Annotated in this window: 112 protein-coding genes (2 of these 112 only partly in view); 31 read left to right on the forward strand and 81 right to left on the reverse strand. The window is 65.3% G+C overall.

Annotated elements, in window-relative coordinates; genetic code table 11:
* Positions 1-387: the 3' portion of a large conductance mechanosensitive channel protein MscL gene (mscL, locus tag V9L21_RS00270; RefSeq protein ID WP_337308242.1), read on the forward strand. It extends 48 nt beyond the left edge of the window; only the last 387 of its 435 coding nucleotides appear in the window; the start codon falls outside the window, past its left edge; its stop codon occupies positions 385-387.
* Here the strand turns inward: mscL and pdxA are convergent.
* From pdxA to V9L21_RS00285, 3 genes are read right to left on the reverse strand one after another with little or no spacing between them, the layout of a single operon-like run.
* Positions 384-1,454: a 4-hydroxythreonine-4-phosphate dehydrogenase PdxA gene (gene pdxA, locus V9L21_RS00275; protein ID WP_337308243.1), complete on the reverse strand. Its 1,071-nt coding sequence runs from the start codon at positions 1,452-1,454 to the stop codon at positions 384-386. The two genes, mscL and pdxA, sit on opposite strands and share 4 nt — an antisense overlap.
* Entirely contained in the window at positions 1,451-2,224 is a 774-nt protein-coding gene (locus tag V9L21_RS00280) for a Nif3-like dinuclear metal center hexameric protein (protein WP_337308244.1), read from the reverse strand. The genes pdxA and V9L21_RS00280 overlap by 4 nt, the downstream gene beginning before the upstream one ends.
* Positions 2,221-3,588, reverse strand: a complete 1,368-nt coding sequence (locus tag V9L21_RS00285; RefSeq protein WP_337308245.1) for an MFS transporter — start codon at positions 3,586-3,588, stop codon at positions 2,221-2,223. Before V9L21_RS00285 ends, V9L21_RS00280 begins: the two co-directional genes overlap by 4 nt.
* Positions 3,589-3,873: 285 nt before the next feature.
* On the opposite strand from V9L21_RS00285, the gene V9L21_RS00290 reads away from it, so the two are divergent.
* Positions 3,874-5,034: a S1C family serine protease gene (locus V9L21_RS00290; RefSeq protein WP_281149351.1), complete on the forward strand. Its 1,161-nt coding sequence runs from the start codon at positions 3,874-3,876 to the stop codon at positions 5,032-5,034.
* A 39-nt stretch (positions 5,035-5,073) separates the two neighbouring features.
* Here V9L21_RS00290 and tatC read toward each other — a convergent pair whose 3' ends face one another.
* The 9 genes from tatC to V9L21_RS00335 all read right to left on the reverse strand — a co-directional run bounded on the left by tatC (position 5,074) and on the right by V9L21_RS00335 (position 9,942).
* Positions 5,074-5,889 carry a twin-arginine translocase subunit TatC gene (gene tatC / locus V9L21_RS00295; RefSeq protein WP_258504424.1) on the reverse strand — a complete coding sequence of 272 codons (816 nt, stop codon included), beginning with the start codon at positions 5,887-5,889 and terminating at the stop codon, positions 5,074-5,076.
* A gap of 76 nt (positions 5,890-5,965) precedes the next feature.
* Entirely contained in the window at positions 5,966-6,424 is a 459-nt protein-coding gene (gene tatB, locus V9L21_RS00300; protein WP_126745551.1) for a Sec-independent protein translocase protein TatB, read from the reverse strand.
* Positions 6,425-6,437: 13 nt separating this feature from the next.
* Entirely contained in the window at positions 6,438-6,686 is a 249-nt protein-coding gene (gene tatA / locus V9L21_RS00305; RefSeq protein ID WP_337308246.1) for a Sec-independent protein translocase subunit TatA, read from the reverse strand.
* Positions 6,687-6,748: 62 nt separating this feature from the next.
* A complete protein-coding gene (locus V9L21_RS00310) occupies positions 6,749-7,108 on the reverse strand; it encodes a histidine triad nucleotide-binding protein (protein WP_157612537.1) in 360 nt (119 codons plus the stop codon).
* Entirely contained in the window at positions 7,098-7,487 is a 390-nt protein-coding gene (locus V9L21_RS00315; RefSeq protein WP_337308247.1) for a DUF4870 family protein, read from the reverse strand. The genes V9L21_RS00310 and V9L21_RS00315 overlap by 11 nt, the downstream gene beginning before the upstream one ends.
* A gap of 13 nt (positions 7,488-7,500) precedes the next feature.
* The gene (locus V9L21_RS00320; RefSeq protein WP_337308248.1) at positions 7,501-7,881 is read right to left on the reverse strand and encodes a phosphoribosyl-ATP diphosphatase; all 381 of its coding nucleotides are present in this window, start codon (positions 7,879-7,881) and stop codon (positions 7,501-7,503) included.
* A complete protein-coding gene (gene hisI, locus V9L21_RS00325) occupies positions 7,878-8,276 on the reverse strand; it encodes a phosphoribosyl-AMP cyclohydrolase (RefSeq protein WP_337308830.1) in 399 nt (132 codons plus the stop codon). The genes V9L21_RS00320 and hisI overlap by 4 nt, the downstream gene beginning before the upstream one ends.
* 30 nt (positions 8,277-8,306) lie before the next feature.
* Complete coding sequence (gene hisF / locus V9L21_RS00330) at positions 8,307-9,086, reverse strand: imidazole glycerol phosphate synthase subunit HisF (protein WP_126745545.1); 780 nt, start codon at positions 9,084-9,086, stop codon at positions 8,307-8,309.
* Between the two features lie 19 nt (positions 9,087-9,105).
* Entirely contained in the window at positions 9,106-9,942 is an 837-nt protein-coding gene (locus V9L21_RS00335) for a D-hexose-6-phosphate mutarotase (protein ID WP_337308249.1), read from the reverse strand.
* A gap of 192 nt (positions 9,943-10,134) precedes the next feature.
* Between V9L21_RS00335 and V9L21_RS00340 the strand changes: the two genes are divergently transcribed.
* Both V9L21_RS00340 and V9L21_RS00345 read left to right on the forward strand, forming a co-directional pair.
* Positions 10,135-11,442 carry a dicarboxylate/amino acid:cation symporter gene (locus V9L21_RS00340; RefSeq protein WP_258504421.1) on the forward strand — a complete coding sequence of 436 codons (1,308 nt, stop codon included), beginning with the start codon at positions 10,135-10,137 and terminating at the stop codon, positions 11,440-11,442.
* A gap of 8 nt (positions 11,443-11,450) precedes the next feature.
* Positions 11,451-12,368 (forward strand): amino acid ABC transporter substrate-binding protein, encoded by a 918-nt coding sequence (locus V9L21_RS00345; protein ID WP_337308250.1) that lies wholly within the window; start codon positions 11,451-11,453, stop codon positions 12,366-12,368.
* Between the two features lie 13 nt (positions 12,369-12,381).
* On the opposite strand, the gene V9L21_RS00350 is transcribed toward V9L21_RS00345, so the two are convergent.
* The 33 genes from V9L21_RS00350 to V9L21_RS00510 form a co-directional block, all read right to left on the reverse strand.
* Positions 12,382-13,560, reverse strand: a complete 1,179-nt coding sequence (locus V9L21_RS00350) for an AAA family ATPase (protein WP_337308251.1) — start codon at positions 13,558-13,560, stop codon at positions 12,382-12,384.
* 20 nt (positions 13,561-13,580) lie between these two features.
* Entirely contained in the window at positions 13,581-14,324 is a 744-nt protein-coding gene (gene hisA / locus V9L21_RS00355) for a 1-(5-phosphoribosyl)-5-[(5-phosphoribosylamino)methylideneamino]imidazole-4-carboxamide isomerase (RefSeq protein WP_126745541.1), read from the reverse strand.
* 63 nt (positions 14,325-14,387) lie between these two features.
* Complete coding sequence (gene hisH / locus V9L21_RS00360; RefSeq protein ID WP_337308252.1) at positions 14,388-15,044, reverse strand: imidazole glycerol phosphate synthase subunit HisH; 657 nt, start codon at positions 15,042-15,044, stop codon at positions 14,388-14,390.
* A 19-nt stretch (positions 15,045-15,063) separates the two neighbouring features.
* Complete coding sequence (hisB, locus tag V9L21_RS00365) at positions 15,064-15,687, reverse strand: imidazoleglycerol-phosphate dehydratase HisB (protein ID WP_281149338.1); 624 nt, start codon at positions 15,685-15,687, stop codon at positions 15,064-15,066.
* Positions 15,684-16,772 (reverse strand): histidinol-phosphate transaminase, encoded by a 1,089-nt coding sequence (hisC, locus tag V9L21_RS00370; RefSeq protein ID WP_337308253.1) that lies wholly within the window; start codon positions 16,770-16,772, stop codon positions 15,684-15,686. Before hisC ends, hisB begins: the two co-directional genes overlap by 4 nt.
* On the reverse strand, positions 16,769-17,140 hold the full coding sequence (locus tag V9L21_RS00375) for a hypothetical protein (RefSeq protein WP_337308254.1): 372 nt from the start codon (positions 17,138-17,140) through the stop codon (positions 16,769-16,771). The genes hisC and V9L21_RS00375 overlap by 4 nt, the downstream gene beginning before the upstream one ends.
* A gap of 4 nt (positions 17,141-17,144) precedes the next feature.
* A complete protein-coding gene (locus V9L21_RS00380; RefSeq protein ID WP_337308255.1) occupies positions 17,145-17,849 on the reverse strand; it encodes a hypothetical protein in 705 nt (234 codons plus the stop codon).
* Positions 17,850-18,009: 160 nt separating this feature from the next.
* Positions 18,010-19,332 (reverse strand): histidinol dehydrogenase, encoded by a 1,323-nt coding sequence (hisD, locus tag V9L21_RS00385; RefSeq protein ID WP_337308256.1) that lies wholly within the window; start codon positions 19,330-19,332, stop codon positions 18,010-18,012.
* 21 nt (positions 19,333-19,353) lie between these two features.
* Positions 19,354-20,004 carry an ATP phosphoribosyltransferase gene (hisG, locus tag V9L21_RS00390; RefSeq protein WP_281149332.1) on the reverse strand — a complete coding sequence of 217 codons (651 nt, stop codon included), beginning with the start codon at positions 20,002-20,004 and terminating at the stop codon, positions 19,354-19,356.
* 60 nt (positions 20,005-20,064) lie between these two features.
* A complete protein-coding gene (murA, locus tag V9L21_RS00395) occupies positions 20,065-21,354 on the reverse strand; it encodes a UDP-N-acetylglucosamine 1-carboxyvinyltransferase (protein WP_337308257.1) in 1,290 nt (429 codons plus the stop codon).
* 39 nt (positions 21,355-21,393) lie between these two features.
* Positions 21,394-21,636 (reverse strand): BolA family protein, encoded by a 243-nt coding sequence (locus tag V9L21_RS00400; RefSeq protein WP_012746311.1) that lies wholly within the window; start codon positions 21,634-21,636, stop codon positions 21,394-21,396.
* A 20-nt stretch (positions 21,637-21,656) separates the two neighbouring features.
* Positions 21,657-22,412: an ABC transporter permease gene (locus tag V9L21_RS00405; RefSeq protein WP_337308832.1), complete on the reverse strand. Its 756-nt coding sequence runs from the start codon at positions 22,410-22,412 to the stop codon at positions 21,657-21,659.
* A 5-nt stretch (positions 22,413-22,417) separates the two neighbouring features.
* Positions 22,418-23,365 (reverse strand): ABC transporter ATP-binding protein, encoded by a 948-nt coding sequence (locus V9L21_RS00410; RefSeq protein ID WP_157612502.1) that lies wholly within the window; start codon positions 23,363-23,365, stop codon positions 22,418-22,420.
* An 88-nt stretch (positions 23,366-23,453) separates the two neighbouring features.
* Positions 23,454-23,726: an STAS domain-containing protein gene (locus V9L21_RS00415; RefSeq protein WP_126745531.1), complete on the reverse strand. Its 273-nt coding sequence runs from the start codon at positions 23,724-23,726 to the stop codon at positions 23,454-23,456.
* A gap of 4 nt (positions 23,727-23,730) precedes the next feature.
* A complete protein-coding gene (locus V9L21_RS00420; protein WP_157612499.1) occupies positions 23,731-24,390 on the reverse strand; it encodes an MlaC/ttg2D family ABC transporter substrate-binding protein in 660 nt (219 codons plus the stop codon).
* 191 nt (positions 24,391-24,581) lie between these two features.
* On the reverse strand, positions 24,582-25,298 hold the full coding sequence (locus tag V9L21_RS00425; RefSeq protein WP_337308258.1) for an MlaA family lipoprotein: 717 nt from the start codon (positions 25,296-25,298) through the stop codon (positions 24,582-24,584).
* A 26-nt stretch (positions 25,299-25,324) separates the two neighbouring features.
* The gene (mlaD, locus tag V9L21_RS00430) at positions 25,325-25,816 is read right to left on the reverse strand and encodes an outer membrane lipid asymmetry maintenance protein MlaD (protein WP_281149326.1); all 492 of its coding nucleotides are present in this window, start codon (positions 25,814-25,816) and stop codon (positions 25,325-25,327) included.
* A gap of 38 nt (positions 25,817-25,854) precedes the next feature.
* A complete protein-coding gene (gene mlaE, locus V9L21_RS00435) occupies positions 25,855-26,637 on the reverse strand; it encodes a lipid asymmetry maintenance ABC transporter permease subunit MlaE (RefSeq protein ID WP_126745528.1) in 783 nt (260 codons plus the stop codon).
* On the reverse strand, positions 26,634-27,491 hold the full coding sequence (locus V9L21_RS00440) for an ABC transporter ATP-binding protein (RefSeq protein ID WP_337308259.1): 858 nt from the start codon (positions 27,489-27,491) through the stop codon (positions 26,634-26,636). Before V9L21_RS00440 ends, mlaE begins: the two co-directional genes overlap by 4 nt.
* Before the next feature lie 65 nt (positions 27,492-27,556).
* The gene (locus V9L21_RS00445; RefSeq protein ID WP_337308260.1) at positions 27,557-29,035 is read right to left on the reverse strand and encodes a glutamate synthase subunit beta; all 1,479 of its coding nucleotides are present in this window, start codon (positions 29,033-29,035) and stop codon (positions 27,557-27,559) included.
* Positions 29,036-29,207: 172 nt separating this feature from the next.
* Positions 29,208-33,962: a glutamate synthase-related protein gene (locus V9L21_RS00450; RefSeq protein WP_337308261.1), complete on the reverse strand. Its 4,755-nt coding sequence runs from the start codon at positions 33,960-33,962 to the stop codon at positions 29,208-29,210.
* Between the two features lie 191 nt (positions 33,963-34,153).
* Positions 34,154-34,849 carry a transposase gene (locus tag V9L21_RS00455; protein WP_337308262.1) on the reverse strand — a complete coding sequence of 232 codons (696 nt, stop codon included), beginning with the start codon at positions 34,847-34,849 and terminating at the stop codon, positions 34,154-34,156.
* Positions 34,850-34,878: 29 nt separating this feature from the next.
* On the reverse strand, positions 34,879-35,760 hold the full coding sequence (locus tag V9L21_RS00460; RefSeq protein WP_337308263.1) for a class I SAM-dependent methyltransferase: 882 nt from the start codon (positions 35,758-35,760) through the stop codon (positions 34,879-34,881).
* The gene (locus V9L21_RS00465; protein ID WP_337308264.1) at positions 35,757-36,332 is read right to left on the reverse strand and encodes a DUF1415 domain-containing protein; all 576 of its coding nucleotides are present in this window, start codon (positions 36,330-36,332) and stop codon (positions 35,757-35,759) included. Before V9L21_RS00465 ends, V9L21_RS00460 begins: the two co-directional genes overlap by 4 nt.
* On the reverse strand, positions 36,329-37,582 hold the full coding sequence (locus tag V9L21_RS00470; protein WP_337308265.1) for an MFS transporter: 1,254 nt from the start codon (positions 37,580-37,582) through the stop codon (positions 36,329-36,331). Before V9L21_RS00470 ends, V9L21_RS00465 begins: the two co-directional genes overlap by 4 nt.
* A gap of 5 nt (positions 37,583-37,587) precedes the next feature.
* A complete protein-coding gene (locus V9L21_RS00475; protein ID WP_337308266.1) occupies positions 37,588-38,718 on the reverse strand; it encodes a deoxyguanosinetriphosphate triphosphohydrolase in 1,131 nt (376 codons plus the stop codon).
* A 22-nt stretch (positions 38,719-38,740) separates the two neighbouring features.
* Positions 38,741-39,853, reverse strand: a complete 1,113-nt coding sequence (aroB, locus tag V9L21_RS00480) for a 3-dehydroquinate synthase (protein WP_337308267.1) — start codon at positions 39,851-39,853, stop codon at positions 38,741-38,743.
* 31 nt (positions 39,854-39,884) lie between these two features.
* Positions 39,885-40,433 (reverse strand): shikimate kinase, encoded by a 549-nt coding sequence (locus V9L21_RS00485; protein ID WP_337308268.1) that lies wholly within the window; start codon positions 40,431-40,433, stop codon positions 39,885-39,887.
* Positions 40,434-40,456: 23 nt separating this feature from the next.
* Entirely contained in the window at positions 40,457-42,595 is a 2,139-nt protein-coding gene (pilQ, locus tag V9L21_RS00490; RefSeq protein WP_337308269.1) for a type IV pilus secretin PilQ, read from the reverse strand.
* The gene (locus V9L21_RS00495) at positions 42,592-43,134 is read right to left on the reverse strand and encodes a pilus assembly protein PilP (protein WP_258504396.1); all 543 of its coding nucleotides are present in this window, start codon (positions 43,132-43,134) and stop codon (positions 42,592-42,594) included. The genes pilQ and V9L21_RS00495 overlap by 4 nt, the downstream gene beginning before the upstream one ends.
* Positions 43,131-43,811 (reverse strand): type 4a pilus biogenesis protein PilO, encoded by a 681-nt coding sequence (locus V9L21_RS00500; protein ID WP_337308270.1) that lies wholly within the window; start codon positions 43,809-43,811, stop codon positions 43,131-43,133. Before V9L21_RS00500 ends, V9L21_RS00495 begins: the two co-directional genes overlap by 4 nt.
* A gap of 8 nt (positions 43,812-43,819) precedes the next feature.
* The gene (locus tag V9L21_RS00505; protein WP_258504394.1) at positions 43,820-44,440 is read right to left on the reverse strand and encodes a PilN domain-containing protein; all 621 of its coding nucleotides are present in this window, start codon (positions 44,438-44,440) and stop codon (positions 43,820-43,822) included.
* Positions 44,437-45,516: a pilus assembly protein PilM gene (locus tag V9L21_RS00510; protein WP_337308271.1), complete on the reverse strand. Its 1,080-nt coding sequence runs from the start codon at positions 45,514-45,516 to the stop codon at positions 44,437-44,439. The genes V9L21_RS00505 and V9L21_RS00510 overlap by 4 nt, the downstream gene beginning before the upstream one ends.
* A gap of 238 nt (positions 45,517-45,754) precedes the next feature.
* Here V9L21_RS00510 and V9L21_RS00515 point away from each other — a divergent pair, with 238 nt between their 5' ends.
* The gene (locus tag V9L21_RS00515) at positions 45,755-48,163 is read left to right on the forward strand and encodes a penicillin-binding protein 1A (protein WP_337308272.1); all 2,409 of its coding nucleotides are present in this window, start codon (positions 45,755-45,757) and stop codon (positions 48,161-48,163) included.
* 12 nt (positions 48,164-48,175) lie between these two features.
* Here the strand turns inward: V9L21_RS00515 and cyaY are convergent, their stop codons facing one another.
* A complete protein-coding gene (gene cyaY / locus V9L21_RS00520) occupies positions 48,176-48,508 on the reverse strand; it encodes an iron donor protein CyaY (RefSeq protein ID WP_126745513.1) in 333 nt (110 codons plus the stop codon).
* 36 nt (positions 48,509-48,544) lie between these two features.
* Here cyaY and lptM point away from each other — a divergent pair, with 36 nt between their 5' ends.
* Together lptM and lysA are read left to right on the forward strand one after the other, a co-directional pair.
* On the forward strand, positions 48,545-48,796 hold the full coding sequence (gene lptM / locus V9L21_RS00525; RefSeq protein WP_443304484.1) for an LPS translocon maturation chaperone LptM: 252 nt from the start codon (positions 48,545-48,547) through the stop codon (positions 48,794-48,796).
* Positions 48,793-50,070 (forward strand): diaminopimelate decarboxylase, encoded by a 1,278-nt coding sequence (lysA, locus tag V9L21_RS00530; protein ID WP_337308274.1) that lies wholly within the window; start codon positions 48,793-48,795, stop codon positions 50,068-50,070. The genes lptM and lysA overlap by 4 nt, the downstream gene beginning before the upstream one ends.
* 36 nt (positions 50,071-50,106) lie before the next feature.
* On the opposite strand, the gene V9L21_RS00535 is transcribed toward lysA, so the two are convergent.
* The 5 genes from V9L21_RS00535 to V9L21_RS00555 all read right to left on the reverse strand — a co-directional run bounded on the left by V9L21_RS00535 (position 50,107) and on the right by V9L21_RS00555 (position 56,212).
* Positions 50,107-50,781: a sulfite oxidase heme-binding subunit YedZ gene (locus tag V9L21_RS00535; RefSeq protein ID WP_337308275.1), complete on the reverse strand. Its 675-nt coding sequence runs from the start codon at positions 50,779-50,781 to the stop codon at positions 50,107-50,109.
* A gap of 34 nt (positions 50,782-50,815) precedes the next feature.
* The gene (gene msrP, locus V9L21_RS00540) at positions 50,816-51,826 is read right to left on the reverse strand and encodes a protein-methionine-sulfoxide reductase catalytic subunit MsrP (RefSeq protein ID WP_337308276.1); all 1,011 of its coding nucleotides are present in this window, start codon (positions 51,824-51,826) and stop codon (positions 50,816-50,818) included.
* A 118-nt stretch (positions 51,827-51,944) separates the two neighbouring features.
* On the reverse strand, positions 51,945-53,261 hold the full coding sequence (gene ccsB, locus V9L21_RS00545; protein ID WP_337308277.1) for a c-type cytochrome biogenesis protein CcsB: 1,317 nt from the start codon (positions 53,259-53,261) through the stop codon (positions 51,945-51,947).
* Positions 53,258-55,429: a cytochrome c biogenesis protein ResB gene (locus V9L21_RS00550; RefSeq protein WP_337308278.1), complete on the reverse strand. Its 2,172-nt coding sequence runs from the start codon at positions 55,427-55,429 to the stop codon at positions 53,258-53,260. Before V9L21_RS00550 ends, ccsB begins: the two co-directional genes overlap by 4 nt.
* Positions 55,430-55,546: 117 nt before the next feature.
* Positions 55,547-56,212: a c-type cytochrome gene (locus V9L21_RS00555; protein WP_337308279.1), complete on the reverse strand. Its 666-nt coding sequence runs from the start codon at positions 56,210-56,212 to the stop codon at positions 55,547-55,549.
* Positions 56,213-56,282: 70 nt separating this feature from the next.
* Here V9L21_RS00555 and yihA point away from each other — a divergent pair, with 70 nt between their 5' ends.
* Positions 56,283-57,026 carry a ribosome biogenesis GTP-binding protein YihA/YsxC gene (yihA, locus tag V9L21_RS00560; protein WP_337308280.1) on the forward strand — a complete coding sequence of 248 codons (744 nt, stop codon included), beginning with the start codon at positions 56,283-56,285 and terminating at the stop codon, positions 57,024-57,026.
* Between the two features lie 78 nt (positions 57,027-57,104).
* Positions 57,105-58,016 carry an alpha/beta fold hydrolase gene (locus V9L21_RS00565; RefSeq protein ID WP_337308281.1) on the forward strand — a complete coding sequence of 304 codons (912 nt, stop codon included), beginning with the start codon at positions 57,105-57,107 and terminating at the stop codon, positions 58,014-58,016.
* 21 nt (positions 58,017-58,037) lie between these two features.
* Here V9L21_RS00565 and V9L21_RS00570 read toward each other — a convergent pair whose 3' ends face one another.
* Both V9L21_RS00570 and V9L21_RS00575 read right to left on the reverse strand, forming a co-directional pair.
* Complete coding sequence (locus tag V9L21_RS00570) at positions 58,038-58,922, reverse strand: LpxL/LpxP family acyltransferase (RefSeq protein WP_258504381.1); 885 nt, start codon at positions 58,920-58,922, stop codon at positions 58,038-58,040.
* Positions 58,919-59,818, reverse strand: coding sequence for a lysophospholipid acyltransferase family protein (locus V9L21_RS00575; protein ID WP_337308282.1), 900 nt, complete (start codon positions 59,816-59,818; stop codon positions 58,919-58,921). Before V9L21_RS00575 ends, V9L21_RS00570 begins: the two co-directional genes overlap by 4 nt.
* A 220-nt stretch (positions 59,819-60,038) precedes the next feature.
* On the opposite strand from V9L21_RS00575, the gene metK reads away from it, so the two are divergent.
* Positions 60,039-61,223, forward strand: a complete 1,185-nt coding sequence (gene metK / locus V9L21_RS00580) for a methionine adenosyltransferase (RefSeq protein ID WP_126745502.1) — start codon at positions 60,039-60,041, stop codon at positions 61,221-61,223.
* 18 nt (positions 61,224-61,241) lie between these two features.
* On the opposite strand, the gene V9L21_RS00585 is transcribed toward metK, so the two are convergent.
* The 4 genes from V9L21_RS00585 to V9L21_RS00600 form a co-directional block, all read right to left on the reverse strand.
* Entirely contained in the window at positions 61,242-63,410 is a 2,169-nt protein-coding gene (locus tag V9L21_RS00585; RefSeq protein ID WP_337308834.1) for a TonB-dependent receptor, read from the reverse strand.
* A gap of 88 nt (positions 63,411-63,498) precedes the next feature.
* Complete coding sequence (locus tag V9L21_RS00590) at positions 63,499-63,678, reverse strand: hypothetical protein (protein ID WP_337308283.1); 180 nt, start codon at positions 63,676-63,678, stop codon at positions 63,499-63,501.
* Positions 63,675-64,874, reverse strand: coding sequence for a PepSY-associated TM helix domain-containing protein (locus V9L21_RS00595; protein ID WP_337308836.1), 1,200 nt, complete (start codon positions 64,872-64,874; stop codon positions 63,675-63,677). The genes V9L21_RS00590 and V9L21_RS00595 overlap by 4 nt, the downstream gene beginning before the upstream one ends.
* A gap of 33 nt (positions 64,875-64,907) precedes the next feature.
* The gene (locus V9L21_RS00600) at positions 64,908-67,010 is read right to left on the reverse strand and encodes a TonB-dependent siderophore receptor (protein ID WP_337308284.1); all 2,103 of its coding nucleotides are present in this window, start codon (positions 67,008-67,010) and stop codon (positions 64,908-64,910) included.
* A gap of 173 nt (positions 67,011-67,183) precedes the next feature.
* On the opposite strand from V9L21_RS00600, the gene V9L21_RS00605 reads away from it, so the two are divergent.
* Positions 67,184-68,788 (forward strand): phospholipase D family protein, encoded by a 1,605-nt coding sequence (locus V9L21_RS00605; protein WP_337308285.1) that lies wholly within the window; start codon positions 67,184-67,186, stop codon positions 68,786-68,788.
* A 122-nt stretch (positions 68,789-68,910) separates the two neighbouring features.
* On the opposite strand, the gene V9L21_RS00610 is transcribed toward V9L21_RS00605, so the two are convergent.
* Positions 68,911-69,927 (reverse strand): LysR family transcriptional regulator, encoded by a 1,017-nt coding sequence (locus V9L21_RS00610; protein ID WP_337308286.1) that lies wholly within the window; start codon positions 69,925-69,927, stop codon positions 68,911-68,913.
* A 692-nt stretch (positions 69,928-70,619) separates the two neighbouring features.
* On the opposite strand from V9L21_RS00610, the gene V9L21_RS00615 reads away from it, so the two are divergent.
* On the forward strand, positions 70,620-70,910 hold the full coding sequence (locus V9L21_RS00615; RefSeq protein WP_018907465.1) for a co-chaperone GroES: 291 nt from the start codon (positions 70,620-70,622) through the stop codon (positions 70,908-70,910).
* 29 nt (positions 70,911-70,939) lie between these two features.
* Entirely contained in the window at positions 70,940-72,592 is a 1,653-nt protein-coding gene (gene groL / locus V9L21_RS00620) for a chaperonin GroEL (RefSeq protein ID WP_126745495.1), read from the forward strand.
* A gap of 71 nt (positions 72,593-72,663) precedes the next feature.
* Here groL and xylB read toward each other — a convergent pair whose 3' ends face one another.
* From xylB to V9L21_RS00675, 11 genes are all read right to left on the reverse strand, one after another.
* Positions 72,664-74,133: a xylulokinase gene (gene xylB, locus V9L21_RS00625; RefSeq protein WP_337308287.1), complete on the reverse strand. Its 1,470-nt coding sequence runs from the start codon at positions 74,131-74,133 to the stop codon at positions 72,664-72,666.
* 47 nt (positions 74,134-74,180) lie between these two features.
* Entirely contained in the window at positions 74,181-75,119 is a 939-nt protein-coding gene (locus tag V9L21_RS00630; protein ID WP_185868029.1) for an AraC family transcriptional regulator, read from the reverse strand.
* Positions 75,120-75,164: 45 nt separating this feature from the next.
* Positions 75,165-76,100: a carbohydrate kinase family protein gene (locus V9L21_RS00635; RefSeq protein ID WP_337308288.1), complete on the reverse strand. Its 936-nt coding sequence runs from the start codon at positions 76,098-76,100 to the stop codon at positions 75,165-75,167.
* 23 nt (positions 76,101-76,123) lie between these two features.
* Entirely contained in the window at positions 76,124-76,795 is a 672-nt protein-coding gene (locus V9L21_RS00640; protein WP_337308289.1) for a transaldolase family protein, read from the reverse strand.
* A 333-nt stretch (positions 76,796-77,128) separates the two neighbouring features.
* Positions 77,129-77,917 (reverse strand): L-iditol 2-dehydrogenase, encoded by a 789-nt coding sequence (locus V9L21_RS00645; protein ID WP_337308290.1) that lies wholly within the window; start codon positions 77,915-77,917, stop codon positions 77,129-77,131.
* Entirely contained in the window at positions 77,914-79,302 is a 1,389-nt protein-coding gene (gene dalD, locus V9L21_RS00650) for a D-arabinitol 4-dehydrogenase (protein WP_337308838.1), read from the reverse strand. Before dalD ends, V9L21_RS00645 begins: the two co-directional genes overlap by 4 nt.
* An 85-nt stretch (positions 79,303-79,387) precedes the next feature.
* The gene (locus V9L21_RS00655) at positions 79,388-80,425 is read right to left on the reverse strand and encodes an ABC transporter ATP-binding protein (protein ID WP_337308291.1); all 1,038 of its coding nucleotides are present in this window, start codon (positions 80,423-80,425) and stop codon (positions 79,388-79,390) included.
* A 17-nt stretch (positions 80,426-80,442) separates the two neighbouring features.
* Entirely contained in the window at positions 80,443-81,267 is an 825-nt protein-coding gene (locus V9L21_RS00660) for a carbohydrate ABC transporter permease (RefSeq protein ID WP_126745488.1), read from the reverse strand.
* Positions 81,268-81,277: 10 nt separating this feature from the next.
* Entirely contained in the window at positions 81,278-82,135 is an 858-nt protein-coding gene (locus V9L21_RS00665) for a carbohydrate ABC transporter permease (protein ID WP_157612414.1), read from the reverse strand.
* A gap of 137 nt (positions 82,136-82,272) precedes the next feature.
* Positions 82,273-83,583: an ABC transporter substrate-binding protein gene (locus tag V9L21_RS00670; protein WP_337308292.1), complete on the reverse strand. Its 1,311-nt coding sequence runs from the start codon at positions 83,581-83,583 to the stop codon at positions 82,273-82,275.
* A 175-nt stretch (positions 83,584-83,758) separates the two neighbouring features.
* Positions 83,759-84,694, reverse strand: a complete 936-nt coding sequence (locus tag V9L21_RS00675; RefSeq protein WP_337308293.1) for a LysR family transcriptional regulator — start codon at positions 84,692-84,694, stop codon at positions 83,759-83,761.
* 92 nt (positions 84,695-84,786) lie between these two features.
* Between V9L21_RS00675 and V9L21_RS00680 the strand changes: the two genes are divergently transcribed.
* Together V9L21_RS00680 and V9L21_RS00685 are read left to right on the forward strand one after the other, a co-directional pair.
* On the forward strand, positions 84,787-85,761 hold the full coding sequence (locus V9L21_RS00680) for a Bug family tripartite tricarboxylate transporter substrate binding protein (RefSeq protein WP_337308294.1): 975 nt from the start codon (positions 84,787-84,789) through the stop codon (positions 85,759-85,761).
* Between the two features lie 46 nt (positions 85,762-85,807).
* Positions 85,808-86,869 carry a 4-hydroxythreonine-4-phosphate dehydrogenase PdxA gene (locus tag V9L21_RS00685; protein WP_337308295.1) on the forward strand — a complete coding sequence of 354 codons (1,062 nt, stop codon included), beginning with the start codon at positions 85,808-85,810 and terminating at the stop codon, positions 86,867-86,869.
* Positions 86,870-87,194: 325 nt separating this feature from the next.
* Here the strand turns inward: V9L21_RS00685 and V9L21_RS00690 are convergent, their stop codons facing one another.
* Positions 87,195-88,277, reverse strand: a complete 1,083-nt coding sequence (locus V9L21_RS00690; protein ID WP_337308296.1) for an aromatic ring-hydroxylating dioxygenase subunit alpha — start codon at positions 88,275-88,277, stop codon at positions 87,195-87,197.
* Positions 88,278-88,610: 333 nt separating this feature from the next.
* Here V9L21_RS00690 and V9L21_RS00695 point away from each other — a divergent pair, with 333 nt between their 5' ends.
* The 3 genes from V9L21_RS00695 to V9L21_RS00705 are packed head-to-tail and all read left to right on the forward strand — an operon-like array spanning position 88,611 to position 91,049.
* The gene (locus V9L21_RS00695; RefSeq protein WP_337308297.1) at positions 88,611-89,636 is read left to right on the forward strand and encodes an ABC transporter substrate-binding protein; all 1,026 of its coding nucleotides are present in this window, start codon (positions 88,611-88,613) and stop codon (positions 89,634-89,636) included.
* A gap of 20 nt (positions 89,637-89,656) precedes the next feature.
* Positions 89,657-90,178: a nucleoside deaminase gene (locus V9L21_RS00700; RefSeq protein WP_337308841.1), complete on the forward strand. Its 522-nt coding sequence runs from the start codon at positions 89,657-89,659 to the stop codon at positions 90,176-90,178.
* 40 nt (positions 90,179-90,218) lie between these two features.
* Positions 90,219-91,049, forward strand: a complete 831-nt coding sequence (locus tag V9L21_RS00705) for an urease accessory protein UreD (protein WP_337308298.1) — start codon at positions 90,219-90,221, stop codon at positions 91,047-91,049.
* A gap of 4 nt (positions 91,050-91,053) precedes the next feature.
* Here the strand turns inward: V9L21_RS00705 and V9L21_RS00710 are convergent, their stop codons facing one another.
* From V9L21_RS00710 to V9L21_RS00745, 8 genes are all read right to left on the reverse strand, one after another.
* A complete protein-coding gene (locus tag V9L21_RS00710; RefSeq protein ID WP_337308299.1) occupies positions 91,054-91,887 on the reverse strand; it encodes an alpha/beta hydrolase in 834 nt (277 codons plus the stop codon).
* A 33-nt stretch (positions 91,888-91,920) separates the two neighbouring features.
* Entirely contained in the window at positions 91,921-92,259 is a 339-nt protein-coding gene (locus V9L21_RS00715) for a DUF1161 domain-containing protein (protein ID WP_337308300.1), read from the reverse strand.
* Between the two features lie 152 nt (positions 92,260-92,411).
* Positions 92,412-92,831, reverse strand: a complete 420-nt coding sequence (locus tag V9L21_RS00720) for a sel1 repeat family protein (RefSeq protein ID WP_337308301.1) — start codon at positions 92,829-92,831, stop codon at positions 92,412-92,414.
* 120 nt (positions 92,832-92,951) lie between these two features.
* Entirely contained in the window at positions 92,952-94,217 is a 1,266-nt protein-coding gene (locus V9L21_RS00725; protein WP_337308302.1) for a glutamate carboxypeptidase, read from the reverse strand.
* A 121-nt stretch (positions 94,218-94,338) separates the two neighbouring features.
* Positions 94,339-94,545, reverse strand: a complete 207-nt coding sequence (locus V9L21_RS00730; protein WP_281146334.1) for a YbdD/YjiX family protein — start codon at positions 94,543-94,545, stop codon at positions 94,339-94,341.
* A gap of 8 nt (positions 94,546-94,553) precedes the next feature.
* Positions 94,554-96,620 carry a carbon starvation CstA family protein gene (locus V9L21_RS00735; RefSeq protein WP_337308303.1) on the reverse strand — a complete coding sequence of 689 codons (2,067 nt, stop codon included), beginning with the start codon at positions 96,618-96,620 and terminating at the stop codon, positions 94,554-94,556.
* Between the two features lie 134 nt (positions 96,621-96,754).
* A complete protein-coding gene (locus V9L21_RS00740) occupies positions 96,755-97,243 on the reverse strand; it encodes a C40 family peptidase (RefSeq protein WP_337308304.1) in 489 nt (162 codons plus the stop codon).
* A gap of 143 nt (positions 97,244-97,386) precedes the next feature.
* Positions 97,387-97,755: a DsrE family protein gene (locus V9L21_RS00745; protein ID WP_337308305.1), complete on the reverse strand. Its 369-nt coding sequence runs from the start codon at positions 97,753-97,755 to the stop codon at positions 97,387-97,389.
* A 55-nt stretch (positions 97,756-97,810) separates the two neighbouring features.
* Between V9L21_RS00745 and V9L21_RS00750 the strand changes: the two genes are divergently transcribed.
* The 6 genes from V9L21_RS00750 to V9L21_RS00775 all read left to right on the forward strand — a co-directional run bounded on the left by V9L21_RS00750 (position 97,811) and on the right by V9L21_RS00775 (position 103,615).
* Positions 97,811-98,821 carry an AraC family transcriptional regulator gene (locus V9L21_RS00750; protein WP_337308306.1) on the forward strand — a complete coding sequence of 337 codons (1,011 nt, stop codon included), beginning with the start codon at positions 97,811-97,813 and terminating at the stop codon, positions 98,819-98,821.
* Positions 98,822-98,867: 46 nt separating this feature from the next.
* A complete protein-coding gene (locus V9L21_RS00755) occupies positions 98,868-99,887 on the forward strand; it encodes an AraC family transcriptional regulator (protein WP_337308307.1) in 1,020 nt (339 codons plus the stop codon).
* 148 nt (positions 99,888-100,035) lie between these two features.
* Entirely contained in the window at positions 100,036-100,776 is a 741-nt protein-coding gene (locus V9L21_RS00760) for a nitroreductase (RefSeq protein WP_337308308.1), read from the forward strand.
* Positions 100,773-102,428: an AMP-binding protein gene (locus V9L21_RS00765; RefSeq protein ID WP_337308309.1), complete on the forward strand. Its 1,656-nt coding sequence runs from the start codon at positions 100,773-100,775 to the stop codon at positions 102,426-102,428. The genes V9L21_RS00760 and V9L21_RS00765 overlap by 4 nt, the downstream gene beginning before the upstream one ends.
* A complete protein-coding gene (locus tag V9L21_RS00770; RefSeq protein WP_337308310.1) occupies positions 102,421-102,864 on the forward strand; it encodes a MaoC family dehydratase in 444 nt (147 codons plus the stop codon). The genes V9L21_RS00765 and V9L21_RS00770 overlap by 8 nt, the downstream gene beginning before the upstream one ends.
* 109 nt (positions 102,865-102,973) lie before the next feature.
* Positions 102,974-103,615, forward strand: a complete 642-nt coding sequence (locus V9L21_RS00775) for a dihydrofolate reductase family protein (RefSeq protein ID WP_337308311.1) — start codon at positions 102,974-102,976, stop codon at positions 103,613-103,615.
* A 21-nt stretch (positions 103,616-103,636) separates the two neighbouring features.
* Here the strand turns inward: V9L21_RS00775 and V9L21_RS00780 are convergent, their stop codons facing one another.
* Positions 103,637-104,008: a VOC family protein gene (locus V9L21_RS00780; protein WP_337308312.1), complete on the reverse strand. Its 372-nt coding sequence runs from the start codon at positions 104,006-104,008 to the stop codon at positions 103,637-103,639.
* Positions 104,009-104,079: 71 nt separating this feature from the next.
* Positions 104,080-104,826, reverse strand: a complete 747-nt coding sequence (gene map / locus V9L21_RS00785; RefSeq protein WP_337308313.1) for a type I methionyl aminopeptidase — start codon at positions 104,824-104,826, stop codon at positions 104,080-104,082.
* Between the two features lie 148 nt (positions 104,827-104,974).
* On the opposite strand from map, the gene V9L21_RS00790 reads away from it, so the two are divergent.
* The 7 genes from V9L21_RS00790 to V9L21_RS00820 all read left to right on the forward strand — a co-directional run bounded on the left by V9L21_RS00790 (position 104,975) and on the right by V9L21_RS00820 (position 110,778).
* Complete coding sequence (locus V9L21_RS00790) at positions 104,975-105,469, forward strand: helix-turn-helix transcriptional regulator (protein WP_337308314.1); 495 nt, start codon at positions 104,975-104,977, stop codon at positions 105,467-105,469.
* Entirely contained in the window at positions 105,466-105,873 is a 408-nt protein-coding gene (locus V9L21_RS00795; protein ID WP_337308315.1) for a VOC family protein, read from the forward strand. The genes V9L21_RS00790 and V9L21_RS00795 overlap by 4 nt, the downstream gene beginning before the upstream one ends.
* Before the next feature lie 54 nt (positions 105,874-105,927).
* Complete coding sequence (locus tag V9L21_RS00800; RefSeq protein WP_337308316.1) at positions 105,928-107,568, forward strand: sensor histidine kinase; 1,641 nt, start codon at positions 105,928-105,930, stop codon at positions 107,566-107,568.
* Positions 107,565-108,248, forward strand: a complete 684-nt coding sequence (locus V9L21_RS00805) for a response regulator transcription factor (protein WP_337308317.1) — start codon at positions 107,565-107,567, stop codon at positions 108,246-108,248. Before V9L21_RS00800 ends, V9L21_RS00805 begins: the two co-directional genes overlap by 4 nt.
* Before the next feature lie 171 nt (positions 108,249-108,419).
* Positions 108,420-108,902 (forward strand): SgcJ/EcaC family oxidoreductase, encoded by a 483-nt coding sequence (locus V9L21_RS00810; protein WP_337308318.1) that lies wholly within the window; start codon positions 108,420-108,422, stop codon positions 108,900-108,902.
* Positions 108,903-109,030: 128 nt separating this feature from the next.
* Complete coding sequence (locus V9L21_RS00815; protein WP_337308319.1) at positions 109,031-109,591, forward strand: hypothetical protein; 561 nt, start codon at positions 109,031-109,033, stop codon at positions 109,589-109,591.
* Complete coding sequence (locus V9L21_RS00820; protein ID WP_337308320.1) at positions 109,588-110,778, forward strand: PrsW family intramembrane metalloprotease; 1,191 nt, start codon at positions 109,588-109,590, stop codon at positions 110,776-110,778. Before V9L21_RS00815 ends, V9L21_RS00820 begins: the two co-directional genes overlap by 4 nt.
* 8 nt (positions 110,779-110,786) lie before the next feature.
* Here the strand turns inward: V9L21_RS00820 and V9L21_RS00825 are convergent, their stop codons facing one another.
* On the reverse strand, positions 110,787-111,077 hold the final stretch of the coding sequence (locus V9L21_RS00825) for an AraC family transcriptional regulator (protein ID WP_337308321.1). 606 nt of this gene lie beyond the right edge of the window; 291 of the gene's 897 nt are visible here — the last part of the coding sequence; the start codon falls outside the window, past its right edge; its stop codon occupies positions 110,787-110,789.

Raw genomic sequence — 111,077 nt, forward strand, 5'->3', positions numbered from 1 at the left:
GTCGATCTCGCGGTGGGCGTGATCATCGGCGCGGCGTTCGGGAAGATCGTCGACTCGCTCGTCGGCGACATCATCATGCCGGTGGTCGGGCTGGTGTTCGGCAAGCTCGATTTTTCCAATCTGTACCTGGTGCTGGGTTCCGTGCCGGCGGGCGTGGCCAACAACCTCGCCGACCTGAAGAAGGCCGGCGTACCGGTGCTGGCCTATGGCAACTTCATCACCATCGCGGTCAACTTCGTCATTCTTGCCTTCATCATCTTCATGATGGTCAAGCAGATCAACAAGCTGCGCAAGGTCCATGCCGAGGCGCCCGCGGCCCCGGTGGCCCCGCCGGAAGACATTGCGCTGCTGCGCGAGATTCGCGACAGCCTGAAGAATCGCCCCTAGGCGCCCGTCAGCGTCTTGGCCATGCGCAGCGCCTCGACGAGGCTCGAGGCGTCGGCCAGGCCCTTGCCCGCAATGTCGAACGCGGTGCCGTGGTCCGGGCTGGTGCGCACCAGCGGCAGGCCCAGCGTTACGTTCACGCCCTTTTCCACGCCCAGGTACTTGACCGGAATCAGCCCCTGGTCGTGGTACATCGCCACCACCACATCGAATTCGCCGCTCCCGGGTACGCCCGCCTTGGCCCTCGCACGCATGAAGACGGTGTCGGGCGCATGCGGACCGCCGGCGTCGATGCCCTCGGCGCGCGCCGCCGCAATGGCGGGCGCAATGATGTCGCGCTCTTCGCTACCGAAAAGGCCGCCCTCACCCGCATGCGGATTGAGACCGGCCACGCCGATGCGCGGCGCCCGCCCGAGCATGCGGTGCAAGGCACGGTGGGTGATGCGCAGCGTTTCCAGCACATTGCCGAAGCTCACCGCCGTAATGGCGTCGCGCAGCGACATGTGAATGCTGACAAGCACGGTGCGCAGGTCGTCGTTGGCCAGCATCATGCGCACCGGCATGCCGTCCACGGCAACGCCCGCATGGGCAGCGGCCTCGGCCTGCAGCAGCTCGGTATGCCCCGGATACGGAAAGCCCGCCGCTGCCAGCGCCTCCTTGTGCAGCGGTGCCGTCACGATGGCGGCGATGTCGCCCCGCAACGCGGCGCGCGCGGCCCAGACCACGCACTCTCCCGCCACGCGCCCGGCCTCGGCGCTGATCTGCCCGGGGACGATGTGCGCGGGTGGCGCCACCACCTGCAGCACGGGAATGCAGCCCGGCGGCATGGCGGCCGCCTCCGCCGCGTGCTCGATCTCCGCCACGGGCCATGCCGGCTGTCCGGGCTGCGCCAGGGCCTGGGACGCACGGCGCATGGTGCCCACGTCGCCGGCCACGAAGGCGCCGCGCGCGGCGTCGGGCGCCTGGCGGAAGGCCTTGACGATGATTTCCGGGCCGATGCCCGCGGGGTCGCCGAGCGTGACCGCCAAGGGAGCGCCGGCGGCAGCGGCAGGAGCCTTGCCGCCGTTCATGCGGGGTTGTCGATGTCGATGAACTCGTGCTTCAGGCCGAGCTGCGCCGCCACATGGGCCGCCACGGCCTGGGCGCCGTAGCGCTCGGTGGCATGGTGCCCGCAAGCCAGGAAGGCGACGCCCATCTCACGGGCGTAGTGGGCCTGGGGTTCGGAGATCTCGCCGGTGATGAACGCATCGGCGCCGGCGGCAATGGCGGCCTCGAAGTAGCCTTGCGCGCCGCCCGTGCACCAGGCGATGTTCTTGATGGCTTTGTGGGCGGTATCCACCAGCGTGACGGGCCGCTTGAGAACCTTTTCGGCGTGGGCTGCCAGCTCCTTGGCGCTGGCAAAGCTCTCGCCGTTTTCGCGCCCGCCCAGAAAGCCGAGTTCCTGCTCGCCAAAGCGACCGGTGGAGCCGGCATGCGCCAGCAGGCCGAGCTGAAGGCCCAGCTGGGCGTTGTTGCCGAGCTCGGGATGCGCGTCGAGCGGGAGGTGATACGCAAAGAGATTGACGTCATCGCCGAGCAACAGGCCCAGGCGCTGCTTCATCCAACCGGTAACGCAGCTGTCCTGGCCGCGCCAGAACAGGCCGTGGTGAACGAAGATGGCGTCGGCCTCGGCGTGAATGGCGGCTTCTATCAGCGCACGGCTCGCGGTTACGCCGGAGACGATCTTCCGCACCACGGTGCGGCCTTCGACCTGCAGGCCATTCGGTCCGTAGTCCTTGAAGCGCGAAGGCGCAAGAAGCAGGTCGAAGGCGTGCAGCAGTTCGTGGCGGGTGGTGCTCATCGCGACATTGTCGCGCTCCCGCCTCCATCGCGCATGGCATGGCCGCGTGCCGCCAGGGGCCACAGCGCCAGCAGGAAACCCAGCCCGGCCAGCACTGCAACGTAATGCGCCGGCGCCATGGTGTCGTGCTGGAGCCAGACGGTCAGGATCACGGGCGTCAGCCCGCCGAACACCGCATACGACATGTTGTAGGCAAACGAAAGGCCGGTGAAGCGCACCGGGGCCGGGAACGCGCGCACGCCGGCAATCGGCACCGTGGCAATGGTGCCCACGAAAAGGCCCACCAGGCCGTAATGCCAGAAGAGCGTGGCCGGCGTACCCGGCAGCCCCGTGTAGAACAGGTACGCGGTCGCGAACAATCCGCCCCAGCCGATCAGCATGACGGCGCGCGTGCCGATGCGGTCGCATGCCCAGCCGACCAGTACGCAGCCGATGGTCAGGGTCAGCGTGGCCAGCGCATTGGCTTCGAGGGCCAGCGCGGCCGGAATGTGATGCACCTTCTGCAGGTAGGTGGGCGTGTACAGCACCACCACGACGATAGCGGCCGACAGCACCCAGGTCAGCAGGCCCACATAGATGCTTGCGGCGCGATGCTCGCGCAGCACCGTGCGCAGCGGCAGCTCGCGCGCGACGGTCTTGCGGTCCGCCAGTTCCTTGAAGACAGGTGTCTCGTGCAGGAATCGGCGCAGGTACACGGAAACGAGCCCGAACGCGCCGCCCAGCACAAAGGGAATGCGCCAGGCAAAGTCGCTCACCTCGGCCGGCAGGTAGTAGCGGTTGATGCCCACCGCAACGAGCGAGCCGAGCAGGATGCCGCCGGTGATGCCCGAGGTCAGCGTGCCGATGCCGAAGCCATAGCGCTGCGCCGGCACGTGCTCGCCGACGAACACCCACGCGCCGGGCATTTCGCCGCCGATGGCCGCGCCCTGCAGGACGCGCATGGCCAGCAGCAGCAAGGGTGCGGCAATGCCGATGCTGGCGTAGGTGGGCAGCAGGCCGATGACCAGCGTGGGCGCCGCCATCAGGAAGATCGACAGCGTGAACATGCGCTTGCGGCCGAGCAGGTCGCCGAAATGCGCAATGACGATGCCGCCCACCGGCCGGGCCAGGTAGCCGGCGGCAAAGATGCCGAAGGTCTGCAGTTGCCGCAGCCAGTCGGGCATGTCCGCCGGAAAGAAAAGCGCACCCAGCACAGTGGCAAAGAAAACGTAGATGACGAAGTCGTAGAACTCCAGCGTTCCGCCAAGGGCGGACAGGGCAAGGGTCTTGTAGTCGCGGGAATCGAGCGTGCGGGCCGAAAGCGGCCGGGCGCCGTCCGGAGAAGCGTCCGGGGAAACGTCCGGAGAAAGGGCTTGAGAAGTCATGGCTGGCAGGGAAGTCGTTGCCGCACGCAGGACCGCCAGGGGATTGAAAGCGGAAAGGCAGCGCGCCGGCGAAACACCTGGCCGCGTGCGCCGGGTGGGCGTTGCGGAAGGCCGGAGTCCGGAGCCGTGTGGGCTCGCTTCGCGATGCTAAGGGTTATCCCGTATTGGCGCCTGAGGCCTGCGCCAATCTCGACCGGCCGGCGCGGTTTTCCGGCGGCCGGGGGTTGAGGGACAATCGAGCCGTAGCGCCGCACCGGACGGCGTGCTTACCCGCTGACAAACTTCATGAAACGCACCTGGCTGCTCTTTGCCCAAGCCGTGACCGTCCTCCTGGCGGCCTACTTCGTTGTTGCGACCCTCAAGCCCGAGTGGATCAACCGGCGCTCCACCTCGCTCGGCGGCGTGGTCTCGATCGTCGAGGCGCCGGCTGGTGCGCCCGCGGTGGCGCCTGCCGGCAGCCTGAGCGCGGCCGCCAAGAAGGCTTCTCCGGCGGTGGTGAGCATCAACACCAGCAAGGCGGCGCAGCGCCATCCGCGCAGCAACGACCCGTGGTTCCGGTTCTTCTTCGGCGACCAGGGCGACCAGCCCCAGGTGGGCCTGGGCAGCGGCGTGATCGTGAGCTCGGAGGGCTACATCCTCACCAACAACCACGTGGTCGAAGGCGCGGACGAGATCGAGATCACGCTCAACGACAGCCGCCACACGCGCGCCAAGGTGATCGGCACCGACCCGGACACCGACCTTGCCGTGCTCAAGATCGAAATGGACAAGCTGCCCGCCATCGTGCTGGGCAACTCGGACGATCTGCAGGTGGGCGACCAGGTGCTGGCCATCGGCAACCCCTTCGGCGTGGGCCAGACGGTGACCAGCGGCATCGTCTCGGCGCTGGGGCGCAACCAGCTCGGCATCAACAACTTCGAGAACTTCATCCAGACCGACGCGGCCATCAACCCCGGCAATTCGGGCGGCGCGCTGATCGACGTCAACGGCAACCTGCAGGGCGTCAACACCGCCATCTATTCGCGCTCGGGCGGCAGCATGGGCATCGGCTTCGCCATTCCGGTGTCCATGGCGAAGATCGTGCTCGAAGGCATCGTGAAGGAAGGCCAGGTGCGCCGCGGCTGGATCGGCGTCGAACCGAACGAGCTCTCGCCCGAATTGGCTGAAACCTTCGGCGTGAAGGCCGATACCGGCGTCATCATCACCGGCGTGCTCCAGAACGGGCCCGCGGCCAAGGCGGGCATCCGCCCTGGCGACGTGATCACTTCGGTCGGAGAAAAGAAGACCGACAACGTGCAGGCCCTGCTGACCGCCGTGGCCGGCCTGAAGCCGGGCAGCACCGCACGCTTTGCGCTGCAGCGCGGCACCGACAAGATGGAACTGGACGTGACGCCGGGCCTGCGGCCCAAGAGCCCCGTTCGGCAGGTGCCCAACCAGCCCGAGTAGCCGCCGAGGCGTTGAGGCGCCGGGCCGGGTAGCGATTGCTCAGGAAGAGGCCGAGGAATCGGCGCTTTCTTCCTCTTCGGACGGCTTCTTGGTGCCCATTGCAAAGTAGCGCGCACCGATGATGCCGACCTCGTAGAGCAGGCACATCGGCACGGCCAGCGCGAGCTGCGACACCACGTCAGGCGGCGTAAGCACTGCGGCAATGACAAAGGCCACCACGATGAAGTAGCCGCGGAACGAGCGCAGCTTTTCGATGGTCACCATCTCGAACTTCACCAGCAGCATCACCACGATCGGCACCTGGAACGCCACGCCGAACGCGATGTACAGCGAGAGAATGGCCTCGACATAAGACGAGATGTCAGGCGTGGCATTCACGCTCGGCGGCGTGAATTGCTGAATGAAGCCGAACATCTTGTCCAGCACGAAGAACTGCACAAAGGCAATGCCGACATAGGCCAGCAGGCTGCCGAACAAGATCAGCGGCAGCGCGAATTTCTTTTCATGGCTATAGAGCCCCGGCGCCACGAACATCCAGGCCTGGTACATGAGCCAAGGCAGCGCCAGCAGCACGGCCGTCATCATCAGCACCTTGAGCGGCACGAAGAAGGGCGAGAACACGCCCACCGCGATGAGCTTGGCGCCCGGCGGCATGTGGGCCTGGATCGGCATGGCGATAAGGTCGATCAGCCCGGCCGGCCCTGGCCAGATGGCCAGCAGCACGCCCGCGACCACCAAGCCGTAGACGCAGTAAAGCAGCCGGTCGCGGAGTTCGACCAGGTGCTGCACGAACGGCTGTTCGGTGCCCGCCAATTCGTCTTCTGCGTCTTTGTTCTTGTTGTCGGAATCGGCCATTGGAAGGAAAAAAGAGCAGGAGAAAGCGTGGCTTCGGCCGGCGTGCGGCGCACGAGGAACGCGGTTGTAAAAGCCGCTAGTTGATCTTGTGGGGACGGAAACGGGCAACGCGGGCGGCACCCGACAGCGCCTTGGTGCGCACGCCGTTGCGGGCCTTGTACCACTGCGGCGTGGCGCCCTGCTTCAGGCGCCAGTTCTTGCGCGGGTGCCTGTACTCCGGCACCGAAGGCTCCGGTTCGGCCAGCGCCGAAAGGGTTTCGCCCGAGCCGGAGAACTGCTTTTCGAGATCGGTCGCGCCCGTCTGGATGCTGTGCTCGACGTCGCGCGCCGCATCCTCCACGGTGGTTTTCATCTTGCGCAGCTCTTCGAGTTCCATCGAGCGATTGACCTCGGCCTTGACGTCGTTCACATAGCGCTGCGCCTTGCCCAGCAGGGTGCCGACGGTGCGCGCCACCCTGGGCAGCTTTTCGGGCCCGATGACGATCAGCGCCACGACGCCGATCAGCGCCAGCTTCTCAATACCGAGGTCGAGCACTTAGAACCCGCGCTCAGGACTTCTGACGCGCTTCGACGTCGATCGCCGACTTGTCGCTGTTGGCCGGCTGGCCGGTCACTTGGGCGGCAGGGGCCGACGAAGCGGGTGCGTCCGCAGTGGTGCCGCCCTCTTTCATGCCGTCCTTGAAACCCTTGACGGCGCCGCCCAGGTCGGAACCCATGTTCCGCAGCTTCTTGGTGCCGAAGATCATGACCACGACGAGCAGCACGATCAGCCAGTGCCAGATTGAAAATGAACCCATGGAAGACTCCTAAGAATGTGTCCGATTTTAGTCGGGCGAAATGTGACAGTTTGGCCTAATGTTCAGCCGCGAAGCCATGGGCGGGGACCGCCCATGACATGGACATGGAGATGGTGCACCTCCTGCCCGCCCTCGGCGCCCGTATTGATGACGACGCGCCAGCCGCCCTCCGGATAGGGCCTGCAGCCCTGCTCCACCGCCAGCTTGGGGGCCAGCGTCATGATCTTGCCCATGAGCGCGGCGTCGTCGGGCGTGAGCTGCGCCATCGAGGCGATGTGCTTCTTGGGCACCAGCATGAAATGCACCGGCGCCCAAGGCGCGATGTCGTGAAAACCGAACAGTTCGTCGTCTTCGTAGACCTTGCGCGAGGGGATCTTGCCTTCGATGATTTTGCAGAAGACGCAGTTCGGATCAGATGACATCTTTGGGTTCCATGGGACGGTTGTCGTTCATGCGGATCATGCCTTTCACGATCCGGTAGAGGAACCACAGCGAAATCAGGCTCCAGGCAATCCAGCCCGGCACCAGAAACAGCAGCCAGAGCCACGACGTAACCACGTACAGCAGGCCGGCCCACACCACCGACCGGATGCGCCAGCTGAAATGCGAAGCCTGCCAGGTGCCCGCCGCGTTGTCGCGCTTGACGAAGTCGATCACCAGCGCCACCAGCAAGAGCGCCACCGAAGCCTGGGCGCCGGGCAATACAGCGCAAATGGCCACGATGAGGTGCAGGATATAGCTGACCCAGCCCCAGGTCTTGAGGGAGTCGTCGGGTTCCACGTTCACGATGTCGTTGGCCATTGGCGATGTCCTTTCAATCGTTGGATGCCTCGCGGGCCTGCGCCTTGCGCAGGGCTTTTTCCTCGATGCCGCTGGTGCCCTCGCGGCGCTCGAGCTCCGCAATAACCTCGCCGGGCGACAAACCGTAGTGCGCCAGCGCCACCATGGTGTGGAACCACAAATCGGCCACTTCGTTCACTATTTTCGTGCGGTCGCCGCCATGGTCGGCGTCCTTGGCCGCCATGACGACCTCGGTGGCTTCCTCGCCGATCTTCTTGAGGAAGGCATCGGGGCCCTTGTGCAGCAGGCGCGCCACGTAGCTCTTCTCCGGGTCGCCGCCGTGCGCGGGCAGGCGGCTTTCGATGACGGCGGCAAGGCGCGCAAGGGCGTCGGAGGTGTTCACTGTGGCCGTCATTTGTAGATCGACTCCGGGTCTTTCAAGACCGGGTCCACGGCGGTCCATTGGCCGTTTTCGTATTTGCTGAAGAAGCAGCTGTGGCGCCCGGTATGGCAGGCAATGCCGGGCTCGTGGCCGAGCTGGGTGACCTTGAGCAGCACCACGTCGTTGTCGCAGTCGAGGCGGATTTCATGCACCGTCTGCACATGGCCCGACTCTTCGCCCTTGAACCAGAGCTTGTTGCGCGAGCGGCTGAAATACACGGCGCGGCCCAGCTCGGCGGTCTTTTCGAGCGCCTCGCGGTTCATCCAGGCGAACATCAGCACGTCGTTGCTGCCCTGTTCCTGCGCGATCACGGGCACCAGGCCGTTCGCGTCCCATTTCACTTCGTCAAGCCAATTCATGAAGGGTATTGTCCCACCCCCGAGCGGCGCTGAAGCGGGTCACGTGCGCACGGGAATGCCCCGCGCGGCCATGCGGGCTTTCGCCTCGCCCACGGTGTGCTCGCCGTAGTGGAAGATGCTGGCGGCCAGCACCGCGTCGGCGCCGCCGGTCTGGATGCCGTCGGCCAGGTCGTCGAGGTTGCCCACGCCGCCCGATGCGATGACCGGCACGTTCACGGCGTCGCTCACCGCGCGGGTGAGCTCAAGATCGAAGCCGCTCTTGGTGCCGTCGCGGTCCATGCTCGTGAGCAGGATTTCGCCGGCGCCCCGGCGCACCATCTCGGTCGCCCATTCGACGGCGTCCAGGCCGGTGTTCTTGCGGCCGCCATGGCTGTACACGTCCCAGCCCGCGCCGCGGGTGGCGGCTTCCTCGGGGCTGCGGCGCTTGGCGTCGATGGCCACCACGATGCACTGCGAACCGTATTTCTGCGAGGCGTCGTTGATTACCTGCGGATCGGCAATGGCCGCCGAGTTGAAGCTGGTCTTGTCGGCGCCCGCGTTGAGCAGCCGGCGCACGTCGGCCACGGTGCGCACGCCGCCGCCAACGGTCAACGGAATGAAGACCTGCGAGGCCACCGCCTCGATGATCGGCAGGATCAGGTCGCGGCCATCGCTGGTGGCCGTGATGTCGAGAAAAGTGAGTTCGTCGGCGCCCTGCGCGTTGTAGCGCGCGGCAATCTCGACCGGATCGCCCGCATCGCGCAGTTCGAGAAAGTTGACGCCCTTGACCACGCGGCCGCCGGTAACGTCGAGACAGGGAATGATGCGTTTTGCGAGCATGGTGGGTCGAGAGGAAAAGTCAGAGAACGCGAAGCTGCTGCCAGCCCTGCCACTGGGCACCGGGCAAGAGCAGCACCTGCTCGTCGATGCGCGCGGCTTCCACGCACAGCATGTGCCGGTAGCCGTCTTCAGGCATGTCGGCGAGTTTCGCACCAAGCACCGCTCCCGGGTTCCACACCACGGTTTCGCTGCAACTCGCGCTTTGCGTGATTTCGAGCGTGCCGCTGGGCTGCACCAGGCGCAGCGGCTTGGCGGGCGCGGCATAGACGCTGTCGAACTCCGCATCGAAATGCAGTGCGGGCGCGGTTTCCACATGGCGGTCGTCGCGCAGCGAATCCCAACGGTTGGCGCCTTCCAGCCCCTCCAGACGCACATCGGCAATGTCGTCGACGCGCAGGTAGGTGTGCAGCGCCGCGGCAAAGCTGAACGGCGCATGGTCTACATTGAGCAGCGTCAACGCGGCGCGTAGCCGTCCCGGGCCCATGCCGATCTGCAGGCGTGCCTCGAAAGCGTGCGGCCAAAGCTTGCGCGTGGCCTCGCTGTCGCGCAGCCGCAAGGTCAGTTCGCCCGATGCGGCGTCGATGCCACGGTTTTCCCAAGGCAGATTGCGCATGAAACCATGCTTGGGCAACATGCCGCGCTGGTTGAACTGGGGGCAGCAAATGGGTACCCCGCCGCGGATTGCGGCCGCTCCGTCGAACACGGCGCGCGGGCTCAGGTAGAGCCGTTCGACGCCATCCGCCGTGGTCCAGGAAAGCAGCTGCGCCCCGTGTAGAGACACGGTGAAAGCGCTGCCGTCGGCACCGCTGGCGCGAAGCGCCGGCTGGCCGCGAAACTCGATCGGATTGATGTCCATGCGGGAATTGTAGGCAGCGGAAATTCCCGCAGCCGAAAGCGGCAATGGAGACTTAAGACTTCATCGAAGCCGTGGTGCTGCTGGTTGCACGCAGGGGGCCTTCTTGGATACCCTTTTGCCGCCGCACAAAGAAGAGCCGCCGGCAGGTCCGCGCGCAACCTAAAACCATACCTACACATCGAAGAGAAACGCATGAAGAAAAAACTGCCGGCCGCCATCTGGATCCTCATCGCCATGGTGCTCGGCATTTTTGTCGGCTACATGATCTTCACGAGCTTTCCGGACAAGAAGGCGGCCGCGCAGATTGCAGGCTACGTGTCGATCGTGTCGGACGTATTTCTGCGCCTCATTAAGATGCTGATCGGCCCGCTCGTGTTCTCCACGCTGGTGGTGGGCATTGCGCACATGGGCGACGCCAAGTCGGTGGGCCGCGTGTTCGGCAAGTCGCTCGGCTGGTTCTTTACCGCTTCGCTCATTTCGCTGCTCATCGGCCTGGTGATGGCCAACCTTCTGAAACCGGGTGAGAACCTGGGCCTGCCGCTGCCGGACATCGGCGCCTCGGCCAACCTGGCCACCGCAAAGTTCACCCTCAAGGACTTCGTGAGCCACCTGGTGCCGAAGTCTTTCGCAGAGGCCATGGCCAACAACGAGATCCTGCAGATCGTGGTGTTCTCGATGTTCTTCGGCGTGGCGCTCGCTTCGCTCGGCGACAAGGCCAAGACGCTGGTGGCCGCCATCGACGAGCTCTCGCACGCGATGCTCAAGATCACCGGCTACGTGATGAAGCTGGCGCCCCTTGCGGTGCTGGCCGCCATGGCCGCCACCGTTGCCACGAACGGGCTGGGCATCCTGCTGAAGTTCGCCGTTTTCATGGGCGACTTCTACCTGGGCCTTTTCGTGCTGTGGGGCGTGCTGATTCTTGCGGGCGTGTCGTTCCTGGGCCGCCGGGTGTTCAAGCTGATGGCGCTCATCAAGGAAGCCTTTTTGCTGTCGTTCGCCACCGCCAGTTCGGAAGCGGCCTACCCGAAGATCCTGCAGGCGCTCGACCGTTTCGGCGTGAAGCGCAAGATCTCGAGCTTCGTGATGCCGATGGGCTACTCGTTCAACCTGGACGGCTCGATGATGTACTGCACCTTTGCCGTGCTCTTCATCGCGCAGGCCTACAACATCCACATGCCGCTGAGCACGCAGATCACCATGCTGCTCATCCTGATGCTCACCTCCAAGGGCATGGCCGGCGTGCCGCGCGCCTCGCTGGTGGTGATTGCCGCCACGCTCAACCACTTCGACATTCCCGAGGCCGGCCTGCTGCTGATCCTCGGCGTCGACACCTTCCTGGACATGGGGCGCTCCGCCACCAATGCCGTGGGCAATTCCATCGCCACCGCGGTGGTTGCCAAGTGGGAGGGGCAGCTGCTCTCCGAGAGCGACGCAGAGGTGAACGCCAAGGCGCTGGACGAGGAAGCTGCCGCCACCCTCGCCCATCCGGCCCACGCGTGAGGCTCGCCATGAAGCCCAGGCCCACGCTGCCGGTTTTGATTGCCGGCCTGCTGGCGGTTGTTGCTGTTGCCACGGGAGTCACCGCAACGGCGCAAGAAGCCCCCGCAATGCTGACCGGCACCCTTGCCAAGGTGCGCGAGAGCGGCGCCGTCGCCATCGGCTACCGCGAGTCGTCGGTGCCGTTTTCTTTTCTCAATGCACGCAACGAACCCATCGGCTATTCGATCGAACTTTGCCGCGAACTGGTCACGGCCATCGAGGATGCGGTGAACAAGAGCCTCGTGATCAAGTGGGTGCCGGTGACCTCCGATTCGCGCATGGATGCTGTCGAGCGCGGCACGGTCGATCTCGAATGCGGCTCGACCACCAGCAACCTCGAGCGGCAGAAGCGCGTGAGCTTCTCGCCCACGATCTTCGTCTCGGGCACCAAGGTGCTGGTGAAGAAGGGTTCGCAGATCAAGTCGTTCCGCGACCTGGCCGGCAAGCGGGTGGCCGTTACCGCGGGCACCACCAACGAGAAGACGCTGCGCGAGCTTTCGCAGAAGTTCAAGCTCGGCATCGACCTGCTGGTGGCGCGCGACCACGCCGATTCGTTCGGGCTGGTGAAAAGCGGCCAGGCCGACGCCTTTGCCACCGACGACGTGCTGCTCTACGGCCTGATCGCGCGCGAAGCCGCCAAGGCCCAGTACGAGGTGGTCGGCGACTATCTCTCCTACGACCCCTACGGCATCATGTACCGCAAGGGCGATGCGCAATTGGCCAAGGTGATCAACGACGCCTTCCAGGTGCTGGCGCAGGACGGCGAGATCGAGCGCCAGTACAAGCGCTGGTTCCTGCGCAAGCTGCCCACCGGAGAAAGCATCGACCTGCCGATGAGCGCGCAACTGCAGGCGATCATCCAGACGATGGCGGTCAAGGCCGAATAAGCCGCGCCGGCAGTCAGCGCGCCGGCCAGGCCCAGTGCGGGATCTCGCTCATGTCGAGGTTGGCGATGCGGGTTTCGCCGAAGCGCTTCTCGAGCACCACCGATTGCAGGTCGTCGCTGTCTTCGAGCGCGGCAATCAGCCGCAGGGCATGCGACACGACGATGATCTGCGACTCGCGCGCGGCCTGCGCGATCAGCCGCCCGAGCGCGGGCAACAGGTCGGGGTGCAGGCTGGTCTCGGGCTCGTTCAGCACCAGCAGCGCCGGCGGCCGAGGCGTGAGCAGCGCGGCAATCCAGAGCAGGTAGCGCAAGGTGCCGTCCGAAAGCTCCGCCGCCGTCAGCGGCCGCAGCAGGCCGTGCTGGTGCATCAGCGTTTCGAAGCGGTCTTCGTTCACCCGCACCTGGATGCGAGCACCGGGAAACGCATCGTCCACGGCGCGGTCGAGCGCACTGCTGTCGCCGATCTCGCGAATGGTCTGCAGCGCGGCGGCCAGGTCGGCGCCATCGTTGGCGAGCACCGGTGTGTAGGTGCCGATCTGCGGCTGGCGCGCGGGCGCGTCGGCGTCGGAGCGAAAGTGGTCGTAGAAGCGCCAGGAGCGCATCTGCTCGCGCAGCGCGAGCATCTCGGGCGCGGCATGCGGATCGGCGTACTCGGTCATCATGCTGGCGAACTGGGCAATGGGCCGGCCCACGGGCTCCCAGCTTCCCGTGCGCTCGCCGCGCAGCCGCAGCGAGGCGTCCTTGCGGTCGACCAGTTGCGTGGCTGGCCGCAGCACCGGGCCGCTCCAGATCGCCTCGCGCTTGATTTCGGGATCGCGTGAAAAAGCCGTCGGCGGAACGGGCGGCGGCAGGCCGATGTCGATGGCGTAGCCAAAGTCGTCCATTTCGACGCCAGAGAACCCGAGCCGCAGGTTCACGGGCTCGCTGCGCACGGTGCCCTGCACCGGGACGTCTCCGCGCAGCATGGCGGCCGAAATACGCTCGGGCCCGGCCCACAGCGTTGAAGACAGCCCGCCTTCGCGCACCAGCGAACGGATCACGCCGCCGTTGGCAATGTCGGCCAGGAGCCTCATCGCGCGGTACACGCTGGATTTGCCGCTGCCGTTGGGCCCGGTCACCACCGTGAGCCGGCCGAGCGGCACCGTCAGCTGGCGCAGCGACCGGTAGTTGGCAATGGCAAGCGCGGAGAGCACGCCGCGCTACGCAAGAGGCCTCAGACGCCGGCGAGTTCGTCCGCGCGGGCTTGCGCGGCGGCGAAATCGAGGTCGCCCGAGTAGATGGCGCGGCCGCAGATCACGCCTTCGACGCCTTCGGACTCGACCGCGCAAAGCTGGTCGATGTCGGCCATGTTCGACAGGCCGCCCGAGGCGATCACCGGAATGGTCAGCGCCTGCGCGAGCTTTACGGTCGCATCGATGTTGATGCCCGAGAGCATGCCGTCGCGGCCGATGTCGGTGTAGATGATCGATTCGACGCCGTAGTCCTCGAACTTCTTGCCCAGGTCGGCCACCTCGTGGCCCGTGAGCTTGCTCCAGCCGTCGGTGGCAACCTTGCCGTCCTTGGCGTCGAGCCCCACGATGATGTGGCCGCCGAAGGCCACGCAGGCGTCCTTCAGGAAGCCGGGGTTCTTGACCGCGGCGGTGCCGATGATCACGTAGCGCAGGCCGTCGTCGATGTAGCGCTCGATGGTGTCCAGGTCGCGGATGCCGCCGCCCAGCTGCACCGGAATGTCGTCGCCCACTTCGCGCAGGATCGCCTTGATGGCCGCGTGGTTCTGCGGCTTTCCGGCGAAGGCGCCATTCAGATCGACCAGGTGCAGCCGCCGCGCGCCGGCCTCGACCCACTTGCGGGCCATGGCGGCCGGGTCTTCGCTGAAGATGGTGGACTGGTCCATGTCGCCCTGTTTGAGGCGAACGCAGTGGCCGTCTTTGAGATCAATGGCGGGAATGAGGAGCATGGAAGTGACGCGAGTGTGCGGAATCCAGGCTGAGGAAGGTTCGGCCCGGTCGGAAATATAAGGTCAGGGATTCCAGTGGAGGAAGTTTCGGTAGAGCTGCAACCCGTGGTCCGCACTCTTCTCCGGGTGGAACTGGGTGGCAAAAATGTTATCGCGTGCGATGGCCGCGGTAAAGCATGCCCCGTAATCCGCCTCGCCTACGCTGTGCCGCGCGTCCGCCGGCCGTGCGTAGAAGCTATGCACGAAGTAGAAGTAGCTCTGGTCGGGAATGCCCGCCCACACGGCGTGCGGCTGGGCCTGGCGCACCTGGTTCCAGCCCATCTGGGGCACCTTGAAGCGGCTGCCGTCGGGCTGCAGCCTGCCAGCCAGGTCGAACTTGACGACCTCGCCGGGAATCAGGTTCAAGCCGTCGGTCGGCCCCTCGTCGCTGCGCGACAGCAGCATTTGCATGCCCACGCACACGCCGAAAAGCGGCTTGTTTGCCGCAGCTTCGAGCACCGACTCCTGCAGGCCGGAATCGCGCAGTTCGCGCATGCAGTCGGGCATGGCGCCCTGCCCCGGCAGCACCACGCGGGTGGCCTTGCGCACCACCTCGGGGTCGGATGTGACGAAAACCTCGACACCCACCTGGTCAGCCGCATGCCGCACGGCTTGGGACACCGAATGCAGGTTGCCCATGCCGTAGTCGACGACCGCGACGGTATTTGCTACAGATTTCATAGCTGTTCGCTGGAGATTTTCAGAGCGAACCCTTGGTCGAGGGAATGACGCCCACGGAGCGCGGATCGAGCTCCAACGCGCCGCGCATTGCGCGTGCAAAGGCCTTGAACACCGTCTCGCACTGGTGGTGCGCGTTCACGCCCTTCAGGTTGTCGATGTGCAACGTGACGAACGCGTGATTGACGAAGCCCTGGAAGAACTCGTAGGTCAGCTGGCTGTCGAAAGTGCCGATCATGCCGCTGGTAAACGGCACGTGCATCACCAGCCCCGGGCGGCCCGAAAAGTCGATGACCACGCGGCTCAGCGCTTCATCCAGGGGCACATAGGCATGCCCGTAGCGGCGAATGCCCTTCTTGTCGCCCACGGCCTTGGCGACCGCCTGGCCGAGGGTAATGCCGACGTCTTCCACGGTGTGGTGGCCGTCGATGTGCAGGTCGCCCTGGCAGTCGATGTCGAGGTCGATCAGGCCGTGGCGGGCGATCTGGTCGAGCATGTGGTCGAAAAAGCCGATGCCGGTGGAAAGCTTGGCCTTGCCCGTGCCGTCGAGGTTGACGCTGACGGTGATCTTGGTTTCGGCGGTGTTGCGGGTGACCGATGCGGTGCGCGCGGCGGTGCCCGTGTCGGCTGTTTGGGGGGTGGTCATAGTGAGGCTTCGAGTGCCGCGAGCATCCGCGCATTCTCGTCGGACGTTCCGACGGTGAGGCGCAGGCAATTTGCGAGCAGTTCGTGCATTTTAGAAACGTTCTTCACCAGAATCCCGTGTGCCTTCATGCCCTCGAAGGTCTTGGCGGCATCGGGCACCCGCACGAGGATCATGTTGGCGTCGCTCGGCCACACCTTCACGCCCACGAGCCGGCCCAGCCCCATCATGAGGCGATGGCGCTCCTCGCGGATTTGCCAGGCCTGGGCCTCGAACACTTCGGCATGCTCGAGCGCGAAGAGCGCGCATTCGCAATTGAGCACGCTGATGTTGTAGGGCGGGCGCACCTTGTCGATCTGCGCGATCAGTTCGGCCGGCCCCATGAGATAGCCGAGGCGGATGCCCGCCAGGCCGAACTTGCTGAGCGTGCGCATCAGCAGCACATGGTAGTGCCGTGCGATGCGGTCGATATAGCTCCTGGCGGCAAAGGGCTGGTAAGCCTCGTCGATCACCACCAGGCCGCCCTGCGCGCCCTGAGCCTCGACGATCTTCTCGATGACGGCATCGTCCCAGAGGTTGGCCGTGGGGTTGTTCGGATAGGCCAGGTACACGATGGCCGGCTTCTCGCGCGCGATGGCAGCGAGCATTGCCGCCTCGTCGAGTTCGAAATCGGCCGTGAGCGGAACGCCGGCGAAGCGCAGGCCCTGCAACTGGGCGCTCATGGCGTACATCACGAAGCCGGGCACGGGAGCAAGCAACGTGGCGCCCGGCACATCGCAGGCAATGGCCAGGAGCGAAATCAGCTCGTCGGAGCCGTTGCCCAGCATCAGCGCAAAGCCTTCGGGCATGCGTGCATGCGCGGCCAGAGCGCGCTGCAGGTCGCCGCCCCGCTCGCCAGGGTAGCGGTTGAGCGCCAGCGCGCCCAGCCGCTTGCCGAGCTCGGCCTGCAATGCGGGCGGCAGGCCGAACGGGTTCTCCATGGCGTCGAGCTTGACGAAGCCGCGCGCGTCCTGCACCGCATAGGCGTGCATGGACTGCACGTCGGAGCGGATGCGGTCGATCGGGCGGGCGGTAGGGGAAGTGGTCATCGGGTGCAGCGGTAGCTGTTCTTGAGGGCGCCGGACATCACCAGTTGCACGGGCATGTCGGCTTCATAGCTGTCGGCGTTGCGGGTCAGCTCGGTTTGATAAAGAGAGCGAGCCATCGACGGCTCGAGGCGGTGGCCTTCAACGCAGAAGATGGGTTTTTGCCCGTTGCGCTGCGATGCCTCGACGCCTTCGCGCAGGCCTTCGAGCACGCCGACGAGGTAATAGCTCGCGTAGGCCTTGCCGTCCTTCTCGTTGGCTTCCAGCGTGCGCAGTTCGCGGATGCTCATGGCCTGCGCACCGGCGGCGGCTGCCAGCGCGAGCAACAGCACCAGAAGGCGCGGCAGCAGCGGCACGACGGCAGGCCTCATGGCATCACTTGCGGTAGCGCGGCGGCGGCGCGTACGCGTCGTCGGCCGGGAAGGCGTTCGGCTGGACTGGCGCGGCATTGCGGCGCGGGCGGCGCGATGCCTCCGGCAGCTCCAATTCGAACAGCGCAGCGCCGATCACGCCGATGTTGCGCACGTCGCCGGCCTCGGTGTTTGCCGCATAGGCGCGGCCCGGGGCGGCAAAACGGAAGGCCGCTACCTCACTCTGGCTCTTGCGGAAGCCCTCGATGTCGAGGACCTGCTGCGGGCCCAGCACATAGCCGCCGTTGCGCAGGCTGCCGGGCTTGCCGTTCAGCACGTCGAGGCCGTCGACGGTGGCGATCACTTCGTAGGCTCGGTCGCTCAGGTTGCGAAAACGCAGCGTGTAGCGCGCGCCTTCGATGCCGGCGAGGCGGAACATGTCGCTGCTGCTGCGGCGTGCACGCTGCATCGGCAGCGGGCGGCCATTCTCATCAAGCACCGACCATTCGACATCGCCTTGGGCCAGTTGCAGGTTGAGCCGGCGCTCGGGGTTGTTGCCGGCTTCGCGCCGCACGGTGGATGCCTCGTTGTAGCCGAGCAAGGCCACTTCGTCAGGCTGCGCCGACAGCCGCTTCGCATTGACCGTGCGGGTCTTCGATTCGATGCCCTCGCCCCACTGCGTGCCGAGCTGTGCGGGTGCGGCAGCGGCGGCGCTGGGAGTTGCGGACAAGGCGGCCGACTCGTTGCGCGGCGCCTGCGGGATCTGGCTGCAGGCAACGAGCAAGCCCGCGCCTGCTACGAGGCCGGCTGCAAATCTGAAAAAACGCGACCTGTGAAGACGATGAATCATCTGGCTTGCTCCTCCCGAGCGGTTTTCTATTTGTGAAACTTCAGATCTTGCGCAGGCGCATCCGCGCCGCTTCGGCGTGCGCTTGCAGGCCTTCGCCTTCGGCCAGCGTCACCGCAATGGGGCCGAGCACCTGGGCACCGGCTTCGCTCACTGCGATGAGGCTCGAACGCTTCTGGAAATCGTAGACGCCGAGCGGGCTCGAAAAGCGCGCCGTGCCGCTGGTCGGCAGCACGTGGTTCGGGCCGGCGCAGTAGTCGCCGAGGCTTTCGCTGGTGAACGCGCCAAGGAAGATCGCACCCGCGTGGCGCAGCAGCGGCTCCCAGCGGTTCGGCTCGCTGCTGCTGACTTCCAGGTGTTCGGGCGCAATGCGGTTGCTGATCTCGCAGGCCTCTTCCATGCTCTTCGTGTGGATGAGGGCGCCGCGGCCGTTGAGCGAGGCCGCGATGATTTCCGCGCGCGGCATGGCGGGCAGCAGACGGTCGATCTCGGCCTGCACGCGGTCGATATACGCCGCATCGGGGCACAGCAAGATGCTCTGCGCCAGCTCGTCATGTTCGGCTTGGCTGAACAGGTCCATGGCCACCCAGTCGGGCGGCGTGGTGCCATCGGCCAGGACAAGAATTTCGCTCGGGCCCGCGATCATGTCGATGCCCACGGTGCCGAACACACGGCGCTTGGCGGCCGCGACGTAGGCGTTCCCGGGGCCGGTGATCTTGTCGACCGCGGGAATCGTCGCGGTGCCGTAGGCCAACGCAGCCACGGCTTGCGCGCCGCCGATGGTGAAGCCGCGCGTCACGCCGGCCACGTAGGCTGCGGCAAGCACGAGCGGGTTCTTCTCGCCACGCGGTGTCGGAACCACCATGATGATTTCGGCCACGCCGGCCACATGCGCCGGAATCGCGTTCATCAGCACGCTCGACGGATAGGCCGCCTTGCCGCCCGGCACGTAGATGCCGACGCGATCGAGCGGCGTGACCTTCTGGCCGAGCAGCGTGCCGTCGGCATCGCGGTAGCTCCAGCTTTCGCCGCTCGCCTTCTTCTGGGCCTCGTGGTAGCTGCGCACGCGGCGCGCAGCGGCTTCTAGCGCGTCGCGCTGCGCGGCGGGCAGCGATTCGAAGGCGGCCTTCAGTTCAGCCTGCGTCAGCTCCAGTTCGGGCAGCGTCTTGGCACCGAGCTTGTCGAAGCGGTTGGTGTACTCCAGCACCGCATCGTCGCCCCGCTTCTGCACGTCGGCCAGGATGTCGGCCACCACCTTCTCGATGGCTGCGTCCGCGTCGGCAGACCAATGCAGCCGCGCCTTGAATTCAGCATCGAAGCTGGCCGAAGTCGTGGAGAGACGGGCGGGGGCTGCTTTCAGTGTCATGAGGCTGGGGGATGAAACTTGTCAGGGCGTGGCTGCCGCCGGAATGGCGGAAGCAAAGGCGTCGATGATGCGGCGGATCGGTTCGCGCTTGAGCTTGAGCGCGGCCTGGTTGACCACGAGGCGCGCGCTGATGTCCATGATGCGCTCGACCTCGACCAGGTGATTGGCCCGCAGCGTGTTGCCGGTCGAGACCAGGTCGACGATGGCGTCGGCCAGGCCCGTGAGCGGCGCGAGTTCCATGCTGCCGTAGAGCTTGATCAGATCGACGTGCACGCCCTTGCTGGCGAAGAAGTCGCGCGCCAGGCCCACGTATTTGGTGGCCACGCGCAGGCGCGAGCCCTGCTTCACCGCGGATGCGTAGTCGTAGTCGGCCCGCACGGCCACGCTGAGGCGGCAGGCCGCAATCCGCAGGTCGAGCGGCTGGTAGAGGCCCTGGTTGCCGTGCTCCAGCAGCACGTCGGAGCCGGTCACGCCCAGGTCGGCGCCGCCGTACTGCACGTAGGTGGGCACGTCGGAGGCGCGCACCAGCACCACGCGCACGTCGGGCCGCGTGGTCGCAAGAATCAGCTTGCGCGATTTTTCGGGGTCTTCGGTCACCTCGATGCCGGCGGCGGCCAGCAGGGGCATCGTCTCTTCGAAGATGCGGCCTTTGGACAGAGCAAGCGTGATCACGATTGCGACTCCTGTGATGCAAGCGTGATCACGATTGCGACTCCTGTGATTCGAGCGTGATCATGCGGCGGCTCCCGCCACGCGCTCGATGTCGGCCCCGATGCCGCGCAGCTTGGCCTCCATGCGGTCGTAGCCGCGGTCCAGGTGGTAGATGCGGTCGACCAGTGTCTCGCCGTCGGCCACCAGGCCGGCAATGACCAGGCTGGCCGAGGCGCGCAGGTCGGTGGCCATCACGGTGGCACCCGAAAGTTGCGGCACGCCCTCGACCATGGCGACCTTGCCCTCGACGTGGATCGTCGCGCCCAGGCGCACCATCTCGTTCACGTGCATGAAGCGGTTCTCGAAGATGGTCTCGGTGACCATCGAGGCGCCGCGCGCGATCACGTTCAGGGCCATGAACTGGGCCTGCATGTCCGTCGGGAAGCCGGGGTATTCGGTGGTGCTGAAGCTCTGCGCCTTGAGGTGTTCGCTGGCCGGGGCCTTGGAGCTGATGCGCACGCCGCCCTCTTCCGGCGAAATCGTGCAGCCGGCGTCGCGCAGCTTGTCGATCACCGCGTCCATATGGTCGGCGCGGGCGTGGCGCAAAAACACGTCGCCGCCCGTGGCCGCAACGGCGCACAGGAAAGTGCCGGCCTCGATGCGGTCGGCCACCACCGCGTGTTCGCAGCCGTGCAGCTTTTCAACGCCCTGGATGCGGATGTGGCTGGTGCCGTGGCCCTGGATCTTGGCGCCCATGCGGATCAGCATTTCGGCCAGATCGACGATCTCGGGCTCCTGGGCGGCGTTTTCGAGCAGCGTTTCGCCCTCGGCCAGCGCAGCGGCCATGAGGAAGTTCTCGGTGCCGGTGACCGTGACCATGTCCGTGAGGATGCGCGCGCCCTTCAGGCGGGTGCGCCCGGCCGGCAGGCTGGCGATCATGTAGCCGTGCTCCACCACGATGTCGGCGCCCATGGCCTGCAGGCCCTTGATGTGCTGGTCGACGGGCCGCGAACCGATGGCGCAGCCGCCCGGCAGCGACACCTTGGCACGGCCGAAGCGCGCGAGCAGCGGGCCCAGCGCCAGCACCGAGGCTCGCATGGTCTTCACCAGTTCGTAGGGAGCCTCGGGGTTGGCGAGGTCACCCGCGTTGAGCTGCACCGTGCCGTTGTCGTCGCGATCGGCCACCACGCCCATGTTGCGCACCAGCTTGAGCATGGTCGACACGTCCTGCAGGCGCGGCACGTTGTGCAGCGTCACGGGCTGGTCGGTCAGCAGCGCGGCGCAAAGCTCCGGCAAGGCTGCGTTCTTGGCGCCGGAAATGAGTACCTCGCCGCGAAGCTGGCGCCCGCCGCGAATCAGAAGTTTGTCCATCGAATTTCCAGCGAAATCAGGCCCCGCAGGGCCGGAGAGTTATTTTTCCAACGCCGCCCATTCGGCCGGCGTATAGGTCTTCATGGAGAGCGCATGCACCTCGTCAGTGTGCATTTTCGCACCGAGGGTGGCGTAGACCCGCTGATGCCGCTGAATGGCGCGTTTGCCCTCGAACTCGGCCGAGACGATGGTGGCGTACCAGTGGCGGCCGTCGCCTTCGAGCGTGATGTGCTCGCAAGGGAGATGGGACTGGATCAGGGCCTGGAGTTGTTCGGCGGTCATGGGGTTCTGGAAAAAGGCGGTCAGCCTCGGATTTTGTAGCCGATTCGCAGGAGATGGACGGCAATGGCGCTCACTACCAGCCAGGCGCCGCCGACGATGCCCAGGCTGAGCCAGGGGGAGGCGTCGCTGACTCCGAAGAAGCCGTAGCGGAAGCCGTCGATCATGTAGAAAAACGGGTTGAGGTGGCTCACCGACTGCCAGAACGGCGGCAGCGAGCCGATCGAATAGAACACGCCCGAAAGAAATGTCATGGGCATGATCAGGAAGTTCTGGAACACGGCCATCTGGTCGAACTTCTCGGCCCAGAGCCCGGCAATGAGCCCCAGCGTGCCCAGCATTGCGGAGCCCAGCAGCGCGAACACCACAATCCAGAGCGGTGCAACGAAGCTCGGCATGGCGAAGAACATGGTCACCGCAAACACGCCGAGGCCCACCGCCAGCCCGCGGATCACCGACGAGCCCACGTAGGCGAAGAACCAGCCCCAGTGCGAGAGCGGCGTGAGCAGCACGAAGACCAGGTTGCCCATGATCTTGCTCTGGATGATCGAAGACGAGCTGTTGGCAAAAGCGTTCTGCAGCACGCTCATCATCACCAAGCCCGGCACCAGAAAGGCGGTGTAGCCGACGGAGCCGTAGACCTTCACGTGGTCTTCGAGCACATGGCCGAACACCATCAGGTAGAGCAGCGCGGTGAGCACCGGCGCGCCGACCGTCTGGAAGCCGACCTTCCAGAAGCGCAGCGTTTCCTTGTAGAGAAGCGCGCGCCAACCTGTCACGGCCATCATCGCGACACCTCCAGCGGCGTTTGCTCGCCCGCCATCAGGTCGATGAACACATCTTCAAGGTCGGCCTTGCGCATTTCCACGTCTTCCACCACGACGCCGGCTTCGCGGATTGCGGCCAGCAATTGTTCGACTTCATGCGCGTTCTGCGCTGGCAACTGCACGATGCGCCCGGTGATGCGCGCGTGCTGGGCAATGGCCCAGGGCAGCATGGCATCGGTCTTGAACCGCAGCACGTTGCTGGCGGCCGACTTCAGGAGTTCGCTGGTGCGGTCGAGCGCAATCACGCGGCCCAGCTTGAGCATGGCGATGCGGCTGCACAGCGCCTCGGCTTCCTCGAGGTAGTGCGTGGTGAGCAGCACGGTGCTGCCCTGCTTGTTGAGCCTGGCGACGAACTGCCAGAGCGTCTGGCGCAGTTCCACGTCGACCCCGGCGGTGGGCTCGTCGAGCACGATCACAGGCGGCTTGTGCACCAGCGCTTGCGCCACCAGCACCCGGCGCTTCATGCCGCCCGAAAGCTGTCGCATGTTGGCCGTGGCCTTGTCGGCCAGGCCGAGGCTTTGCAGCAATTCGTCGATCCACGGTTCGTTGTTCTTGATGCCGAAGTAGCCCGACTGGATGCGCAGCGATTCCCGCACATTGAAGAAGGGGTCGAACACCAGCTCCTGCGGCACGATGCCAAGCTGGCGGCGGGCCTCGGCGTAGTCGCGCTGCACGTCGAAGCCATGCACGCTGATGGCTCCGGCGGTGGGGCGAGACAAGCCGGCCAGCATGCTGATGAGCGTGGTCTTGCCTGCGCCGTTGGGGCCGAGCAAGCCGAAGAACTCGCCCGGCTCGATCTGGAAGCTGACCTCGTCGACGGCGCGCAGCCCTTGTTTGCCTTGGGCCCGTTGCTGTCTGGAGGGGGGATAGGTCTTGGAGACCGATTGGAATGAGATCGCGGGCATGGGAGCCGGCGATTTTACGGGCGCGCCCCGCAAGCTGCTGCGCCGCGGCCAGATGCCCTGACGCGGCCGCCGCCCGGCTGCCCGGCGCTCAGGGCGCCGCCGGCAAAAGGCCTGCGATGCCGTACAGGGCGGCCAGTTCGCGCAGCCGAGGCGAAAGACCCTTCACGGCAAAGCCGCGGCCGAGCGCACTCGATTCGCGGCGGCACTCCAGCAGCACGGCCAGCGCCGACGAATCGAATTGCGTCAGCGCGCTGGCGTCGACCACGGTGGAAGTGTCGGTCTGCCCCGCCAGCCCCTGCTGCAGCATGCGCATGCAGGCGGGGGCCTCGTCGTGGGTGAGTTTGGTCGGCAGCACCAGCATGGCGTCAGCTCTTGCCGCTGTTGCCCTTGTTGCGCGCGGCCAGCGCTGCAATCAGGCCATCGATGCCGCGGGCGTTGATTTCCTGCGAGAACTGCGTGCGGTAGGTGTCGACCAGCCAGACGCCCAGCACATTGAGGTTGTAGACCTTCCAGCCGCCGCCCTGGCCGGGCGTTTTCTCGAGGCGGTAGTCGAGCTGCACCGGGTCGCCGCGGCCCTTGACCTCGGTGCGCACCAGCACTTCGGTGTCGTCGGGCGAACCGCGGAACGGACGGACCGTGACGGTCTGGTCGCTCACCTGGTCGAGCGCGCCGGCGTAAGTACGCACCAGCAAGGTCTTGAATTCTTCCTGCAGGCGCTTTTGCTGCTCGGGCGTGGCCTGGCGCCATGCCGGGCCCACGGCGGAGGCCGTCATGCGCTGGAAATTGACGTTGGGCATGATCTTGCTGTCGACCAGCAGCATGATCTTGCTGATGTCGCCTGCCTTGATGGAGGTGTCGGCCTTGATGGTTTCGAGCACATCGGTCGACAGCCGCTTGACCAGCGCATCGGGCGCTTCGTCGGCGGCATGCGCGGGGCGCACAAAAGCAGCGGCAGCGCCAAAAAGCAGTGCGCTCGCGAGCACCAGGCGGCCAAGGCTGCGTCGTTGCAAGATATTGTTGTTCATGTCAATTCCCTCAAGTTTTGAAAATCCAGAAGGCGTGCACTAAATAAAGGCGCGCCTCCTGGAAAGAACGTGTTCGACGGGTCTGGAGCCGACCGGGTTCCCTGAAGCGCAGGTGAAGCCTTGAAACCGGATGCAAGCAGAAAACGCCTCATCCGACGGTGAACAGCTCCCTTTGTGCCCGTTCCCGGTTCTTACTTTCCGCCTTCGTCGTCCGGCGGATTGCCGTCGTAGACGTCGTTGCGGCGGTGCTGCAGGAAGGCGTCGCGCGTGAAGGTGTACTTGTCGAGCGCTGCGTCATCGAGCAGTCGGCCGGCGCGCAGGTACTTGGCCCGGGTGTCGACAACTTCCAGCACCGAGAGCGAATTGCGCCACGCAACGTCGTTCATGTTGGAGAGCACGCTTCCGGCCCGGTCCACCGGCAGGGCTGCCGTGTCGCGCAGGGTCGAAGGGCCGAGCAGCGGCAGCACGACGTACGGGCCTGCGCCCACGCCCCAGCGGCCGAGCGTCTGGCCGAAGTCTTCTTCGTGGCGGTCGATGCCGGCTTCGGTGGCAATGTCCAGCAGGCCGCCGAGCCCGAAGAAAGTGTTGACGTTGACCCGCATGAAGGTTTCGGCGCTGTTCTGCAGCTTGAGCTGGGCCACGCTGTTGGCAAAGCTCCAGACGTCGCCCAGGTTGCCGAAGAAATTGCTCACGCCGGTGCGCACCATCGAGGGCAGCACGCGCTGGTAGGCCGTGGCCACGGGCACCAGCACTGCTTCGTCGACCTTGTCGTTGAAGCTGGTAACGCCGCGATTGAAGGGCTCGAAGGGGTCGGCCGGATTGGCCCGCGGGCCGCTCGCGCAGCCTGCAAGCACCGCAAAAACGGTTGCCACGCCCACCCATCGTGCGTAGTTCGCTACGTTATTCATAGCGCTTGAGGAAAAAAGGCTTGTTTTCATTTCTTGTTGGCTGTTCCCGGCGTCGAAGTATTTCCTTCGGCCGCCTTGCTGTAGAGGAACTGGCTGATCAGGTTTTCCAGCACCACGGCCGATTGGGTCGAGGTAATGGTGTCGCCGGCTTGCAGGTTCTTCTCCTCGGCACCCGCTTCGATTCCGATGTACTGCTCGCCGAGCAGGCCACTGGTCAGGATCTTGAGCGAGCTGTCCTTGGGAAAACTGTAACGGTTTTGCAATGCCAGCGTCACGCTGGCCTGAAAGGACTTGTCGTCGAAGGAGATGGATTCCACACGGCCGACCACCACGCCCGCGCTCTTGACCGCGGTTTGCGGCTTGAGGCCGCCAATGTTGTCGAAACGCGCGGTGACGTTGTACGTCTTCTGGAAATTCAGGCTCAGCAGGTTGGCCGATTGCAGCGCGAGGAACAGAAGCGCCGCGCCGCCGATCAGGACGAACAGGCCGACCCAAATGTCGTTAGTGGAACGTTGCATGGTTTGCACTCTCTAGAACGATTGGAGCCGAGGCTCCTTCAAATACTGAACATCATGGCGGTCAACAGGAAGTCGAGGCCGAGCACCGACAGCGACGCCATGACCACCGTGCGCGTGGTCGCGCGCGAGACGCCTTCGGGCGTGGGCTGGGCTTCGTAGCCCTGCAGCAGCGCAATGAAGGTCACGGTAAAGCCGAAGACGATGCTCTTGATCACGCCGTTGCCCACGTCGCGCCAGACATCGACGCCGCCCTGCATCTGGCCCCAGAACGCACCGGGGTCGACGCCCAGCATCAGCACGCCCACCACGTAGCCGCCCATGATGCCGACCGCGCTGAACACGGCCGCCAGCAGCGGCATGGTGATGACGCCGGCCCAGAAACGCGGGGCCAGAATGCGCCGCACGGGGTCGACCGCCATCATTTCCATGGCACTGAGCTGTTCGCCGGCCTTCATGAGGCCGATTTCCGCAGTCAGCGAGGTACCGGCACGCCCGGTGAAAAGCAATGCCGCCACCACGGGGCCGAGCTCGCGCACCAGGCTCAAGGCAACCAGCAGGCCGAGCGCCTCGGAAGAACCGTAGCGCTGCAGCGCGTAGTACATCTGCAGGCCAAGCACAAAGCCCACGAAAAGGCCGGACACCGCAATGATGGCGAGCGAGTAGTTGCCCAGGAAGTGAATCTGGTCGCGCACCAAGCTGAAGCGCCGCAGGCTTTGCGCGCCTTGGAACGCCAAGCGCACGAACAGCTTGGCGCCATAGCCCATATCGGCGAGCTTGCTGCGCACGGCAAAGCCCACGTCCGCCGGCTTCCACCAGGTCATGCGCGTCCCCCTTCATTGCCGAAATCTGCTTCGATTCCAACTCCAGGGTAATGAAAATGCACCGGCCCGTCGGGCAGCGCATTGACGAACTGGTGAACCAGCGGATCGGCGCTTTGCCGCACTTCGTCGGGCGTGCCCTGCGCGGCGATCGCGCCGTTGGCCAGGATGATCACATGGTCGGCAATTCGGAATGTTTCTTCGAGATCGTGCGACACAACGATGCTGGTCAACCCCAGCGTGTCGTTGAGCTGGCGGATCAGCCGCGCCGCCGTGCCGAGAGAAATCGGGTCCAGGCCGGCAAAAGGCTCGTCATACATCACGAGGTCGGGGTCGAGCGCAATGGCACGCGCCAATGCCACGCGCCGCGCCATGCCGCCGGACACTTCGCTTGGCATGAGGTCGCGCGCGCCGCGCAGGCCCACTGCGTCGAGCTTCATGAGGACGATGTCGCGCACCAGCGCTTCCGATAGCTGCGTGTGTTCGCGCAATGGAAAAGCCACGTTGTCGAACACGCTCATGTCGGTGAACAAGGCACCGAACTGAAAGAGCATGCCCATGCGGCGCCGTGCCTTATAGAGGGCTGCGGCATCGAATTTGCCGACGTCCTGGCCGTCGAACAGCACCTCGCCGCGCTGCGCCCGCTGCTGTCCGCCGACGAGCCGCAGCACAGTGGTCTTGCCGCCGCCGGAGGCTCCCATGAGCGCGGTGACCTTGCCGCGCGGGACGGAAAAGGACACACCGTCGAGAATCGCACGTGCGCCATAGCCGAACGTAACGTCGCGGAACTCTACAAAGGGGTGTGGCTGTGCGGCTGGGTCCATCTCAATAAAAAAGCCGGGCGCCTTGACAGGCATCCCGGCATGCGGTTTCCGCAAATGATAGCGGGGCCGTGAAGGGCCCCGCGAAATTGAAACAAAATTCAGCGCGGTAAGTCGCTAAATCCCATCAAAAACTCGTCTACCGAGCGCGCGGCTTGCCGCCCCTCGCGAATCGCCCACACCACGAGCGACTGGCCGCGGCGGATATCGCCTGCCGCGAACACCTTGGGCACATTGGTGGCGTAGCCACCGATGAAATCGACGGTGGCCTTGGCATTGCCGCGCGCATCCTTCTCGACGCCGAAGGCATCGAGCACGGTGGCCACGGGGCTGATGAAGCCCATCGCCAGCAGCACGAGGTCGGCCTTGAGGATCTGCTCGCTGCCCGCCACTTCCTGCATTTTTCCGTCCTTCCACTCGACGCGGACGGTCTTGAGGCCGGTGACCTTGCCCTTTTCGCCGATGAACTCCTTGGTGGAGATCGCGAACTCGCGCTCGCAGCCTTCTTCGTGGCTGGAGCTGGTGCGCAGCTTGATCGGCCAATAGGGCCACGTCAGCGGGCGGTTTTCTTCTTCGGGCGGCTGCGGCATCAGTTCGAACTGCGTGACGCTGGCTGCGCCATGGCGGTTGCTGGTACCCACGCAGTCGGAGCCGGTGTCGCCACCGCCGATGACGATGACGTGCTTGCCCTCGGCGCGCAGCTGGCCCTTGACCTTGTCGCCGGCGTTGACGCGGTTCTGCTGGGGCAGGAACTCCATCGCAAAGTGAATGCCGTCCAGGTCGCGGCCCGGCACTGGCAGGTCGCGCGATTGCTCGGCGCCGCCGGTGAGCAGCACGGCGTCGAATTCCTTGTCCAGCTGCTCGGGCGTGACGGTTTCCTTGGCGAGATTGGTCACCTTGGAACCCTTGCCCAGCGGATCTTTCGCAGCGCCGACGATCACGCCGGTGCGGAAGGTGACGCCCTCGGCCTTCATCTGCTCGACGCGGCGGTCGATGTGTGTCTTCTCCATCTTGAAATCAGGAATGCCGTAGCGCAGCAGGCCGCCGATGCGGTCGTTCTTCTCGAACAGCGTCACCTCATGGCCGGCGCGAGCGAGCTGCTGCGCCGCGGCCATGCCGGCTGGGCCCGAACCCACCACGGCCACTTTCCTGCCGGTCTTGTGCTTGGCAACGCGCGGCGCTACCCAGCCTTCGTCCCAGGCGCGGTCGATGATGGCGTGTTCCAGCGACTTGATGCCGACCGGGTCGTCGTTCACGTTGAGCACGCAGGCGGCTTCGCAAGGCGCGGGGCAGATGCGGCCGGTGAACTCCGGGAAGTTGTTGGTCGAGTCGAGTACCGCGAAGGCGTTTTGCCAATCGTTGCGGTACACGAGGTCGTTGAAGTCCGGAATGATGTTGTTGACCGGGCAGCCGCTGTTGCAGAACGGCGTGCCGCAGTCCATGCAGCGTGCGCCCTGTACCTTGGCCTGCTCGTTCGACAGGCCGACGACGAATTCCTTGTAATGCTTGACGCGCTCTTCAACGGGCTTGTAGCCCTCTTCGATGCGCTCATGCTCCATGAAGCCGGTGATCTTTCCCATCGCGATTCCTTTTACACCCCCGTTGCTTGCTCACTGCGTGTAGCCGCCTCCCCCCTCAAGGGGGCAACACCTGCGGCCCGGCAAAGCCGGTTCCGCGGTGTTCCCCGAAGGGGCTGTGACAGTTTCACGTGCTGCATGCCGTGTGGGAGCTAGTTCTGTTTTTGGTTGATCTTCAAACTGCGGCCGACGTGGCCTGCGGTGCGGCGGCCACTGCGTGCGGCTCAAGGCCGATGTGCGCGTTGTTGCCGCTGCTCGTGAGCTCGACCTTGCGGTCGTGCAGCTCGGCGAGCGCACGCTTGTATTCGTTCGGGAACACCTTCACGAACTTGGTGCGGGCCACGGCCCAGTTGTCGAGCAGTTCGCGCGCACGCTTGCTGCCGGTCCAGCGGTGGTGCTCTTCGAGCAGCTTCTTCAGCTGGGCCTCGTCGGTCTCGCCGCCGTGCCAGATCTTGCGGTGCACGCTCGCGGTCTGCTCGGCCGAGGTCAGCACCTTGTCGAGCGACACCATCGAGAGATTGCAGCGCGTGGCGAACTGGCCGTCTTCGTCGTAGACGAAAGCCACGCCGCCGCTCATGCCCGCCGCAAAGTTACGGCCAGTCTTGCCGAGCACCGCGACCGTGCCGCCGGTCATGTATTCGCAGCCGTGGTCGCCCGTGCCTTCGACGACGGCCGTGGCACCCGAAAGGCGCACCGCGAAACGTTCGCCGGCCACGCCGCACAGATAGGCTTCGCCGGTGGTCGCGCCGTAGAGCGCGGTGTTGCCGACGATGGTGTTGCGGATGGCTTCACCGCGGAAATCGAGGCTGGGGCGCACCACCACGCGGCCGCCCGAAAGGCCCTTGCCGGTGTAGTCGTTGGCATCGCCAATGAGGTACAGCGTGATGCCGCGCGCCAGGAAGGCGCCGAACGACTGGCCGCCCGTGCCTTCGAGCTGGATGCGGATCGAGTCGTCAGGCAGGCCCTGCGGATGCACCTTGGTCAACGCGCCCGACAGCATGGCACCCACCGAGCGGTTGACGTTGCGCGCCACCTCGATGAACTGCACCTTCTCGCCGCGCTCGATGGCGGGGCGCGACTTCTCGATGAGCTTGACGTCCAGCGCCTTGTCCAGGCCGTGGTCCTGGTTTTCGACGTGGAAGCGCGGCACTTCGGCCGGCACCGTCGGCAGCGCGAACAGGCGGCTGAAGTCCAGGCCGGAGGCCTTCCAGTGCTCGATGCCCTTGCGCATGTCGAGCAGGTCGGCGCGGCCGATCAGGTCGTCGAACTTGCGGATGCCCAGCTGGGCCATGATCTGGCGCACTTCTTCCGCGACGAAGAAGAAGTAGTTGACGACGTGCTCGGGCTTGCCCGAGAACTTCTTGCGCAGGATCGGGTCTTGCGTGGCCACGCCCACCGGGCAGGTGTTCAGGTGGCACTTGCGCATCATGATGCAGCCTTCGACCACCAGCGGCGCGGTGGCAAAGCCGAACTCGTCGGCGCCCAGCAGCGCGCCAATGGCGACGTCGCGGCCAGTCTTCATCTGGCCATCAGCCTGCACGCGGATGCGGCTGCGCAGGCGGTTGAGCACCAGCGTCTGCTGCGTTTCGGCCAAGCCGATTTCCCACGGGCTGCCCGCGTGCTTGATCGACGACCAGGGCGATGCGCCCGTGCCGCCGTCATGGCCCGCGATCACCACGTGGTCGCTCTTGCACTTGGCCACGCCGGCCGCGATGGTGCCCACGCCGATTTCGCTCACCAGCTTGACGCTGATGCTCGCGTGCGGCGCGGCGTTCTTCAGGTCGTGAATCAGCTGCGCCAGGTCTTCGATCGAGTAGATGTCGTGGTGCGGCGGCGGCGAGATCAGGCCCACGCCCGGAACCGCGTAACGCTGCTTGCCGATGTACTCGGTGACCTTGCCGCCCGGGAGCTGGCCGCCCTCGCCCGGCTTCGCACCCTGCGCCATCTTGATCTGGATCTGGTCGGCCGAATGCAGGTATTCGGCGGTGACGCCGAAGCGGCCCGAAGCCACCTGCTTGATGCGCGAGCGCAGCGAGTCGCCGTCCTTCAGCGGCAGGTCGACCTCGACGTTGGCCGCGCCGATCACGCTCTTGAGCGTGTCGCCCTGCTTGATCGGGATGCCCTTGAGCTCATTGCGGTAGCGCGCCGGATCTTCGCCGCCCTCGCCCGTGTTGCTCTTGCCGCCGATGCGGTTCATGGCAATGGCCAGCGTGGAGTGCGCTTCGGTGCTGATCGAGCCGAGCGACATCGCGCCGGTGGCAAAGCGCTTGACGATTTCAGCCGCGGGCTCGACCTCGTCGACCGGAATGGCCTTGGCCGGATCCAGCTTGAACTCGAACAGGCCGCGCAACGTGAGGTGGCGGCGGTTCTGGTCGTTGATGAGCTGCGCGTATTCCTTGTACGTGTTCCAGTTGTTGGAGCGCGTGCTGTGCTGCAGCTTGGCGATGGCGTCGGGCGTCCACATGTGCTCTTCGCCGCGCGTGCGCCAGGCGTATTCACCGCCGGCATCGAGCATGTTCGAAAGAATCGGATCGTCGCCGAAAGCCGCCTTGTGCATGCGGATGGCTTCCTCGGCAATCTCGAACACGCCGATGCCCTCGACGCGGCTGGCCGTGCCGGTGAAGTACTTGTTGACCGTGGCGGTGTTCAGGCCGATGGCTTCGAACAGCTGCGCGCCGCAGTAGCTCATGTAGGTGCTGACGCCCATCTTCGACATGATCTTCGAGAGACCCTTGCCGATGGCCTTGACGTAGTTGTAGACCGCCTTCTCGGCGCTCATGTCGCCCGGCAGGTCGGCATGCATGGCCGCGAGCGTTTCCATGGCCAGGTAGGGGTGCACGGCTTCCGCGCCGTAGCCTGCCAGCACGCCGAAGTGATGCACTTCGCGCGCCGAACCGGTTTCCACCACGAGGCCGGCGGTGGTGCGCAGGCCCTCGCGCACCAGGTACTGGTGCACGGCCGACAGTGCCAGCACGGCGGGAATCGCGACTTGCGTGGGGCTCACGCCGCGGTCGCTCACGATCAGGATGTTGTGGCCGCCCTTGATGGCGTCGACCGCCTCGGCGCAGAGCGAGGCCAGCTTGGCTTCGACGCCTTCGTCGCCCCAGGCAAGCGGATAGGTGATGTCGAGCACGTAGCTCTTGAACTTGCCCTGCGTGTACTTGCCGATGTCGCGCAGCTTGGCCATGTCGGCAAAGTCGAGAATCGGCTGGCTCACTTCGAGCCGCATCGGCGGGTTGACCTGGTTGATATCCAGCAGGTTGGGCTTGGGGCCGATGAACGACACCAGCGACATCACGATGGCTTCGCGGATCGGGTCGATCGGCGGGTTGGTCACTTGCGCGAACAACTGCTTGAAGTAGTTGTAGAGCGGCTTGTTCTTGCTGGAAAGCACGGCCAGCGGGCTGTCGTTGCCCATGGAGCCGATGCCTTCTTCGCCGGCCTGCGCCATCGGGCTCATCAGGAACTTGATGTCTTCCTGGGTGTAGCCGAAGGCCTGCTGGCGGTCGAGCAGCGCGACCTGGCTGACGGGCGCGGAGACTGGCTCGGCCTTCACGCTGTCGAGCTTGATGCGCAGGTTCTCGATCCACTGCTTGTAGGGCTTGCTGTTGGCGAGGGTGGCTTTGACCTCCTCGTCGTCGATCATGCGGCCCTGTTCCAGGTCGATCAGGAACATCTTGCCGGGCTGCAGGCGCCACTTGCGCACGATCTTCTGCTCGGGCACGGGCAGCACGCCCGACTCCGAAGCCATGATGACCAGGTCGTCGTCGGTCACGCAGTAGCGCGAGGGGCGCAGGCCGTTGCGGTCGAGCGTGGCGCCGATCTGGCGGCCGTCGGTGAACACGATGGAGGCCGGGCCGTCCCACGGCTCGAGCATGGCGGCGTGGTATTCATAGAACGCGCGGCGGCGCGGGTCCATGGTGGCGTGCTGTTCCCAGGGCTCGGGAATCATCATCATCACGGCCTGGCTGATGGGGTAGCCGGCCATCGTCAACAGCTCGAGGCAGTTGTCGAAGGTGGCGGTATCGGACTGGCCGGCAAAGCTGATGGGGTACAGCTTCTGCAGGTCGGGGCCCAGCACGGGCGAGGACATCACGCCTTCGCGCGCCTTCATCCAGTTGTAGTTGCCCTTGACCGTGTTGATTTCGCCGTTGTGGGCTACATAGCGGTACGGGTGGGCCAGCGGCCACTCGGGGAAAGTGTTGGTCGAGAAGCGCTGATGCACCAGGCCGAGGGCCGAGATGCAGCGCTTGTCTTGCAGGTCGAGGTAATAGGTACCCACCTGGTCGGCGAGCAGCAGGCCCTTGTAGACCACGGTACGGCTCGACATGCTCGGAACGTAGTATTCCTTGCTGTGCTTGAGCTTCAGGCGCTGGATGTTGGCGCTGGCGGTCTTGCGGATGACATAGAGCTTGCGTTCGAGCGCATCCTGCACGATCACGTCGTTGCCGCGGCCGATGAACACCTGGCGCAGCAGCGGCTCCTTGGCGCGCACCGTGGGCGACATCGGCATGTCGCGGTTCACCGGCACGTCGCGCCAGCCCAGCAGCACCTGGCCTTCGGCCTTGATGGCGCGTTCCATCTCTTGTTCGCAGGCTTCGCGGGAGGCGTGTTCCTTTGGCAGGAAGATCATGCCGACGCCGTATTCGCCGGGCGGCGGCAGCGTGACGCCCTGCTTGGCCATTTCTTCGCGGTACAGATGGTCCGGCAACTGGATCAGGATGCCCGCGCCGTCGCCCATGAGCTTGTCAGCGCCCACTGCGCCGCGATGGTCGAGGTTTTCGAGGATCTTCAAGCCCTGCAGCACGATCGCATGGCTTTTCTCGCCCTTGATGTGCGCCACGAAGCCGACGCCGCAGGCATCGTGCTCGTCGGCACCGGAATACAGACCGTGTTGTTGGAGATGTTCGATCTCGGCAGCCGTAGTCATGGCGCACTCCTTCATCAGTTTTTCGCAGGGAAGAGAAGGATATTGCGATGCACAAAGAATGCCAAACACTTTAATTGGGGTCAGATTCTCATTAAATTCCGAGCGTTCTGGTCAGAATTAAAATAGGGACAGATTAAACGCGCGGACAAGAGCGTTCCCGCGATGGCCGCCTGGCTACCGCGACCCCGGCGTCAGGAAGTAGATGCCGCCGGCGGCCGGCCAGCCTTGGCCTTGGCCACGCGCCGCTCGGTAGATTTTTGAAGCGAAGCAAGAAAATCCGCATCGCCGGCCGCCCACCCGCGCAGCGTGGCTTCGGTAAGTACGCCCTGATCGGCGGATCGCACTCCCGCACGCACCAACTCGACGTATGCAGCCTCGCGGGCGAAGGGCGTGTTGCCGAGTTCCCAGTACAGCGGATGCGGCGTCAGCAGCTTGTCTTGCCGCAAGCCGGCATAGTGGCCGTGGCTGGACCATGGAAAGTCGCGCGCGTCCGCGACCATGCCGGCCCGCACGGGGTTGAGATCGATGTACGCCATGCAGGTCAGCAGATAGCGATCGCTCTGGATCAGCGTGGACCTGTAGCGACCCTCCCACAAGGTACCGCTGCGGCCATGGCGGTCATTGAAGTAGCGCACGTAGCTGCGCCCCACCGACTGCATGAACTGCGGCAGTCCGGTGGTGGTACCGGGCGTTGCCAGCAGATGGAAGTGGTTGTCCATCAGCACATAGGCGTGCAGCGCGATGCCGAAGCGCGTGGCGTTGTCGGCCAGCAGGGCGAGCAGCCGCTCGTGGTCCGCACGGTCGACAAAGATCGCCTGGCGGTTGTTTCCACGCTGAATCACGTGGTGCGGCATGTCGGCCAGCGTAAGGCGGGGGAGACGGGCCATGGCGTGAAGGCGGCGCGCGCTCGCGGTTTTCAGCTCAGGCGAAAGCGCGTCTCGCCCAAGGCGTCGAGTCCGAACTGAGCCAGCAACTCGCCCAGCCGGGCGGCTGCGGCGGCCTTGCGCTGCCCGGTGTGACGCGCCAGGATCAGCTCGTTCTTCATACTGTGCTCCCAGCCCACCAGTTCGGTCACGGTGACGCTGTAGCCGTTGGCCTCGAGATACAGGCAGCGCAGCACATTGGTGAGCTGGCTGCCGATTTCGCGGGTGTGCAATGGATGGCGCCACAGCTCGGCCAGCGGTGTGCGCGACAAGGCCAGCGCCTTGGTCTCGCGCAGGCAGGCGGCCACCTCGGCTTGGCAGCAGGGCACCAGCACCATGCAGCGGGCCTTCTTCGCGAGGCCGAAGGCAATGGCATCGTCGGTGGCCGTATCACAGGCATGCAGCGCGGTGACCACGTCGATCCGCTCGGGCAATTCGCTCGCGTTCGCCGATTCGGCGACGGTGAGGTTCAGGAACGACATGCGGTCAAAGCCGAGCTGCCTGGCGAGCGCGCGCGATTTTTCCACCAGTTCGCTGCGCGTCTCGATGCCGTAGACGTGCCCGCCTTCGCGCGAGCGGAAGAACAGGTCGTAGATGATGAAGCCGAGGTACGACTTGCCCGCGCCGTGGTCGGCCAGCGTGGCCTCGGCGCCGCCGCCCGGCAGTTCACGCAGCAGTTGTTCAATGAACTGGAACAGGTGGTACACCTGCTTGAGCTTGCGCCGTGAATCCTGGTTGAGCCGGCCCTCACGCGTAAGGATGTGCAGTTCCTTCAGGAGCTCGACGGATTGGCCCGGGCGCAGAACCTCGGACAACTCGGCTTCGGCCTTGGCAGTCTTTGCGGTCTTCACAGTCTTGGTTGCGTGTGCAGTCATCGTCGGGCGCTCCCGGGGCCCACATCGAGCGCGGCCCAGCCTTCGGGGCCCAGTGATTCGAGCGTTTCGATGTTGCGCTCGAAGATGGCCTCAGCCTCCGGGAAGGCCTCGACCGCGCGGCTCACGCTGTCTTCGCGCAACAGATGCAGCGTAGGGTAAGGCGCGCGATTGGTTGCATTCGAAATGTCGTCGGGTTCGGTGCCACCGAACTGGAACTGCGGATGGAAGCTCGCCAGCTGGAACACGCCGTCGAAGCCCGCGCGGGCAAGCTTGCGTTCGGCGCGTGCGGTGAAATCGTTGAAGTCCAGAAAATCCACCAAGGTGTTGGGTGCTATCAGCAAGATGGTGTCGCGCACGGAGGCATCGAGCGCGGCGAGTTCATTGGCCTCGGCAAGAAGCATTTCGATCAGCGCGGCGTCGTCGGCCGACATGTATACGGCGAAGTGAATCTGCGCCTTGACATGAACCGCCTTGGCGAACGGACAGAGGTTGAGTCCGATCACCGCACGTTCGAGCCAGCGCCGGGTGTCGGCTTCAGCCTGCATGGCCTCGATTGTCGCCGCGCCCGTCATGCCACTGCCGCCGCAAGGCGTATTCGACCAAGGCGCCGCGCCATGGCCATACCGGCCAGCGAACATGCCAGCGTGGCCGTCCACGTCCAGTGCCAGCCGCCGACACGGTGAGCCACCCATGCCACCGCGGGCGGCGCCAGGAACTGGCCCAGGGAGGAGGCCTGCTGCATGAGACCGACCGTGGTCGAAACGGTGCTGGGCCCCGGCGCCATGCGCACCCCCAGAAGGAACAGCGTTGCCGGCACCATGCCGCCGCCCAACGAGAAGACGCACACGGCTGCGTAGCGAAGCGCCGCCGGCAGCCCGAGCGCATCGGCGCCCTGCCCTATTTGCGCGAAGGCTGCCACGCCTCCCAGCGCCATTGCGCCGAAGCCCAGCTGCAGCAGGCGCTCGGGCCTGACGCCGCGCTGCAGCCAGCGCCCGCCCGCCACATTGCCGACGATGTTCATCGCGGCCGCAATGGCGGTGAGCACCGCATTCCAGCCTGGCGGCACACCCGCGCCGGCATAAATGGCCGGAAGGAAGCCGATCACCGCCATCCACTGGGCGGAATACACGGCAAATGTCAGCGCGATCATCCAGGGGGCGCGCGCGCCGACTGTCGTGCGCAGCCGCGACGACCATCCCGCTGCTGCACCGCCCGCAGCACCGGAACGAATCCTGTCCGCTGGTACGGTCAGCCACAGCCAGAGCGCCGCGATGGCCGAAACCGCGGACAGCGCCCACCACCAGTCGGACCACCCGCCCCAGGCGATCAAGGCCGGCCCGAGCAGCAGCGCGAGCGCGACGCCGAGCGGCATGTACGCACCCCACAGTCCGAGCGCGGCCTTGTCCGCTCCAGCCGGCGTCAGCGCGCGAATCAGCCCTGGCCCGGGCATGACCGCCAGCAGAAAGCCGATGCCTTCGGCGGCACGCAGGACCAGCAGCCACCGCACCGCATGCGCATCGCCGAAGAGCCCGGTGCCGACTGCGCCGCCGAGAAAGCTGGCAACAACCAACACCAGGAGTCCGGTGAGCATGCTGCGCCGCAAGCCGATGGTGTCCGCTGCAAGCCCGATTACCAGCCCGAGGGTCATGCTGGCCACTTGGACCAGCGACAGCAGAAAGCCGGCTTCGACCAGACTGATGCCGAGCGAAGCCTGCAAGGCCGGCACCGCGGGCGGCAGCTTGCCCAGGTGCAGCGCAGCGCTGACGCCGCCGAACAGAACGGCGAAGGCGGCGGCCGGAACGCGTGCGGAAACGGCGACCATAGAACTCACCCGATGCCCCGTCGGCCCGTGAGCCTTTCGTGCTCGCGCATGGCGAATCGATCGGTCATGCCGGCGATGTAGTCGGCCACTGCGCGTTGCCGGTCGCGGCGGTCAGCGTAGGAAGCAGGCATCTCGGCACTCCGCTCGAGGTACGCATCGACCAGCTCCCGCACAACCTGCTGCGCCTGGTCGGTGGTCTGCGTCACCTGCGGATGCCGATAGAGATTGCGAAACAGGAAGCTCTTGAGCTCGCTGGATTGGGACTGCATGGTTTCGCTGAACGCGACGAGCGGCGGCGAGTTGCGGACGCCGTCCGCATCGGCGGGTGCAGCCCTTTCGATGTTTGCACGAGTGGCGTCGATCACGTCATAGACTTGAGCGCTCAGCATGCGCCGGATCGTCTCGTAGAGCACGCGCCGCCCTTCCAGCCCGGGGTACTCGGCGAGCGCCTCGCGACGGTAGCGCTCGAAAAGCTCCACCTCGCCAAGCTGCTCGACGCTGATGAGCCCCGAGCGCACGCCGTCATCGATGTCGTGGGCGTTGTAGGCGATGGCGTCCGCCAGGTTGCACAGCTGCGCCTCGAGCGCAGGCTGGGTGCGATCGAGGAAGCGCCGGGCCACGCCGTTGGGTTCGGCGGCTTCCAGGCGCTCGGCATTGGCGCGCGAACAGTGCTTGAGAATGCCCTCGCGGGTCTCGAAGCTGAGATTCAGGCCGTCGTATTGCGGGTAGCGGTGCTCCAGCGCATCGACCACGCGCAGGCTCTGCAGGTTGTGCTCGAAGCCGCCGTGGCTTTCCATGCAGGCATTGAGCGCATCCTGCCCCGCGTGGCCGAACGGCGTGTGGCCGAGGTCGTGCGCCAGGGCAATGGCCTCCACCAGGTCTTCGTTGAGGCGCAAGGCGCGCGCGATGGAACGGCCGAGCTGCGCCACCTCGAGCGAATGCGTGAGCCGGGTGCGGAACAGGTCGCCTTCATGGTTCAGGAACACCTGCGTCTTGTAGACCAGGCGCCGGAACGCGGTGGAATGCACGATGCGGTCGCGGTCGCGCTGGAAGGCATCGCGCGTGGGTGCGGGCGGCTCGGCATGGCGCCGCCCGCGCGAGCGCGCGGGGTGGCAGGCATAGGCCGCAAGACTCATCGGCGCACCCTTGGCGCTGCGCTCATCCGGCGCTGCAGCACTGCGCGAGCACCTCGCGCACCAGCGCATCTGGCGCGCTGCTGACCGCGGCGGAGCCCGACTTGTCGATGACCACGAAGCGGATCTCGCCGGCTTCGGACTTCTTGTCGACCCGCATCAGTTCAAGGTACCGGTCGGCATCCAGCGCCGGACCGACCGTCGGCAGGCCGGCGCGTTCGATCAACCGCGTGAGCCGCTCGACAAAGGCGGCATCGACGCCGCCGAGCCGCTGCGACAGGTGCGCCGCCATGACCATGCCGCAGCCGACCGCCTCACCGTGCAGCCATTCGCCATAGCCCAGGCCCGATTCGATGGCATGGCCGAAGGTGTGGCCGAAGTTGAGAATGGCGCGCAGACCGGTTTCGCGCTCGTCCTGCCCGACGACCAGCGCCTTGATCTCGCAGCTGCGCTTGACGGCATAGGCCAGCGCAGCAGGGTCGCGGGCCACCAGCGCATCGATGTTCGCCTCGATCCAGTCGAAGAACGCCATGTCGTGAATGGGTCCGTATTTGATGACTTCGGCCAGGCCCGCGCTCAGTTCCCGCGGCGGCAGCGTCTGCAGCGTGGCCAAGTCGCACACCACGAGCTGCGGCTGATAAAACGCGCCGATCATGTTCTTGCCGAGCGGGTGGTTGATGGCGGTCTTGCCTCCCACCGACGAATCGACCTGCGCCAGCAGCGTGGTCGGCACCTGCACGAACGGCACGCCGCGCATGTAGCTGGCGGCGGCAAAGCCTGTCATGTCGCCCACCACGCCGCCGCCCAGGGCGAACAGCACGGTCTTCCGGTCGCTGCCGTGGCCGAGCAGCGCATCGAAGATCAGGTTCAGGGTCTGCAGGTTCTTGTGCGCCTCGCCGTCAGGCAACTCGAGCAGATGCACGGTGCGGAAACTGCCGGCCAGCGCGGCGCGCAGCGCCTTGGCGTAGAGCGGTGCCACCGTGGTGTTGCTGACGATCAGCGCGCTCACAGCGTCGGGTGCCGCGGCAAAGCTCGAAGGGTCGCCGAGCAGGCCGGCGCCAATGAGGATGGGATAGCTGCGCTCGCCGAGCTGGATATCGACGCGTTCTGGCGGGGCGGAAGGTGCGGGCAAAGGCATGCCGCGAGTTTAGGCGCTGCGGGCGGGTGGCTCAGCCAGTGGGTTCTTCCGGGTGCGCTCCCGGCTCCACGATGCCGGCGAGCTCCAGCTGCATGACGATGATGTTCACCAGCATGGCGATCGATGGGCGCCCCGTGTCGACCACGTCGTGGGCCGTTTCCCTGTATAACGGATCGCGCGCATCGTGCAGTTCGCGCAGCCGCCCGAGCGGATCGGCCACCTGCAAGAGAGGCCGCTTGACGTCGTGCCGCAAGCGGCGAAACAGGTCTTCGGGGGAAGAGCGCAGGTAGATCACATGGAAGTGATCCCGCAGCTGCTTGCGATTGACCTCCCGCAAAACCGCCCCGCCTCCCGTGGCAAGCACGCCGTGCGGCTGCGCGCAGAGGTCGGCAATGACGGTCTGCTCGAGGTCCCGGAAAGCGATTTCGCCTTCGCGCTCGAAGTAATCGCGAATCGAGCAGCCGATGCGGTGCTCGATCACGTGGTCGGTATCGACGAACGGAAGACTGAGGCGTGCGCCCAGGCGCCGCCCCACTGCGGATTTACCGGCGCCGGGCAAACCGACGAGTGCGACCGCCACGCGGTGGCTGCTACGCCCGCGCGTCAGCGCGCGGCGTTGCGGTCGGTAATCATCTTCGGAGTGATAAAGACGAGCATTTCGGTCTTGTTGGCAACGCGTTCGCGCTTGCGGAACAGTGCCCCCAGGTAGGGCACTTCACCCAGCACCGGCACGCGCGATTCGTCATTGGTTTCGGTGAGTTCGAAGATACCACCGATGACGACCGTGCCGCCGTTCTCGACCAGCACTTCGGTCTGCACGTGCTTGGTGTTGATGGCCGGGCCCGCCGAAGTGTTGACGCCGCGGGCATCCTTGCTCACGTCCAGGGTCAGGATGATGTTGCCTTCAGGCGTGATCTGGGGCGTGACTTCGAGCTTCAGCACCGCCTTGCGGAACGAGATCGAGGTTGCGCCACTGGACGTGGCCTGCTGGTAGGGGATTTCTTCACCCTGCTCGATCAGCGCCTTGGTCTGGTCGGCGGTGATGACTCGGGGGCTCGATACCAGCTTGCCCTTGCCGTCGGCTTCGAGCGCCGAGATCTCGAGGTTCAACATGCGCGACAAGCTCGAGTTGAACAGCGAGATCGCGAAGGTACCGGGCGAATTGCCGGTGCCGCCGGCATCGCCTGCGGGCAGGTTGATGAAGTTGGAGTTGGTCCAGGTGGCTGCTGCGGCGCCGACGCCACCGGTGGTGGCGGGCATGACGCCGACGGTGCCGTATGCCGGATTGCCGTTGGCCGACGCGACGCGTTCGCGGGAGATACCGCCGCCCAGACGCACGCCGAGCGACTTGCCGAAGGTGTCGGAGGCTTCCACGATGCGCGCTTCGATCAGCACCTGGCGAACCGGAATGTCGAGCTTCTGGATCAGTTCGCTCACCTGTGCAAGACGCGACGGAACGTCGGAGACGAACAGCTGGTTGGTGCGCGACTCCGCGATCACGCTGCCGCGCGGGCTCAGGATGCGAGTGGTGGTGCCGGAGCCGCCACCGCCGCCGGACGAGGCGCCGGTGCCGGTCAGGCCTTGGGCAATGGCAATCGCCTTGGTGTAGTTGAGCTGGAACGACTGGGTGCGCAGCGGCTCAAGGTTCTCGATCGCAGCCTTGGCTTCGAACTCGAGCTTTTCCTTGGCGTTGATTTCGTCCTTGGGCGCAATCCACAGCACGCTGCCGTTCTTGCGCATGCCCAGGTTCTTCGCCTGCATGATGATGTCCAGGGCCTGGTCCCATGGCACGTCCTTCAGGCGCAGCGTCAGCGCGCCGGTGACCGAGTCGGAGGTCACGATGTTGAAGTTCGTGAAGTCGGCGATCACCTGCAGCAGCGAGCGGATCTCGATGTTCTGGAAATTAAGCGAGAGCTTCTCGCCGTTGTAGCCCACGCCTTGCGTCAGCTTGGTCGGATCGACCTTGCGGGCACGCACTTCGACGACGAACTGGTTCTCGCTCTGGTAGGCGCTGTGCTCCCAGTCGCCCTTGGCCTCGATCGTCATGCGAACGCGGTCGCCGGACTGTTGCGAGGTAATCAGCTGGACCGGCGTGTTGAAGTCGGCCACGTCGAGGCGGCGGCGCAGGCCTTCGGGCAGCGTCGACTTGGTGAACTCGACGACGAGGTTCTTGCCCTGCTGCTTGACGTCGACGCCCACCTGGTTGTTCGGCAGGTCGACGATCACGCGGCCGGTGTTCTCGGAACCGAGGCGGAAGTCGACGTCGCGCAGCGGCAGCGTGTCCCGGTTGCGGTTCTCGGCAAACACGGTGGGCGTGGACGAAGCCAGCGCCGTTCCGGCCGCGGGCTCCAGAATCACCAGCAGCGACTTGCCCTGGATTTCGGTCTTGTAGGCGGTCGCCTGCTTGAGGTTCAGCACCACGCGGCTGCGCTCGCCGGCCTGAACCACGTTGACGGAGCGCAGGTTGCCCTGGTTCACCTCGATGGCGGAGCGCCCGATGGCGTTGGTCACGCCCGGGAAATCAAGCGCAATGCGCGCCGGGGTCTGAACGGCAAAGCCGGTCGGCACGGCCGAGAGCGGCTGGGCCAGATCGATACGGATGACCTCGGCGCCGGATTGCGTCGAACTGGTCACCGCTTCGATGGCGTTTTGCGCATGCGCCATGGCAAACGCGCCGAATGCCAGCAGACCCAGCCCGGCAGCTCGCAGCCGCTGTGCCATTGTTGATTTTTTCTGATTCATTTCGCACTCTCTTGCAGCTGCAATGTCGCCACGCGTTCGATCCATTCACCGGCGGCGTCTTGCACGATTTCACGCAAGGCGACTTCGGTTTCGTTGATACGGGTAATGCGCCCGTAGTTGAGCCCCAGGTACTCGCCGACGCGCACCTTGTAGAGGAGCTTGTCGACACGGACCAGCGCCACCGGCTGGCCGTTGCGGTTCATACTGCCCACCATGGCCATCGAGTCGAGCGGGAAGGCTTCGAGCGCTTCCTTGCGGCGCGCCAGTTCAGGCGCGATCAGCTCCGACGTGCTGGGCTGGTTCGATTCGCGGCGCAGTGCCTGCGTGAGCTTCAGCAGGTTGAACGGCTCGAAAGCAGCCCCTTCGGTATAGGTCTGGGGCGTGAATTTCTTGGGCTCGGTAATCGGCGGCACATTGGGCTTTACCTGGGCGCGCTGCTCGACCATCCAGCGGCGCAGGTCTTCCTGCTCCGAATCGGCACAGGCGCTCAAGCCCATCGCGGCCGCTGCCAGCCACAGGAGTTTGGCGATCGTCCTCATTTCTTCGCCTTTGGCGCCGCAGCGCGTTTCTGGGCCGCGCGCTCTTCGTCATCGAGATAACGGTAGGTGCGGGCCGTGGCATCCATCGTCAGGGCGCCGTCCTTGTCTTTTTGCGGAGTGATCGTCAGGTTGTTCAGCGTCACGATGCGCGAAAGGCCCGCGACGTCGGCGGCAAACGAGCCGATGTCGTGGTAGCGGCCGGTCACGCGCACGGCGATCGGCAGTTCCGCGTAGTAGTCTTTCACCGAAACCTGCCCCGGACGGAACAGTTCGAACTGCAGGCTGCGGCCGAGGCCGGCCTGGTTGATGTCGGACAGCAGTGCGTCCATTTCCGCCTTGCTTGGCAGCTGCTTCTCGAGCAGCGTCACATATTGCTGCACCTGCTCGCGCTGCTTCTTCAGCAGCTCGAGGTTGGCGGCCAGTGCGACCTTCTTCTGGTAGTCGGCGCGCAGCGTGACTTCCTTGGCACGTTCGCTTTCGAGCTCGTCGTTCGAGTTGGTGAGCCACAGGAACCACAGGCCGACCAGCACCATTGCCGTCACCGCCAGGCACAAGGCATAGCGGGGCACTGGCGGCCAGCTGGCCGGATCGTTCGGATTCAGATTGCGGAACTGGTCACCGAAGCCACGGAATGCGGCGGCGATATCTATCTTTTGAGAGGGGCGATTGCTTGCCATGATCCGTCCTACCCCTTGACCTGCGCCGCTGTGGCCAAGGCTTTCTCAGCCGCGGCCTTCTGCGCGTCGGTCGGCCGCTTGAGGCCGATGCGCATCGTGAAGTTCGCCACGCGGCGCTGGTCGCGCTGGCTCAGGCTCACCGTTGCGGAAGTAATTTCGACCAGCTCCGGCTTGACCAGCCACGGGCTGTTGTTGCCCAGGTTGCGCAGCAGTTCGGAAACACGCTCGTTCGACTGCGCCATGCCTTGCAGCGTGACCGTCTGGTTGTCCTGCTTCATGCTGGTGATGTAGGCGCCGTCGGGCAGTTGCCGAACCAGTTCATTGAGCAGGTGCACCGGCAGGTTGCGGTCGCCCTGGAGGTCTTCGACCGCCTGCTGGCGTGCGCGCAGGGCTGCAATTTCCTGTTGGAGCGTCGAGATCTCCTTGATCTCGGCATCGAGCTTGGTGATCTCGGTCTTCAGGAAATTGTTCTTGGCCTGCTGGGCCGAGATTTGCGCCTCGAACCAGAGAAAGCCGAGGCCCGCAATCACGCCACCCAGGATGGCCGCAGCGCCCAAGGTGCCGTAGAAGGCTTCGCGACGCCGCTTGCGTGCGGCTTCGCGATGCGGAAGCAAATTGATGAGGATCACTGCACGAACCTCCGCATGGCGAGACCGCAGGAGGTCAGATAGGAAGGCGCCTCGCGCCGGACCTTCTTCTCACGGATGTTGGGACCCATCTCCATGCCATCGAACGGATTCACGAGTGAACAGGCAAAGGAGGTCTGACGGGTGACAGCGCTGGTCAGGCTCGGCAGCGAAGCCGAACCGCCCGCGAGCAGCACATAGTCGACGCGGTTGTGCGGCGTGCTGGTAAAGAAGAACTGCAAAGCACGGGCAATTTCCTGCGCAATGCTTTCCACGAAAGGCTTCAGCACGCTGGAGCCGTAGTCGTCAGGCAAATCTCCGCTGCGCTTCTTGGCTTCGGCCTCTTCGGCGGAAAAACCGTATTGGCGGACGATCAGTTGCGTCAGTTGCGCGCCGCCGAAAGCCTGGTCGCGGTCGTACAGCACTTCCTGGTTGCGCAGCACCTGCATGCTGGTGGTGAAAGCGCCCACCTCGAAAAGCGCCACGACAGCGTCGAGGCCCTTGCCCGGCAGCTGCTCGATCAGGCGAGAGGTCGCCAGGCGCGACGCATAAGACTCGACGTCCAGGATCATCGCCTTCAGGCCGGCCGCTTCAGCCAGTCCTTCGCGGTCCTGAACCTTTTCCTTGCGGGACGCGGCAATCAGCACCTCGACATCGCCGGCAGAGGCGGCGCTCTGGCCGGTTACACAGAAATCAAGACTGACTTCGTCCAGCGAAAAGGGGATGTATTGGTTGGCTTCGGACTCGACCTGGAGCTCGAGTTCCTGCTCGCTCATGCCGCCAGGAAGAATGATCTTCTTGGTAATGACAGCCGAAGGAGGCAGCGCCAGCGCCACGTTGCGCGTGCGGGTGCCGCTCTTGCGCACGACGCGGCGGACGGCTTCGGCCACTTCATCGAACTTTTCGACGTTGCCGTCAGTGATCCAGCCCCGCTCGAGGGGTTCGATCGCGCACCGCTCCAGAACCAGCTTGCCGCTGGCCTCACGGCCGAGCTCGACCAGCTTGACGCTGGACGAACTGACGTCCAAGCCGAGCATGGGGGCGTTCTGACGACGAAACAATGATCCGAAAGCAGCCAAGTTAGGTCCCTTTACCCCTGCATTTGTAACCAATGGAAAAAATTGCGTTCGGTTGCATGCTAGCAGGAGGCGTACCGGCAACCAAGCAACCGCGGGCTCCAAACCCGGGGACCGTTGTCAAAAGCTGACGTTGAAGCCACATTCAGTAACTTTTGGTTTAGCCCGCAACGATGCGCCAAAGTTCGGTCCTCGGCAAGAGGGCGGCTTTTTATAATGTCAGGTGATTCTCCGGGCCCACATGCAAGAAACCTCACGCCCCAAAGGGCCAGCCAAGACCCCCTCTTCCACCCGCCCAGCCTGGCTCAAATGGCTGCTGCGCTTCATGGCCTGGGGATTCGGCATTGCCGCAGCCGGTGTGCTGGCGGTTCTGTGCGTGGTCGCAGTCGCCTTGGCGGTCGCCTACCCCAATCTGCCGGACATTTCCGATTTGTCTGACTATCGGCCGAAGCTGCCGCTGCGGGTCTTCTCGGCTGAAGGCATCCTGATCGGCGAATTCGGCGAGGAGCGGCGCAACCTTACGCCGATCGCGGCGATCCCCAAACTGGTGAAGGAAGCGGTGTTGGCCGCTGAAGACACGCGCTTCTACGACCACGGCGGCGTCGACTACAAGGGCATGGTGCGCGCGGGCCTGGCCAACATGAACCGCGTGAAGAGCCAGGGCGCCTCGACCATCACGATGCAGGTGGCGCGCAATGTCTACCTGAGCTCCGAGAAAACGCTCACCCGCAAGATCTACGAGGTGCTGCTTACCTTCAAGCTGGAGCACCTGCTCACCAAGGACCAGATCTTCGAGATCTACTTGAACCAGATCTACCTGGGCAACCGTGCCTACGGTTTTGCGGCGGCGTCCGAAGCCTATTTCGGCAAGCCGCTGCAGGATCTTTCCATTGCCGAGGCGGCCATGCTGGCCGGCCTGCCAAAGGCACCGGGCGCCAACAACCCGGTCAACAACCCGCAGCGCGCGCGCGGACGCCAGTTCTACGTGATCGACCGCATGCAGGACGCGGGCTTCATCACGGCCGAGCAGGCCGCCCAGGCCAAGAAGGAAGAGCTGCACCTGCGCGACGCGGCGGACCCGAACCGCCTGCACGCCGAGTACGTGGCGGAAACCGTGCGCCAGCTGATGTACGCGCAGTACGGCGACAGCACCTACACCCGCGGCCTGAAGGTGTACACCTCGCTGGTGGCCGCCGACCAGGCCGCTGCATACAAGGCGTTGCGCAAGGGCATCATGGACTACGAGCGCCGCCAGATCTATCGCGGCCCCGAGAAATTCGTCGATCTTCCCAACGACCCCAAGGAGCTCGACGAAGCCGTCGACGACGCACTGACCGACCACCCCGACAACGGCGACGTGATGTCGGCGGTGGTGCTCAAGGCCAGCGCCAAGGAAATCTCGGCCGTCCGCGGCAACGGCGATCCGGTGCAGATCACCGGAGAAGGCCTCAAGCCCGCGCAATCCGGGCTTTCCGACAAGGCACCGCCCAACATCAAGATCCGCCGCGGCGCGGTGATCCGCGTGGTGAAGACGCCCAAGAACACCTGGGAGATCACCCAGTTGCCCGAGGTGGAAGGCGCCTTCGTCGCCATGGATCCGCGCGACGGCGCCATCAAGGCACTGGTGGGCGGCTTCGATTTCGGCAAGAACAAGTTCAACCACGTCACGCAGGCCTGGCGCCAGCCGGGGTCGAGCTTCAAGCCGTTCATCTACTCTGCAGCGCTCGAGAAGGGCTTCACGCCTTCCACGGTGATCAACGACGGACCGCTCTTCTTCGATGCCGGCACCACGGGCGGCCAGCCCTGGGAGCCCAAGAACTACGGCGGCGGCTACGACGGCCCGATGTCGATGCGCACCGCGCTGATGAAGTCGAAGAACCTGGTGTCGATCCGCATCCTGCAATCCATCGGCACGCGCTATGCGCAGGAATGGATCACCAATTTCGGCTTCGACAAGGACAAGCACCCCGCCTACCTGCCCATGGCGCTGGGCGCCGGCGCAGTCACGCCCATGCAAATGGCCGTTGGTTACTCGGTATTCGCCAATGGCGGCTACCGCGTCAATCCGTACCTGGTGACCCGCATCACCGACCACAAGGACCGGGTGCTGGTCGACAAGCAGCCGCCGCTACTCAACGAGACGATCCGGGCCATTCCCCAGCGCAACGCGTTCATCATGGATTCGCTGCTGCAATCCATCACGCGCGCCGGCACGGCAGCCAAGGCACAGGCCATGCTCAAGCGGCCCGACCTCTACGGCAAGACCGGCACCACCAACGACTCGCTCGACGCCTGGTTTGCGGGCTTCCAGCCCACGATGACGGCCATCTCCTGGATCGGCTACGACACCCCGCGCAACCTGGGCGACCGCGAAACCGGCGGCGGGTTGAGCCTGCCGATCTGGATCAACTACATGGAAACCGCCATCAAGGGCGTGCCCGTGACCGATCTTTCCACCACCCCGCCGGCTGGCGTGGTGAGCGTGGGCGGCGAGTGGTACTACGACGACTACGCGCCGGGCCGCGGTGTCTCCAGCCTCGGCGTGGACACCCCCGCCACGCCGCCAGCGGAGTCATTGAGCGGCGTGCCGGTGAGCCCGCCTCCGCCGCCTGAAGAACGTAATCGAATCCTCGACCTCTTCAGGAACTGAGCGTGAACAAAGTCAGGCGGCCGCAAACTCCAGCGGCTGCCCGGCTTGCAGGCTCGCCTCGCGCGACAGGTTGCCAAAGAATTCCTCACCGGTCTTGGTGTCAACCCAGGCCTTGCCATCGAAGCGGTAGTGATAGCCGCCGGAGCGCGCGGCCAGCCAGATTTCCTGCAGCGGTTTCTGCAGGTTCACGATCAACTGGCTGCCGTTCTTGAATGAAATCGTGATCATCCCGCCCACCCGCTGGTTGTCGATGTCGGCGTCGGTTGCATCGTTGATGCGGTCGCAGCCTTGCTCGATGGCGGCGAGCGCGGCTTCGGCGCGGTCCATGTATTCGGAGTCGGTCATTACAATTTCGTTATGTTGAATGTTCGTCAAATTCTAGTGAGCGCCTCCAGCCGCGCTGCGCTCATGGTCTGCCTTGCTGCTGTGGCGGGCGCCCTGGGCGCTTGCGGGCAGCGTGGGCCGCTCTATCTACCAACCGATCCGGCGGCCGCACAGCGCGCCACCCTGCCGCAGTTGCTCACGCCCGGCGGCTCGCGCGCTTCCGACGCTGAAGCAGCGCCCAAGCCCGCTGCGGCCAGCAGTGCGCCGGCTGCAGGCAACGGCGCCACCAGCCCCGGAGTGCCGAAGTGACGAACGCCCTCCTCCCCGGTCACCCGCATATTGCCCACCGCGACGACGCGCTCCATGTGGAAGGCCTGAGCCTGGATGCACTGGCCCGCGAGCACGGCACGCCCCTGTTCGTTTATTCGAAGCAATGGATGCTGGACGCGCTGGCGGCCTACCAGCGCGGCTTCGAAGGCCGCGAGGCCCTGATCTGCTATGCGATGAAGGCGAATTCCTCGCTCGGCGTGCTGCGCGTGTTCGCGGAGGCGGGCTGCGGCTTCGACATCGTTTCAGGCGGTGAACTGGCGCGCGTGCTGGCGGTGGGCGCCGATCCGGCCAAGATCATCTTCTCGGGCGTGGGCAAGACCCGCGCCGAAATGCGGCAGGCGCTCGCGGCCGGCATTGCCTGCTTCAATGTCGAGAGCGAAGCCGAGCTCGACGTGCTCAACGAAGTGGCGCTGGCCGAAGGGCGGCGCGCGCCCATCAGCATCCGCATCAACCCGAATGTCGACCCGAAGACGCATCCCTACATCTCCACCGGCCTGAAGGGCAACAAGTTCGGAATTGCCCACGACCGCGCCGTCGAGGCCTATCGCCATGCCGCCAGGCTGCCGGGGCTCGAGGTGGTGGGCATCGACTGCCACATCGGCTCGCAGATCACCGAAGCTTCGCCCTACCTTGATGCGTGCGACCGGATACTCGACTTGGTCGAAGCCATCGAAGCGGCCGGCGTGCCTATCCATCACCTGGACTTCGGCGGCGGCCTGGGCATCGACTACAACGGCGAAGTGCCGCCCAAGGCCGATGCGCTCTGGCAGCAGTTGCTCGCGCGGCTCGACGCCCGCGGCTTCGGGCGGCGCAAGCTGGTCATCGAGCCAGGCCGTTCGCTGGTCGGCAATGCAGGCGTGTGCGTGACCGAGGTGCTCTACACCAAGCCGGGCGAAGACAAGAATTTCTGCATCGTCGACGCGGCAATGAACGACCTCCCGCGGCCCGCGATGTACCAGGCGTTCCAGCAGATCGTGCCACTGCGAATCCGCGCCGGCAGCGCGCCGGTCTACGACGTGGTCGGCCCGGTCTGCGAAAGCGGCGACTGGATCGGCCGCGACCGTGCGCTCAACGTGGTGTCCGGCGACCTGCTGGGGGTGCTGTCGGCAGGCGCCTATTGCATGAGCATGGCCAGCAACTACAACACGCGTGGCCGGGCCGCCGAAGTGCTGGTGAGCGGCCAGAGCGCCACGCTGATTCGTCGCCGCGAGACGATGGAAGACCAGCTGCGAAGCGAACAGACCGAGGGCTGATCCGCGTCAGCCCCCGGAGCACGCGCCGGGCGCGCGTCAGCCGGCGCTGCTGCGGCCCAGCGACTTCTCATTGCCGCTACTGCCGCCACGAGCGCCCGCCGAAGGCTTCGGCTTGCGCTTGGTCGCGTAGTTCCACACGCGCCAGCCCAGCAGCACCGCGATGATCGCCGCGTAGACGAACACCTCGGCAAAGTTGTTCTTGCCCGCGCGCATCCAGAAGAAGTGGAGCAGGCCGAGGCCGGCGATCAGGTAGACCAGCTTGTGCAGCATTTGCCAGCGCTTCGCACCCAGCGCCTTGATGGCGCGGTTGAACGAAGTGGCAGCCAGCGGCGTCAGCAGCACGAAGGCCGAGAAACCCACCAGGATGAACGGCCGCTTGGCGATGTCCTTGGCGATGTCGGCCCATTCGAAGCCCATGTCGAACCAGCTGTAGCACAGCAGGTGCACCACAACGTAGAAGTATGCGAACAGCCCCAGCATGCGGCGAAAGCGCGCGAGCGCGTTGGCCTTGGTGATCACCCGCAGCGGCGTCACGGCCAGCACGATGCAGATGAAGCGCAAGGTCCAGTCGCCCGTGGCGCGAATCAGGAACTCGGCCGGGTTCGCACCCAGTCCGTCGGTGAATGCGCCATAGGTCAGCCACGCAAACGGCAGCAGGCACAGCAAGAAGACCACCGGCTTGGCCGCCGGATGCATGAGCAGCTTGTTCATGGAGCAAAGGCTGAATGGCGAGGCAGGCTCGGGCTCAATAGTTCTTCTTCAGGTCCATGCCCGCATAGAGCTGGCCGACCTGGGCTTCGTAGCCGTTGAACATCAGCGTCTTGTTGCGCTTGGCAAAAAGCCCGCCGCCGTCGCCGATGCGGCGCTCGGTGGCCTGGCTCCAGCGCGGATGGTCGACGTTCGGATTGACGTTCGAATAGAAACCGTATTCCTGGGCCGCGGCCTTGTTCCACGCCGTGCTCGGCTCTTTCTCGACGAAGCGGATCTTCACGATCGACTTGGCCGACTTGAACCCGTATTTCCACGGCACCACCAGGCGCACCGGCGCGCCATTCTGGTTGGGCAGCACTTCGCCGTACATGCCAAATGCCAGCAGCGTGAGCGGATGCATGGCCTCGTCCATCCGCAGGCCTTCGGTGTAGGGCCAGTCGAGCACGCGCGAGCCGACGAAAGGCATGGTCTTGGGGTCGGCCAGGGTGACGAATTCCACGTACTTGGCGTTGCCCTGGGGTTCGACCCTTTTGATGAGCTCGGCCAGCGAGTAGCCCACCCACGGAATGACCATCGACCAGCCCTCGACGCAGCGCAGGCGGTAGATGCGCTCTTCCTGCGCGCTGAGCTTCAGCAGGTCTTCGATGCCGTACTTGCCGGGTTTCTTGACCAGGCCCTCGACCTCCACGGTCCACGGGCGGGTCTTGAGCGTGCCCGCGTTCTTGACCGGGTCGCCCTTGTCGGTGCCGAACTCGTAGAAGTTGTTGTAGCTCGTCGCGTCCTTGTAGTCGGTGAGCTTTTCCATCGTTTGCGCGCCCGGCACGGCGGACTTGGCGCCCGGAAGCAGCGCCAGCTTGTGCGGGCCGGTCGCCTGGGCGAAGGCCTCGCGTCCGGCAAAGCTCGCCAGTGCTGCACCGGCCGCGCCGCCAGCCATCAGCTTCAGCAGGTCGCGCCGGCTCTCGTAGACGGCGCGCGGCGTGATCTCGCTCGAAAGCGGATGGATGAAACCGCTGTTGCGACCTTGCGGGCGGGAGGGAAACGACATGGTGATGGCCTTTCGCGTGAATCGTTGTGCTCAGGGTAGTTCGAGCAATTCCCTGATTCGGTTACGCACAATCGCTGCGCGTGGATTCCATTCTTCGCGAAAAGCCGGCGGCCGGGGGCTACAAGGTGCCGTAACTGTGCAGTCCGCTCAGGAACATGTTCACGCCCAGGAAGGCAAAGGTGGTGACCGCCAGGCCGGCCAGCGCCCACCAGGCCGCCACCGTGCCGCGCAACCCCTTGACCAGCCGCATGTGTAGCCAGGCGGCGTAGTTGAGCCAGACGATCAGCGCCCAGGTTTCCTTCGGGTCCCAGCTCCAGTAGCCGCCCCACGCGTCGGCCGCCCACAGGGCGCCCAGTACGGTGGCAATGGTGAAGAAGGCAAAGCCGACAGTGATCGACTTGTACATCACGTCGTCGAGCACCTCGTTGGCGGGCAGCCTTGCCGCAATGCGCTTGCGCCCGAGCAGAATGCCCGCCGCAATGAGTGCGGAGATGCCCGCATAGATCACCCAGTAGCTGCCGCCGGCCTCTTGCACGCGCTGGCGGAATGCCACCGGCACAAAGCACAGCGCCACGCCCAAAAGCCAGATCGGCGTGAGCTTGTACCAACGGGTTTCGCCCGCCTGCTCCTTCACCAGATAGGCGAAGGCCACCATGGCCGCGAGTGCGAAGGTGCCGTAGCCGATGAAGTTGGCCGGCACGTGCAGCTTCATCCACCAGCTTTGCAGCGCGGGCACCAGCGGCTGGATCTCGTGGGCGTTGCGCACCAGCGTGTACCAGAGCAGGAAGCCCACCGCCGCACTCACCACCAGCATGACGAACGCACCGAGCGCGCGGGTGCCGTAGCGCGCTTCGAAGTACAGGTAGAACGCCGCGGTGAGCCAGCAGAACAGCACGAACACTTCGTACAGGTTGCTGACCGGGATGTGCCCGATGTCCGGCCCGATCAGGTGGCTTTCGTACCAGCGCACCATGGTGCCAATCAGCGCCATGGCAATGGCGGCCCATGTGAGGCGGGAGCCGATCAGCTCGAAGGCGTCGCCCTGCTTGCCGCCGAAGAAACCGAGCCAGTAGAACAGCGTGCTCATGAAGAACAGCACGCTCATCCAGAGAATGGCCGACTGGCTCGACAGGAAATACTTGAGCCAGAACACCGTGTCGGCACGCGCCAGGTCGCCCTGGTAAGAGCCGATGGCAAGCAGCGAAGCCGCCGCCACCACAATGGCGAGCACCCGCAGCGGACGCCAAAACCAGCCGATGGCAATGACGGAAACCATTGCGGCGACGAGGATGGGCTTCTCGTAGGAATCCATAGCGCCCGCATACCGCACAAAGGCAAAAAGCCCGCCGGCAAGCACCAGTGCCGCGAACACCCAGTCGAACAGGTTGCGGCGCGAAAACCAGCTTTCGTTGAGCGTGAGGGTGGTGGTGTTCATGGCGACGCCGGTCCTTCGTTTTTCAAGGCAAGCAGCTTGTGCTTGAGGTGCTCGAACTCGCGATCGCTGTCAATCGTCTTGCGATTGACCGAGAAGGCCATCGTGGCAGCCGTGGTTTTGTTGTCTCCTGCGCTTGCGTCGGCGGGTGCCAGCCACACCCAGAGCCGGCGTTCGCGCACGTACAGCATGGCAAAAATCCCGACGATCAGCAACAGGCAGCCCAGATAGACCACGTTCTTGCCGGGCGCTCGCGCCACCTGGAAGACGCTGGCCTGCACCTGAGTGAAGTCGGTCATCATCATCGCGACGGGTGCCGGATAGAAATGCGCGTCGCTGATGGCCAGCACCGCCTGCGTGAGAAAGGCCTGCGACTTGTCGTCGCGCGGCAAGGCCGCGAGCCCCGCGCTTTCGCGGCTGAGGTTGAGCAGCTCGAACAGCACGTCGTTCAGGATGCGCACCAGCACCGCGCCGGCACGTTCGCGCTCGGGCTCGGGCACATTGGCTTCCATGAATTCCGCAATGGCCTGCCAGCCGCCCTGCGTGCTGGCGTCGGCCTTCGCGCGCTCGCTGCCGGCAAAGAGCGCGAGTGCACGCGCAGCCGAAACGCTGAGTTGCTCGGCCATTTCAGGCCGCTTCGGATCGACGGCCTTGGCGATGTAGCGCTCGACGGCACGCGCGCGGGTGTCGGCGTCGGCCAGCGAAGCGCGCATGCGCACGAAGCTGTCCATGCTGCCCTGCTCGTCGGCCGGCACGCGAAGGTAGCGGAACGGCTCTTCGGGCTTTTCGCGCATGCCGAGCAGGAACACCGGCTGGCCGTCGCCGGTGTCGACCGGCACCATGTAGTTCTGGTATTCGCGCGCCTGGCCCGCGGCATCGCGAAGCTTGTAGCCGATGCTCGGGCCGATGTTGCGCAGCACCTTCGGCTTGGTGGTCTTGTTGGCGGCGCCCAGGCGCGATTCGATGTCGTGGCGCAGGTCGACCTTGCGCACGTCGGCGCCGCTGCCCATGGCGCCCCCATCGGCAAAATTCTCGACGTTGATCACGCGCAGCGCAGCGTATTCGAGCGTGAGCTTTTCCTTGCCGTTGGTAATTTCGGTGCTCGGCCCGCCGATGACGCCATCGACCTCGAAGGGTTTGGCGGCGGCCGCCATCGGCACTGCCTTGAGCTTTACCTTGGAGCCGCCGTCGTCGAAGCTCGACTGGTAGATTTCCACGCCCTTGTAGCTGGCCGGATGATTGACCTCGATGCGCGCGGGCACCTGGGCACCGGTTTCGCGGTCGTGCAGCACCACCTCGCTTGCAAACAGCTTGGGCATGCCGGTCGAGTAATAGTCGACGATGAACTTCTTGAGCTCGATCGAGAACGGCAGCTCCTGCAGCAGCACGCCGTCCGACTGCTGCAGGATGGCCACGCTGCCCTGCCCACCTTCGGGCACCAGGATGTTGCCGCGGAAGGTCGGGTTGCGGGGCGACAGCCGGTGCTGCGGCGGCACGTCGGCAATCATGCCGCCGCCGGTGAACACGCTCTTGCCGTTGAACCAGGTCTGGGCGCGCACCACCAGGTCCCCGTCGAGCAGACCGCCGATGCACACCAGCACGATCGCGCTGTGTGCGGCGATGTAGCCCAGCTTGTGCGCGCCGCCCGCACGGGCCGCGACCATCCAGCCCGCGCCAGACTGGCCTTCCACCGCCTCGCGCTGCTGCAGCTTGACCTTCCAGCCGCCGCTCACCAGCAGTTGGCCGATGCGGTTGGCCGCCGCGGCGGGCTCCTCGGCAAGCTGGTTTTCGGCGCGCTGGCCGAAGGCCTTGAGGCTCTGCGCGCGGATGTTTTCCTTGAAGGTCTTCAGGTCCACAAAAATGCGCGGCGTGTTGCGCGCAATGCAGAGCGACGTGCTGATCACCAGGAACAGCAAGATCAGCAGGAACCACCAGGCGCTGTAGACGGAATCGAGCTTGGCCGTGCGAAACAGCTCGGCCCAGAACGGACCGAACTGGTTGATGTAGTTGTTGATCGGCTCGTGCTGCTTGAGCACGGTGCCGATGATCGATGCGATGCAGATGACCGTGAGCAGCGCAATCGCAAACCGCATCGACGAGAACAGCTCCACCGCAGCGCGAAGCACTTGCGGGCCGCGATGGACGCGAAGGCCGTGGGTGGAGACAGACATCGGTGGGCGAGGAGGAAAGGAACAGGAAAAAAGCAAAGGGCGGGCCATCCAGCTGGATCGGCCCGCCCTCTGTTTGGGTTTTTTATCGGCGGTTAGTTCACGCTGAAGGGCGTGGCGTCAGCGCAGGCCGGCAATGTAGTCTGCAACGGCCTTGATTTCGCGGTCGTTCAGCTTTGCAGCCACGCCCGTCATGGGGGCGCTGTTCTGGCGCACGTTGTCCCGGAAGGCAACAAGCTGTGCCACCGTGTAGTCGGCGTGTTGGCCGCCCAGGCGCGGGTACTGCGCGGGCATGCCGGCGCCGTTGGGGCTGTGGCAGCCGGCGCAGGCTGGGATCTGGCGGTCGGCAATGCCGCCGCGGTAGATCTTTTCGCCCAGTGCCACGGTGTCCTTCTCCTTGGAGAAGCCGGTCTTGATCTTCTTGGAGCCCACGAACCATGCGATGTTGCGCATGTCTTCGTCGGACAGCTTCGCGGCCAGGGGCTGCATGATGGGGCTCTTGCGCTTGCCGGACTTGAAGTCCTGCAGCTGCTTGAGGATGTATTCGGGATGCTGCTGCGCCAGCTTGGGGTTGGCCGCAATGGCCGAGTTGCCGTCTGCGTTGTGGCAGGAGGCGCAAGCTTGGGCAGCGGAATTGAACACCGCGTCGCCCTTGGCGGGATCGGGCTTGGCCGGCTTGGCCGCGGCGGGTGCAGCCGTTGCGGCGGCTGGCGCGTCAGCCGCAAGGCTCGCGCTGGCTGCGACGCCCATGAGGGCTGCAAGCAGAAAATTGGCAAACAACTTCATATCGGGGGCTCGATTTATTGGCGCAAAACCCCGCGATTCTACAATGGCGGCCCGTTCCGAAAGCTCATTGATGACTACCCCGTCGCGCAAGCACGCTGCTCCCCCTTCCCGCGCGACCCCTGCCGTGGACCCCATCGTCGCCGAGCGCGAGCGCATTGCGCTCGGCTGGCTGCACACCGCCCACTTCCTGACCAGCGCCCCGCAGCTCGAGCATTTGCCTCCGCTCGATCTGCCCGAAATCGCCTTCGTCGGCCGCTCGAATGCGGGCAAGTCGACCGCCATCAACACGCTCACCCAGCAAACGCGCCTGGCCTTCGCATCCAAGACGCCGGGCCGCACGCAGCACATCAACCTGTTCGGCGTCGGCAAGCAGAAAGCCGACGATGCCGTGCTGGCCGACCTGCCGGGCTACGGCTACGCAGCGGTTCCCAAGGAAGCCAAGCTGCGCTGGCAGCGGGTCATGGGCAACTATCTGATGACGCGCGAAAACCTGCGCGGCGTGGTGCTGATGTGCGACCCGCGCCAGGGCCTCACCGAGCTCGACGAAATCCTGCTCGACGTGATCCGCCCGCGCGTGGAGCAAGGCCTCAAGTTCCTCGTGCTCCTGACCAAGTCCGACAAGCTCACCCGCAGCGAGGGCGCCAAGGTGCTGTCCATTACGCGACTGCAGGCCGGCGGCGGCGAAGTCAAACTGTTCTCCGCCCTCAAGAAGCAGGGGGTGGGAGAAGCCGCAGAGCTGCTGTGGCGCTGGGCGCATCCGCCCGGGGAAGCGCCGGCGGAAGCCGAGCAGCCCCCGGTGCCGGAAGACACCTAGGGAAACCTGGCTCGCTGCCGTTCCATCTGCATGGTCCACTATGAAAACAATAGCAACGAAAGTTGAAGGAGACAAAGCATGATCGAGACGTTCCAGCGCAGCCTGCCCAACGGAACCACGCTGAGCTGCCGCGCAACCGGCACGCCCGGCCGCCCGCTGATGGTGTTCTTGCACGGCTTCCCGGAGGCCGCATTCATCTGGGACGAGCTGCTCGAGTACTTCGCCCAGCCTGAACATGGCGGCTACCGCTGCCTCGCACCCAATCTCCGCGGTTTCGAGAAGTCGAGCGCCCCCGCCGAAGTGGCCGCGTACAAGGCCCACCTGCTGATCCAGGATATCCAGCAATTGGCGGCCACCGAAAGCGCCGACGGCACCATGGCCGCGCTGGTTGCGCACGACTGGGGCGGGGCTTTCGGCTGGGGTTATGCCAATGCCTTTCCGGAGCAGGTTGGCCGGCTGGTCATCATCAACTCGCCGCACCCCGGCACCTTCACGCGCGAGTTGCGCAACAACCCGGCGCAGCAGCAAGCCAGCGCCTACATGAACTTCCTGGCCAGGCCCGATGCCGAGGCGCTGCTCTCGGCCGACGACTTCAAGCGCATGTGGCCCTTCTTCACCTTGATGAAAGCCGGCCCCGATGGCTTCGGGTGGCTCACCGAAGAGGTGAAGCAGCAGTACCGCGAGGTGTGGAATGCCGGCCTCACCGGCGCCTGCAATCTCTATCGCGTCACGCCGATGAAGCCGCCGCTGTCGGGCCAGAGCATCGACGGCATTCCGGTGCTGCCGCGCGAACGGCTCACGGTGAACGTGCCGACCTTCGTTTTCTGGGCACTCGACGACGCGGCGCTGTTGCCGGGCCTGCTCGACGGCCTGGAGGAATACGTGCCCAGGCTCGAGGTCAAGAAGGTGCCCAACGCCACCCACTGGATCGTGCACGAGCAGCCGCAGCTCGTGGCGCGCGAGATCGAAGCCTTCCTCAAGAGAAACTGAAGAAGCCGCGTCGCTTCTTCTTCAATAGATCGACGGAGCGCCCTCAGGCCGCGTCTTGAAGCGGCGATGCACCCAGTAGTACTGGGACGGCATCTTGTCGATGTAGCCCTGCAGCCGCTCGTTCATGAGCGCGGTGTCGGCCTCGACGTCGTCGGTCGGAAAGTTCTGCCACGCCGGCAGCACCTCGATCTCGTAGCCGCCCGGCGTGAGCTTGGAGACGATGGGCACCACCTTGGCCTTGCCCAGCCGCGCGAAGCGCGAGAGCGAGGGCACGGTGGCGGCCTGCACGCCGTAGAACGGCACGAAGATCGTCTGGTCACGGCCGAAGTCCATGTCGGGCAGCAGGTACAGCAGGCCACCCTTGCGCAAGCCGCCGAGCACCGGCTTGATGCCGTCGACCCGGTTGAGCGCCGCCACGTTGCCGAAGCGTGTGCGGCCTTCGCGAATCCATTCATCGACCATCGGATCGCGCTGGGTCGTGTAGATGGTGGCCGAGGGCCGCGGCGTGTGCATGGTCAATGCCGTGGCCGCGGCATCGAGCCCGTAGAAATGCGGCGCGAACAGGATCATCGGCTCGTCGCCGTTGGCGATTTCGTCGATCTCCTGCGGGGCGCCCACCACCTTGAGCCGGCTGGCCACCACTTTTTCGGGCGCATGCCACAGCCAACTGCGGTCGAGCCACGACTGCGCCACATACACAAAGGTCTCGCGCGCCATGCGGCGGCGTTCGGCTTCGGATTTGCCGGGAAAGCACACGGCCAGGTTGGTGTCGACCACGCGCCGGCGCGGCACCGCGACGGTGTGGAGCACGCGGCCCAGCAGCGCGCCGAAGCCGCGCACCAGCGGAAGGGGCAGCGGCGCAATCGCGCGCATGAAACCGATGCCGAGTCGGGAGCCGAGACTCATTGCGCCTGCTCCCCATTGGCGGCGGTCGCCACGACTGTCTCGCCGCGCGGCTCCTTGTAGCGGGCGTAGTCCCACACGTATTGGCCGGGCAGGCTGTGGATCAAGCGGCCGATGGCGTCGTTCATTGCAGCTGCGGCGTCTTCGATGGACGCCTTGGAATCGGTGAGCGCAGTGCCCACGATGGGTTCGAAGCGAATCACGTAGCCCGCACCGCGCGGCAGCCTTTCGCACACGCTCAGGAAACAGGCGGCGCCGGTCTGCTGCGCGAGGCGCGGCAGCAGCGTCATGGTGTAGGCCGGCCGGCCGAGGAAAGGTGCCCATACGCCCTGCCCCGCTGGTGGCACCTGGTCGGGCAGGATGCCGGTGTAGCCGCCGCTGCGCAGCGTGCGGATGAGGCCGCGCACGCCGGTGTTGTTGGTCGGCAGCGTCTGCAGGCCGGGCCGGTCGCGCGAGCCCGCGGCAATCAGCTCGGCCATCCATTTCTTGCGCGCGGGGCGAAACAGCGCCGTGATGGGGCCGAAGGCCTCGAGGAAGCGCTCCCCGATGGCCTGGCCGCACATCTCCCAGCTGCCCAGATGCGGCGCCACCAGGATCACGCCCTTCTTCGCCTGCATGGCGGCCTCGAAGGCCTCGACGCCTTCCCAGCGCACCACGCGCCGCAACACGCTTTCGCCCTGCGGGCGCAGCCAGAGCCAGGGCAGCTCGGCGGCCATCTGGCCGGCAGCGGCAATGGCGGGGCGGTACTGGTCGGGCGTGAAGCCCGCGTTTTCGGCATTGGCCTTGAAACGGCGGCGGTAATCGGGCGCACACCACCAGACCATCCAGCCAAGCAGCGCGCCCAGCCGATGCATCAGCGGCATCGGTATGCGGGCAAGCAGGCGGAACAGGGTGACCATGGGCTGACAACAGGGAGTGAATACCAGGACGCGCGCGCACGATTTGGCGCGGCTCGAATAGAATGCAAATTGTCGCCGAGTTACGGAACAACTTGCAGGGCGACAAACACAAGCGCAAGAGCGATTGTGCCCCGCCGATTTCTCGGCATCTGCTAAAGCGTTCGCCAGGGCTCCGCAGAGTTGGCAACGCGCCAAGTCACTTCAAGGAGCTTTGAACAAAATGGCGAACGACTTCCTCTTCACTTCCGAATCCGTTTCCGAAGGCCACCCCGACAAGGTCGCCGACCAGATCTCGGATGCCATCCTGGACGCGATCTTCGAGCAGGACCCCCGCAGCCGCGTGGCCGCCGAAACGCTGACCAACACCGGCCTGGTGGTGCTCGCGGGCGAAATCACCACCAACGCGCACGTCGACTACATCCAGGTGGCGCGCGACACCATCAAGCGCATCGGCTACGACAACACCGACTACGGCATCGACTACAAGGGCTGCGCGGTGATGGTCTGCTACGACAAGCAGTCCAACGACATTGCCCAGGGCGTGGACCACGCCAGCGACGACCACCTGAACACCGGCGCCGGCGACCAAGGCCTGATGTTCGGCTACGCCTGCGACGAAACGCCAGAGCTGATGCCCGCACCCATCTACTACGCGCACCGCCTCGTCGAGCGCCAGGCCCAGCTGCGCAAGGACGGGCGCCTGCCCTTCCTGCGCCCCGACGCCAAGAGCCAGGTGACCATGCGCTATGTGGACGGCAAGCCGCACAGCATCGACACCGTGGTGCTCTCCACCCAGCACAGCCCCGACCAGAGCGAAACGCCCACCAAGATGAAGGCTTCGTTCAACGAAGCCATCATCGAAGAGATCATCAAGCCCGTGCTGCCGAAGGAATGGCTGCAGAACACGCGCTACCTGATCAACCCGACCGGGCGCTTCGTCATCGGCGGCCCGCAGGGCGACTGCGGCCTTACCGGCCGCAAGATCATCGTCGACACCTACGGCGGCGCCTGCCCGCACGGCGGCGGCGCGTTCTCTGGCAAAGACCCGTCCAAGGTCGACCGCTCGGCCGCCTACGCCGCGCGCTACGTGGCCAAGAACATCGTGGCGGCCGGCCTGGCGCGCCAGTGCCAGATCCAGGTGGCCTACGCCATCGGCGTGGCGCAGCCGATGAACATCACGGTCTACACCGAAGGCACCGGCGTGATTCCCGACGACAAGATCGCCGAACTCGTGCGCGAGTTCTTCGACCTGCGTCCGAAGGGCATCATCCAGATGCTCGACCTGCTGCGCCCGATCTACCAAAAGACCGCGGCCTACGGCCACTTCGGCCGCGAAGAGCCCGAGTTCACCTGGGAAGCCACCACCCAAGCCGCTGCGCTGCGCGCCGCGGCCGGCCTCAAGTAAAGACCACAGGGCGGCGGGTCAGAAGCGGTAAGCGCCGCTCAGGCCCACCGTCCAGTTGCGGCCCGGCGCGGGCTCGTAATAGCGGGCATTGCCCTCATTGACGATGACCGACCCCACGTAGCGGCGGTCGAACAGGTTGTCGACCCGCGCAAAGGCGTTGAACTCCCAACGCTCCCATTTCTTCAGATAGCCGGCGTAGAGCGCCGCGACCGCATAGCCCGGCGCGCTGGCGCTGTTGGCGTCGTTCGCCTGCATGCGGCCGAGCGCGCGCATCTCGGCGCCGGCACGCCAGCCTTCGGGCGGCACCCAGCCGAGCGATGCAAAGAGCGATTGCCGCGCAATGCCCGGAATGCGGTTGCCCGCCGCCACGGTGTTGGATGCCGCACAGGGCGACGGCGAGCAGAAGGCATCGCGGTAGCGCGCGTCGAGCCAGGTGTAGGCAAGCTGCGTGCGCCAGTGGTTGGCCATTTCATGCTGCCAGGCCAGCTCGAAGCCGTTGCGCCGCGTGCGGCCCGCGTTCTGGAAGGTGGCACGGCCGCCGCTGTTGGTGTCGGTCACGATCTCGTCGCGCGTGCGGGTCTGGAAAAGCGCGGCCGTCAGCAGCCCTCCGCCCAGCCTTGCCTTGGCGCCGAACTCGACGCTGTCGTTCACCGCGGGCCGCAACGCGAAGTTGAGCCCGCTGGCGCCGCCCGCCCGATACGAGAGCTCGTTGAGCGTCGGCGTCTCGAAGCCGCGGCCGATGGAGCCGTAGAGCGCCAGGTCCGGCGTTGCCTGGTAGCGCAGCGAGGCGACCGGGAGCGTCTTGCTGTAGCGCGCACTGCCGCTGTCGTCGCGGTTGGTGCCCACGATGTAGCGGTCCTGCGAATCGAAGTGCACGCTGCTTCGGCGCACGCCGGCCTCCAGGGTCCACCGCTCCGCCAGGCGCCAGGTGGCTTGCGCATAGGGGTCGAGGTTCCAGACCTCGTTGCGCTCGCTGCGCCGCAAACGGCCCTGCACGCCCAGCACGCCCAGCACGCCCAGCACGCCCAGCACGGGCGAGGCCACTCGGCCGAGGTAGTTCTCGTAGCCGCGGCGCTGCTCGCGCAGGCTGTCGTAGCCAAGGCCCACGGCAAGATCGAGCGGCCGGTCGGCCATCTGCAGTTCGGCAGTCCAGCGCAGGTCGACCCCGCCGTACTGGCGCGACAGATCGATCACGCCGCCCGCATGCAGCGGATTCTGTTGAGGGCCGAGCGGAATCGACTGGTATTGCATGGTCTTGCGCTCGCCGCCGTACACCATGAGCCGCAGCGACTGCGAGGCACCCACGCGCCGCTCGTAGAGCAGGCCGGCCTGGGTCTGCTCTACCGTCTTTCGGGTGTCGAACTGCGTGGCCAGCGCCGCACTGCGTGGCGCCAGCGCGTACTGGTCCGCCGTGAGGCCCAGCGGGTCTTGCGCGCTGATGCGCACGCTGTTGAGCACCAGCGTGAGCTTGTCGCCGTTGTCCAGGGCAATGCCGAGCTTGCCGTTGGCGATATCGCGCAGCGCCGCGCTGTGCTCGCGCCAGCCGTCGGTCTGAAAGCGGCTGGCGTTCAGCAGGTAATCGATTGCGCCTTGCGACCCGCTGGCCTGCAGCGACTGCCGCCAGGTGCCGAAGCTCCCGCCGGCCGCCGAGTACGAAAGGCGCGGCGCGCCCTCGCCCGACGCGGTGAAGGCTTGCAGCACGCCGCCCGAAGAGTTGCCGTAGAGCGCCGAGAACGGTCCTCGCAGGATCTCGACGCGATCGAGCGAGCCGATGTCGATGTTGGAAGTCTGGCCCTGGCCATCGGGTAGCGTGGCGGGAATGCCGTCGACATACAACCGGACGCCCCGCACGCCGAAGGTGGAACGCGCGCCGAAGCCGCGGATCGACAGCTGCAGGTCTTGCGCATAGTTCATGCGGTTTTGCACCTGCAGGCCCGGAACACCGCCCAGGCTTTCCGACAAGTTGACCTGCAGCCGGTTGTCGCGCATCTCGGCGCCATCGACGCGATCGACCGAGCCCGGCACGTTGAAGGGAGCGACCTCGCCGCGCGGGGTGGACACCGTCACTTCGGGCAAGCGGCCGCGGTCGGTTTCGGGCGGCGGTGCTTGCTGCGCCTGTACCGCAAGCGGGATTCCCAGCAGCAACAGGCGAACGGCAGCGGCGGTGGCGGCGAGTGCGGGCTTCATCATCGCGCCGATTCTGCTTCGGCGCGCGGCGCCGCACGTACTAGCAACAACCCGGGCGAGGCCGACGCAGCCAGCCCAGGTCTTCAGATCAGGTCCTGCGCCAGCCGTACCAGGCGCACACAACGACGGGAATGCCCAGTGCGAACCAGGCCAGCACGTCGCCCAAGCCGCCGTCGCTGAACAGCGCGGAAATCAGGCCGATGGACGTCAGCACGCCCAGCACAATCGGCCAGCCCCACATGCGCCGGAAGGCGTGCCGGGGTTTCATGCCTGCACCTTCATGGCAGGGGTCGGGTCGGGCTGCTGCCCTCCGTGCTGCGGCGCTCGCCCGGCACCGCCGGCCGGTACCGGCGCGGCCGGTGCCGGCACGGTGTTGCCGCGCTTGAGCCACAGGTAGAGCCCGCTGCCCAGCACGATGATGGTGGCGATGTCGAGAAGCGCCCAGATGATCTGCATCGGCATACCCGCGTAATCGCCGAAGTGCAGCGGCTGCGACACGAGCAGCGCCGTCAGGTACCAAGGCATCTCGGGCGAGGCGGTCACCTGCGTGGTCTTCGCATCGACCAGTACCGGCTTCAGCAGCTTCGAGGTGAAGGGCTCATTGCCGCGCAGAAAGAAGGTGGTGTGGTGCGGGCTCGAGAACGAAGTGCCCGGGAACGCGATGAAGGACAGCTTCATGTCGGGCGCCTGCTTCAGCGCGACTTCCATCGAGCGCTGCACCGATCCGCGCTCGGCTGCGGGCACAGTCGGCTCGTTTTTGTAAGGCGCAAGCAGCGTGCTGAGCTGGTCGTACTGCCAGTATTTGATGATCAGGTCGGCCCAGGTGTTGATCATGCCGGTGGAGCCCACCACGAACAGCCAGACCAGCGTGACGATGCCCAGCAGGTTGTGCAGGTCAAGCCACTTGAGGCGTGGCCGCTTCTCGCGCCGCACCGTGCCGAAGTCGAGCTTGCGCATGAACGGCGCATAGAGCACCACCCCGGAAACGATGGCCACGAGCAGCAGCAAGCCCATGAAGCCCAGGAACAGCTTGCCCGCAAGCCCTGCAAACAGGTCGACGTGCAGCTTGAACATCACGTACATGAAGCCCTCGTCGAACTTGGGCTGCGCCAGCACGACGCCGGTGCGCGCATCGATGGCGACCGACTTGAAGTCTTCGGTGGGTTCAGGCGTGGGCGTGAGCGTGACGAGCCAGAGGCCGTCGTCGTCCTCGGGCTGCGAGACGAACTGCACCACGCGGTCGGGGTGCTTGGCGCGCGCCGTCTCGAGCACGCGGTCCAGGCTCACGCGCGGCGTGTCCGCGGGCATCTTGGGCGCTTCGACCTCGGTGCCCAGAAGATGGCCGATCTCGTGATGAAAGATCAGCGGCAGGCCCGTGATGCACAGCAGCAGCATGAACACGGTGCACACAAGGCTGCTCCACTTGTGTACCCAGGCCCAGGTCTTGATCTTTCGGCTGTTCATCATGTCGTCACTGCTCCCATCGAAAGAGAATTATCAAAAGCGGTAGGTTGCGCTTGCCACCACGCTGCGGCGTGCGCCGTACCAGCAGTCACCGCGCGAAAGGCAGGTGCTGAAGTAAACCTTGTCCGTCAGGTTGTTGATGTTGAGCGCATAGCGCCAGTTGGCATTTTCGTAGGCAAAGACGGCATCGAGCAACGTCACGCCCGGCACCCGCGGACCCACGCCGGACTGCAGGTCGCGGAACGAGCTCATCATGCGCACGCCCGCGCCGGCCGAGAACCCGCTGAGCCCGCCGACCGAGAAGCGGTACTTGGCCCAGACGCTCGCCTGGTGCTTGGGCAGGCCCTCGATCAATTCGTCCGCATCGGTGTAGTTGTAGTGCGCGATCAGGTCGAGGTTCGAGCCGATCGAGCCCTTGGCTTCGAGTTCGAGGCCCTGGGTCTTGGTCTTGCCCACCTGCGTGTACACGTTGGGCGACGGCGAAGTGATCTGGTTCTTCTCGCGCAGGTCGTACACCGCCGCACTGAATGCAAGTGCGCGGTCCTTCGGCTCGTACTTCACGCCGGCTTCCCACTGCTCACCGCGCAGGGGCGAGAAGATCTGCCCGTTGCGCGGCGACTGCGGCGTGAACGATTCGCTGTAGCTCAGGTACGGAGACCAGCCCGAAGGCATGGCGTACATCACGCCGAAACGCTTGGTGGTTGCGCTGCTCTTCTCGGCGTCGCTGCCCTCTGCGCTCGAAACAGCCTTGTCGTGGCGAAGGCCCGCCACGAAGATCCAGTTGTCGAGCTTCATCTGGTCCTGCAGGTAGAAGCCGTTCTGGCGCTGGCGGGTGCGCGGCCGCGCATCGCGAATGGGCATGTCGACGTGGCCATACACAGGCGCATAGGCGTCGATGGTGTCGTACGTGGTGCCGCCCCAGACGTTTTCGCGCTGGCGCGCGAAGTCCGCGCCCACGAGCAGCGTGTGCTTGAGCGCGCCGGTCTGGAAATGTCCTTCGACGTGGTTGTCGAGCGTCTGCGTGCGGTTGCGCGTCAGGTAGCTGTCGTAGTAGCGGCCCAGCACGCGCCTGAAGATCGGGTCCGTCGCGTCCCAGCTCTCGGCACCGCTGAATGCAGCGCCGTAGTGGTAGCGGTTGTCGTTTTCGTTTTGCGCATAGCGGAAGTTCTGCCGCAGGGTCCAGTTCTCGTTGAACTTGTGCTCGAACTGCCAGCCGAAGGTCTTGCGCTCGCTGTCGTAGTAGTCGAAGCCCGGCTCGCCGATGAAGCGGCTGGTGGGAATGCGTCCGTTCGGGTTCGGCAGCAACGTGCCCGCCCACGGGAAGAATTGCGAGCTGCTGCCGCTCTTGTCCTTTTGGTACAGGCCTTGCAGCGTGAGCGAGGTTGCCGCACTGGGCCGCCACGTCAACGACGGCGCAATGACGCTACGGTCGTCGGGCACGTAGTCGACCTGCGTGTCCGACTTGCGCTGCAATGCAATCAACCGGTAAGACAGCGAGCCATCGGCATTCAGCGGACCGGTCAGGTCGGCCTGGATCTGCTTGCGGCCGAAGCTGCCGAACTGCACGCCCACTTCGCGCTGCGCCTCTTGCAGCGGCCGCTTGCTCACCATGTTGACCACGCCCGCGGCGGTGCCGGCGCCGAACAGCATGCCCGACGGGCCGCGCAGCACTTCGAGCCGCTCCAGCGTGTAGGGCTCGGTGCGCGTGGTGCTGGTGTAGTAGCCGTAGGCCTGGCGCAGGCCGTCGAGATAAATGTCGGGCGACGCGCCCCGAATGCGCACGGAGTCGGTCCGCGAGTCGAGGCCGTAGGCATCGGAGCGCACGCCGGCCGCGTAGTTGAGCGCGTCCTGGAGATTGCCTGCGCCCTGGTCCACCATCTGGTCGCGCGTGACCACGGTCACGGACTGGGGCGTTTCGGAAAGGGGCGTGTCGGTCTTGGTGGCGGTGGCGGCGTTTCTCGCGCGATAGCCGATCACCGGCGAAGTCGCGGTTTCGGCCTCTGCGTTTGCATCCACCCTGATTTCCGGCAACGCGCCGGGCGCCGGGGCCTGGGCCAAAACCTGCTGATGCACATAAATTGCCATGCATCCTGCCAGCACCGATGCGACCTTGCGCCCCGCCATCAACCTCGTCATTCCTGCTCCACTCCGAAACATTATTAAGAACGATTCGTATTCTAATAGTTATAAAGTCTCATTTGTTTCAATTTCCCGAGAGCAGCGAGGGGCGTTACGCCACGGACGGCCGGCGTGGTGGCAGCCAAAGCGGCTACGATCCCGCCCGCACTTCCTGTGCGACGGCCGGTCTCATGCTCAAGCTCATTGCACTCTCGTTTTCCGCGCTGCGCGGTCCGGCTCTGTGGCTGATCGGCTCCGGACTCGCGCTCGTTCTGGCGGGCTGTGCCGGTCTTCCCCCTCGCGCACCCGAGCCGCCAACGCTGTCGATCGCGGCCTCTCCAAGCACCACGCTAGGCCGGGCTGCTGCAGAACTGAGCGCAGCGCAGCAGGACGGACTTTCCAGCATCCGCCCGCTGGTCGAGGCCTCTTTTGCACTGGACGCCCGGTTCGAGCTGATGCGGCGGGCGCAGGCCTCGCTGGACGTGCAAACCTACCAGCTCGGCAACGACAAAACCGGCCGCCTGCTGTTGCGCGAACTGCGCGATGCCGCACGACGCGGCGTTCGGGTGCGCTTGCTGCTCGACGACTTCTATACGGCCGGCATGGACCGCCTGCTGCTCGGCCTTGCCGCGGAGCCCAATGCCGAGGTCCGCCTGTTCAACCCGTTCGTGAACGCCCGAGACCACTCGGCCACGCGGTGGATCGAGTTCTTTGGCGACTTTCGCCGGCTCAACCACCGCATGCATAACAAGCTCTTCGTGGCCGACGGCGCCATGGCGATTGCCGGCGGCCGCAACCTGGCCGACGAGTATTTCCTGCGCAGCGAGGGCGCCAACTTCATCGATTTCGAGCTGATCATGGCCGGGCCCGTGGTTCCGGAGGCGGCGCGCATCTTCGACACCTACTGGAACAGCGACGTGGTCTACCCGCTCCAGCGGATTGCCGGCGCCACCGACAGCCCGGAGGCGCCGAAAGCGGAGTTCGAAACCGCGACCTCGCCCATCCATGCGCCGCCGCTCTCCCCTCTTGCCGGCACCGACCTGCTGGGCGACGCGCCGCTCGGCGCGCAGCTTGCCGACATCGGCCGGGTGAAGTGGATGCGCGCCGAGGCCCATGCCGCGGCCGACAGCCCCAACAAGGCGCTGGGCACTCTTGCATCGCCGGCCGAATCGCTTGCGGCGCGGTTCCATGAAATGACCGCGGGCGCGCGCTCGGACGTGGTGGTGATCTCGCCCTATTTCATTCCGGGCGAGGACGGCATGGCGCGCATCCGGGAAGGCCGGGCGCGCGGCGTGCGCATGAGCGTCATCACCAATTCGCTGGCCGACAGCGACGAGCCGCTGGTGAACATCAACTACAACCGCTACCGCGTCGACATGCTGAAGCTGGGCGTGAACCTGTACGAGGTCAGCACCCAGCAGCTCAAGCGCAACCGCCAGTTCCGCACGCTGCTCAAGAAGGCGCGCGGGCGCCTTCACGCCAAGCTGGCCCTCGTCGACCGGGAATGGGTGTTGCTCGGTTCGATGAATCTCGACCCGCGCTCGGCGCGGCTGAACACAGAGTTCGGCGTTCGCGTGCGCAGCTTCGAGTTGAGCCAGGCGTTGCTGTACGCCTATCAGCTGGACGACATCGAAGGCGTCTACCGCGTGGTGCTCATGCCCGACGGCAAGAACGTGCAGTGGATCGGCACCGGAGACGTGGACAACGAGGTGCTCGACAGCGAGCCGGATTCCAGCCTGCTCACGCGCCTGCAACTGCTGCTGTTCTCCTGGTTTGTGCCGACAGACCAGCTGTAGCGCGCCGCGGCAAAGGGCCGCCATCGGCGGCACCTACAATGGAGAATGAGATTTGTTCCCAACAACTCCGCTCAAACGCACTACAGAATTCTCAATGGGATTCCGCACCCGATCGTCTTGCGTCATTGGCCTTGCATTTGAGTCGCCATCCGAAGCTCGACTTTGTCAGGGTTCGCGCCGCTGAACATTTCCGCGTCGCCTTCGGAAGCCGGTCCTTCCTGCTTTTGAGCCTGGATCGATTGCTCCAGCGCCTCGAAGATGAAATCGACGAAGGTCCTGATCTTTCGCGTATTGCGCCGCGCGGGCAGGTACATCAGATTCAATTCTTTGTGCATCAATTCGAGCGAAGGAAGCACCGAAACCAGAGCGCCGCTCCGGATCGCGCCTTCGGCACAAAGAAGGGGGATCAATGCAATGCCGCCGCCCGAGCAGGCAATTCTCTGCAGCAATTCGGGATCGTTGGCGCGAAACACGCCCGCGGCCTTGACGATGTATTCCTGATGCCGACCGGGGATGACCATTTCCATGGCCTGCCGTTCCGGCCCGCTGGTCAAAAAAGAATGCCCCGCGAGATCGTCCACCGAATTGATTGCAGGATGGCGACCTAGATACGAAGGCGCAGCGCACAAGACGCGGCCCAGCTTTTTGATGCGCCTGGCGACGAATTCTTCGCAGCCTTCTCGCCCTGCCCGGATCATCACGTCGGCATCTTCGCGAAACAGATCCACCCGGTCAGAGCTTATGTTGACGGTGAGCTTGAGCTGAGGATGCGCAGCCATGAAGCCCGCCAAGTGGGAACAGAGCAGTTCGCGCCCGACATAACCGGGAACCGAAATGCGCAGCCTTCCGGTCAGCGTTTCGTTGGTGTCGGAAAGCTGCGCCAGAGCCTGGTCCACCGCCTCAAGCACCTCTTTGGCGGTGGGCAGGAAAATGCGTCCTTCGCCGGTGAGCCCGAAGTGTCCTGCGCCCCGATGCAACAGCGCATGGCCGACCAAAACCTCCAGCCTCTTGAGTTGCCGGGACGCGGACGCCTTCGGCACCCCCAACGCGTCAGCTGCCTGCGTCAATCCTCCCATCTCGACGGCTTTAACAAAGAGCCGTACATCCGACATCAATAGATCCATGATTTCCGAAGCCAAGCGGAGCTCTTGCCCATTCCAGCTTCTCTTTCTGGGCCGGGTGCGTTAACTCGATAAAAAACACGCTGCGAATGAAAACAGCGGGAATACGGGTGCCAGATTTACTTTCGACGCCGAAACACTTCGATTGCTGACGATTAACTCCAAACCTCTTCGTCCCGCTCCGGCAATATGCGGCATGCATATTCCCCGTGAGTCGCAAAGCTCCGTCTTCATACTTGATAGACCGATCGGCATGGATCTAACTTCGGCCAAATTTGGTCGAAGTTCGTTCTCCCTATACCACCGCGCACTCAAATGGTGCCGATCACCAATGAAAAGTTATGTAAATCTTAAATGGGTTGTCTGACAACCTCTGGGAATTTTTCACATTTACATGAGATAGGGTTTTCCCGATGGGAAAAGTGTTGCTGGACAGTCACACGGTTTAATTGACCCGCGCCAAGCTACAGCCCTACGACCAGCTGCCTCAATCTCGGAAACCGAGAACTCGAAAGTTCGAGCTCGCATCAGGCAGCCGTTGTCAGCAACAGTGCCGGCGCTGCGCCCCTGCCCTTGAAACTCCCCCGATTGCCCTTATGATTAGCACTCGCTGCTGATGAGTGCTAACAAGCCTCGCTTCCAGTCGATGGGCCGCCGGTCTCCCCCGCTCGGCGCCCGACCACAACCCCGTTTCTTATCCAGGAGATGCAATGAAACTTCGTCCTTTGGCCGATCGCGTGATCGTCAAGCGTGTTGACAGCGAAACCAAGACCGCCTCCGGCATCGTCATTCCCGACGCAGCCGCCGAAAAGCCCGATCAGGGTGAAGTCCTGGCCGTGGGCCCGGGCAAGCGCACCGACAAGGGCGACCTGACCGCACTGACCGTCAAGGTCGGCGACCGCGTCCTTTTCGGCAAGTACAGCGGCCAGACCGTCAAGGTCGATGGCGACGAACTGCTGGTCATGAAGGAAGACGACCTGTTCGCGGTCGTCGAGAAGTAATCCATCCATCCCATTCGGAGTAATAAAACATGGCAGCAAAAGACGTAGTCTTCGGCGGTGAAGCCCGCGCACGCATGGTCGAGGGTGTCAACATCCTCGCCAACGCAGTCAAGGTGACCCTGGGCCCCAAGGGCCGCAACGTGGTGCTCGAGCGCTCGTTCGGCGCCCCCACCGTCACCAAGGACGGTGTGTCGGTCGCCAAGGAAATCGAACTCAAGGACAAGCTCCAGAACATGGGCGCCCAGCTCGTGAAGGAAGTGGCCTCGAAGACCAGCGACAACGCTGGTGACGGCACCACCACCGCCACGGTTCTGGCACAAGCCATCGTTCGCGAAGGCTTCAAGTACGTGGCCGCCGGCATCAACCCGATGGACCTGAAGCGCGGCATCGACAAGGCTGTGACGGCCCTGGTCGAAGAGCTGAAGAAGGCCTCGAAGCCCACCACCACGTCGAAGGAAATCGCACAAGTCGGCTCGATCTCGGCCAACAGCGACGAAACCATCGGCAAGCTCATCGCCGACGCGATGGACAAGGTCGGCAAGGAAGGCGTGATCACCGTTGAAGACGGCAAGTCGCTCGAAAGCGAACTCGACGTCGTCGAAGGCATGCAGTTCGACCGCGGCTACCTGTCGCCCTACTTCATCAACAACCCCGAAAAGCAATCGGCGCTGCTCGACAACCCGTTCGTGCTGCTGTTCGACAAGAAGATCAGCAACATCCGCGACCTGCTCCCCACGCTGGAACAAGTTGCCAAGGCCGGTCGTCCCCTGCTGATCATTGCCGAAGAAGTCGAAGGCGAAGCCCTGGCTACCCTGGTCGTGAACACGATCCGCGGCATCCTGAAGGTCGTGGCTGTCAAGGCTCCTGGCTTCGGCGACCGCCGCAAGGCCATGCTGGAAGACATCGCCATCCTGACGGGCGGCAAGGTCATCGCTGAAGAAGTGGGCCTGACGCTCGAAAAGGTGACGCTGGCCGACCTGGGCCAAGCCAAGCGCATCGAAGTGGGCAAGGAAAACACCATCATCATCGACGGCGCCGGCGCTGCTGCCGACATCGAAGCCCGCGTGAAGCAAGTGCGCGTGCAGATCGAAGAAGCCACGAGCGACTACGACCGTGAAAAGCTGCAAGAGCGCGTGGCCAAGCTGGCCGGCGGTGTTGCCGTGATCAAGGTTGGCGCCGCCACCGAAGTCGAAATGAAGGAAAAGAAAGCACGTGTGGAAGATGCATTGCATGCCACCCGCGCTGCAGTGGAAGAAGGCGTTGTGGCTGGCGGCGGCGTGGCTCTGCTGCGTGCCAAGCAAGCCGTGGGCGACCGCGTGAAGGGCGACAACGCCGACCAGGACGCCGGTATCAAGCTGGTGCTCAAGGCGATCGAAGCGCCCCTGCGCGAAATCGTGAACAACGCCGGCGGCGAAGCCTCGGTGGTGGTGAACGCTGTGTTGGCCGGCAAGGGCAACTACGGCTTCAACGCTGCGAACGACACGTACGGCGACATGCTCGAGCTGGGCATTCTGGACCCGACCAAGGTGACCCGCACCGCGCTGCAGAACGCAGCATCGGTTGCTTCGCTGCTGCTGACGACCGAAGCCATGGTCGCCGACGCACCGAAGGAAGAAGCCGGTGCTGGCGGCGGCATGCCCGACATGGGCGGCATGGGTGGCATGGGCGGCATGGGCATGTAATGCCCGGCTGAGCTCTGCTCACCAAAACAAAAAGGGCCGCGCAAGCGGCCCTTTTTTATTGCGCGGTACGTTTATCGAAACTGGTCGTGCAGCGCCATGTAGAGCACCTGGAACCGCGCATGCCGCGTCTTGTGCGAGCCGTTCCCTTCGACCGAGGGCGCCAGTTGCTGCTTGACCGGCGGCAGCGTGCACACCTCGGCCACAGCGCCACCGTCAGCCAGCCACGCAAGCCGCGCCGCGCCCAGTGCGCCGCCCGTCTCGCTGCCCGCATAGAGCGTGAGCGGCACCTGGAAGATGTCGGCCAGCAGCTGGCCCCACCACACGCTGCGCGCACCTCCGCCGACCAGCGCCACTTCGCGCAACGGCATGTCGGCAGGCAGGCGCAAGGTGTCGAAGCCGTCGCGCAGCCCGAAGCTCACGCCCTCGACCACGGCATAGGCGATTTCCGCCGGACCGTGCGCATGCGTCAGGCCGAACAGCGCGCCCTGCGCATTGGGGTTGTTGTGCGGCGAGCGTTCGCCCGAAAGGTACGGCAGGAACAGCGGGCAACGCCCGCGCTGTGCCGGTGCGACCGACGCTGCCGCTTCGAGCAGCGCCGCCTCGTCGTTGAACTTGAATGTCTTGGCAGCCCAGCTCACCGCGCTCGCGGCCGAGAGCATCACCGACATCTGGTGCCAGCGCCTGGGCAGCGCATGGCAGAACGCATGCATCGCCTGCGCAGGGTTCGGCAGAAAGCGGTCGGTCGAGACGAACACCACGCCCGATGTGCCGAGCGACACGAAGCCCTGCCCCGGCTCCACCAACCCCATGCCCACCGCGCTGGCGGCGTTGTCGCCCGCGCCGCCGGCAATGAGTACCGAGCCGTTGCCCACGCCCCAGCGCGCGGCCAGCTCGGGCTTGAGCTGCGCCGACACTTCGCTGCCTTCGACCAACCGGGGCATGTGCTCGCGCGTCAGCCCCGTGGCCGCGAGCAGTTCGTCGGACCAGTCGCGCGCACCCACGTCCAGCCACAGCGTGCCGGCCGCATCGGACATTTCGCTGACGGCCTCGCCGCTGAGCATGAAGCGCAGCCAGTCTTTCGGCAGCAGCACGCGCGCCACGCGATTGAAGATTTCAGGCTCGTGCTCGCGCACCCACAGCAGCTTGGGCGCGGTAAAGCCGGGCATCGCCAGGTTGCCTGCGATTTCGCCCAGGCGCGGCACGGCGCGCGTGAGCGCCTCGCATTGCGCACCGCTGCGGCCGTCGTTCCAGAGAATGGCGGGACGCAGCACCTCGCCCGCCGCGTCGAGCAGCGTGGCGCCATGCATCTGGCCCGACAGGCCGATGCCGCGCACGGCGCGCAGCGCCTCGGGCTGCGTCTTCCGCAGCTCGGCCATCACTTGCTCCAGCGCCTGCCACCATTGGCTTGGCGCCTGCTCCGACCAGAGCGGTTGCGGCCGTTCGACCGTGAGCGATGCGCGTGCCACGCCCACGATGCGGTGATCGTCGGCAAGCAGCAGCGCCTTGAGCTCGGACGTGCCGAGGTCGAGTCCCAGATACAAGATAGTGCTCCCTGATTGCGCCTTGAATGCCGGCTGTTGCCTTGAACTCAGCCGAACCGCGTATCGGCCTGGCGTCTGAATTCGCTCGGCGTCATGCCCTTGATTTCGAGAAAACGCCGGTTGAAGTTGGCCACGTTGTTGAAGCCCACCTGGTAGCAGATGTCGGTCACGTAGTGGTCGGTCTGCATCAGCAGATGGCAGGCGCTATTGATGCGCACGCGGTTGACGAAGTCGGTAAAGCTGTTGCCGGTGGAGCGCCGGAAGAAGCGGCTGAAGCGGCTCTCGCTCATGCCGAGCTCGGCCGCCACGTCCGACATGGAAATCGGCTCCGCCAGGTTGGCGGTGATGCGGTTGACGATGTCGTTGATCTGGTCGACCTGCGCATCGCCCTCGATGCCCTGCGCACCCTGCATTTGCACGCTCGAGAGCAGCCGGTAGTCGGTGCACTGCGCAAGGTCGGCCATGAACTCGAAGAACAGCCCGAGCCGGCGCACGCCGCGCGCGGCCTTGATGTTGTCCCAATGCGTTTGCGCCTGCTGCGACATGCCGAAGAACTCGATGCCGTGACGGGCCCGCTCGAGCAGCTGCATCACTTCTCGCAGTTCCGGAATCCCGGCCGCGGCGCTCTCGATGGGTTCGTGGCGGAACTGGATCACCCGGTCGCGCCCCTCGGCGCCCCCTTCGGGCACGTCCAGCGAGATCCAGTTGTGCGGCAGCCGCGGCCCGCAGAGCACCAAGTGCCCCGGCTGGAACGGCCCGATCCAGTCGCCGACGAAAGCCTTGCCCGACGTCTCCGTGATCAGGTGAAGCTCGTAGTCTTCATGAAAGTGCCATCGCACCAGCGGGCTCGGAAAGCCGTGCGCAAGGCAGCGCACCAAGCCGGTTTCGGGGGCCTCGTAGCCCAGCGACGGGGAGCGCGCAATGTCGCGCTCCAGCTCGGGGTGGCGCTGACGGGGAATCGCGCGTTTGCGGGTGGACGTTGTCATGGCAGCACGAGGTCAGGACCGGGACGCGGCAGGTTCATTGTCCTGCTACGCAAGTGCGGCCTCAACCGCTTGGAGCGTGGGTGGATCGGCGCCTTCGCGGGTGCAGTTCAGCGCAGCGGCCGTGGCGGCAAAGCGCATCACCTCGCGCCAGGCCTCGTCGCTCAGCTCGCCAAGCTGGGCCGGGTGCCCCACGCCGTGCGCAAGCAGCGACACGGAGAGACCGGCTGTGAAGGTGTCGCCCGCGCCAATGGTGTCGACCACCTCCACGCGGGGCGCCGCCACGGTCAGCGGTTCGCGCCCGGTGCGCCAGAGCGTGGCGCCGGCGCCGCCGCGCGTGACGATGACCGCATGCACGCCGGCCTGCAGGCACTCCGCCGCCAGTGCGTCGACTGGCCGGCCGGGCGCGAGCAGTTCGGCATCCTCGTCGCTGAGCTTGACCATGTCAGCCATTGCAAGCCACTCCATGACGCGCGTGCGATAGGCCGGCATATCGGAAATCAGGCTCGGCCGCACATTGGGATCAAACACGATCACGCGGCGTCCTGCGTTGGCCGTGACCAGTTCGGCAATGCGCGTGGCCGCCGGCTCCTGCAGCAGCGAGATCGACCCGAAGTGCAGAAAGCGGCAGTCCGCCGGCAGCTGCGGCAGCGGCTCGGGCGCCCAGGTCGCGTCGGCGCTGCCGCGGGTATAGAACGCATAGCGGTTGGTCTGCGGCGTGCGCTCGACAAAGGCCAGGGTCGACGGCGCATTGCTGCGCAGAATGAAGCTGGTGTCCACGCCGTTGCGCTCGAGAAAACCCATCAGCCGTTCGCCGAAAAGGTCGGTCGACAGCTGCGTGAGAAAGCCGGTCGGTTGGCCCAGGCGCGCGCAGGCCACGGCGGTGTTGAGCGGCGAACCGCCCTCGTGCCCCAGAAACCCGAGGGTGCCTGCCTCGCTGGCGGTGAAATCGATCAGGGCTTCGCCCGTGAGTGCAATACGCATGGTGGTTGGATTCTCTTCTTCTCTCAGCCCAAGGCGCGCGCGTCGGCCAGGAAGCCGCTCTCGGCAGCCAACGTGGAGGGATGATCGAGCAGTTCGGCAAAAAGGCGCGGCGGAATGGTGATGGCCCCGACGCCGAGCCCCAGCAGCGAAAGATACGCCTCGCGCGAGCGAACGCTCGCGACCAGGAGCCGCGTGCCGGACGAAGGCCGCTGTGCCACCAGGGCCTGCATTTGCGCGATGAGTGCCAGCCCGTCGATGCCGGCGTCTTCGAGCCGCCCCAGGTACGGCGCCGCGTACGCCGCGCCCAGTTGCGCGGCAAAGTGCGCCTGCTCGGGCGCGTACACGGCCGTCCACGTCACCGGCACGTCTTGCGCGATGAGCCGTGCGCCAGCATCGAGGCCTTGCCGGGTGGCGGGAATCTTCACTACGAGTTGCCCGCGGTCGAAGTGCGAGAGCAGCTTTTCAGCGTCTTCGAGCATGCCGTCGACATCGCTCGAATACACCTGCGCCTGCACTTGCCGCGCGCCCAGCTCGATGCAGCGCTTCAGCAGACCCGGTACTTCGTCGCGGCTTATGCCTGCGCGTTGAAGCAGCGTGGGGTTGGTTGTTACGCCGTGAACGACTGGGTGCGGCAGGCACGTCTTCAACTCGGTCAAGTCGGCGCTGTCCAGATACAGGTGGAAATCTTGGTTCATGGGCTTGCTTGGTGCACAGAATACGGAGAGTTCGTGGTGTGTGCAAAGGCCACCGGGTACTCCCCTCCGCGAATGTCCCCCGGGCTTCGCCCTCCTCCTTTATTTCGCTGCGCGGAGCACCCGATGCCCTGTGCACCTGGGCACGCTCGTGGTGTACCGCTGATCAACAACTGCTCTGAATCACGCACCCGCTGGCGGGGTGCCTTGCGCAGCGAAACAAAGGAGGAGGTGCGGAAGCCCGCAGGCCGGGGGACATTCGCGGAGAAAGGTACCCCGTCGGCGGGTGCGCGCCCTGAATGACGACCGACGCAAGACAAGCAGAAGCCGTCCATCTCAACTCATCACATTCCCGCCATCGACATTCAAGGTCTGCGCCGTGATGTAGCGCGCCTCGTCGCTGGCAAGAAATACCGCCGCGCCGGCAATGTCGCTCGGCGTTCCCATGCGGCCGAGCGGCACCTCCAGGCCCACGCGCCGCTTCTTCTCGCCAAGCGGCAGCCCTTCGGCCTTGGCGAACAGGCTGTCGACATGGGCCCACATGGGCGTATCGACCACACCCGGCGCAATGCCGTTGACGCGAATGCCGTGCGGAGCCATGGCCAGCGCCGCGCTCTGGGTGTAGCTGATGACAGCCGCCTTCGTGGCGCAGTAGTGCGACACCAGCGCCTCGCCGCGTCGCCCCGCCTGCGAGGCCATGTTGATGACCGATGCGCCCTGGGTGCCGGCCTCGACCATGTGGCGCAGCACCGCCTGCATGACGAAGAACATGCCCTTCACGTTGACCGAGAACAGCTTGTCGAAGGAAGCTTCGTCGCTGTCGAGCAGCGGCGCGAGGTCGAACACCGCCGCGTTGTTGAACAGTGTGTGAATGGGGCCGAAGGCGACCTGCGCCTCTGCGAGAAGGTGCGTGATCCCTTTCGTATCGGTGACGTCGGCCGCGATGTAGGCAAGGCGGTCGGGATGCTGCTGCAACAGCGTCCGCACTGCTTCAGGCGCAGCGGCCATCCGGTCGACCACGCTGCAGCGCGCGCCCTCGGCAATGCACGCCTCGGCGACTGCAAGCCCAATGCCTCCGCCGGCGCCTGTCAGCAGCACGTGACGGTTCTTCAGACGTTCGCTCATTTCGTTGCTCCTGCATTCATGAAACTTGACACGCGTGCGCTCGCGCTGCGCACGGCCTCTATCAACCGCGCATCGCCTGCGACGGCGCCCCACAATCCGGCGTCCGAACAAAGTGCCATCACCGGATCGGCGGCGTCGCAAATGGCGTGCGCCACGGCTTCGTCCATGCTCTGGTCTTGATACGCATACGGCAGCGCCCCGCGGTTCCAGCGCTGCAAGAAGGCAAGGAACAGCGCGGGCAGCATCGCGACGCTGTCGATCGGCTGCCCCGCGGCAAGCCGCTCGCGCACCGTGGGCGCGATGAAGCCCGGAATCTTCGAGAAGCCGTCCGCCGCCACGCGCTGGTTGGTGTCGCGGATCGCGGGGTTGCCGAAGCGGTCGAGCACCACGTCGCGGTAAGCCGCAAGATCGATCGGGCTCGGGCTGAGACACGGAATCACGTCGTCGGTCACGTAGTCGAACGCCATCTTGCGGATGGCCGCATCGTGCGTGCCTTCGTGGATGAAGCTCAACCCGATCAGCGTGCCGGCCCAGGCAATGCAGCTGTGCGTGGCGTTGAGGATGCGGATCTTGGCTTCTTCGTACGGTTGCACCGAATCGACAAGCTCCACGCCCACGCGGCCCCAATCGGGACGGCCCGCGACGAAGTTGTCTTCGATCACCCACTGGATGAAGCTCTCGCCCGTGATCGCGGCGGCATCGTCGCGGCCGGTGGCGGCCTTGACGCGCGCGCGCAGTTCGGGCGGCGGGCGCGGCGTGATGCGGTCGACCATTGCGTTCGGGCAGGCCGTGTTCGACTGCACCCAGGCGAGCAATTCGGTATCGCCCGCGCGTTCGATGAACTCGAGTAGCCCGGCACCGAAGCGGTCGCCGTTGTGGCGCAGGTTGTCGCAGTTGAGCAGCGTGATCGGGCCCGCCTGCGCGGCTTTGCGCGCGCGCAAGATCGCGCAGACGGCGCCGTAGATGGTCACGCCGTCACCCCCTGTCTCGCCCCGGCGGGCTCGCTCGATGTCCGCCGCAAGGTCCCCGAACGACAGGTCCAGCTTGCCCTTGGTGTCGAGGTAGTAGCCTGCCTCAGTCACGGTGAAAGACACGATGCACGTGGACGGTGCCGCACCGCGTGCGACGACCGCAGCCAGCGAGGGCTCGTAAGGCAGAACCTCGCGGATGGCTTCGATCTGCTCATAGCGGTATTCGCCGGCCGGTGACACGGTTTCGAGCGTGTAGCGCCCGCCCTGGGCTTGCAGGGCCGCCACCACATCGGCCATGTCGGGCCGGATGTTGGCGCCCGACAGCGACCAGCGGGTGTCACCCGCATCGATCAGCCGCTGCAAGTAGACCGCCTGGTGGGCCCGATGGAACGAGCCGAGCCCAAGGTGAAGCACCGTGAACTCCGAAAGAGCCGGTGGTGTTGAAGCAAGAGATGCTGCTGCAAGGGTCACGGGAAATGTCCGGAAGAAGAATGAAGAATCAGGCGGAGACGGCGCGGCCTTCGCGATTGAAGAGATGCAGCACGCTGGGGTCGAGCTCGACCGCCACGTCGTCGCCCGCATGCAGCGGCGTGCGCTCGTTCTGGCGCGCGATCAGCGGCACGCCGCCCACGTCGACGTGAATCAGCGTGTCGGCGCCCAGCGCCTCGATCAGTTCCACGCGCCCCGGCACGCCCGCAACGGCGGCCTGCTTCGGATGCACGCGCAAGCCTTCCGGCCGCACCCCCAGGAAGCCGTCGCTCGGCAGGCGCCCGCCGGTGGCTGCCGAGAAACTCGGAATTGCACTCGCCGCCACCATGTTCATCGACGGCATGCCGATGAACTGGGCAACGAACTGGTTGGCCGGCCGGTCGTACAGCTCGAGCGGCGTGCCGACCTGCTCGATGAGCCCGTCCCTGAGCACCACCACGCGGTCGGCCAGCGTCATGGCCTCGACCTGGTCGTGCGTCACGTAGATGGTGGTGGCGCCGAGCGAGCGGTGCAGCTTGTGGATTTCGACGCGCGTGTTGCCGCGCAGCGCCGCATCGAGGTTGGACAGCGGCTCGTCGAACAGAAACACCTTGGGCGCGCGCACGATCGCGCGGCCGATGGCCACGCGCTGCCGCTGCCCGCCGGACAAGTCCTTGGGCGTGCGGTCGAGGTACTGCGTGAGGTTGAGCGTCTTGGCGGCGTACTCAACCTTGGTCTTGATCTCGCTCTTTGAAACGCCGGCCAGCTTGAGCGCGAACGACATGTTGTCGTACACGCTCATGTGCGGGTAAAGCGCGTAGCTCTGGAACACCATGGCCAGGTCGCGCTTGCCCGAAGGCGCCCAGGTGATGTCCTTGCCGTCGAGCAGCAGGTTGCCGCTGGTGATCGGCTCGAGCCCCGCAATGAGGCGCAGCAGCGTCGACTTGCCGCAGCCCGAAGGCCCGACAAAGACGATGAATTCGCCCTTCTGGATTTCGAGATCCACACCCTTGATGATGTCGGCGTCGCCGAAGCTTTTCTTGATGTCGTTGAGTTGCAGGTAGGCCATGAGATGTCTCCCTTTCTTTACTTGACGGCGCCGAAGGTCAGGCCTTGCACCAGTTGCTTCTGGCTGAACCAGCCGAACACGACGATGGGCGCAATGGCCATCAGCGAAGCGGCCGACAGCTTGGCCCAGAACAGGCCCTCGGGGCTGGAGTAAGAAGCGATGAGCGTAGCCAGCGTGCCGGCCTTGGCCGAACTGAGGTTGAGCGCCCAGAAGGCCTCGTTCCAGCTCAGCACCAGGCACAAGAGGCCGGTCGATGCCAGGCCGCCCACCGACAGCGGCAGCACCACGTGCCGGAACTCGGTCCACAGGCTCGCGCCGTCCATGCGCGCGGCCTCGAGAATTTCGTTCGGAATGTCCTTGTAGGCGCTGTAGAGCATCCACACCATGATCGGCAGGTTCGACAAGGTGAACACGATGGTGAGCGCGGTGAGCGAGTCGAGCAGGCCCGCGGTTTGCGCGAGCACATAGATCGGCACCAGCGCACCCACCGCGGGCATCATCTTGGTGGAGAGCATCCACATCAGGATGTCGCGCGTCTTCTTCGTGCGGAAGAAGGCCATCGAATAAGCGGCGGGCGCCGCGATCAGCAAGCCGATGATGGTCGAGCCCAGGCTGGTGATGAGCGAATTGCGCGCGTAAAGCAGGTAGTCGCTGCGGCGCTGCACTTCACCGAAGTTGTCGAGCGTGGGCTCGAAGATGAAAAGCGGCGGCACGTGAATGGCCTGCAGCTCCGTCTTGAAAGCCGTGAGGAACAGCCAGCCGAGCGGAAAGAACAGGAGCAGCGCCACGGCCCACGCACCCACGGTGCGCAGCAGTTGCGGAAGGAAGTTGCTGGGTTGCATGGTCGTTCCTTCAGTCGAGGTTCTTGCCGATGATTCGGATGAGGAACACGGCCACGATGTTGGCCAGCACCACCGCGAACAGCGCACCGGCCGAGGCCACGCCCACGTCGAAGTTCATGAGCGACTGCTTGAAGATCAGGTAGGTCATGTTGGTGCTCTCGTTGCCCGGGCCGCCGTTGGTGGTGATGGCGATCTCGGCGAACACGCTGAGCAGAAAGATCATCTCGATCATGATCACCACCGCCATCGGCCGGCCGAGGTGCGGAATGGTCAGGTAGAAGAAGCGCTGGAACGCGCTTGCGCCGTCCATGCGCGCGGCCTCCATCTGCTCGCGGTCGAGCGACTGCAAAGAGGTGATGAAGATCAGGCAGGCGAAAGGCAGCCACTGCCAGGCCACCATGACGATCACCGAGAACAGCGGCACGTCGGTGAGCCAGTCGACAGGCTGCGCGCCGAAGAAGCGCCACACGTCGGCCAGGATGCCGTAGATGGGGTTCATCATCATGTGCTTCCACAGCAGCGCGTTGACCGCGGGCATGACGAAGAACGGCGAAATCAGCAGCACCCGCACGATGCCGCGGCCTGGAAAGGGCTCGTTCACCAGCAGCGCGAGCAGCACACCCAGCACCACCGTGATGACGATCACGCTGCCGATCAGCATTAACGTGTTCCACGTTGCGGGCCAGAAGTCGGGGTCGGTGACGAAGTAGTGAAAGTTCTCGATGCCCGCGAAGGTGCGCTCGCCGGGCTGCATGAGGTTGTAGTTCACGAACGAGAAGTACAACGTCATTACGAGCGGCACGATCATCCAGAGGAGGAGCGTGAGCACGGCGGGCGCCATGAGGGCCCGGGGCAGGAGTCGTTTCATCTTGTGTTCCTCTCAGGCTGTTTGCTCCCTCTCCCGCTTGCGGGAGAGGGTTGGGGTGAGGGCGTGCAGCGGCGGTCATGGGCACGCAGCCCCTCACCCTGCCCTCTCCCCGGGGGGAGAGGGGAAAGCCAGCTGGCTTACTTGTAGTACCCAGCCTTCTTCATCTCCCGCTCAGCCGCCGTCTGCGAAGTCTTCAGCGCCTGGTCCACCGTCACCTTGCCCGACAGCGCCGCACTCATCTGCTGCCCCACCGCCACGCCGATGGCCTGGAACTCGGGAATGGCCGCGTACTGCACCCCCACGTACGGCGACTTGGGCAGCGTGCTGTCGCTGAGGTTGGCCGTATCGATGGCCTTCTTCTCCGCCGCGGCAAACTTGGCAACCTTCTGGAACTCGGGGTTCGCATAGGTCGACTTGCGCGTGCCGGTGGGCACCGTGCCCCAGCCATGCTCCTTGGCCACCAGGTTCACGTACTCCTTGGAGGTCGCCCACTTCACGAAGGTCTGCGCGGCGGCGCCCTTGGTCGAGCTTGCGGGAATGGCCAGGTTCCATGTCCACAGCCAGTTGGCGCCCTTGGGCGTTACAGCCACCGGAGCCTGCGCGAAGGCCACCTTGTCGGCCACCTTCGACTGCTTCGGATCGCTGATGAACGAGGCCGCGATGGTCGCGTCCACCCACATGCCGCACTTGCCTTCGTTGAAGAGCGCGAGGTTCTCGTTGAAGCTGTTGGCCGACGCGCCGGGCGGGCCATACGACTTCATCATGTCCACATAGAAGTTGATTGCGTCCTTCCAGGGCTTGGTGTCGATCTGCGGCTTCCACTGCATGTCGAACCACTGGCCGCCGTTGGTGTTGACCAGCGTGGTCAGGAAGGCCATGTTGTCGCCCCAGCCCGGCTTGCCGCGCAGGCACATGCCGTACACGCCGGTCTTGGGGTCGTGAATCTTGCCGGCCAGCTCTTTCACCTGCGCCCAGGTGGGCTGCTCGGGCATCTTGAAGCCGACCTTGTCGGCCAGGTCCTTGCGGTACATGAGCATCGAGCTCTCGCCGTAGAACGGCGCGGCGTAGAGCTTGCCTTCGTACGACAGGCCGGCGCGAATGGCGGGCAGCAGGTCGTCGGCGTCGTAGGCGGCGTCGGTGGCAATGGGCTGGAGCCAGCCTTTCTTCGACCAGATGGGCGCTTCATACAGGCCGATGGTCATTACGTCGAACTGGCCGCCCTTGGTGGCGATGTCGGTGGTCACGCGCTGACGCAGCGTGCCTTCTTCGAGCGTCACCCACTTGAGCTTGATGTCGGGATTGGCCTTTTCGAAGAAGGGCGTCAGCTTCTGCATCTCGATCATGTGGCCGTTGTTGACGGTGGCAATCACGAGTTCGGTGGCGGCTTGGGAGGCGAGCCCCGTGCCGGCGAGTGCGAGGACGAGGCCCGCTTTCAGAAAACGCTTCATGTTGTCTCCTAGAGGTGAGCGACGCCCTATATTCGGGTCGCCGTGGCGGGATTCTGGAGAAACGCGCTTGCGGGTTTGGTACTTCATTCGCCTGCCATGGTACTTTCATGCACCAATTGGCTAGGAGATTCCCTAATTAACGCAATACAGCATGGAAAATCTCAATCCAAAGACTTCAGGCACCGCCCAGCAGCTGGCGCCGGAACTGCGCCGCGGCCGGTGAAAGTGCGCGGTCCTGCCGGGTGATGAGGCAGATCGGCGGCACGCGCACCGGCAGCTCCACCGGCACGGTGCGCAGCACGCCCAGGCGCGCGTAGTGGCCGGCCTGCGAAGCCGGCATCACGGCGGCCATGTCGGAGTTCTCGAGCAAGGCGGTAATGGCAATGGGCGATGCCGTTTCGATGATGTCGAGCCGCGCCTGGATGCCCGCCTCTCGCATGGCCGCCTCGAAGCGCCCGCGCTGCGGCGAACCAGGCGGCTGCAGCACCCATGACCAATTCGCCATTTCGGCCAGCGTGACGGTCGCGCGTTCGAACACCGGATGCGCGGCGCGCACCACCACCACCTGCGACTCGCCCAGGAGCGGCACGCTGGCGTACCTGGCCTCGTCGTGGCTGTCCGTGAGCCGGCCCAGCACCAGGTCGACGTCGCCCTGCTCCAGCTGCGCCTGCATCACGTCGCTGGTCTCGACCACCACCGACACGGCCACCTGCGGATGGCGGCGGTGGTATTCGACCAGCGCCGGCGCCAACAGCTCGGGCACCGCGCCCGGCACGCTGCCCACGCGCAGCGAACCGCTCAGGCCCGAGCGCAGCGCGAGCATTTCCTCGCGGGCGCTGCCGAAGTCGCTGAGCACCCGGCGGGCATAGCGGATCAGGATTTCGCCATAAGGCGTGGGCTCCATGCCGCGCGCGAGGCGCTCGAAGAGCTTTTCGCCCAGCGAGTCTTCCAGTTGCTGCAGCAGCTTGGTAGCGGCCGGCTGGCTGATGTTCATGGCCTCCGCCGCACGGCCCAGGTGCCGGTGAGCGTCTAGCCGGGCCAGCAGCAGCAACTGGCGCGGCCGCACATGAAGCATCAGCGATGCGTCGGTCAGGCCTGAACCAGAAGTCATGCACAAAAGTATATGGAGCTTCGGGCTTTTTCGATTGGATTGGCAACGCGAAGCTCCCTAAGCTGGTGCCAAACAAGCAGGAGACACACCCGATGAAGCTTTCTTTCCTAGCCCGCACGGCAAGCGCGGCCACGCTGGCACTGGCGACCGCCATGGCCGTTGCGCAGCCGGCTTACCCCGACAAACCGCTGCGCATCATGGTCGGCGCCTCGCCCGGCGGCGGTACCGACATCCTCGCGCGCGTGCTGGCCGACAAGTTCGCGCCGGTGCTCAAGCAGCCCGTGACGGTGGAGAACCGGCCCGGCGCGTCGAACACCATCGCCGGCGAACTCACCGCGCGCGCCGCGGCCGACGGCACCACGCTGCTGCTGGCCACCAACACCGCGCAGGCGGTGGCGCCGCACATCCTCAAGCTCAAGTACGACCCGCTGAAAGACCTGCAGCCGATCGGCCTGGTGGCCGTGATGCCCAACGTGCTGGTGGTGTCCGCCACCTCGCCCTACAAGTCGGTGAAAGACCTGGTGGCGGCCATGACAGCCAAGCCGGGCGGATTCAAGTACGCCTCCTCCGGTATCGGCAGCACGCAGCACGTGGGCGGCGAGGCCTTCAACCTGGCCACGGGCATGAAGTCGATCCACGTGCCCTACAAGGGCAGTTCGCAGGCGCACATCGACATCATCGGCGGCGAGGTCGACATGATGTTCGACAGCACCTCCTCCGCCATGGGCCAGATCAAGGCCGGCAAGTTCCGCGCGCTGGCCGTGAGCGCGCCGCAGCGCTCTCCCGAACTGCCCGACGTGCCCACGCTGGCCGAGCAGGGCGTCAAGGGCGCGGACGTGTCCACCTGGTATGGCCTCTACGTGACGGCCGGCACGCCGCGGCCCGTGGTGGAGCGGCTCGGCACGGAGCTCACGCGCACGCTGAAGCTGCCCGATGTGCAAGCGCGCATCAAGGGCCTGGGCGGCGAACCCGGCGTGATCACCGGCGAGGCTTTCGCGGCCATGAACAAGCAGGAGTTCGACCACTACGGGCAACTCGTGCGCGACGCCAACATCAAGGCCGAATGAGGCTTTCTTTCCTTTTCTTTCATTCCTCCACTTCATTCCCGATTCCATGTCCACCCCATCGAAGACCCCGAGCGTGACCTCCGCCAAGCCCCGCATCGCCGTGCTGCTTGGCGACCCGAGCGGCATCGGCCCCGAAATGGCCGTGAAGCTGCTCGCGCGCCAACGCAACCTGGACGCCGCGCGCGTGCTGCTGATTGCCGACCCCGTGGTGCTGGCTGCCGGCGAGCGCGTGGCGGGCGTGAAGCTCGACCCGCTGCAGGTCGACCGGTTGGAGAACCTTCGCTTCGAGGACGGCCGCCCCACCCTGCTGCTGCGCGACTGGATGGAAGGCCGGGAGCCGGTGCTCGGCGAGTCGAACGAGGCCTCGGGCCGCGCATCCTTCGAAGCACTGGAGCTCGCCACCGCGGCGGTGCGGCGCGGGCAGGCCGACGGCATTCTCTTTGCGCCACTCAACAAGCATTCGCTTCGCCTGGGCGGCCTGGTGCATGAAGACGAGTTGCGCTACATGCAGGAGCGCTTTGCCGTGAAGGGCTTCGTCTGCGAGTTCAACCTGACGGGCTCGCTATGGACCTCGCGCGTGACCTCGCACATTCCACTGAAGGAAGTGGCAAGCCACATCACGAGAGAGGGCGTGAGCGACGCGGTGAAGATCATTGCATCGGCCTTGCGCCGCGCGGGTGTGGCACAGCCGCGTATCGCGGTGACGGGGCTCAACCCGCATGCGGGGGACGGCGGCTCCATCGGAATGGAAGAAATCGAGATCATCGCGCCGGCGATCGAACAGCTGCGCGCCGAGGGCTTCGACGCCCGCGGCCCGTTCTCCCCTGACACGGTGTTCATCGGTGCACGTCGGGGCGATGTGGATGCGGTGGTGTCGATGTATCACGACCAGGGCCAGATCGCGATGAAGCTCATGGGCTTCGAGCAAGGTGTGACGCTGCACGGTGGCTTGCCTGTGCCGGTGGCCACCTCGGCCAGCGGCAGCGCCTTCGACATCGCGGGCACGGGCGTTGCGCAGATCGAAGGGCTGCAGCAGGCCTTCGACTTGTGCGTGCGGATGGCGAGCGGTGCGCCTGTGCGGGCGGCTGCGGAAGCTGCTACGGCCTGAGGGGCTGCCTGGTTTGTGTGACGCGTTGTTCTTGGCGCTGCTGTTCAGGGCGTGTGCAAAGGCCACCGGGTACTCCCCTCCGCGAATGTCCCCCGGGGCTGCGCCCCTCCTCCTTTATTTCGCTGCGCGGAGCACCCGATGCCCTGTGCACCTGGGCACGCTCGTGGTGTATCGCTGATCAACCACTGCTCTTTGCTACGCACCCGCCGGCGGGGTGCCTTGCGCAGCGAAATAAAGGAGGAGGCCGCAGGCCGGGGGACATTCGCGGAGAAAGGTACCCCGTCGGCGGGTGCGCCGCCCCGAACAACAACAGCGCAAAAAAACCTCAGGCAGCCTTCGCAATCGGAATGGCCCCACGGGTCATCCCGCGATAAACCTCCGCCTCGCCATGCTTCGCAAGCAACTGCATCAGGTGCTTGCGAATCAGCATCCCCGGCCGATCGGACTCCATCGAATACTCGACACCCCGCCGCCGCGTATCCACCAGCGCATCGGGGTCCGTCGATTCGAGGATGTCCTTGTCCTCGCGCGTAATCTCCTCGTCGAAATCGATCAGCATCTGCGCCGCGCAGTCGGCCTCGGTGTCGTTGCGGAACAGCCATTGGCACAGCTGCATGCGGCCATCGTCGATGGGGGTGAAGCAGTTGATGATGATGTGGCGCACGCCGCTCGGGTATTCGATGTCGAGCCGGCGCGAGAACGGCAGGAAGTAGGCGTTGCGCATGTGGCGCGTGGTGATCGGGTCCGTCACACCGCTGATGGCGTGAAACTTGGCGGGGTTCACCGCCTCGATCACTGTCTCTGCATGAAAGCCGCCCTCGTTTTCCACCAGCTCGTACTTGCTCGGCTTCGGGCTTGCGGCCACGCCGAAGGTGGCGCGGTGCACAAAGCTGAAGTGCGAGTTGTCGAATGAATTTTCCAGCGCCCGCATCGGGCTGGTCTGCCACTCTTCATAGAACTGGAAGATGGTGCGGTAGCCCGGGTCGGTGAATTCCGGAATGGCCGGAATGTCCGCAACAGGTTCTTCAAGCGCCACCCATGCATAGCCGTAGCGTGCGGTGCAGCGGTAGGCCGTGGTCTTGTATTCCGGCGATATCTTGCGGTCGGGCTCGTACTGCGGAATGCGGATCACCTGTCCGCTTCGATCGTAGGTCCAGCCGTGATAACCGCACTGGATGGCGCCCTGCCCGCAGGCCTTGCCTTCCCCGTCGACGCACCAGCCCTTCGAGAGCTTGGCCGTGCGATGGCAGCAGCGGTCGCGCAGCGCAGCGGGCTGGCCGTCGGCATCAATGAATAGAACGATGTCTTCACCCAGCAGCGTGAAGGGCTTGGGGCCTTGGGCCAGGTCGGCAAGCGGCATGACGGCATGCCAGAACTTGCGGAAGACGGGTTGTTGGGTGACGAGCATGCGTGGACTCCTTCTGTTGCGCGTGGGTACGGACGAACGTGAAAGAGCAATTTCCTGCCGCGAGGGCTGAACGCTTCTACTCTGCGCCACTTGCCATGCAAATTGCGCGCCCGCATTGTGGCGCGGGCCGGCGCAGCCTCCAAGCACCCGATGGCAATGCCCGAGCAAAAGACCGTGGCATGCGGCTTGGCATGGCTCGTGCATGAACTTGCGCAAGAGTAGAAGCGTTCAGCAGCGCACGCACCACCGTTGTGCGCCCGCCCGGAAATTGCTCTTGAAGTGCCTCCTGCCTTGGGCGGGAGGGTTCAAGACCCGAGAATTCCGAGGCCCCACATGCAACGTCGATTCTTTCTTGCGGCCAGTGCCGCCACCCTTGCCGCCCCTGCCGTCTTTGCCCAAGGCGGCGGCAAGCTGACCCCGCTCAAGTTCACGCTCGATTTCCGCATCAACGGGCAGACCGCGCCGTTCTTCCTCGCGCACGGCAAGGGCTACTACAAGGACGAAGGCCTGGACGTGACCATCGACACCGGCGCCGGCTCTGTCGCGTCGATCACGCGCATTGCGAGCGGCGTCTACCAGATGGGCCTGGGCGACATCAGCTCTCTGGTCGAGTTCAATGCGCAGAACCCGGGCACCCCGATGGTGCAGGCCGTGTACCAGTACTACAACCGCGCACCCTTCGTGATCATCGGCCGCAAGGACCGCGGCGTGACGAGCGACTTCAAGAGCCTTGCGGGCAAGAAGGTGGCCGCGGCGGCCGTTGAATCGACCCGCCGCGCCTGGCCGATGGTGGCGCGCAAGCAAGGCATGCGCAGCGACGCCTTCCAGTGGCAGACCACCGACTTCAGCGCGCGCGACAACGTGATGGTGCGCGGCGACGTCGATGCAGCCACTTACTTTCATGACTCCGCCATTTCGCTCTTCGCGCGCATGAAGGCCGAGGAACTGTCGGTGCTCAAGTATGCGGACGCGGGCGTCGACCTGTACGGCAACGCCATTCTTGCGAGCAGCAACCTCATTGCGCAGAACCCCAGGCTGGTTGCGGCTTTTCTGCGCGCCACCAACCGCGCCATTGTCGAAACCTTTGCCAACCCGGCGCCCAGCATTGCGGCCATGCGCCAGCGCGAACCCATCCTCGACGAAAAGTTGGAGCTCGAGCGCTGGGGCGTGACGGCGCAATACGTGGGCGCGGCGGACACGCGGGGCCATGGCCTGGGCGACATCAAGAAGCTCACGCTCGAGCAGCAGGTCGACGAAGTCGTCGACGTATTCGGCCTCAAGGTCAAGCCCGCGTCCGACGCCATCTTCAACACTTCGATGCTGCCATCGCGGAGCGAACGCACCCTTTCCAAGACATGAGCCAAGACATTACCCAAGGCATGAACATCAGCAACAGCCACACCGAACCCCCTGAAGAAACCACGCTCGACGAGCGCGACGAGCGCTACCTGCGCAAGGCCATCGTCTGGTCGCACGCGGCACGCAGGCGCGGCAACCGGCCTTTCGGATCGGTCATCGTCTCGGCCGCCGGCGAGGTGCTGGCCGAGGCGGGCAACAGCAACACCGAAACCGGCGACTGCACCGCGCATGCCGAGGTGAATGCGCTGCGCGCGCTGGCCGGAAAAGGCCTCACGCGCGAAGAGCTTGCGAGCGCCACCATCTATGCATCGGGCGAGCCCTGCGTGATGTGCGCGGGCGCCATCTTCTGGTCGAACATCGGCCGCGTGGTGTTCGGCATCGACGCCGAGCGGCTGCGCGTTTTCCGTGGCGAGCGGCAAGACCAGCGCGACGCGGAGCTGTCGTGCCGCGATGTGTTCCGCGCGTCGCCCCACCCGATCGAATGCATCGGCCCTGCGTTGCTCGACGAGGCCAGTGCGGCCCACGACGGCGCCTGGAAATAGGGCTCGCAAGAGACAGGCGCGGGGCGAATAGACTCGTTGGATGCCCTGGCACGCCCACCTTCATCTCGACTACCGACAGGAATCCGCCCGCAGCGTTGCACGCTTTCGCCACGATGGGCCGCTGCGCATCCTGCAGAGCCTCTATCCGGAAGGCGATGCGATCTGCCACAACGTGCTGGTGCATCCACCGGGCGGGCTGGTGGGCGGCGACACACTGGACATCGACATCGAAGCGGCCGACGGCAGCCATGGGCTCATCACCACGCCGGGCGCTTCGCGCTTCTACCGCTCCGAAGGCGAACTGGCGCTGCAGCGCACGCGCATACGGCTCGCCCAGGGTGCGCGGCTCGAGTGGCTGCCGCTCGAGGCCATCTGCTACAGCGGCTGCAAAGCCGAGAACCGCCTCACCATCGAGGCCGAGTCCGGCGCCGAGATGATCGGCTGGGACGTGACCGCTCTCGGCCTGCCCAACGCGAACCAGCCTTTCGAGCGCGGCACTTATCTGCAGCACATCGAAGTGCCGGGCATCTGGCTGGAGCGCGGGCGCATCGACGCGGCCGACGAGCGGTTGCTGCAAAGCCCGCTGGGCTTCGGCGGGCATCGCTGCATTGCATCGCTGTTCTTCGTGTCGGGTACGCCGGCCACGCGTGCGCGGCGCGAGGCGCTGCTGGCGCATGCACGCTCCGTCATCGATGCGCACGGCCTGCAAGAGAGCGCGGGCGCAACCAGCCCCCATGCGGAAGTCGTCGTGCTGCGGGTGCTCGCGCCGGTGGTGGAGCCTGCCATGCAGCTGCTGCGGCAGGTGTGGCAGGCATGGCGCGCCGAGCTGTGGCGGTTGCCCGCGAGCTCGCCGCGCATCTGGTCCACCTAGCCCATCAAGCGGCCTTGGGCTCCGGAAGGATGGCCGTCAGCGCAAAGTCGACGAGGTGGAGCCAGGTCGCTTCCAGGCCCATGATGCTGTGATGGTCGGAGGCTGGAACGGTCTGCACCGAGATGGGTGTCGGCCATGCGGCGATGAGCTTCTGCGAACGCTCGGGCAGCACCACGTCGTCATGCTCGGCCAGCAGCACCTGCGTTTTGGCGGCCACTTCCTTGCAGTGCGTCAGCGAATCGAAGCGGTGCCGCAGCAGCAATGAAAGCGGCACGAGCGGAAAGCGCCTCTTGGCCACTTCCAGCATCGAGTCGTAGGGCGTGACCAGTTGCAGGCTCGAAAACTCCTGCTGCGCCACCAGCTGGATGGCAACGCCCGTGCCCAGGCTCCGGCCGACCACGTGCAGGCGCGCCTGCGGAAAGGCCTTGCGCAAGTGCCGCGCAAACTGGATGGCGTCCGCAACGGAAGCAATCTCGGAGGGGTGGCCCTGCGAATCGGCCACGCCCCGGTAGTTGACCGCGGCAAAGCCGAAGCCTTCCGGCAGCCAGTGCAATGCCTGCGCGGTGGCACGCACGTCCTCGCCCCGCCCGGCGAAGTAGATGAAGAGGTCTTGCAGCGCCTCTTCGCCATGCGGGTGATAGACATACCCGCGCACCATGCCGCCCGGCACCGTGTGCGAGTAGGTGGAAAAGTCGTCGGACAGATGAACGACGGGAAGCTTTCGGGCGTTGAACAGAATGTGCCCTTGGCGTGTTGCCAGCAGCGTCCAGTACGCGGCGATGCCGCCAATGGCAGCGGCCGAAGCCGAGAGTGCAATGCGGAAGGCTTTGGATGACAAGGTTTTCTCCGGAAGAGGCTTTGCGCCGGGCGGCTACTTCTTGCAGTCGCCGCCGACGGAAACCGTGCCGTCCTTGCATTCCGTCAGGATGCGCTCATCGCCCGCGCGCGGGGGCGCGCCGTTCGCGGCGGCATCCGGGGTGGATATTGGGCCTTCGCGCTGGTAAACGATTTTCTTGGTACCGAGTTCGCAGCTGCCCACCACCTGGCCGCTCGCCTCTGCATTCGCATCGACGGTGGCTACGGTGAACCGCGTGACGCCGGCCGCGGCAATCTTCGCTTCGATCTGGGTACGCAGGGCTTCGCAGTTTTCAGCGGCGGCGTTGGCGGTGCCCGCCGAAGCAAGCGCGATGTAAATCAACCAGGGTTTCATGATGAGTCTGTCTCGTACCGAGGGTACCGAGGGGTTTGCGAGCCAAGAGTCTAGCCCCGCATTTCCGGAAGAAGCATCCTCGCACACGCTCTGGTAACCGCAGGTCACGGCCGCCAGGATGCAGACTCATCCGTCCGTCAACTCGTCCAAGCCTATTCGCAAGCGCTTCTGCCCGCCGGAGATTGGCGCACTCTGTTCAGAAAAACGAGCTGGCTCCTCGCCGTGTCGCTGCCTTGGGACGCCGCCTTCATCATCCAGCCGCGTGCCTCGCAGCGGTCTGCCTTGACCGCCGAGCCGTAGAGCGTGGGCCCTGCCAGCAGCACCATGCCCAGCATCTCCTGCGCCTCGGCACTGCCCTCTCCAGCAGCCTGCCGGAGCTCATCGAGCATGGTGCGGTAGTCGCGGGCCGTCTGTGCTTCGAGTGCCAGCTGAAACCGCTGCTCGGCATGCAAGACGATCTTCGGTTCCGGTGGCTGCGCCGCGGAGAGCGCCGCCGTCAGGCAAAGGCCGCTCGCCAGCACGATGCGCCAGCGCAGCGACCAGCTTGCGATTTGATTCAATTCGGATGCCATTTCGATGTTCTCCACCGGTTGTTTGGGTGGAGGGCATCGTGGCAGCAAGCGCTTGCAAAAAGAAACTGGAATTCACACAGGCGGCCTCAGGCCGCGCCTGAGGCCGCGCTTCATCCCGCTTCAGTTGGCGCTCAGGTCCATGAGCATGCGCGACAGCAAGTAGAGCCGCGGCACCACGCTTTCGACTTCGGCGTATTCGTCCGGCGTGTGGATGCCGCCACCCACGATGCCGAAGCCGTCGAGCACCGGCACGCCCACTCCGGCCACCAGGCTGGCATCGGCCGCGCCGCCACTGCTTTCAATGGTGAGCTTCTTGCCGATTTCGGCGTAGATGCCCTCGGCCATGGCCACGAGCTTGTCCGACGCCGGCGAGCGCGGCATCGGCGGCAGGCCGCGGATGAGACGCACGCGAACTTCGGTTTCGGGAATCAGCTTGTTTTGCGAAATGCGGACCAGGTCCTTCTCGACGCGGTCGAGCTCTTCGGGCGTGGCGGCGCGCACATCACCCCTTGCGCTTGCGGTAGCGGGAATTACATTGGTCGGCCCGTTGGCATTGAGCACCGTGAAGTTGACCGTGGTCTTCTTCGCGGCATCGCCCGTCTTCGCCAGCTGCAGCACCTGGTGCGCCACCTCCATCGCCGCATTGCGGCCTGCCTCGGGTGCAACGCCCGCATGCGAGGCCAGCCCCTTCACTTCGATGAGCGCCGTGGCCGAGCCCTTGCGCTCCACCACGAGTCCGTCGGCCGGGCGGCCCGGCTCCAGGTTCAGCGCCACGTCGTGCTGCTTGGCAATGCGCTCGATGAGCGCGCTGGTGCCGACCGAGCCCACCTCTTCGTTCGTGTCGATGAGGAAGGTGATCTGCCCATAGTCCTTGAAGCCGATCTTCTGCAGGATCTTCAGCGCCTGGAGGCCCGCGACCACGCCGCCCTTGTTGTCCATGACGCCGGGGCCGTAGGCGCGCCCGTCCTTGATGTAGAACGGCTTGGCCGCGGCCGTGCCTTCCTTGAACACGGTGTCGATGTGGGCGAGGATCAGGATCTTTTTCTTGCCCTGCCCCGTGATCGTGGCGACCACGTTGGTGCCGGGATGCGGCTCCGCCGAAAATGTCTCGATGCGCGCGTCGAGCTTGCGCAGCTCTGCAACGACGATTTCGCGCACCTTGTCGAGCCCCTCGGTGTTGGCCGAGCCGGAGTCGATGTTGACCATTTGCTCCAGCAGTTTCAGCGCTTCTTCCTTCTGCTGCGTGGCCGCGTCCAGCGCAGCCTGGTGCGGCTTCTGCGCCATGGCGGCGCCAGCGAAGAGCGCGCAAGCCAGTACTGCGCCCTGGCAGGCGGCGCGCAACGGCGCGGGTGTGGTGAAGTGATGGCGCTTGTGAAGAAGAGTCATGGATTCCGTTCTGTTGTTCGTTCGAGGTTGGACGAAAGAAAGCCCGCTGACGCGGGCTCCCTCAGGCTATCACCCGCATTCCGCGCGGGTCAAGCGAACAGAACGGACGGACCTTGCCGGCCTAGCAGCAGCGCCCCTTGCCCCCGCCGTATCGCGCTTCGAGGCGCTCACGGAAGAAGGCCTCGTAGCTCATCGGCGGCTGGCCGGGATGGGTGGCCGCCATGTGGCTCAGGTAGGCGTCGTAGTCGGGCAGCCCGACCATGAGCCGCAGCGACTGCTTGAGCGAACGGGCAAAGTAGCGCCCGGCTTCCGGCAATGCGAGGGCCATGGCCGTGCTCAGCGCGCGGCCGATGCGGCCATCGGTTCGAACGGCGTTTCTTGCGCGGTGGGCCGGTTGGCCGCGCGCGCCGCAAGGCATGCCTTCACGCTGTACACCAGCACGCTCAGCACCACGAACATGAAGAGTGCGCACAGCGCCGCGTCGAGCCGGTCGTTGAAGACGATGCGCGACATGGCCTCGGTGGTCTTCGCGGGCGCCACCAGCACGCCGTTGGCCAGGCCTTCGGTGTACTTGGCCGCGTGCGAGAGAAAGCCGATCTTCGGGTCCGGCGAGAAGATCTTCTGCCAGCCGGCCGTGAGCGTGCAGGCCAGCAGCCACGCGGCCGGTGCAATGGCCACCCACGCATAGCGCTCGCGCTTCATGCGGAACAGCACCACCACGCCGAGCAGCAGCGCCACCGCGGCCAGCATCTGGTTGGAAATGCCGAAGAGCGGCCACAGCGTGTTGATGCCGCCCAGCGGATCGACCACGCCCTGGTAGAGAAAGTAGCCCCAGGCCGCCACGCACAGCGCCGTGGCAAACAGGTTGGCCGGCAGCGAGTCGGTGCGCTTGAGCGCGGGCACGAAGCTGCCCAGCAGGTCTTGCAGCATGAAGCGGCCCGCGCGGGTGCCGGCGTCCACGGCCGTGAGGATGAACAGCGCCTCGAACAAGATGGCGAAGTGGTACCAGAAGGCCATCATGGCCTGCCCGCCGATCACTTGGTGAAGGATGTGGGCCATGCCCACGGCCAGCGTCGGCGCGCCGCCCGCACGGCCGAGGATGGTGGTTTCGCCCACGTCCTTGGCGGTTTGCACCAGCATCTCGGGCGTGACCACGAAGCCCCAGCTCGAAATGGTTTGCGCCGCCTGCTGCGCGGTGCTGCCCACCAACGCGGCCGGGCTGTTCATTGCAAAGTAGATGCCCGGCTCGATGCACGAAGCCGCCACCAGCGCCATGACCGCAACGAAAGACTCGGCGAGCATGCCGCCGTAGCCGATGAAGCGCGCATGGCGCTCGTTGTCGAGCATCTTGGGCGTGGTGCCCGAAGAAATCAGCGCATGAAAGCCCGACACCGCACCGCACGCAATGGTGATGAACAGGAACGGGAACAGGCTGCCCGACCACACCGGGCCGTTGCCCTGCGCAAACTGCGTGACGGCCGGCATCTGCAGCGTGGGCATGACAAACACGATGCCGATGGCCAGCGCGATGATCGTGCCGATCTTCAGGAAGGTCGAAAGGTAGTCGCGCGGCGCCAGCAGCAGCCACACCGGCAGGCTCGCGGCAATGAAGCCGTAGCCCACGAGCATCCAGGTGAGCGCCTTGCCGTCGAAGGTGAAGAGCGGCGCCCATTCGGGGTTCTGGCTCACGGCCTGGCCGCCGAAGATGGCGAGCATGAGCAGCACGAAGCCGATCAGCGACACCTCGCCGATGCGGCCCGGCCGAATGAAGCGCAGGTACACGCCCATGAAGAGCGCCACCGGAATGGTGGCCGCCACCGTGAAGGTGCCCCAGGGCGATTCGGCCAGTGCCTTCACCACGATCAGCGCCAGCACCGCAAGGATGATGATCATGATCATGAAGGTGCCGAAGAGCGCGATCATTCCGGGCACCACGCCCATCTCCTGCTTGACCAGGTCGCCGAGCGAGCGGCCGTCGCGCCGCGTGGAGATGAAGAGAATGATGAAGTCTTGCACCGCGCCCGCGAACACCACGCCCGCCAGCACCCACAAGAGGCCCGGCAGGTAGCCCATCTGCGCCGCGAGCACCGGGCCCACCAGCGGGCCGGCGCCGGCAATGGCCGCGAAGTGGTGGCCGAACAGCACGTTCTTGTCGGTGGGCACGTAGTCGAGCCCGTCGTTGTGGCGGTGCGCTGGCGTCTTGCGGCTGCCGTCGAGCACCAGCACCTTCTCGGCGATGAACAGGCTGTAGTAGCGGTAGGCGATCAGGTAGGTGCAGATCGCGGCCGTCACCACCCAGAGGGCGTTGACGCTTTCGCCGCGCGTGAGGGCAACGGTGCCCAGCGCAAAAGCGCCGAGCACGGCCACGGCGAGCCACACCAGGTGGCGGCGGATGCTGTGCATGGGAATGTCTCCTGGAATTGAACCCGGGAGTGTTCCGCGTCAGCCCCGAGCCCGCATCCGTCGCACCGCGCGGCCCGCGTGCGTGGCTTTGCGTAATGGAAAACCCGGAGAAAACCCCGAAGGCCGGCCCGAATTCAGAGCCTGCGAACCAGCACCGGCTGGCGCGACCAGTACACGCCGTCGAGCCGGTCGAGCCGCACTTCGCCGCCGGTGGACGGCGCATGCACGAACTGCCCCGCGCCCACGTAGATGCCCGCATGCGAGGGCGTGGATGCACCGAAGAGCACCAGGTCGCCCGAGCGAATGTCGGACGCCGCCACCGGCCGGCCGAACCCGGCCAAACGGGCCACCGTGCGCGGCATGGCCTGGCCGGCGCTGTTCTTGTACACGTAGCCGATGAGGCCGCTGCAATCGAACCCACCCTCGGGCGTGTTGCCGCCATAGCGGTACGGTGTGCCGACCAGGCCGAGCGCATGGATCGCCACGCCGTTCGATTGCTCGGCCGTCAGGGGCGAGGTGCTGTAGGTGCCTGTCGAAGGCGGCAGCCGCGGGCTTGCACAGCCCAGCGCCAGGAGGCAGGCGCCAATGGGAAGCAGACGAAGCAGCCGGAGCAGCAGCGGCATGCGGGAACGTGGCGTAGGTGCGGGTACGGGCGCGTCTTGCAAGTCTTGCATGTGGAATGGTGGGTCTTGTGGACGTGGCCAGACTCTAACGCGGCCAGCCCGCGGACCGCCGACGCCACCCGCCTGCCGCGGCGCCGCCTTGCCTAGAAGCTCAACGTTGCCGCGCCCCGCTTGATCAGCTCGTGCATCACGCTGGACCCGGCGATGACCACGCCCTCCAGCAGGTTCTCCTGCGTGTAGCCGCGGCTCTTCACGCAGGGCGTGCAGGCCCAGAGCGTGCCGCCTCGCGAAAGAAAGTCGCGCAGCATGTCCGCCAGCGGGTCCAATGGCTTGACGTGCGTCGTGTCGGACGCGCCGCGCCGCACAAGATCGACGCCCGCGCTGGTGAGAAAAATGGAAACCTTCAGCCCCGACGTCATGCCGCCCAGGGCAATGACCAGTCCGACGGAGGACAATTCATGGTCGATGCCATGCGTGATTACAACGACCAGATCGCGTGTCTCGGTGTTCATAGGGGTCTCCATTGAATGAGTGGAGCCAGCGTACGCTTCATGCCGGAGGCAGGCCATGACCAAAATGCCGGAAGTCTTGACCCAAACATCGCCGGGTCGGTCGGGGGACATGCTGTCGGACCTGCTCGAAAGCATGCACGTCACCGGCATGGTGCTGTTCCGCGCCGAGTTCCGCGAGCCCTGGTGCGTGACGAGCGTCGATTCGGGCCAGATGGCCGCGATGCTCGCGCTCGGTTCGAGCCGCGTGATTCCCTTTCACATCATCGGCTCCGGCGGCTGCAGGATCGAGCTGCCCGAGCGCGAACCCATGCGGCTGAACAGCGGCGATGCCGTGCTGCTGCCGTATGGCGGCGTTCACCGCCTGAGCGGCGGCGACGCCACGGCGCCGGTGCACATCGGCCAGTTGCTGCCACAGCTTCCGTGGGCCGGCATGCCGCTGGTGGAGCATGGCGGAGCCGGCGGTGCCACCAGCATCATCTGCGGATTCATACGCTGCGACGAGCTGCTTTTCCACCCCGTGCTGCGGCACCTGCCCGACGTGCTGCACATCGCCCCCGACACCACGCAGGCCGACCACTGGCTGGCCACCACCATCCGCCATACCGTGACCGAGGCCAGCAAGCCCCAGCCCGGATGGCGCAGCATGCTGCCGCGCCTCACCGAGCTGATGTTCGTGGAAATCCTGCGCAAGCACATGCAGGGCCTCTCGGCCGACGAGGTGGGCTGGTTCGCGGCCTACAACGACGCCGTGGTCGGCCCGGCCCTGAAGCTGCTGCACGCGGCGCCAATGGAGGACTGGAGCCTCGAGAGCCTGGCGCGCGGCGTGGGCGTGTCGCGCACCGTGCTGAGCGAACGGTTCAATCACTTTCTCGACCAGCCGCCGATGCAGTACCTGGCGCACTGGCGCCTTCAGCTGGCCGCAAAGCACCTGAAAAGCAGCGAACTGCCGATCAAGATCATTGCCGACCACGCGAAGTACGAGTCGGAGGCAGCCTTCAGCCGGGCGTTCAAGCGGCGCTTCGGTGTGCCGCCGGGAGACTGGCGCCGACGGCAGGCGACGGGCTGATCGGGGCGGTGAACGGCGCCATGGCACCTATTTGCAAAGAGTCTGCATGAAATCAGCAGGGTTGAAGGGCACAGTTTCCATCGAGCTCGTGCACGAGGCCATTCACGCCGCGGCGCTCAGGAACATGGACATCAGCAGCGTGCTTGAAAGCGCAAAGCTGGATCGCGATCTGCTGAACGCTCCGCGCGCGCGCATTTCGGCCGCGGCCTATTCGCGCATGTGGGTGGCCTTGGCCGACCTGATGGACGACGAGTTCTTCGGCCTCGACAGCCATGGGCTTCGCCGCGGAAGCTATGCGCTCATGACGCGCGCGGCGGTCAGCTCCGACAACCTGGAGCACGCGCTGCGCCGCATCCTCAGGTTTCTTCACGCCACATTGGACGACTTTCACGGGGAGCTGGTCCGCTCGGCGGACGAGGCCCGCGTCATCCTGCATGACGGCGGGGTGCTGCGCCGCCTGTTCGGCTACGGCACCTGGTTCATCCTCGTTCACGGCCTGGCATGCTGGCTCGTGCACAGGCGGATTCCCCTGCGCGAGATGCAGTTCCGGTGCCCGCCTCCCGGCGATGACAGCCACTACCGTACGCGGTTCTGCGAGAACGTGAAGTTCAACGGCGAGACCACGCACATCACGTTCGCAAGCGATCTGCTGGATCTGAAGATCGCGGAATCTCCGGACACGGTCGACAATTTCTTGCGTGCTGCGCCGGCCAACCTGCTGGTCAAGTACCGCAATGACGCGAGCACCAGCGCACAGGTTCGCAACAGGTTGCGCAGCCAGTTGCCCGATGCCTGGCCGGAGCTGGAGAAGCTTGCGCAGGAACTCTGCGTTTCCGGCACCACGCTCCAGCGCCGCCTGCAGCAAGAGGGCCTGAACTACCAGCGCGTGAAGGACGACCTCCGGCGGGACATTGCCATCGATCTGCTGTCGAGCGCGAGCTTGACGGTGGCTGAGGTCGCGGCCCGGACGGGGTTCCAGGAAACCAGCGCTTTTCATCGCGCTTTCAAGAAGTGGACAGGTGTCAGCCCCGGCGCGTATCGCTCCTCTCGCCCCGGTCGGGAATAGGCGCTCCCCAGGAAGAGCTTCGCATGCCCAAAGGCCCCGATCGAATCGAGGCGTTCGGGCATGGGCTTCGGTTGCTTGCAGAACTAACCTCCGCTCGCACTCGCAGCTTGCGTGCGCCAAGCGCTTGTTGAAAGCAAGGAACCCTGGAATGAACCGAATGATGGCACCGCCGCTCAGCGCAGAAACGCTGCGAGCGGCAGTCGATTGGGCAATTGCCACCCGGCGCAGCGTGAGAGCGTATTTGCCAAGGCCGGTGCCACGGGAAGAAATCGAAGCGATCCTCTCGATCGCGCGCTACAGCGCTTCGGGCATGAACATGCAACCCTGGCATGTGCATGTGCTGACCGGGCCTGCGAAGGCAAGGTTGTCCGCGGCCATTGCGGCGCTCGACGACGATCCCCGCCGATCGGACGAACTGCTGGAGCCTTACGACTACTACCCGCGTGAATGGTTCTCGCCTTACCTCGAGCGGCGCCGCAAGGTCGGCTGGGACCTGTACGGCCTGCTTGGCATTGCCAAGGGCGACAAGCAGCGCATGCACCTGCAGCACGGGCGCAACTACCGGTTCTTCGATGCGCCCGTGGGCCTGTTCTTCACCGTCGACCGCTCGCTCCAGGAAGGAAGCCTGCTGGACTACGGCATGTTCCTGCAGAGCGTGATGGTGGCCGCGCGAAGCCGGGGTCTTCACACCTGCCCGCAAGCCGCCTTCCTGAAGTTTCACCGCCAGATCGGCGAACTGCTGAAAGTACCCCCGGGCCAGATGCTCGTTTGCGGCATGAGCCTGGGCTACGCGGACGAGTCGTCGATCGAGAACTCACTAGTTACCGAGCGGGAGCCGGTTTCCTCATTCACGACGTTCCACAACAATGCAAAGGAGACAAGAGCATGAGCGCGGAATCCTACGGAAAGGGCCTCGACCGCTGCGAGGCCAATCATGTGCCGCTGACGCCACTGGGCTTTCTCGATCGCGCCGCGCTGGCGCATCCGGAACGCCCGGCCGTGGTGCACGGCGATCTGTCGCGAACCTGGGCGCAGACGCGCGAGCGCTGCCATCGCCTTGCTTCGGCGCTGGTGATCCGCGGCGTTCAGCCGGGGGACACCGTTTCAGTGCTGGCGCCCAACACGCCCGCCATGCTGGAGGCGCATTTCGGCGTGCCGCTGGCAGGCGCCGTTCTCAATGCGATCAACCACCGCCTGGATGCCGAAGCGATTGCATTCATCCTGCGCCATGGCGAATGCAAGCTGCTGATGGTCGACCGCGAGTTCTCTGCAACGGTTGCCGCTGCCTTGAAGCTGCTCGACGAGCCTCCTGCGGTCATCGACATCAACGACCACCTCGCGCCACCCGGTGAACGCATCGGCCAGACCGACTATGAATCTTTGCTGGCGAGCGGCGACCCGGCCTTTCCCGGCCGCCGGCCGAGCGATGAATGGCAGCCCATTGCCCTGAACTACACCTCCGGCACCACCGGAGACCCGAAGGGCGTGGTCGCGAGCCACCGCGGCACCTACCTCATGAGCCTGCTGCAGATCACGAACTGGGCCATGCCGCGGGCGCCGAAGTATCTGTGGACACTGCCCATGTTCCATGCCAACGGATGGTGCTTCACCTGGGCCGTCACGGCGGCGGCGGGAACCCATGTCTGCCTGCGCAGGGTGTCGGCCGAGGCGGTGCTACAGGCTATCGACAGGCACCAGATCGATCATCTGTGCGCGGCCCCGGTCGTCATGGCCATGCTTGCCGATTCGGCGCAAAACATCAGGCTGTCCCGCCCCGTGCGCGTGCTCACCGCGGGATCCCCTCCTCCGCTTGCCGTGCTCAACAGTGTGTTGGCCATGGGTTTCGATGTGGAGCACGTCTTCGGCATCACGGAGGTTTGCGGCACGCCGGTGAGTTGCGTATGGCAAGACGGCTGGGACGATCTTCCCAAGGCCGATCAGGGCAAGCTGCGGGTGCGCCAGGGCGTGCGCGCCGCCATGTTCGAAGGCCTCATGGTCGGCGATGCGGACACCCTGGCGCCCGTTCCTCCCGACGGAAAAACCGCGGGGGAGCTCATGCTGCGCGGCAACACGGTGATGATGGGCTACTTCAAGAACGAGCCCGCAACGCGCAAGGCGCTCGCCAACGGATGGTTCCGCACCGGAGACGTCGCGGTGCTCCACGGCAACGGCTATGCGCAGATCACCGATCGTTCGAAGGACGTGATCATCTCCGGCGGCGAGAACATTTCTTCCGTCGAAGTCGAGGACGTGGTTCACGGTCACCCGGCGGTCTTGCATGCCGCCGTGGTCGCCCAGCCCGACGAGAAATGGGGCGAAGTGCCTTGCGTTTTCATCGAACTCCGGGCCGGTGCCGCGGCACCGTCGGAGCAAGAAATCATTGCCTTCTGCCGTGAGCGGCTGGCGCACTTCAAGTGTCCGCGCCGCGTAGTCTTCAGCAGCTTGCCGAAAACGGCCACGGGCAAGATCCAGAAATTCCGCCTGCGCCAGCAAGCCGGAAGCCAGGAAGCCATCACCGGGCTCGCGAGGCCGCATGACTGAGTTCGAACCCGCCGCCGCGGCGCCCATAGAGCCCGGCTACCGTTTCTCGCGGACGCACGCCTTCGACGAAGAGCAAGTCAGAAGGTTTGCCCTGGCCGCGGGAGACGACAACCCACTGCACCACGACGCGGAATTTGCAAGAGGCACGCGCTTCGGCGGATTGATAGCAAGCGGCACGCACACCACGTCGCTCTTGATGGGGCTGACCGCCAGCCACTTCGCCAAGAAAGGGAACGTGCTGGGAATCAACTTCTCGGTCGACCTGCTGCGTCCCGTGCGGGCGAGCGAGACGGTACTCATCGAATGGAATGTCTTGTCGATCGCGGCCCGCCCGAGAGGCGGCAGCATCATCGAGATGCAGGGCTGGGTGAAAGACGCGGATGACCGGACCAGCGTTCTTGCGCATGGCACGGTGCTGCTCAATGAGCACAACTGAGGCATCCCCTCGCGTCTTTGGCAGAAAACGAGGCTTTGTTGTCATTGCCGAGCCACCGCGCAGCTCCTAGACTCGCCGCTCCAATGCCATGGAGCAAGGGGTCAACAGCATGTCAAAGCTTCGATTCAGGATCTCGATTTCGCTGGACGGGTTTGTCGCCGGTCCGCACCAAAGCTTGCGGGAGCCGCTCGGGGTTGGCGGCGAGCAATTGCATGAATGGGTGGTCCCGTTGGAGGCCTGGCGCCGGCCACACGGCCTGGATGGCGGCGTGGTGAACGAGAGCACGCCGGTGATGGAAGATGAACTCGTCAACATCGGCGCGACCATCATGGGACGCAACATGTTCGGCGGCGGCCCAGGGCCGTGGGACAACACGAATCCCTGGAACGGCTGGTGGGGGTCCAATCCGCCGTTTCGTCACCCGGTATTCGTGCTGACCCACCACGCACGCGAACCCTTGATGATGGAAGGCGGCACCAGCTTCACGTTCGTGACCGACGGCATCGAGAGTGCACTGGACCAGGCCCGGCGCGCGGCAGGCGGAAAGGACGTGGCACTGGCGGGTGGGGCCAACGCCGCGCAGCAGTACCTGAACGCCGGCCTCGTCGATGAAATGCAGCTGCACCTCGCGCCGATCTTGCTCGGGGGTGGGGAACGCCTGTTCGACGGCGTCGACACCCTGCATTCCCTTGCCCTGGTGAAGACGATCGCGGCGCCGGACGTGACCCACCTGAAATTCGCGAGGACGTAAAAGCGCTGTGTGCGCGGCGCGCTAGCGCAATGGCTGCTGCACAAGCTGGAGCTCGTTGCCGGAAGGGTCGCGCAGCGTTGCAAGGATGCCGCCCCATGCCTGCTGCTCCGGAAGCCCGGTGAACGCAACGCCGAGCGAGGCAAGCTCGCTGTACTTCGACTGAACGTCCGCCACGTCGAATGACAGCCCTGTGAAACGCCCGATAAGCGCCTGATCTTCCGCGGGGGCATCCGCGTCGACATGCTCGACAACCAGGCTCATCGGTCCTGCGTCGAACACGCGAAAGTTCTCTTCGCTCCGCGGCGATGTGAGCGGCAAGCCAAGCAGCTCTTCGTAGAAGCGGGACGCGCCCGGCAGGTCTCGAACAAAAATGCGTGCGGTGCGAAGCTGCATGGTTTCTCCTGGCGAGCGCTGGTGAATGGCTAGGGCATACGAGAAAATGGAGGGCTACCCTTTATTCGCAATCAGTGCAGCGTCACGACGATGGGGGCACCCTTGGTGATGATCATCGTGTGTTCATACTGCGCGGACAAGTTTCCGCTTGCGCCTGCGAGCGTCCACCCGTCGGCAGCTTCCGTCACGATGCGGCTCTTGGTCGAAAGAAACGGTTCGATGGTGATGACCATTCCTTCTTGCAGGATGCGTTTGTCCGAGGGATCGAAATAGCCGGCGATGTGCTCCGGCTCTTCGTGCAGCGCACGGCCGACGCCGTGGCTCCCGAGGTTTTCGATGACCTTGAAACCATAGGCCTTTGCAGTGCGCTCGATGGCGGCGCCGATGGCGTTGATCGGTTGCCCTGCCCTGGCGCTCTTCATTGCTTCGGCAAGGGCCGTACGCGTCGCGTGGCAGAGCCGGGTCTTCTGCGGATTGGTTGGGGGCACCACTCTGGTTCCGCCGGTATCGGCAAAGTAGCCGTCGAGTTCGGCCGACACATCGATGTTCAGGACATCCCCTGCCTTGATGATCCGGTCCCCGGGGATTCCGTGCGCCGCCTCTTCATTGATGCTGATGCACGTCGCACCTGGAAAGTTGTATGTCAGCCTCGGTGCGGAGCGCGCGCCCTGCTCTTCCAACAGCTGCTCGCCCAGCGAGTCGAGCTCGCGCGTGGTCATGCCGGGTTCTGCGGCATCGAGCATCTGGCTCAGCACGAACGAGACTATTCTGCCGATCCGTTTCAATGCTGCGACGTCGTCCTGGGTTTCGATGGTCATCTGAGGTATTTGTGGAAGATTCGGTTGAAAGATCTTTTTTGGGTGGCGCATGGGCCTTGGAGGGCATTATCCGGTACCTATGGCGCCGGTACGCGCCAAACAAACGAGGGAGAGCGTTGAACGTGAATCTGCATCTTCAGGGGGCTGCGTGAGCGAAGCCCCTGCCCTTCAAGACCCCGACCTGCTGCGACGGCTGCTGCGCGCAAAAGACCGGATGGACGCCGCATCGCATGAAGAATGGCCCGTGGGCCGGCTCGCGGAGGTAAGCGGCGTGTCCGAAGCCCACTTCGCACGATCGTTCAAGCAGGCCTTCGGCATTCCGCCGCACCGCTATCTGCTCACCCGGCGCATCGAGCGCGCGATGGCCTTGCTGCGCGAAACCGACCGGCCCATCACCGACATCGCCTTCGATACCGGCTGGGCGAGCCTGGGCACCTTCGGGCGCACCTTTCGCGACGTTACCGGCCACACCCCGAGCGCGGTGCGCTCGCAAGGCAAGCAGGCGGTGCGCGAGCTCGGCGCGGTGCCCGAGTGCATCGTGAGCGCCGCGCGCCGGCCCGGACTCACGACCGCAGTTTCGGAGAAGCGGCGCCAGGCGGCAAACGGTACAAACAGGCCCAAACAAACACAGGAGAGTTCATGAAGCAGGGCATTGATGTAGTCGGTTTGTATGTGCGCGACCAGGACGAGGCGCTTTCGTTTTATGTAGACAAGCTCGGGTTTCGTGTTCACACGGACGTGGGCAACGGCGGCTATCGCTGGCTCACGGTGCAGCACCCGGAGCAGCCGTCATTCCAGCTCGGCCTTTTTCTGCCCGGCCCGCCGGTGCACGACGAGGCAACGGCGCAGGCGCTGCGCGCCATCGTGGCCAAGGGCGCGATGCCTCCGCTGGTGCTCACGGTGGCCGACTGCCGCGCCGCTTACGCCCAGATGCTTGCCAAGGGGGTGGAGTTCACGCAAGAGCCGGTAGAGCGCTACGGCACCGTGGACGCCGGCTTTCGCGACCCTTCCGGAAACGGGTGGAAGATGATCCAGGGCCGCGGCTGAGCGCCGGCGGCACGCCGCCGCAGGGCACTGCGGGCTTGTTGCTAAAGTCCGCGCATGTTCAGATCAAGGCTTTCACTGGCGTTCGCCGCACTGGTTACGCTGGTTTGCATCCAGGCGGCCTTCGTCTACTGGGGCTCGGCGCGCGTCAATGTCTACACGCAGCACAGCCGGCTGGCGAGCGACATCCTCTCCGAACTGCTGGAGCTGTCGGCCAACAAGCAGCGGCTGCGCGTGTGGGCGTCGCAGCAACTGATGAACGCGGGAGCCTCCAGCGAAACGCGCGACCGCTGGTTGGCGGGCATGCAGGCCAGCGCGGCCCGGCTCAACGAGCTGGCGCACCGCGACCTGGCCGTGTGGACCGAGATTGCCGCGAGCGATGGCTCCGCGGTACCCGCGGAGGTCACGCAGCTGGTCGATGCGGTTGAACTGCTGGACGCCAACATTGCCGACGTGCATGAGCGGCTGCTGCGCCTGACGCCGCTGGAGCGAGGCGCCGAATTCTCCGCCGTGTGGCAAGAGCTCAACCAGGTGTTCGACGTGACGCGCGGGCGCGACCTGCGCGAACTGGTGAACGGCGCCATCGAGCGCCAGCGGCGCACGGTGCCGGTGGCTCGTGCCGCCACCGAGCGCGGCCTCGAGGCGCTGCGCCTGAAGGCCATTGCGCTGGCGGCGCTCACGCTGGCCGCGGCCGTGCTGATGGCGGTGCACCTGAACCGCCGTCTGCAGCGGCCGCTCGACCGCCTGCTGGCCGGCACGCAGGCGCTCCAGGCCGGCAACCTCGACCACCGGCTGGCCCTTGGGTCGCACGACGAGTTCGACCGGGTGGCCGAGCATTTCAACGCCATGGCGGTCGAGCTGCAGCAGCACCGCAATGCCGCCGAAGCCGCCCGGCGCCGGCTGGAAGATGCGGTCGAAGCGCGCACCGCAGAGTTGCGCAGCGCGCACGACACCCTGCAGCAGATCGACCAGCGGCGCCGGCAGCTCTTTGCCGACCTCAGCCATGAGCTGCGCACGCCGGCCACGGCCATTCGCGGCGAGGCCGAGATTGCGCTGCGTGGAAGCGACAAGCCGCTCGCCGAATACAAGCAGACGCTGGGGCGCATCGTCGGCGGCGTGAAGCAGCTGGCCGGCGTGATCGACGACCTGATGCTGATCGCACGCGCGGAAGCCGACCAGCTCGTGATGCGGCCCGGCGAGGTCGAGCTGCAACAGCTGGTCGCGGACGCCGCCGAACAGGCCGAAGCGCTCGGTGCGCTGCATGGCGTGCGGGTGCAGCTCGAAGCGCAAGGCGGCACCCCGGCGGCGCAGCCGGTGCACGTTCATGTAGATGCCGACCGCCTTCGCCAGGCGCTGATGATCGTGCTGGACAACGCGGTGCGCTATTCACACGCAGGCGGCACGGTGCGCCTTGGCTGGCGCGAGCGCGGCGAGCAGGTCGACATCGTCGTGCAGGACGAGGGCATCGGCATCGACCCGCACGAAATGCCCACGGTGTTCCAGCGCTTCCACCGCGGTCGGCGCGCGCGCGACCATCGGGTGGAAGGCACCGGCATCGGGCTGTCGATTGCGCAGGCTATCGTGGGCGCGCACCATGGACACATCGGCATCGAAAGCGTTCCCTTTGCCGGCACTACCGTCAGCATCAGCTTGCCAAAGTCGCGCGGCGACCAGGCCGCTTCGCTGGAGGCGGCATGAACATTCTCATCGTGGAAGACGATCCGCGCGTCGCCGATTTTCTGCTGCGCGGTTTGCGCGCCGAGGGCTATGGCGTGCAGCTCGCGCGCACCGGCACCGAGGGCCTGGAGCGCGCGCGCGGCGGCGATCTCTCGCTGCTGGTTCTCGACCTGATGCTGCCCGGCCTGAGCGGCCTTGAGCTGTGCCAGACGCTGCGCGCCGAAGGCCACCATGTGCCGGTGCTGATGCTCACCGCCATGAGCACGCTCGAAGACAAGGTAAAGGGCCTGCGGCTGGGTGCCGACGACTACCTTACCAAGCCGTTTGCGTTCGAGGAACTGCTCGCACGCATCGAAGCGCTGATGCGCCGCGGCCGCGAACAGCGCCCCAAGGCCAGCACCCTGCAGCTGGCCGACCTGGTGCTCGACCGCGAGCGGATGCAGGTCACGCGAGCCGGCCGGCCGGTCTCTCTGACGGCACGCGAGCTGGCCTTTCTGGAGCTGTTGATGAGCGCCCCGGGCCGCGTGTACAGCCGCGAACGCATCCTGTCGAACGTGTGGGGCACCAACGAGGACCCGCTGACCAATGTGGTCGATGTGTATGTGCGCCGCCTTCGCAGCAAGATCGACGACGGCCATGCGCTTGCGCTGCTGAAGACCGTGCGCGGCTTCGGCTACCGGCTCGACGCGCAGGAAAGCTGAAAAGAAGCTCGCCCGCGTTCATGCGCTGTTCATCTGCGCGTTAACCGTTTGTCATTCCGCGCGGAGCCTCGCGTTCATCCGCGCGGCCAACACTTGATTCCTGCGCCGCGATCCGGTGCAGCGCCGTCACAACACGGCGTCGCTTTCACCTCACTGCACAGGAATCAAAAAATGAAGATGCGACTTCTCGCGACCACCACCGCCACCAGCCTGCTGGCCCTTACCTTCGCTGCCGGCGCCAACGCCGCCTCCGGCTCGGCGGCTTGCGCCCCTGTGACGCAAGCGCAGGTCGGCGCGCTGTTCGACCGCTGGAACGATTCGCTGCGCACGCTGGACCCGGACAAGGTCACCGCCAACTACGCACCCGATGGTGTGCTCCTGCCCACCGTGTCGAACAACCCGCGCAGCACGCCCGCGGAAATTCGCGACTACTTCGTCAAGTTTCTGAAGGGCGAGCCCCGGGGCACGATCGACAAGCGCATCATCCGCATCGGTTGCAACGTGGCGCAAGACGTGGGCACCTATACCTTCAAGTTCAAGGACGGCACATCGGTGCACGCGCGCTACACCTACGTGTATGAACTGGTGAACGGCCAGTGGCTCATCGCCCATCATCACTCGTCGGCAATGCCCGAGGCGGTTGCGGGCAAGTAAACGGCCGCACGCGCTGCCGCTGGAGATGCGCGCGGGGTTCCTCCTCACCGGCATTTCCAGCGCCAGCGGATGATCGTCGTGCACCAGGGGCGATGCAAGAGCAGCCCGCCGTGTGGCACGATAAAAGCATGCTCGAGCCATCACGCCGCATTCCATACCGCACCTGGCCAGGCGCGCTTGCTGTTCTGCTTGCAATTGCGGGGTATGTCGGCGGCCTGAAACTGTGGGACAGCCGCACGCCGGGCAGCCGGCCGCTGCCCGCGGGTGAAACGGTGGCCGTAGGGCATGCGCGGTTCGTTCCCGCCGAAGGGTGGGAAATGGACGTGTCCCGCTCCAGGGCGGGCAGGTCCCTGATGCTGTTCAAGGGCGGTCACAAGTTTTTGGTGACGACCGGACCGTGGGCAGGCGGGCCAGACGGGCCGATGACGCGTCAGCAAAGGCTCATGGAGCGGGGCCAGGGCCTGCAGATCGACGGCGACGTGTCCGGCTTTGTCACGGCGTGGGGGCTGCAGGGCAATACCTTTGCCTACTACGGATCGAAGCTGGCGGGCCGGTTCTGGCAGGTGGTCGACCTGCAGCGCCGCTCGCTGGTGCAGATCGACGTCTACGGCGCCAGCGACGGCCTGAACGAGGCCATGGCCGACGCGCGCAGCATGCTCGAGTCGATGGACCTGGAAGCTCCGCAATGAACCTCGAACTTGCCGAACAACAGGATCGCGCCGAATGGCCGGTGGGCACCGATTCGTTCTTCCAGCCGCGCCGCGCGGCCTTCTGGCTGCTGGCGGCGCTGATCGTCAACGGGTTGTTCTACACCTTCAACATGTTCTCGGTCGGGTTCCGGGTCGTCCCCATCACTGCGTTGCTGGGGCTGCTGGTGTGGGGCATCTACACGCTGGTTTTTCTGCTGGTGTTTCGCACGCTCGATTTGCTCGAGCAGCATCCGCCGGAAGCTTTTTTCCTCGCGTTTGCGTGGGGCGGCCTGGGCGCGGTCTACTTTGCCGCGCCGGCGAACATTGCCATCCAGAGCCTGTGCGCCAAGCTGGTGTCGCCCGATTTCGTGGCGGTCTGGGGGCCGGCCATTGCGGGCCCGATCACCGAAGAGTTTTTGAAGCTGGCGGGCGTGGTGCTGCTGATTCTTGTGGCGCGCAACCAGTTCCAGACCTACCTTTCGGTGCTCATCGTCGGGGCCATGACGGGGCTGGGATTCCAGGTGGTCGAAAACCTCACCTACACCGTCAACGCCTCCATGCACTTTCCGCTCGAGAACCAGGTGTACCCCGTGCTGCTGAACCTGTTGACGCGCGGGCTGCTGAGCGGGCTGTGGAGCCACGCGGCCTACACGACCATTGCGTCTTTCGGCGTCGCCTGGTTCCTGCTGCACCCTGAACGCCCCATGGCGGCAAGAATCGGCTGCGCCCTTCTGTGCTTTGCACTGGCCTGGGCCATGCATTTCATCTGGAACTCTCCATGGCTCGAAGACCTTTTCGACGGCGGCTACGGCGAGATGGCGGTGCTGCTTGTCGTCAAGGGCATTCCCGCGATGATTGCGGCCGGGCTCTTCTGGCGCGTGGCCGCCCGTGAGAACGGCGCCTACCTGCATGCCCTTGCAGCCTATTTCGTGCCCGAGCGCGACCTGATCCGCGACGACGAGTGGGTTCGCCTGGGCGCGCCTTTGTCGCGCTACAGGGTTCGCATTGAAATGGGATGGACCTTCGGCCTGCGTGCACGGCGCCTGAAGACCCAGCTTCAGCGCGAGCAGCTGCGGCTCATCCGCAAGGCCATGACCTACGGCCGCGGGGCGCAGACGCTGCGGCACGAGGTGGCAATACGGCGGCTGCGGGCCATGCTCGATCCGCTCATCGCACCCCAACCCTGAGGCACTCGCTAACCCTGGCGTGCAAAGCGGCCCGGCGGCTGGCCCACATGGCGGCTGAACGCGGTGCTGAATGTGCTGGCGGAGCCGTAGCCCACGCGCTCGGCAACTTCCGCAATGCCGACGTCGCTGCGAGCCAGCAGGTCTTTGGCCAGCGCCATGCGCCAGGCAAGCAGGTACTCCATGGGCGGCAGGCCCACGGCGCGCGAGAAGCGTTCAAAAAAAGCCGAACGCGACAGTGCGGCCTTTCTTGCAAGATCGGCCACTGTCCACGGTTGCGCGGGAGCGCCATGCAGCTGCCG

Origin of the sequence: Variovorax sp. CCNWLW235 (assembly GCF_037204085.1) — a bacterium.
Taxonomy (GTDB): Bacteria; Pseudomonadota; Gammaproteobacteria; order Burkholderiales; family Burkholderiaceae_C; genus Variovorax.

Coding starts and splice junctions, on each gene's coding strand:
- V9L21_RS00765 (WP_337308309.1), top strand. CDS start 100,773: ATGAGCGCGGAATCCTACGGAAAGGGCCTCGACCGCTGCGAGGCCAAT.
- pilQ (WP_337308269.1), bottom strand. CDS start 42,595: ATGAATCAGAAAAAATCAACAATGGCACAGCGGCTGCGAGCTGCCGGG.
- V9L21_RS00465 (WP_337308264.1), bottom strand. CDS start 36,332: ATGACGGGCGCGGCGACAATCGAGGCCATGCAGGCTGAAGCCGACACC.
- hisC (WP_337308253.1), bottom strand. CDS start 16,772: ATGACCACTTCCCCTACCGCCCGCCCGATCGACCGCATCCGCTCCGAC.
- V9L21_RS00805 (WP_337308317.1), top strand. CDS start 107,565: ATGAACATTCTCATCGTGGAAGACGATCCGCGCGTCGCCGATTTTCTG.
- V9L21_RS00690 (WP_337308296.1), bottom strand. CDS start 88,277: ATGCTCGTCACCCAACAACCCGTCTTCCGCAAGTTCTGGCATGCCGTC.
- V9L21_RS00750 (WP_337308306.1), top strand. CDS start 97,811: ATGACCAAAATGCCGGAAGTCTTGACCCAAACATCGCCGGGTCGGTCG.
- V9L21_RS00280 (WP_337308244.1), bottom strand. CDS start 2,224: ATGAGCACCACCCGCCACGAACTGCTGCACGCCTTCGACCTGCTTCTT.
- V9L21_RS00700 (WP_337308841.1), top strand. CDS start 89,657: ATGAACATCAGCAACAGCCACACCGAACCCCCTGAAGAAACCACGCTC.
- V9L21_RS00320 (WP_337308248.1), bottom strand. CDS start 7,881: ATGACGGCCACAGTGAACACCTCCGACGCCCTTGCGCGCCTTGCCGCC.
- mlaD (WP_281149326.1), bottom strand. CDS start 25,816: ATGCAACGTTCCACTAACGACATTTGGGTCGGCCTGTTCGTCCTGATC.
- V9L21_RS00500 (WP_337308270.1), bottom strand. CDS start 43,811: ATGGCAAGCAATCGCCCCTCTCAAAAGATAGATATCGCCGCCGCATTC.
- V9L21_RS00495 (WP_258504396.1), bottom strand. CDS start 43,134: ATGAGGACGATCGCCAAACTCCTGTGGCTGGCAGCGGCCGCGATGGGC.
- V9L21_RS00595 (WP_337308836.1), bottom strand. CDS start 64,874: ATGAACAGCCGAAAGATCAAGACCTGGGCCTGGGTACACAAGTGGAGC.
- cyaY (WP_126745513.1), bottom strand. CDS start 48,508: ATGACCGACTCCGAATACATGGACCGCGCCGAAGCCGCGCTCGCCGCC.
- yihA (WP_337308280.1), top strand. CDS start 56,283: ATGACTACCCCGTCGCGCAAGCACGCTGCTCCCCCTTCCCGCGCGACC.
- V9L21_RS00455 (WP_337308262.1), bottom strand. CDS start 34,849: ATGGCCCGTCTCCCCCGCCTTACGCTGGCCGACATGCCGCACCACGTG.
- V9L21_RS00675 (WP_337308293.1), bottom strand. CDS start 84,694: ATGACTTCTGGTTCAGGCCTGACCGACGCATCGCTGATGCTTCATGTG.
- V9L21_RS00470 (WP_337308265.1), bottom strand. CDS start 37,582: ATGGTCGCCGTTTCCGCACGCGTTCCGGCCGCCGCCTTCGCCGTTCTG.
- pdxA (WP_337308243.1), bottom strand. CDS start 1,454: ATGAACGGCGGCAAGGCTCCTGCCGCTGCCGCCGGCGCTCCCTTGGCG.
- V9L21_RS00290 (WP_281149351.1), top strand. CDS start 3,874: ATGAAACGCACCTGGCTGCTCTTTGCCCAAGCCGTGACCGTCCTCCTG.
- V9L21_RS00535 (WP_337308275.1), bottom strand. CDS start 50,781: ATGAACAAGCTGCTCATGCATCCGGCGGCCAAGCCGGTGGTCTTCTTG.
- V9L21_RS00685 (WP_337308295.1), top strand. CDS start 85,808: ATGTCCACCCCATCGAAGACCCCGAGCGTGACCTCCGCCAAGCCCCGC.
- V9L21_RS00475 (WP_337308266.1), bottom strand. CDS start 38,718: ATGAGTCTTGCGGCCTATGCCTGCCACCCCGCGCGCTCGCGCGGGCGG.
- V9L21_RS00775 (WP_337308311.1), top strand. CDS start 102,974: ATGTCAAAGCTTCGATTCAGGATCTCGATTTCGCTGGACGGGTTTGTC.
- V9L21_RS00335 (WP_337308249.1), bottom strand. CDS start 9,942: ATGGACATCAATCCGATCGAGTTTCGCGGCCAGCCGGCGCTTCGCGCC.
- V9L21_RS00715 (WP_337308300.1), bottom strand. CDS start 92,259: ATGAAACCCTGGTTGATTTACATCGCGCTTGCTTCGGCGGGCACCGCC.
- V9L21_RS00550 (WP_337308278.1), bottom strand. CDS start 55,429: ATGTCTGTCTCCACCCACGGCCTTCGCGTCCATCGCGGCCCGCAAGTG.
- V9L21_RS00800 (WP_337308316.1), top strand. CDS start 105,928: ATGTTCAGATCAAGGCTTTCACTGGCGTTCGCCGCACTGGTTACGCTG.
- V9L21_RS00730 (WP_281146334.1), bottom strand. CDS start 94,545: ATGGCCCTCGCATTGCCGGAAGCCGGGCGCTACTTTGCCCGTTCGCTC.
- V9L21_RS00755 (WP_337308307.1), top strand. CDS start 98,868: ATGAAATCAGCAGGGTTGAAGGGCACAGTTTCCATCGAGCTCGTGCAC.
- V9L21_RS00695 (WP_337308297.1), top strand. CDS start 88,611: ATGCAACGTCGATTCTTTCTTGCGGCCAGTGCCGCCACCCTTGCCGCC.
- V9L21_RS00745 (WP_337308305.1), bottom strand. CDS start 97,755: ATGAACACCGAGACACGCGATCTGGTCGTTGTAATCACGCATGGCATC.
- hisA (WP_126745541.1), bottom strand. CDS start 14,324: ATGCTCCTCATTCCCGCCATTGATCTCAAAGACGGCCACTGCGTTCGC.
- V9L21_RS00770 (WP_337308310.1), top strand. CDS start 102,421: ATGACTGAGTTCGAACCCGCCGCCGCGGCGCCCATAGAGCCCGGCTAC.
- V9L21_RS00665 (WP_157612414.1), bottom strand. CDS start 82,135: ATGAAACGACTCCTGCCCCGGGCCCTCATGGCGCCCGCCGTGCTCACG.
- V9L21_RS00555 (WP_337308279.1), bottom strand. CDS start 56,212: ATGAAGTTGTTTGCCAATTTTCTGCTTGCAGCCCTCATGGGCGTCGCA.
- V9L21_RS00815 (WP_337308319.1), top strand. CDS start 109,031: ATGCTCGAGCCATCACGCCGCATTCCATACCGCACCTGGCCAGGCGCG.
- V9L21_RS00575 (WP_337308282.1), bottom strand. CDS start 59,818: ATGGTCACCCTGTTCCGCCTGCTTGCCCGCATACCGATGCCGCTGATG.
- V9L21_RS00740 (WP_337308304.1), bottom strand. CDS start 97,243: ATGCCGCTGCTGCTCCGGCTGCTTCGTCTGCTTCCCATTGGCGCCTGC.
- V9L21_RS00345 (WP_337308250.1), top strand. CDS start 11,451: ATGAAGCCCAGGCCCACGCTGCCGGTTTTGATTGCCGGCCTGCTGGCG.
- V9L21_RS00375 (WP_337308254.1), bottom strand. CDS start 17,140: ATGAGGCCTGCCGTCGTGCCGCTGCTGCCGCGCCTTCTGGTGCTGTTG.
- V9L21_RS00670 (WP_337308292.1), bottom strand. CDS start 83,583: ATGAAGCGTTTTCTGAAAGCGGGCCTCGTCCTCGCACTCGCCGGCACG.
- V9L21_RS00415 (WP_126745531.1), bottom strand. CDS start 23,726: ATGCTGGTGCTGCCGACCAAACTCACCCACGACGAGGCCCCCGCCTGC.
- V9L21_RS00445 (WP_337308260.1), bottom strand. CDS start 29,035: ATGGGAAAGATCACCGGCTTCATGGAGCATGAGCGCATCGAAGAGGGC.
- tatA (WP_337308246.1), bottom strand. CDS start 6,686: ATGGGTTCATTTTCAATCTGGCACTGGCTGATCGTGCTGCTCGTCGTG.
- V9L21_RS00640 (WP_337308289.1), bottom strand. CDS start 76,795: ATGAACCAAGATTTCCACCTGTATCTGGACAGCGCCGACTTGACCGAG.
- aroB (WP_337308267.1), bottom strand. CDS start 39,853: ATGCCTTTGCCCGCACCTTCCGCCCCGCCAGAACGCGTCGATATCCAG.
- V9L21_RS00645 (WP_337308290.1), bottom strand. CDS start 77,917: ATGAGCGAACGTCTGAAGAACCGTCACGTGCTGCTGACAGGCGCCGGC.
- hisF (WP_126745545.1), bottom strand. CDS start 9,086: ATGCTCGCAAAACGCATCATTCCCTGTCTCGACGTTACCGGCGGCCGC.
- V9L21_RS00635 (WP_337308288.1), bottom strand. CDS start 76,100: ATGCGTATTGCACTCACGGGCGAAGCCCTGATCGATTTCACCGCCAGC.
- hisH (WP_337308252.1), bottom strand. CDS start 15,044: ATGAAATCTGTAGCAAATACCGTCGCGGTCGTCGACTACGGCATGGGC.
- hisD (WP_337308256.1), bottom strand. CDS start 19,332: ATGACACTGAAAGCAGCCCCCGCCCGTCTCTCCACGACTTCGGCCAGC.
- V9L21_RS00760 (WP_337308308.1), top strand. CDS start 100,036: ATGAACCGAATGATGGCACCGCCGCTCAGCGCAGAAACGCTGCGAGCG.
- V9L21_RS00720 (WP_337308301.1), bottom strand. CDS start 92,831: ATGGCATCCGAATTGAATCAAATCGCAAGCTGGTCGCTGCGCTGGCGC.
- V9L21_RS00440 (WP_337308259.1), bottom strand. CDS start 27,491: ATGCCTGTCAAGGCGCCCGGCTTTTTTATTGAGATGGACCCAGCCGCA.
- V9L21_RS00615 (WP_018907465.1), top strand. CDS start 70,620: ATGAAACTTCGTCCTTTGGCCGATCGCGTGATCGTCAAGCGTGTTGAC.
- V9L21_RS00420 (WP_157612499.1), bottom strand. CDS start 24,390: ATGAACAACAATATCTTGCAACGACGCAGCCTTGGCCGCCTGGTGCTC.
- mlaE (WP_126745528.1), bottom strand. CDS start 26,637: ATGACCTGGTGGAAGCCGGCGGACGTGGGCTTTGCCGTGCGCAGCAAG.
- ccsB (WP_337308277.1), bottom strand. CDS start 53,261: ATGAACACCACCACCCTCACGCTCAACGAAAGCTGGTTTTCGCGCCGC.
- V9L21_RS00660 (WP_126745488.1), bottom strand. CDS start 81,267: ATGCAACCCAGCAACTTCCTTCCGCAACTGCTGCGCACCGTGGGTGCG.
- tatC (WP_258504424.1), bottom strand. CDS start 5,889: ATGGCCGATTCCGACAACAAGAACAAAGACGCAGAAGACGAATTGGCG.
- V9L21_RS00310 (WP_157612537.1), bottom strand. CDS start 7,108: ATGTCATCTGATCCGAACTGCGTCTTCTGCAAAATCATCGAAGGCAAG.
- V9L21_RS00810 (WP_337308318.1), top strand. CDS start 108,420: ATGAAGATGCGACTTCTCGCGACCACCACCGCCACCAGCCTGCTGGCC.
- V9L21_RS00680 (WP_337308294.1), top strand. CDS start 84,787: ATGAAGCTTTCTTTCCTAGCCCGCACGGCAAGCGCGGCCACGCTGGCA.
- V9L21_RS00585 (WP_337308834.1), bottom strand. CDS start 63,410: ATGAAGCCCGCACTCGCCGCCACCGCCGCTGCCGTTCGCCTGTTGCTG.
- V9L21_RS00565 (WP_337308281.1), top strand. CDS start 57,105: ATGATCGAGACGTTCCAGCGCAGCCTGCCCAACGGAACCACGCTGAGC.
- V9L21_RS00820 (WP_337308320.1), top strand. CDS start 109,588: ATGAACCTCGAACTTGCCGAACAACAGGATCGCGCCGAATGGCCGGTG.
- V9L21_RS00450 (WP_337308261.1), bottom strand. CDS start 33,962: ATGACTACGGCTGCCGAGATCGAACATCTCCAACAACACGGTCTGTAT.
- hisB (WP_281149338.1), bottom strand. CDS start 15,687: ATGACCACCCCCCAAACAGCCGACACGGGCACCGCCGCGCGCACCGCA.
- murA (WP_337308257.1), bottom strand. CDS start 21,354: ATGGACAAACTTCTGATTCGCGGCGGGCGCCAGCTTCGCGGCGAGGTA.
- msrP (WP_337308276.1), bottom strand. CDS start 51,826: ATGTCGTTTCCCTCCCGCCCGCAAGGTCGCAACAGCGGTTTCATCCAT.
- V9L21_RS00655 (WP_337308291.1), bottom strand. CDS start 80,425: ATGGCCTACCTGCAACTCAACGACATCAAGAAAAGCTTCGGCGACGCC.
- V9L21_RS00780 (WP_337308312.1), bottom strand. CDS start 104,008: ATGCAGCTTCGCACCGCACGCATTTTTGTTCGAGACCTGCCGGGCGCG.
- V9L21_RS00315 (WP_337308247.1), bottom strand. CDS start 7,487: ATGGCCAACGACATCGTGAACGTGGAACCCGACGACTCCCTCAAGACC.
- V9L21_RS00515 (WP_337308272.1), top strand. CDS start 45,755: ATGCAAGAAACCTCACGCCCCAAAGGGCCAGCCAAGACCCCCTCTTCC.
- V9L21_RS00425 (WP_337308258.1), bottom strand. CDS start 25,298: ATGAATAACGTAGCGAACTACGCACGATGGGTGGGCGTGGCAACCGTT.
- V9L21_RS00795 (WP_337308315.1), top strand. CDS start 105,466: ATGAAGCAGGGCATTGATGTAGTCGGTTTGTATGTGCGCGACCAGGAC.
- V9L21_RS00340 (WP_258504421.1), top strand. CDS start 10,135: ATGAAGAAAAAACTGCCGGCCGCCATCTGGATCCTCATCGCCATGGTG.
- V9L21_RS00285 (WP_337308245.1), bottom strand. CDS start 3,588: ATGACTTCTCAAGCCCTTTCTCCGGACGTTTCCCCGGACGCTTCTCCG.
- V9L21_RS00630 (WP_185868029.1), bottom strand. CDS start 75,119: ATGACAACGTCCACCCGCAAACGCGCGATTCCCCGTCAGCGCCACCCC.
- V9L21_RS00705 (WP_337308298.1), top strand. CDS start 90,219: ATGCCCTGGCACGCCCACCTTCATCTCGACTACCGACAGGAATCCGCC.
- V9L21_RS00590 (WP_337308283.1), bottom strand. CDS start 63,678: ATGAAACCCCGGCACGCCTTCCGGCGCATGTGGGGCTGGCCGATTGTG.
- V9L21_RS00725 (WP_337308302.1), bottom strand. CDS start 94,217: ATGACTCTTCTTCACAAGCGCCATCACTTCACCACACCCGCGCCGTTG.
- V9L21_RS00460 (WP_337308263.1), bottom strand. CDS start 35,760: ATGACTGCACACGCAACCAAGACTGTGAAGACCGCAAAGACTGCCAAG.
- V9L21_RS00600 (WP_337308284.1), bottom strand. CDS start 67,010: ATGACGAGGTTGATGGCGGGGCGCAAGGTCGCATCGGTGCTGGCAGGA.
- V9L21_RS00410 (WP_157612502.1), bottom strand. CDS start 23,365: ATGCCCGCGATCTCATTCCAATCGGTCTCCAAGACCTATCCCCCCTCC.
- V9L21_RS00400 (WP_012746311.1), bottom strand. CDS start 21,636: ATGACCGCCGAACAACTCCAGGCCCTGATCCAGTCCCATCTCCCTTGC.
- map (WP_337308313.1), bottom strand. CDS start 104,826: ATGACCATCGAAACCCAGGACGACGTCGCAGCATTGAAACGGATCGGC.
- V9L21_RS00570 (WP_258504381.1), bottom strand. CDS start 58,922: ATGAGTCTCGGCTCCCGACTCGGCATCGGTTTCATGCGCGCGATTGCG.
- V9L21_RS00735 (WP_337308303.1), bottom strand. CDS start 96,620: ATGCACAGCATCCGCCGCCACCTGGTGTGGCTCGCCGTGGCCGTGCTC.
- V9L21_RS00605 (WP_337308285.1), top strand. CDS start 67,184: ATGCTCAAGCTCATTGCACTCTCGTTTTCCGCGCTGCGCGGTCCGGCT.
- metK (WP_126745502.1), top strand. CDS start 60,039: ATGGCGAACGACTTCCTCTTCACTTCCGAATCCGTTTCCGAAGGCCAC.
- groL (WP_126745495.1), top strand. CDS start 70,940: ATGGCAGCAAAAGACGTAGTCTTCGGCGGTGAAGCCCGCGCACGCATG.